110 protein-coding genes are annotated in these 113,552 nt (G+C 59.8%); 52 read left to right on the forward strand and 58 right to left on the reverse strand.

Going from position 1 to position 113,552, the window contains the following annotated elements:
- A partial coding sequence (locus BFL40_RS26210) for an autotransporter family protein (RefSeq protein WP_071486659.1) occupies positions 1-1,866 on the forward strand: 1,866 nt, incomplete at its 5' end.
- A gap of 160 nt (positions 1,867-2,026) precedes the next feature.
- On the opposite strand, the gene cysC is transcribed toward BFL40_RS26210, so the two are convergent.
- From cysC to BFL40_RS26230, 4 genes are all read right to left on the reverse strand, one after another.
- The gene (gene cysC / locus BFL40_RS26215; RefSeq protein WP_071486660.1) at positions 2,027-2,638 is read right to left on the reverse strand and encodes an adenylyl-sulfate kinase; all 612 of its coding nucleotides are present in this window, start codon (positions 2,636-2,638) and stop codon (positions 2,027-2,029) included.
- Positions 2,639-2,640: 2 nt separating this feature from the next.
- The gene (locus BFL40_RS26220; protein WP_071486661.1) at positions 2,641-3,480 is read right to left on the reverse strand and encodes an alpha/beta hydrolase family protein; all 840 of its coding nucleotides are present in this window, start codon (positions 3,478-3,480) and stop codon (positions 2,641-2,643) included.
- On the reverse strand, positions 3,477-5,555 hold the full coding sequence (locus tag BFL40_RS26225) for a tetratricopeptide repeat-containing sulfotransferase family protein (protein ID WP_071486662.1): 2,079 nt from the start codon (positions 5,553-5,555) through the stop codon (positions 3,477-3,479). Before BFL40_RS26225 ends, BFL40_RS26220 begins: the two co-directional genes overlap by 4 nt.
- A gap of 133 nt (positions 5,556-5,688) precedes the next feature.
- Positions 5,689-8,163 (reverse strand): autotransporter outer membrane beta-barrel domain-containing protein, encoded by a 2,475-nt coding sequence (locus tag BFL40_RS26230; RefSeq protein WP_083374577.1) that lies wholly within the window; start codon positions 8,161-8,163, stop codon positions 5,689-5,691.
- 244 nt (positions 8,164-8,407) lie between these two features.
- Here BFL40_RS26230 and BFL40_RS26235 point away from each other — a divergent pair, with 244 nt between their 5' ends.
- Positions 8,408-9,439, forward strand: coding sequence for an AraC family transcriptional regulator (locus tag BFL40_RS26235; RefSeq protein ID WP_071486663.1), 1,032 nt, complete (start codon positions 8,408-8,410; stop codon positions 9,437-9,439).
- On the opposite strand, the gene BFL40_RS26240 is transcribed toward BFL40_RS26235, so the two are convergent.
- Positions 9,399-10,748, reverse strand: a complete 1,350-nt coding sequence (locus BFL40_RS26240; protein WP_083374578.1) for an MFS transporter — start codon at positions 10,746-10,748, stop codon at positions 9,399-9,401. The two genes, BFL40_RS26235 and BFL40_RS26240, sit on opposite strands and share 41 nt — an antisense overlap.
- Before the next feature lie 58 nt (positions 10,749-10,806).
- Positions 10,807-11,526, reverse strand: coding sequence for a response regulator transcription factor (locus BFL40_RS26245; protein ID WP_071486664.1), 720 nt, complete (start codon positions 11,524-11,526; stop codon positions 10,807-10,809).
- Between the two features lie 859 nt (positions 11,527-12,385).
- On the opposite strand from BFL40_RS26245, the gene BFL40_RS26255 reads away from it, so the two are divergent.
- Positions 12,386-13,387 (forward strand): FecR family protein, encoded by a 1,002-nt coding sequence (locus BFL40_RS26255; protein WP_083374615.1) that lies wholly within the window; start codon positions 12,386-12,388, stop codon positions 13,385-13,387.
- A 3-nt stretch (positions 13,388-13,390) separates the two neighbouring features.
- A complete protein-coding gene (locus tag BFL40_RS26260) occupies positions 13,391-15,694 on the forward strand; it encodes a CHASE2 domain-containing protein (protein ID WP_071486667.1) in 2,304 nt (767 codons plus the stop codon).
- Positions 15,695-15,877: 183 nt separating this feature from the next.
- Here BFL40_RS26260 and BFL40_RS26265 read toward each other — a convergent pair whose 3' ends face one another.
- The 4 genes from BFL40_RS26265 to glyQ all read right to left on the reverse strand — a co-directional run bounded on the left by BFL40_RS26265 (position 15,878) and on the right by glyQ (position 20,274).
- Positions 15,878-16,648, reverse strand: coding sequence for a lysophospholipid acyltransferase family protein (locus tag BFL40_RS26265; RefSeq protein WP_071486668.1), 771 nt, complete (start codon positions 16,646-16,648; stop codon positions 15,878-15,880).
- Positions 16,649-16,730: 82 nt separating this feature from the next.
- Complete coding sequence (gene gmhB, locus BFL40_RS26270) at positions 16,731-17,270, reverse strand: D-glycero-beta-D-manno-heptose 1,7-bisphosphate 7-phosphatase (RefSeq protein ID WP_174555604.1); 540 nt, start codon at positions 17,268-17,270, stop codon at positions 16,731-16,733.
- A complete protein-coding gene (gene glyS, locus BFL40_RS26275) occupies positions 17,270-19,324 on the reverse strand; it encodes a glycine--tRNA ligase subunit beta (RefSeq protein ID WP_071486669.1) in 2,055 nt (684 codons plus the stop codon). Before glyS ends, gmhB begins: the two co-directional genes overlap by 1 nt.
- Complete coding sequence (gene glyQ, locus BFL40_RS26280) at positions 19,321-20,274, reverse strand: glycine--tRNA ligase subunit alpha (RefSeq protein ID WP_071486670.1); 954 nt, start codon at positions 20,272-20,274, stop codon at positions 19,321-19,323. The genes glyS and glyQ overlap by 4 nt, the downstream gene beginning before the upstream one ends.
- Before the next feature lie 81 nt (positions 20,275-20,355).
- On the opposite strand from glyQ, the gene BFL40_RS26285 reads away from it, so the two are divergent.
- Both BFL40_RS26285 and BFL40_RS26290 read left to right on the forward strand, forming a co-directional pair.
- Complete coding sequence (locus BFL40_RS26285) at positions 20,356-20,913, forward strand: DNA-3-methyladenine glycosylase I (RefSeq protein WP_071486671.1); 558 nt, start codon at positions 20,356-20,358, stop codon at positions 20,911-20,913.
- A 40-nt stretch (positions 20,914-20,953) separates the two neighbouring features.
- The gene (locus tag BFL40_RS26290) at positions 20,954-21,841 is read left to right on the forward strand and encodes a lysophospholipid acyltransferase (RefSeq protein WP_071486672.1); all 888 of its coding nucleotides are present in this window, start codon (positions 20,954-20,956) and stop codon (positions 21,839-21,841) included.
- A 126-nt stretch (positions 21,842-21,967) separates the two neighbouring features.
- Here the strand turns inward: BFL40_RS26290 and BFL40_RS26295 are convergent, their stop codons facing one another.
- The 5 genes from BFL40_RS26295 to def all read right to left on the reverse strand — a co-directional run bounded on the left by BFL40_RS26295 (position 21,968) and on the right by def (position 26,536).
- Complete coding sequence (locus BFL40_RS26295; protein ID WP_071486673.1) at positions 21,968-22,279, reverse strand: tetratricopeptide repeat protein; 312 nt, start codon at positions 22,277-22,279, stop codon at positions 21,968-21,970.
- Between the two features lie 18 nt (positions 22,280-22,297).
- Positions 22,298-23,671 (reverse strand): Trk system potassium transporter TrkA, encoded by a 1,374-nt coding sequence (trkA, locus tag BFL40_RS26300; RefSeq protein ID WP_071486674.1) that lies wholly within the window; start codon positions 23,669-23,671, stop codon positions 22,298-22,300.
- A 22-nt stretch (positions 23,672-23,693) separates the two neighbouring features.
- A complete protein-coding gene (gene rsmB / locus BFL40_RS26305; protein ID WP_071486675.1) occupies positions 23,694-25,004 on the reverse strand; it encodes a 16S rRNA (cytosine(967)-C(5))-methyltransferase RsmB in 1,311 nt (436 codons plus the stop codon).
- Positions 25,001-25,960 (reverse strand): methionyl-tRNA formyltransferase, encoded by a 960-nt coding sequence (gene fmt / locus BFL40_RS26310; RefSeq protein WP_071486676.1) that lies wholly within the window; start codon positions 25,958-25,960, stop codon positions 25,001-25,003. The genes rsmB and fmt overlap by 4 nt, the downstream gene beginning before the upstream one ends.
- A 69-nt stretch (positions 25,961-26,029) precedes the next feature.
- Positions 26,030-26,536: a peptide deformylase gene (def, locus tag BFL40_RS26315; protein ID WP_071486677.1), complete on the reverse strand. Its 507-nt coding sequence runs from the start codon at positions 26,534-26,536 to the stop codon at positions 26,030-26,032.
- A 135-nt stretch (positions 26,537-26,671) separates the two neighbouring features.
- Between def and BFL40_RS26320 the strand changes: the two genes are divergently transcribed.
- The 3 genes from BFL40_RS26320 (at position 26,672) to tsaC (ending at position 29,218) form a co-directional block, all read left to right on the forward strand.
- On the forward strand, positions 26,672-27,448 hold the full coding sequence (locus BFL40_RS26320; RefSeq protein WP_071486678.1) for a peptidoglycan-binding protein: 777 nt from the start codon (positions 26,672-26,674) through the stop codon (positions 27,446-27,448).
- A gap of 63 nt (positions 27,449-27,511) precedes the next feature.
- Positions 27,512-28,606: a DNA-processing protein DprA gene (dprA, locus tag BFL40_RS26325; protein ID WP_071486679.1), complete on the forward strand. Its 1,095-nt coding sequence runs from the start codon at positions 27,512-27,514 to the stop codon at positions 28,604-28,606.
- Positions 28,607-28,660: 54 nt separating this feature from the next.
- Positions 28,661-29,218: an L-threonylcarbamoyladenylate synthase type 1 TsaC gene (gene tsaC / locus BFL40_RS26330; RefSeq protein ID WP_071486680.1), complete on the forward strand. Its 558-nt coding sequence runs from the start codon at positions 28,661-28,663 to the stop codon at positions 29,216-29,218.
- Positions 29,219-29,285: 67 nt separating this feature from the next.
- Here the strand turns inward: tsaC and BFL40_RS26335 are convergent, their stop codons facing one another.
- Positions 29,286-30,263 (reverse strand): NADPH:quinone reductase, encoded by a 978-nt coding sequence (locus tag BFL40_RS26335; RefSeq protein WP_071486681.1) that lies wholly within the window; start codon positions 30,261-30,263, stop codon positions 29,286-29,288.
- A 159-nt stretch (positions 30,264-30,422) separates the two neighbouring features.
- Here BFL40_RS26335 and hemF point away from each other — a divergent pair, with 159 nt between their 5' ends.
- Entirely contained in the window at positions 30,423-31,355 is a 933-nt protein-coding gene (gene hemF, locus BFL40_RS26340; protein WP_071486682.1) for an oxygen-dependent coproporphyrinogen oxidase, read from the forward strand.
- Positions 31,355-32,179, forward strand: a complete 825-nt coding sequence (aroE, locus tag BFL40_RS26345; protein ID WP_071486683.1) for a shikimate dehydrogenase — start codon at positions 31,355-31,357, stop codon at positions 32,177-32,179. Before hemF ends, aroE begins: the two co-directional genes overlap by 1 nt.
- A gap of 63 nt (positions 32,180-32,242) precedes the next feature.
- On the opposite strand, the gene BFL40_RS26350 is transcribed toward aroE, so the two are convergent.
- The 3 genes from BFL40_RS26350 to betC form a co-directional block, all read right to left on the reverse strand.
- Positions 32,243-33,811 carry a SulP family inorganic anion transporter gene (locus tag BFL40_RS26350; protein WP_071486684.1) on the reverse strand — a complete coding sequence of 523 codons (1,569 nt, stop codon included), beginning with the start codon at positions 33,809-33,811 and terminating at the stop codon, positions 32,243-32,245.
- A gap of 72 nt (positions 33,812-33,883) precedes the next feature.
- Positions 33,884-34,813: a choline ABC transporter substrate-binding protein gene (gene choX / locus BFL40_RS26355; RefSeq protein ID WP_071486685.1), complete on the reverse strand. Its 930-nt coding sequence runs from the start codon at positions 34,811-34,813 to the stop codon at positions 33,884-33,886.
- Between the two features lie 15 nt (positions 34,814-34,828).
- Positions 34,829-36,343, reverse strand: a complete 1,515-nt coding sequence (betC, locus tag BFL40_RS26360) for a choline-sulfatase (RefSeq protein ID WP_071486686.1) — start codon at positions 36,341-36,343, stop codon at positions 34,829-34,831.
- Between the two features lie 103 nt (positions 36,344-36,446).
- On the opposite strand from betC, the gene BFL40_RS26365 reads away from it, so the two are divergent.
- The 6 genes from BFL40_RS26365 to BFL40_RS26390 all read left to right on the forward strand — a co-directional run bounded on the left by BFL40_RS26365 (position 36,447) and on the right by BFL40_RS26390 (position 42,112).
- Positions 36,447-37,397, forward strand: a complete 951-nt coding sequence (locus tag BFL40_RS26365; protein ID WP_071486687.1) for a choline sulfate utilization transcriptional regulator — start codon at positions 36,447-36,449, stop codon at positions 37,395-37,397.
- A 31-nt stretch (positions 37,398-37,428) separates the two neighbouring features.
- Positions 37,429-37,755, forward strand: coding sequence for a DOPA 4,5-dioxygenase family protein (locus tag BFL40_RS26370; RefSeq protein WP_071486688.1), 327 nt, complete (start codon positions 37,429-37,431; stop codon positions 37,753-37,755).
- 164 nt (positions 37,756-37,919) lie between these two features.
- The gene (locus BFL40_RS26375) at positions 37,920-38,885 is read left to right on the forward strand and encodes a 2-dehydro-3-deoxygalactonokinase (protein WP_071486689.1); all 966 of its coding nucleotides are present in this window, start codon (positions 37,920-37,922) and stop codon (positions 38,883-38,885) included.
- 1 nt (position 38,886) lies between these two features.
- Positions 38,887-39,507 (forward strand): 2-dehydro-3-deoxy-6-phosphogalactonate aldolase, encoded by a 621-nt coding sequence (locus BFL40_RS26380; RefSeq protein ID WP_071486690.1) that lies wholly within the window; start codon positions 38,887-38,889, stop codon positions 39,505-39,507.
- 47 nt (positions 39,508-39,554) lie between these two features.
- Positions 39,555-40,703 (forward strand): galactonate dehydratase, encoded by a 1,149-nt coding sequence (gene dgoD / locus BFL40_RS26385; RefSeq protein WP_071486691.1) that lies wholly within the window; start codon positions 39,555-39,557, stop codon positions 40,701-40,703.
- 104 nt (positions 40,704-40,807) lie between these two features.
- Positions 40,808-42,112: an MFS transporter gene (locus tag BFL40_RS26390; protein WP_071486692.1), complete on the forward strand. Its 1,305-nt coding sequence runs from the start codon at positions 40,808-40,810 to the stop codon at positions 42,110-42,112.
- Positions 42,113-42,142: 30 nt separating this feature from the next.
- Here BFL40_RS26390 and BFL40_RS26395 read toward each other — a convergent pair whose 3' ends face one another.
- The 3 genes from BFL40_RS26395 to trpB form a co-directional block, all read right to left on the reverse strand.
- Positions 42,143-42,586 carry an anti-virulence regulator CigR family protein gene (locus BFL40_RS26395; protein WP_071486693.1) on the reverse strand — a complete coding sequence of 148 codons (444 nt, stop codon included), beginning with the start codon at positions 42,584-42,586 and terminating at the stop codon, positions 42,143-42,145.
- 138 nt (positions 42,587-42,724) lie between these two features.
- A complete protein-coding gene (gene trpA / locus BFL40_RS26400; protein ID WP_071486694.1) occupies positions 42,725-43,534 on the reverse strand; it encodes a tryptophan synthase subunit alpha in 810 nt (269 codons plus the stop codon).
- Positions 43,534-44,760, reverse strand: a complete 1,227-nt coding sequence (trpB, locus tag BFL40_RS26405; protein ID WP_071486695.1) for a tryptophan synthase subunit beta — start codon at positions 44,758-44,760, stop codon at positions 43,534-43,536. The genes trpA and trpB overlap by 1 nt, the downstream gene beginning before the upstream one ends.
- A gap of 110 nt (positions 44,761-44,870) precedes the next feature.
- Between trpB and BFL40_RS26410 the strand changes: the two genes are divergently transcribed.
- Positions 44,871-45,767 (forward strand): LysR family transcriptional regulator, encoded by an 897-nt coding sequence (locus BFL40_RS26410; RefSeq protein WP_071486696.1) that lies wholly within the window; start codon positions 44,871-44,873, stop codon positions 45,765-45,767.
- Here BFL40_RS26410 and BFL40_RS26415 read toward each other — a convergent pair.
- A complete protein-coding gene (locus BFL40_RS26415) occupies positions 45,764-46,090 on the reverse strand; it encodes an ElaB/YgaM/YqjD family protein (protein WP_003170746.1) in 327 nt (108 codons plus the stop codon). The genes BFL40_RS26410 and BFL40_RS26415 overlap by 4 nt on opposite strands.
- A gap of 154 nt (positions 46,091-46,244) precedes the next feature.
- On the opposite strand from BFL40_RS26415, the gene BFL40_RS26420 reads away from it, so the two are divergent.
- Positions 46,245-46,460 carry a dodecin gene (locus BFL40_RS26420; RefSeq protein ID WP_005783406.1) on the forward strand — a complete coding sequence of 72 codons (216 nt, stop codon included), beginning with the start codon at positions 46,245-46,247 and terminating at the stop codon, positions 46,458-46,460.
- Between the two features lie 113 nt (positions 46,461-46,573).
- Complete coding sequence (locus tag BFL40_RS26425) at positions 46,574-46,801, forward strand: DUF1161 domain-containing protein (protein WP_071486697.1); 228 nt, start codon at positions 46,574-46,576, stop codon at positions 46,799-46,801.
- A 57-nt stretch (positions 46,802-46,858) separates the two neighbouring features.
- Here BFL40_RS26425 and BFL40_RS26430 read toward each other — a convergent pair whose 3' ends face one another.
- Complete coding sequence (locus BFL40_RS26430) at positions 46,859-47,860, reverse strand: LLM class flavin-dependent oxidoreductase (protein WP_071486698.1); 1,002 nt, start codon at positions 47,858-47,860, stop codon at positions 46,859-46,861.
- Between the two features lie 216 nt (positions 47,861-48,076).
- On the opposite strand from BFL40_RS26430, the gene BFL40_RS26435 reads away from it, so the two are divergent.
- Both BFL40_RS26435 and BFL40_RS26440 read left to right on the forward strand, forming a co-directional pair.
- On the forward strand, positions 48,077-48,508 hold the full coding sequence (locus BFL40_RS26435) for an OsmC family protein (protein WP_071486699.1): 432 nt from the start codon (positions 48,077-48,079) through the stop codon (positions 48,506-48,508).
- 158 nt (positions 48,509-48,666) lie between these two features.
- Entirely contained in the window at positions 48,667-48,906 is a 240-nt protein-coding gene (locus BFL40_RS26440; protein ID WP_071486700.1) for a DUF1161 domain-containing protein, read from the forward strand.
- On the opposite strand, the gene BFL40_RS26445 is transcribed toward BFL40_RS26440, so the two are convergent.
- Positions 48,907-49,329, reverse strand: coding sequence for a PA0061/PA0062 family lipoprotein (locus BFL40_RS26445; RefSeq protein WP_071486701.1), 423 nt, complete (start codon positions 49,327-49,329; stop codon positions 48,907-48,909).
- A 142-nt stretch (positions 49,330-49,471) separates the two neighbouring features.
- On the opposite strand from BFL40_RS26445, the gene BFL40_RS26450 reads away from it, so the two are divergent.
- The gene (locus BFL40_RS26450; protein WP_071486702.1) at positions 49,472-50,551 is read left to right on the forward strand and encodes an aminopeptidase; all 1,080 of its coding nucleotides are present in this window, start codon (positions 49,472-49,474) and stop codon (positions 50,549-50,551) included.
- A 49-nt stretch (positions 50,552-50,600) separates the two neighbouring features.
- Here the strand turns inward: BFL40_RS26450 and BFL40_RS26455 are convergent, their stop codons facing one another.
- A complete protein-coding gene (locus BFL40_RS26455) occupies positions 50,601-51,260 on the reverse strand; it encodes an HAD family hydrolase (protein WP_071486703.1) in 660 nt (219 codons plus the stop codon).
- Positions 51,257-51,799, reverse strand: coding sequence for a gamma carbonic anhydrase family protein (locus BFL40_RS26460; protein WP_071486704.1), 543 nt, complete (start codon positions 51,797-51,799; stop codon positions 51,257-51,259). The genes BFL40_RS26455 and BFL40_RS26460 overlap by 4 nt, the downstream gene beginning before the upstream one ends.
- Before the next feature lie 54 nt (positions 51,800-51,853).
- Here BFL40_RS26460 and prlC point away from each other — a divergent pair, with 54 nt between their 5' ends.
- Entirely contained in the window at positions 51,854-53,953 is a 2,100-nt protein-coding gene (gene prlC, locus BFL40_RS26465) for an oligopeptidase A (protein ID WP_174555578.1), read from the forward strand.
- Positions 53,950-54,222, forward strand: a complete 273-nt coding sequence (locus BFL40_RS26470) for a YheV family putative zinc ribbon protein (RefSeq protein ID WP_071486706.1) — start codon at positions 53,950-53,952, stop codon at positions 54,220-54,222. Before prlC ends, BFL40_RS26470 begins: the two co-directional genes overlap by 4 nt.
- A 58-nt stretch (positions 54,223-54,280) precedes the next feature.
- Here the strand turns inward: BFL40_RS26470 and BFL40_RS26475 are convergent, their stop codons facing one another.
- A complete protein-coding gene (locus tag BFL40_RS26475) occupies positions 54,281-54,937 on the reverse strand; it encodes a dual specificity protein phosphatase family protein (protein WP_071486707.1) in 657 nt (218 codons plus the stop codon).
- A 266-nt stretch (positions 54,938-55,203) separates the two neighbouring features.
- On the opposite strand from BFL40_RS26475, the gene BFL40_RS26480 reads away from it, so the two are divergent.
- The 6 genes from BFL40_RS26480 (at position 55,204) to BFL40_RS26505 (ending at position 62,782) form a co-directional block, all read left to right on the forward strand.
- The gene (locus BFL40_RS26480; RefSeq protein ID WP_071486708.1) at positions 55,204-55,956 is read left to right on the forward strand and encodes a gluconate 2-dehydrogenase subunit 3 family protein; all 753 of its coding nucleotides are present in this window, start codon (positions 55,204-55,206) and stop codon (positions 55,954-55,956) included.
- Between the two features lie 2 nt (positions 55,957-55,958).
- Entirely contained in the window at positions 55,959-57,743 is a 1,785-nt protein-coding gene (locus BFL40_RS26485; protein ID WP_071486709.1) for a GMC family oxidoreductase, read from the forward strand.
- A gap of 12 nt (positions 57,744-57,755) precedes the next feature.
- Positions 57,756-59,054: a cytochrome c gene (locus BFL40_RS26490; RefSeq protein ID WP_071486710.1), complete on the forward strand. Its 1,299-nt coding sequence runs from the start codon at positions 57,756-57,758 to the stop codon at positions 59,052-59,054.
- Between the two features lie 81 nt (positions 59,055-59,135).
- Entirely contained in the window at positions 59,136-60,194 is a 1,059-nt protein-coding gene (locus tag BFL40_RS26495; protein ID WP_071486711.1) for a PA0069 family radical SAM protein, read from the forward strand.
- A 229-nt stretch (positions 60,195-60,423) separates the two neighbouring features.
- The gene (locus tag BFL40_RS26500) at positions 60,424-61,155 is read left to right on the forward strand and encodes a carbonic anhydrase (RefSeq protein WP_071486712.1); all 732 of its coding nucleotides are present in this window, start codon (positions 60,424-60,426) and stop codon (positions 61,153-61,155) included.
- Positions 61,156-61,240: 85 nt separating this feature from the next.
- Positions 61,241-62,782 (forward strand): SulP family inorganic anion transporter, encoded by a 1,542-nt coding sequence (locus tag BFL40_RS26505; protein WP_071486713.1) that lies wholly within the window; start codon positions 61,241-61,243, stop codon positions 62,780-62,782.
- Between the two features lie 67 nt (positions 62,783-62,849).
- Here the strand turns inward: BFL40_RS26505 and BFL40_RS26510 are convergent, their stop codons facing one another.
- A complete protein-coding gene (locus BFL40_RS26510; protein WP_071486714.1) occupies positions 62,850-63,497 on the reverse strand; it encodes a hypothetical protein in 648 nt (215 codons plus the stop codon).
- 369 nt (positions 63,498-63,866) lie between these two features.
- Between BFL40_RS26510 and coxB the strand changes: the two genes are divergently transcribed.
- From coxB to BFL40_RS26530, 4 genes are read left to right on the forward strand one after another with little or no spacing between them, the layout of a single operon-like run.
- Positions 63,867-64,994 (forward strand): cytochrome c oxidase subunit II, encoded by a 1,128-nt coding sequence (coxB, locus tag BFL40_RS26515; RefSeq protein WP_071486715.1) that lies wholly within the window; start codon positions 63,867-63,869, stop codon positions 64,992-64,994.
- Positions 64,995-65,052: 58 nt separating this feature from the next.
- On the forward strand, positions 65,053-66,639 hold the full coding sequence (gene ctaD, locus BFL40_RS26520) for a cytochrome c oxidase subunit I (RefSeq protein WP_071486716.1): 1,587 nt from the start codon (positions 65,053-65,055) through the stop codon (positions 66,637-66,639).
- A gap of 21 nt (positions 66,640-66,660) precedes the next feature.
- Positions 66,661-67,212: a cytochrome c oxidase assembly protein gene (locus BFL40_RS26525; protein ID WP_071486717.1), complete on the forward strand. Its 552-nt coding sequence runs from the start codon at positions 66,661-66,663 to the stop codon at positions 67,210-67,212.
- A 35-nt stretch (positions 67,213-67,247) separates the two neighbouring features.
- Complete coding sequence (locus BFL40_RS26530) at positions 67,248-68,135, forward strand: cytochrome c oxidase subunit 3 (RefSeq protein ID WP_071486718.1); 888 nt, start codon at positions 67,248-67,250, stop codon at positions 68,133-68,135.
- 6 nt (positions 68,136-68,141) lie between these two features.
- On the opposite strand, the gene BFL40_RS26535 is transcribed toward BFL40_RS26530, so the two are convergent.
- The gene (locus BFL40_RS26535) at positions 68,142-68,345 is read right to left on the reverse strand and encodes a twin transmembrane helix small protein (RefSeq protein WP_071486719.1); all 204 of its coding nucleotides are present in this window, start codon (positions 68,343-68,345) and stop codon (positions 68,142-68,144) included.
- Between the two features lie 28 nt (positions 68,346-68,373).
- Between BFL40_RS26535 and BFL40_RS26540 the strand changes: the two genes are divergently transcribed.
- The 5 genes from BFL40_RS26540 to BFL40_RS26560 are packed head-to-tail and all read left to right on the forward strand — an operon-like array spanning position 68,374 to position 72,297.
- Positions 68,374-69,138 (forward strand): SURF1 family protein, encoded by a 765-nt coding sequence (locus BFL40_RS26540; RefSeq protein WP_071486720.1) that lies wholly within the window; start codon positions 68,374-68,376, stop codon positions 69,136-69,138.
- A complete protein-coding gene (locus BFL40_RS26545; protein ID WP_071486767.1) occupies positions 69,104-69,688 on the forward strand; it encodes a PA_0111/PP_0108 family redox-active disulfide protein in 585 nt (194 codons plus the stop codon). Before BFL40_RS26540 ends, BFL40_RS26545 begins: the two co-directional genes overlap by 35 nt.
- 10 nt (positions 69,689-69,698) lie before the next feature.
- A complete protein-coding gene (locus BFL40_RS26550) occupies positions 69,699-70,778 on the forward strand; it encodes a COX15/CtaA family protein (RefSeq protein WP_071486721.1) in 1,080 nt (359 codons plus the stop codon).
- Entirely contained in the window at positions 70,766-71,665 is a 900-nt protein-coding gene (gene cyoE / locus BFL40_RS26555; RefSeq protein ID WP_071486722.1) for a heme o synthase, read from the forward strand. The genes BFL40_RS26550 and cyoE overlap by 13 nt, the downstream gene beginning before the upstream one ends.
- Positions 71,662-72,297 carry an SCO family protein gene (locus BFL40_RS26560; protein WP_071486723.1) on the forward strand — a complete coding sequence of 212 codons (636 nt, stop codon included), beginning with the start codon at positions 71,662-71,664 and terminating at the stop codon, positions 72,295-72,297. The genes cyoE and BFL40_RS26560 overlap by 4 nt, the downstream gene beginning before the upstream one ends.
- Before the next feature lie 36 nt (positions 72,298-72,333).
- Here BFL40_RS26560 and BFL40_RS26565 read toward each other — a convergent pair whose 3' ends face one another.
- The 7 genes from BFL40_RS26565 to zur all read right to left on the reverse strand — a co-directional run bounded on the left by BFL40_RS26565 (position 72,334) and on the right by zur (position 77,850).
- Positions 72,334-73,104: a MetQ/NlpA family ABC transporter substrate-binding protein gene (locus BFL40_RS26565; protein WP_071486724.1), complete on the reverse strand. Its 771-nt coding sequence runs from the start codon at positions 73,102-73,104 to the stop codon at positions 72,334-72,336.
- 50 nt (positions 73,105-73,154) lie between these two features.
- Positions 73,155-73,829 carry a methionine ABC transporter permease gene (locus tag BFL40_RS26570; RefSeq protein WP_071486725.1) on the reverse strand — a complete coding sequence of 225 codons (675 nt, stop codon included), beginning with the start codon at positions 73,827-73,829 and terminating at the stop codon, positions 73,155-73,157.
- Complete coding sequence (locus tag BFL40_RS26575; protein WP_071486726.1) at positions 73,829-74,836, reverse strand: methionine ABC transporter ATP-binding protein; 1,008 nt, start codon at positions 74,834-74,836, stop codon at positions 73,829-73,831. Before BFL40_RS26575 ends, BFL40_RS26570 begins: the two co-directional genes overlap by 1 nt.
- Before the next feature lie 208 nt (positions 74,837-75,044).
- Positions 75,045-75,764 (reverse strand): PA5502 family lipoprotein, encoded by a 720-nt coding sequence (locus tag BFL40_RS26580; RefSeq protein ID WP_071486727.1) that lies wholly within the window; start codon positions 75,762-75,764, stop codon positions 75,045-75,047.
- A gap of 37 nt (positions 75,765-75,801) precedes the next feature.
- Positions 75,802-76,590, reverse strand: coding sequence for a zinc ABC transporter permease subunit ZnuB (znuB, locus tag BFL40_RS26585; protein WP_071486728.1), 789 nt, complete (start codon positions 76,588-76,590; stop codon positions 75,802-75,804).
- Positions 76,583-77,368 (reverse strand): zinc ABC transporter ATP-binding protein ZnuC, encoded by a 786-nt coding sequence (znuC, locus tag BFL40_RS26590; protein ID WP_071486729.1) that lies wholly within the window; start codon positions 77,366-77,368, stop codon positions 76,583-76,585. Before znuC ends, znuB begins: the two co-directional genes overlap by 8 nt.
- Positions 77,368-77,850, reverse strand: coding sequence for a zinc uptake transcriptional repressor Zur (gene zur, locus BFL40_RS26595; RefSeq protein ID WP_058413897.1), 483 nt, complete (start codon positions 77,848-77,850; stop codon positions 77,368-77,370). The genes znuC and zur overlap by 1 nt, the downstream gene beginning before the upstream one ends.
- A 58-nt stretch (positions 77,851-77,908) precedes the next feature.
- Here zur and BFL40_RS26600 point away from each other — a divergent pair, with 58 nt between their 5' ends.
- Positions 77,909-78,838 (forward strand): zinc ABC transporter substrate-binding protein, encoded by a 930-nt coding sequence (locus BFL40_RS26600; protein ID WP_071486730.1) that lies wholly within the window; start codon positions 77,909-77,911, stop codon positions 78,836-78,838.
- 68 nt (positions 78,839-78,906) lie between these two features.
- Here BFL40_RS26600 and BFL40_RS26605 read toward each other — a convergent pair whose 3' ends face one another.
- Both BFL40_RS26605 and BFL40_RS26610 read right to left on the reverse strand, forming a co-directional pair.
- A complete protein-coding gene (locus tag BFL40_RS26605; protein WP_071486731.1) occupies positions 78,907-79,860 on the reverse strand; it encodes a homoserine kinase in 954 nt (317 codons plus the stop codon).
- 56 nt (positions 79,861-79,916) lie between these two features.
- Entirely contained in the window at positions 79,917-80,207 is a 291-nt protein-coding gene (locus BFL40_RS26610) for a DUF2782 domain-containing protein (RefSeq protein WP_071486732.1), read from the reverse strand.
- A gap of 74 nt (positions 80,208-80,281) precedes the next feature.
- On the opposite strand from BFL40_RS26610, the gene polA reads away from it, so the two are divergent.
- The gene (gene polA / locus BFL40_RS26615; protein ID WP_071486733.1) at positions 80,282-83,077 is read left to right on the forward strand and encodes a DNA polymerase I; all 2,796 of its coding nucleotides are present in this window, start codon (positions 80,282-80,284) and stop codon (positions 83,075-83,077) included.
- Positions 83,078-83,346: 269 nt separating this feature from the next.
- On the opposite strand, the gene yihA is transcribed toward polA, so the two are convergent.
- Positions 83,347-83,988 (reverse strand): ribosome biogenesis GTP-binding protein YihA/YsxC, encoded by a 642-nt coding sequence (yihA, locus tag BFL40_RS26620; RefSeq protein ID WP_042943980.1) that lies wholly within the window; start codon positions 83,986-83,988, stop codon positions 83,347-83,349.
- Between the two features lie 192 nt (positions 83,989-84,180).
- Between yihA and BFL40_RS26625 the strand changes: the two genes are divergently transcribed.
- From BFL40_RS26625 to BFL40_RS26650, 6 genes are all read left to right on the forward strand, one after another.
- On the forward strand, positions 84,181-84,483 hold the full coding sequence (locus BFL40_RS26625; RefSeq protein ID WP_071486734.1) for a c-type cytochrome: 303 nt from the start codon (positions 84,181-84,183) through the stop codon (positions 84,481-84,483).
- A 34-nt stretch (positions 84,484-84,517) separates the two neighbouring features.
- Entirely contained in the window at positions 84,518-85,123 is a 606-nt protein-coding gene (locus BFL40_RS26630; protein ID WP_071486735.1) for a c-type cytochrome, read from the forward strand.
- Between the two features lie 168 nt (positions 85,124-85,291).
- Complete coding sequence (gene dsbA / locus BFL40_RS26635; RefSeq protein WP_071486736.1) at positions 85,292-85,927, forward strand: thiol:disulfide interchange protein DsbA; 636 nt, start codon at positions 85,292-85,294, stop codon at positions 85,925-85,927.
- Positions 85,928-85,937: 10 nt separating this feature from the next.
- Entirely contained in the window at positions 85,938-86,816 is an 879-nt protein-coding gene (locus BFL40_RS26640; RefSeq protein ID WP_071486737.1) for an endonuclease/exonuclease/phosphatase family protein, read from the forward strand.
- The gene (locus BFL40_RS26645; protein ID WP_071486738.1) at positions 86,813-88,861 is read left to right on the forward strand and encodes a GGDEF domain-containing protein; all 2,049 of its coding nucleotides are present in this window, start codon (positions 86,813-86,815) and stop codon (positions 88,859-88,861) included. Before BFL40_RS26640 ends, BFL40_RS26645 begins: the two co-directional genes overlap by 4 nt.
- Positions 88,862-88,960: 99 nt before the next feature.
- Positions 88,961-89,737, forward strand: coding sequence for an N-acetylmuramoyl-L-alanine amidase (locus BFL40_RS26650; RefSeq protein ID WP_071486739.1), 777 nt, complete (start codon positions 88,961-88,963; stop codon positions 89,735-89,737).
- A gap of 65 nt (positions 89,738-89,802) precedes the next feature.
- Here the strand turns inward: BFL40_RS26650 and BFL40_RS26655 are convergent, their stop codons facing one another.
- On the reverse strand, positions 89,803-91,590 hold the full coding sequence (locus tag BFL40_RS26655; RefSeq protein ID WP_071486740.1) for a KinB sensor domain-containing domain: 1,788 nt from the start codon (positions 91,588-91,590) through the stop codon (positions 89,803-89,805).
- A gap of 10 nt (positions 91,591-91,600) precedes the next feature.
- Positions 91,601-92,947 (reverse strand): sigma-54-dependent response regulator transcription factor AlgB, encoded by a 1,347-nt coding sequence (gene algB / locus BFL40_RS26660; RefSeq protein ID WP_071486741.1) that lies wholly within the window; start codon positions 92,945-92,947, stop codon positions 91,601-91,603.
- A 383-nt stretch (positions 92,948-93,330) separates the two neighbouring features.
- Here algB and BFL40_RS26665 point away from each other — a divergent pair, with 383 nt between their 5' ends.
- From BFL40_RS26665 to BFL40_RS26680, 4 genes are all read left to right on the forward strand, one after another.
- Positions 93,331-93,615, forward strand: coding sequence for a hypothetical protein (locus tag BFL40_RS26665; RefSeq protein ID WP_071486742.1), 285 nt, complete (start codon positions 93,331-93,333; stop codon positions 93,613-93,615).
- A gap of 78 nt (positions 93,616-93,693) precedes the next feature.
- On the forward strand, positions 93,694-93,858 hold the full coding sequence (locus tag BFL40_RS26670; protein ID WP_003170804.1) for a DUF1328 domain-containing protein: 165 nt from the start codon (positions 93,694-93,696) through the stop codon (positions 93,856-93,858).
- Positions 93,859-94,508: 650 nt separating this feature from the next.
- The gene (gene gltP, locus BFL40_RS26675; protein ID WP_071486743.1) at positions 94,509-95,840 is read left to right on the forward strand and encodes a glutamate/aspartate:proton symporter GltP; all 1,332 of its coding nucleotides are present in this window, start codon (positions 94,509-94,511) and stop codon (positions 95,838-95,840) included.
- A 95-nt stretch (positions 95,841-95,935) separates the two neighbouring features.
- A complete protein-coding gene (locus BFL40_RS26680; protein WP_071486744.1) occupies positions 95,936-97,165 on the forward strand; it encodes a nucleoside recognition domain-containing protein in 1,230 nt (409 codons plus the stop codon).
- 115 nt (positions 97,166-97,280) lie between these two features.
- On the opposite strand, the gene BFL40_RS26685 is transcribed toward BFL40_RS26680, so the two are convergent.
- The 16 genes from BFL40_RS26685 to scpC all read right to left on the reverse strand — a co-directional run bounded on the left by BFL40_RS26685 (position 97,281) and on the right by scpC (position 113,428).
- Positions 97,281-97,922 carry an ABC-type transport auxiliary lipoprotein family protein gene (locus BFL40_RS26685; protein ID WP_071486745.1) on the reverse strand — a complete coding sequence of 214 codons (642 nt, stop codon included), beginning with the start codon at positions 97,920-97,922 and terminating at the stop codon, positions 97,281-97,283.
- Positions 97,919-98,857, reverse strand: coding sequence for an MlaD family protein (locus tag BFL40_RS26690; protein ID WP_071486746.1), 939 nt, complete (start codon positions 98,855-98,857; stop codon positions 97,919-97,921). Before BFL40_RS26690 ends, BFL40_RS26685 begins: the two co-directional genes overlap by 4 nt.
- 1 nt (position 98,858) lies before the next feature.
- On the reverse strand, positions 98,859-99,662 hold the full coding sequence (locus BFL40_RS26695; RefSeq protein ID WP_071486747.1) for an ABC transporter ATP-binding protein: 804 nt from the start codon (positions 99,660-99,662) through the stop codon (positions 98,859-98,861).
- The gene (locus tag BFL40_RS26700) at positions 99,659-100,807 is read right to left on the reverse strand and encodes an ABC transporter permease (RefSeq protein ID WP_071486748.1); all 1,149 of its coding nucleotides are present in this window, start codon (positions 100,805-100,807) and stop codon (positions 99,659-99,661) included. The genes BFL40_RS26695 and BFL40_RS26700 overlap by 4 nt, the downstream gene beginning before the upstream one ends.
- A 54-nt stretch (positions 100,808-100,861) precedes the next feature.
- Positions 100,862-101,893, reverse strand: coding sequence for a DUF5924 family protein (locus BFL40_RS26705; RefSeq protein WP_071486749.1), 1,032 nt, complete (start codon positions 101,891-101,893; stop codon positions 100,862-100,864).
- Positions 101,894-101,963: 70 nt separating this feature from the next.
- Positions 101,964-103,346, reverse strand: coding sequence for a M16 family metallopeptidase (locus tag BFL40_RS26710; RefSeq protein WP_071486750.1), 1,383 nt, complete (start codon positions 103,344-103,346; stop codon positions 101,964-101,966).
- A 62-nt stretch (positions 103,347-103,408) separates the two neighbouring features.
- Entirely contained in the window at positions 103,409-105,067 is a 1,659-nt protein-coding gene (locus BFL40_RS26715; RefSeq protein ID WP_071486751.1) for a Na/Pi cotransporter family protein, read from the reverse strand.
- Positions 105,068-105,352: 285 nt separating this feature from the next.
- Complete coding sequence (locus BFL40_RS26720) at positions 105,353-106,120, reverse strand: TerC family protein (RefSeq protein ID WP_071486752.1); 768 nt, start codon at positions 106,118-106,120, stop codon at positions 105,353-105,355.
- Between the two features lie 65 nt (positions 106,121-106,185).
- Positions 106,186-107,493, reverse strand: coding sequence for a CitMHS family transporter (locus BFL40_RS26725; RefSeq protein WP_071486753.1), 1,308 nt, complete (start codon positions 107,491-107,493; stop codon positions 106,186-106,188).
- A gap of 257 nt (positions 107,494-107,750) precedes the next feature.
- The gene (locus tag BFL40_RS26730) at positions 107,751-109,712 is read right to left on the reverse strand and encodes a DUF7844 domain-containing protein (RefSeq protein ID WP_071486754.1); all 1,962 of its coding nucleotides are present in this window, start codon (positions 109,710-109,712) and stop codon (positions 107,751-107,753) included.
- On the reverse strand, positions 109,709-110,029 hold the full coding sequence (locus BFL40_RS26735; RefSeq protein WP_071486755.1) for a DUF2388 domain-containing protein: 321 nt from the start codon (positions 110,027-110,029) through the stop codon (positions 109,709-109,711). The genes BFL40_RS26730 and BFL40_RS26735 overlap by 4 nt, the downstream gene beginning before the upstream one ends.
- A 26-nt stretch (positions 110,030-110,055) precedes the next feature.
- Positions 110,056-110,364, reverse strand: coding sequence for a DUF2388 domain-containing protein (locus tag BFL40_RS26740; protein WP_071486756.1), 309 nt, complete (start codon positions 110,362-110,364; stop codon positions 110,056-110,058).
- Positions 110,365-110,470: 106 nt separating this feature from the next.
- The gene (locus tag BFL40_RS26745) at positions 110,471-110,791 is read right to left on the reverse strand and encodes a DUF2388 domain-containing protein (protein WP_071486757.1); all 321 of its coding nucleotides are present in this window, start codon (positions 110,789-110,791) and stop codon (positions 110,471-110,473) included.
- Positions 110,792-110,949: 158 nt separating this feature from the next.
- Positions 110,950-111,135, reverse strand: coding sequence for a DUF1127 domain-containing protein (locus BFL40_RS26750; RefSeq protein ID WP_071486758.1), 186 nt, complete (start codon positions 111,133-111,135; stop codon positions 110,950-110,952).
- Between the two features lie 264 nt (positions 111,136-111,399).
- A complete protein-coding gene (locus BFL40_RS26755) occupies positions 111,400-111,615 on the reverse strand; it encodes a DUF1127 domain-containing protein (RefSeq protein WP_003214752.1) in 216 nt (71 codons plus the stop codon).
- 319 nt (positions 111,616-111,934) lie between these two features.
- Positions 111,935-113,428 (reverse strand): succinyl-CoA:acetate CoA-transferase ScpC, encoded by a 1,494-nt coding sequence (scpC, locus tag BFL40_RS26760; protein WP_071486759.1) that lies wholly within the window; start codon positions 113,426-113,428, stop codon positions 111,935-111,937.
- Positions 113,429-113,552: the final 124 nt, after the last annotated feature.

The raw sequence follows: 113,552 nt of genomic DNA on the forward strand, positions 1-113,552 counted from the left end.
ACCGGCAGCATCGACTCGCTGACCAACAGCGGCACCATCACCGGCCAATATGCTGCGATTTACAACGATAAGTTAGGCACTCTGGGCCCCATCACCAACTCTGGAGTCATTGCCGGCGCCATCATGAATGAGGCTTCACAGGACCTGAACATCAACGGTGGGACGGGTTCAACCTTCGGGTTACTGACCGGTTTTGGCGGCGGCACCGACATCGGCGACGTTGGGCTGATTACCAACACCGCGTCCAACGTGATATTTGGCTCAGGGAACCAGCTGCTAAACGACAATATCAATGTCGGCAGCTTCAAGGTGTCCAACCAGGGGACGCTGCTGGTCAATAACTCGATCACGATCACCGGCAACTACGATCAAGCCGCCAATGCCAAGCTGTTGATCGGCGTCAGCGACAGTGCCGTAGCCGCTGGCACAGCAAGCGACAGCGGTTACGGCCGCCTGGTAGTAACAGGCGACGCGAACATTGCTTCAGGCTCCTCTGTCGGCCTGGTCAGCACCCATACGTATGGTTTCGCTCAAGGCCAGCGTTATTTAGTGGTTCAGGCGGGTGGTGCCGGTACCAACTACAACGCCGACACCCTGCACTACTCCGTAGCCGGGTATGACGTTTCAGGTACCAGTGTGGTTGACGGCGCTAACAAGAATCTGGTGTTGACTGTGGGTGCAGTGCAGTCGGTGACACCGCCTGTCACTCCTCCGACATCAAATGGGCCGATAAATCGGGCCAATACCGCCGATGGCACTGCGTCCCTGGCGGGTCTGTTCAACTATCAAGGCTTCAACGCCGACCTGATGAACGTATTCAACGCCGCAGCTGCCAACGGTTCCACGGCTGCGGGCAACAAAGCCGGCGCGCAACTGAGCCCGACCGCTAACCTGGCCGCCGCCACTCAGGGCTCGGTCGCTTCCACGGTTCAGGTCTTGAATGTCACTTCGGCGCACCTTGAAGGGTTGCGTGGTGGGTCGACCGGGGTTTCCACCGGTGAAGGACCTCCGACTTCCGGCCTATGGACTCAGGCCTTTGGCGGTACCGCGCACATGGATGAACGCGACGATATCGCCGGTTACAGTGCACGCTACAACGGCCTGTTACTCGGCGCTGACGGCATGCTCAACGACAACTGGCGTCTCGGCGGTCTGTTCAGCTACACCAAGACCACCCTCAACAACAATGGCAACAACGACGGTAGCTCGGCGGACGTCAAGTCCTATGGCCTGTTCGGTTACGCCAGCTACAACGCCAATCCGTGGTACCTCGACCTGTCTGTGGGCGCTGTGCAGCACCAGTACGACACCCAGCGTCAGGTCGATTTCACCGGCGTCAACGGCACCGCCAAAGGCAGCCACAATGGCATGCAATACACTGCTTCGGCGCAAGCCGGTTATCCGATTGACCTCGGCGCCTCAATGGCCAACGTCATCCTCACCCCGATTGCCGGCCTGAGCTACAGCACCCTGCGTCAGGACAGCTACACCGAGAAAGGTGGGGCGGGCACCGCGCTGCACGTCAACGCCGACAACCTCAACTCGTTGAAAAGCGATCTGGGAGCCAAGCTGGCGCGTGCGTTTGCGACTTCATACGGCAGCCTGACACCGTCGGCACAACTGACCTGGCGTCATGAGTACCGTGACTCGGCGCTGCAATCGGTGGCTAACTTCAGTGCCGATACCACCGGTGCCACCAGTTTCAGCAGTACCGGACCTAAAGCAGTTGAAGACACGGGTGTGCTCAGCGTTGGTTTGACCTTGGTCACCCACAACAACCTGACCGTGGCCGCGCACTACACTGGCGAAACCGGTGGCGGCTTTAACGCCAACACCGGCGACCTGCAAGTGCGCTGGGCGTTCTAACACGAGCCTGTCAGTGCCAATAACAGTGAACCTGCATCAGGTGTAGATTCTCAAATAGCTGAACCACGCGACACAAAAAAGCCAACGTCATAAGCGTTGGCTTTTTTGCATCTATACATTCAAAGGCTCGGGATAAATGTCCAAAAAATCCCAACGCACCCTAACCCTTTCCAGGCGACTTGCTTAGCGGGGTATTCCTCAGCACATAACTCAACAGGGTCTGCAGACTGTCTGCGACTGAGGTATTGCCTGTGTCGATGGTCAGTTCAGGAGACTCCGGCACTTCGTATGGTGCGCTGACACCGGTGAACTCAAGCAGCTCACCGGCGTGTGCTTTTTTGTATAACCCCTTGGGGTCACGGGCTTCGCAGGTCGCAAGATCCGCTGCGATATACACTTCGTGGAACATCGGTCCGATCGCATCACGTGCGCGCGCACGATCCTCGCGGTAGGGGGAAATGAACGCGGTGATGCAGATCAGACCGGCATCGGCAAACAAGGCTGCGGCCTCGCCGACGCGACGGATGTTCTCGGTCCGGTCTTTGGCACTGAAGCTGAGGTTCGCATTCAGGCCTCTGCGCACGTTGTCCCCGTCGAGTACGTAGCAGGAATATCCCAGCTTTGTCAGGGTGAGTTCCAACGCCATGGCCAAGGAGGACTTACCCGAAGCGGACAGTCCGGTCAGCCAAAATACGGCACCGCTGTGGCCATAATGTGCCTTGCGGTCCGACGCGCTCAATGAGTGGGGTACGGCAATCAAGTTGTTATTCATTTTCAGGGCGCCGTGGAGCATGGGAGAGGGGTTAGCAGTAATTGCGGCCAACGGCGAGCCCAGTCGCCTTCATGGCTCATGCCCGGCACGATTTGGCTATGCGCGCATGGGCTGGTGGTGGCGCTGACAAATCGTTGCGAAATCACTGACGGCACCACACGGTCATCGCCGCCACTGAAGTGAAGCTGAGGTATAGACGCGACCTGACGTGCAACATCGATAGCATTAAGCGACTCAGGCATCGCCGACACGTGATGCAGTCGATTGACTTCAACATGATCGAGGTTGCCGGCCACGGTGCGCAGCGAGGCGACATCGTGACGTCTGGCTGCAATCAATACCGCCAGAGCACCGCCACCCGAATAGCCGACCAGATGGATGCGTTGTCCCGGCACCTGACTCGCATAGTGTGTTACGGCCTGATCCATGGCTATGACGACGTCCTCTGCAAAACGCTTGCTGGTCCAGTAGGCTTTATCACAGCGAGGATTGAGCGTCAGCGGCGTGAATTGACAGGGGCGTGCCAGGTACACAACGTTGGCTGCCGGATCCGCCGCTGCCAACGCCAGGCCCTCGGCCTGATGTGGTGTTGGATTTTCGGACGGCGCAGTACGCGAGCGCCAGGCCATGCCGTCGCCCTCGATGTAGACGCTCAACGGCAGGTCTGGACGGGTTATCCGGTAAAAGCTGGTCAGCACAAAACTGTCGGTATCGACCCGGTCACGCTGCAAGTTACCGGTGTGCGCCAGGGTTTCGGCGTGCCGGTTTGGATCGGCACAGCCGGTGAGTATTCCCAGCAGCGCGCACAGACAGGTGAACAGCGCCCCGTTCAAGCCTTTCATGTATCAGCAAGTCCCAACGCCGCCAACAGTGGCTGGAGTTGTTCGGCATGCGCACGCCAGCGACCTTTCGACGTTTTATAGAGGGGTTTGCGCACCTGATTGACGCTGGCGGTGCGCACCACGCGTTGGGTCTTGTGAAAGTCCAGGCAGGCCTTGTCCCAAGGCAGGTCAATGAAGTCGATCAAGCGCTGTGCCTGCCCTTCAAGATCGTCCAGCACCGACTCGTAGTCCACTTCAATGAAGGATTCGGCGGGTAGCAACTGGCGCCAGTGGCTCATCAGGACTTCATAATCGCGATAGAACTGCCCCAATTCGGTCTGGTCGTAGGTGAACAGTTGCTCACCACCAAATTGCTTGCTGTAACAGGAGAGGCAGGTATCAACCGGATCGCGGCGGCAGTGAATGATGCGGGCACCGGGCAGGATCAGCGGAATCAGGCCGGCATAGATAAAATTGCTCGGCATCTTGTCGACCAGGCGATCCCGACCGTCGGCCAGTGGCTTGATTCGCTGAAGATAGTCATGACCGATTCTGGCCAGGTCCTGCGCTGAACAGTTGACCAGGTTTTGCGGGAATACCCCTTGGCTTTCCACCGCCAGGCGTAACGACGACAATTCGCCTGCGCCCTGCACCTGTGGATGAGAGGCCAGAATCTGCTCGACCAGAGTGGTGCCGGAGCGTGGCATGCCGACGATGAAGACCGGCAGCGACGATGGCGCACCCATTCCTTGGCGCGCGGATTGAAATTCGTCGGTGAACAACCCGGCGATGTTCTGCATCCATTGCTGTGCTGCGCGCGAGTCAAAGGTAAAGGTAGAACGCTTGAGCCGGTTGCCCTTATCCAGGTGATCGAAGGCACGCACGGAATCACCCGTGTCCAGATACGCCTTGCCCAAGGCAAAGTGGGTCGTCAGTTTGTCGGCCAGCAACAGACCTTCCGTACGCACCAACCCGGCCTCCATGGCTGCGATATCGGCATCGCCGGGTTTAAAGGTTTTGCTGTCCGAACGCCCCGTCAGCGCGCGGATCGACCCTGGGAACGCGGTCAACGCCTGTTCGAAGGCCGCGGAGGCCTCTTCCTTGCGGCCACTTTCCAGGAGCAGTACGGCTCGCGCGATCATCGCTTCTTCAGTCACCGAGCCAGGCAATGCTATTGCCTGATTGAAATGCTCCAGCGCTTCATCGTGCAGATCCACAGCCTGAAGCGCATTGCCCAGGGCGTTGTGGACACTGGCGTCATTGGGTGCCAATGCCAGCGCTTGCCTCGCGCATTGCAGGGCCTCGTCGAGGAGCCCGCCCTTTTTCAAGACCTGAGCTCGTGCCGTAAGTCCCCCGACATGCTGGGGGGCGAAGGTGTGCAGTGCATTCAGCCAACGCAATGCCTCGCCATGATTCAAGCGTTGCGTTTCGGCTTCGGCGATATTCAGGTACGCATCGACAAGCTGTGGGTTGAGTTCGATGGCTCGCCGCCCAGCATCCACCGCATCGTCGAAATTTCCTTGTGAACTCAGCAAAAAAGACAGGTTACTGTAGGCCTCGGCGTAATTCGGGTCGAGGCTCAGCGCCTGTTTGTAATGCCACTCGGCGCGGTCTTGTCGATCCAGGCGGCGGTAGGTATTGGCCAGATTGTTGTGTGCTTGTGCCGCGTCGGGGCGCAAGGTCACGACGCGCTCCAAACACTCGAGGCTGTCGTCCAGTTTGCCGCTTTCCTGCAGGATTATCCCCAGGTTGCTCCAGGCATCCACCAGTGCGGGGGCCAGCGCAACAGCCTGTCGAGCCGCCTGTTCGGCCTCGGCCAGCAGGCCTTGCTGGCGGCACATCTCGGCAAGGTTGCTGAAGTAGATCGCCGGTGCACTCAGCGATTGGCAAGCCTGGCGCAGATAGTTCACCGCCAACTCCAGCCGACCAAAGGCGTGGGCAATCAGCCCGAGTAAATGCAGGGCGTCGGCCTGTTGCGGCCATTGCGCCAGAATGCGCAGGCACAGTTGCTCGGCCTGTTGTGCCTGACCCGCGTTCCAATGCTGATGGGCCAGCGTCATGGCTTCGGCAAACGTCAGTTGTGGGGTGCCGTTCATGGGACGCCTTCAAATAGGGAGTAGAGACTACTGAGCAAAGGATTTTCGTCCACATCCGCTGCCGACCGATGGATAAACGCCCATTGTTCATCACTGAACAATGGGCGTTACCGCACGAGCGGAATGTAGCGGATCAGAAGTTCCAGCGCACCTGCACGTCACCGGTGTTGGCGGTGTAACCGTTCGCCGCTTCCAGGGTGTACTTCGCCCCCACGCTAAGGTTTTCGCTGCGCAGCAGGGTCACGCCCAACGCCAGCACGCCAGTGTCGGCAATCGCTTTCGCGCCCGGACTGGTGAAGCTGGTGGCGCCCGAGGTATCGGCGGCAAAGTTGGCGACCGATCGCAGGCCATTGTCGTGGTACTCATGACGCCAGGTCAGTTGCGCCGAAGGCACGACACTGCCGTAAGAGGTGGCGAAAGAGCGTTCCAGCTTGGCACCCAGATCGCTTTTGAGCGATTGGCTGCTGCTGGAGTTGATGTGCAGGGCCGCACCGTTGCCGCCGCTCTCGGTGTAGCTGTCCTGGCGCAAGGTGCTGTAGGTCAAGCCGGCAATCGGCGTGAGGATGGTGTGGGCCAACGTCGGGCCGAGGTCGATCGGGTAGCCGGCCACCGCGGAAGCGATGTACTGCATGCCGTCATGCTGACCTTTGGCCGAACCGTTAAAGCCGCTGAAGTTGATTTCACGCTGGGTGTCGTATTGATGCTGGACAGCCCCCAACGACAGGTCCAGGTACCACGGATTACCCTGGTAGCTGGCATAACCGAACAGGCCATAGGACTTAACATCGGCGGAACTGCCATCGTTGGCGCCGTCGTTGTTGACCGTGGTCTTGGTGTAACTGAACAGGCCGCCGGCGCGCCAGCTGTCGTTGAGCGCGGCATCGGCACCCAGCAGGAAGCCGCTGTATCGGGCGTGGTAACCGGCGATATCGTCGCGCTCACCCAGGCGCGAACTGCCGCCGAAGGCCTGGCCCCAAAGCCCGGTGTTACTGGCGCTTTCACCGGTGGCCACACCGCTGCCGGTGCTGTCGTTCTGTGCGGTGCGCAACCCATCGAGGTGTGCCGCGGCGACGTTGATAACTTGCACGGTGGAGGCGGTGGACGCTTGTGTGGCGGCACTGGCGTTCGCGGTCGGGCTCAACTGCGCCCCGGCGCGGTTACCGGCGGCCGGAGAATCGAGGGCGGCGGCGGCGTTGAACAGGTTCATCAGGCCGGCATTCAGACCGCCGTAATTGAACAGCCCGGCCAGCGGCGCGGTGCCATTGGCGGTGGTAGCTTGATTGATCGGTGCGGACCCTGCTCTCTCCGTCCCCAATGTCACCAGCAAATCGGCATTGGCTCCATCGATCACGCTAGTGCCCGCCGCGTTGTAACCGGCAACGCTGTAGTGAAGCGTGTCGGCGTTGTAGTTCGTACCGATGGCGTTGGCTTGAATCACGATGTAGCGCTGGCCCTGGGCAAAGCCATAGCTGCCAAGCTTCTGCAGACCGATCGTGGAGCCCGAAGCGATGTTCGCGCTACCGGACACTACCAGGCGGCCATAGCCTGCGTCGGTGTTGATATTACCGGTTGTCACGGCATTGTCGGCCACACCGAGGATCAGGCTGGCGTTGGCGCCCTGTTGGTAATTACCGGTGATGCCGATCGTATTGTTGATCTGCAGGGTGCCGGTCGCGTTATTGGTGACGGTGTGAGTGCCAACGTCGATGTTGTCATTGAGCAACTGGTTACCCGGCCCGAACACCACGTTCGAAAAACTATTGGTGATCAGACCGATGTTGTTGGCGCTCACGCCACCCGTGCCTGCGCCGGTCAGGATGCCGAACGCCGAGCCGGTGCCGCCATTGATTGTCAGGGCTTGCGAGGAATCATTCTGGATCGTGCCAGCGATGGTGCCGGAGTTGGTAACTGTACCCAGGGTCGCATCGAAATAGTTATGAATGGCAAATACATTACCCGTGATCAGGCCGCTGTTGCTCAGCGTTTCGATGCTGCCATTGTTGAAAATACCATCGGAGCCGCCAGAGATGTTGCCGCTGTTGCTCAGCGCCTTGATGTTGCCACCGTTGTAAATACCATTGAAGTCGCCAGAGATAGTGCCGCCAGTCTCATTGTTCAGCGAGGTGAGGGTAGCGGAGTTAGAAACGCCGTTATTGTCACTGGAGATAATGCCACTGTTGTTCAGTGTCCCGATGCTGCCGTAATTGTAAATGCCAGAGGAGTTACCACCGTGAATGGTTCCGCTGTTGCTCAACGTCCCTATGGTGCCGCCGTTGCCGATACCTGTGTTGCCGCCAGTGAGAGTACCGCCAGTCTCATTGTTCAGAGAAGTGATGGTACCCGTGCTGGTAATGGCAGCGGAGCCGCCAGAGATGGTGCCGCTGTTGCTCAGCGTCCCGATACTGGAGGAGTTGGCAATCCCGATAAGACCGCCACTGATGGTGGTCCCCACCGGGTTGTTCAGCGTGGGGATCGGGGCGCTGTTATCTAAACCAACATTAGGAAGGGTTGCACTGGCCTGACCTGCGGTCAGCGCCGAAGCAATGGCGATGGCCAGGACCGTCAATCGGCCAGGTGTTCGTGATGATTGATGTTTGAACGAGTGCATGTGCTGTATCCCCGGTTGTAATGAAAGGGGTCGTTGCGATTTTCGGGATCATCCATGCGCAACAGCACGTCCTCCTGAATCACGACCTGACTGGCAGCTTTTTGGTTTTTATCTTGTTTAATGGCATTTTGCCGGGTCTTAGGGAGAGCACTTGACCGTGCGTCTCAGTTTTTGAACTTTTTCTGAACCGGAGAGTCACTTTGCGCTAACGTGTGGCCACTGAGGTCCTGGCGGAAGCGATTGGATGGACAGCACCACGATCAAAAAGCCGTATGGCGATCCATGGCCTGCTCTCGAACTAAAGCACAATCACTTCAATGTCAGCGGTGAACCAGCCCATCAGCAGTTGTTGGCCTGGCGAGATCGCGTCGGTCATGTGATCGATGTACTGCCCTCATTGGCGCAAGTCGAATCGCCTTTCCATGGGGCCATCGATCGATACGATCTCGCCACTGGACGCTTCACCTTCTGCCTCAGCGATGCCCTGGTGCTCGATCGTTCAGTGGCACGTATTTCCACGGATACCCAGCGCGACTATGTTTTTCAGGTGTTCACGGCGGGCGGGATCGAGTCTGTTGGGAGGGCCGGTTTGTCACGCAGCAAAGGACATTCTGCGGCCAGTGTTTTCGCCACCGATCTGAATCAGCCGGTACGTATGCGCCGCAGTGCTTGCCAGGTACTGACATTGTTCGTACCCCGGTCAGTTGTGGACGCAGCCTTTCCCCATGCGGAAGCTCTCCACGGCAGAGTGTTTGAAAACACCTCTGCCCTGATGCAATTGTTCATCGAACATGTGCTGGCGTTTTCCAGGAACCTTCCTGGGCTGAGTGCACCCGAGGCGCACAGCCGCTTCGATGTGAGCGTGCAACTGCTACTCGCCGCCCTTGGCAAGCAGACCAAACTCAGCGGCAATGCGCGTGCGGCAGTGCGCGCAGCCATGTTCGACAAAGCTCGACGTTACGTTCACGCCAACCTCCATCACGCTTCACTGTCGCCTGAAAGCTTGTTGCAAGCATTGCAACTGCCCCGCCCTACGGTGTATCGCTTGTTCGAGCACGAGGGCGGGCTCGGTGCTTATATTCGCAATCGTCGACTGCGCGAGGCGGCCGACGAATTGGTCAAGTTCCCGAACCTGCCGGTGATGGATATTGCTTACGGCTTGGGTTTCAAAAGCCCTTCTGACTTTACCCGGGCCTTTCGCCGAACCTACGAAATAGCACCGCAAGATCTGCGGTTCATTGCCTTGCAGCGTTTGCGGAATAGCCCGCACGCTTGATTGAACGTAACCGTTCGAGGCTATCTGGAAACAGGATCAGTGCGAACAGGCTGATACACATGGCTGCCGACAGATACCACGCAGGCGCCATCGCATTGCCGGTCACGCCGATCATCCATGCCACGATAAAGGGGCAAAAGCCGCCAAAAATCGTCGTGCCCAGGCTGGAGATCACCGAAATAGAGGTCGCCCGATGATGGCGAGGAAAGGCTTCCAATATCATCACGATGGTTGCAGCGTTGCTACATAACAACAGCAACGAATACCCGCCGATGACAAGCAGTGAGAGCGGCTCGCCGATCCCACTCGTCAATAGAAGAAAAACCGGATAAACCAGTACGATGCTGCTGATCATCGTCAAATACTGGATTGGCTTGCGCAGGCGTAGCCTGTCAGTGACACGAGCCAGCAGTGGCACGCCGATGAAAATCAGGGTGCTCGAAAGGCAGGCTGATAGCAGGCTGACAGTCGCAGGCATATGCAATGTGCCGACCAGGTAGATGGGCATGTAATACACCAGGATATAGATGCCGGCCGAGGGGGTTGCCATCAACAGTATCCCGAGGCAGAGCTTGCGAGAGTGTTGGGCCAACACTGTCTTTATGGCAGGGCGCCGGGATTTTTTCATTGGCGCGTCAGGCATTTGCCGACGGATGTACCAGCCGACCGGCCCAATCAACATGCCCACTACAAACGGAATACGCCAACCCCACTCGAGCAGTGCCTCAGGGCTCAGCATCATTGTGGTACAGGTTCCGATCAGAGCCCCTGCCAGTGCGGCCGCCGCCTGGCTCGCCGAGCGCCAACTGACCCCATAGCAACGGTTTTTCCTGGTGGCCAGTTCCATCAGTACCACTGAAGAGACACCAATCTCGCCGCCCACTGCGAAACCCTGCATCAACCTCGCTACGACGATAAGCAGAGTGGCCGCTGGGCCTATGACGCTATAGGGCGGCGCAAATACCATCACCGCAGTGCCGAGCGTCATCAACGCAATAGACCACATCAGGCCTGCCTTGCGCCCTTTACGATCCGCCAGATTGCCAATGACCAAGGCGCCGATCGGGCGCATCGCGAACCCGGCGCCAAAGGTAAGCAATGACATCAACAGCGATCCAAGCGCGCTGTCGGAAGGAAAGAACATCCTGCCGATGGCCACTGCCGAAAAGCTGTAGATCGTGAAGTCATAAGTGGCCAAACCATTACCGAGAGCGGCCGCCAGGATCAGGCGCTTTTTTTTCGCCTGCGTACGCGCTGACAACTCGCGCAATGACTCTGGAGCCAGTGGAGTAGCGCTGGAATTATGCATTTACCCTGCTTATGAATAGATTTTTAGAAATGCTCCACGTGGAACATCAAAAAACGCGTCAGTTGTCAGTGCTCGTCACACTCTCCAACCGATACCCGTATCCATAGATCGTCAGCAACTGCCAACCCCTATCAGCGGTAAGCCCCAGCTTGTTACGTAGACGATAGATATGTGTATCCAGTGGGCGTGAGGACACCATTTCTTCATGGGTCCAGAATCGCTCGTAGAGGTACTCACGGGACAGCGGGCGCGCCAAGTTAGCAAACAGGCAGCGAGCCAAGCGGTACTCGCGCTCGGTCAGGCTGATGGGGGTGCCGGCCCGGGTGACGGTCAGCTCGGCGTCATCGAATGTCAGGTCATTAAATGTGAGCACTTCGCTGGCAGCAGACTTCTGCAAACCATGGCGTCGCAGGACAGCCGTCACTCGAGCCTTGAGCTCGTTGGGGCGAAAGGGTTTGCTGACGTAGTCATCCGCGCCGCTGTTTAGCGCCTGGACGATATCGCTCTCGGCATCCCGGCTGGTGAGCATGATGGCCGCAGGGGGGGCCGCCATGTGTTCACGGGTCCAGCGCAACAACGCCAGGCCGCTCAAGTCAGGCAATTGCCAATCCAGGATCAACAGATCGAATGTTTCACGACGCAGTTGGCGCAACAGGTCTTCACCGCTACTAAAGCAATGCAGCGTCCATGGCTGTTCCGAGGCGGTCGGGATTTGTCGCAGTGTCTGTTCCACCCGCCGTAACTCTGCAGGTTCGTCATCCAGTATTGCGACACGCATGGGTGGGTCCTTTCTTCTTGAAGAGTGCGGTAGTCGTGGCCTGTTTCGGGGGCTGTGCTGCGTAGATTCCAGCTGTTGAATCTGAACAATTGTTGCCGAATTCTCAAGCCCCTGGATCTCTAGGTACGCTGATATCAAATGGCCGTTAAGCCATAGGAAGTCACCCATACCCACGCTGGGAAGATACCGGCTCGAGACCGTCAGGAAAAGGATCAATGGCAATCAGGCTTTATGCTGCGTCGGGACGAGCGATCGTCATGGCGCAGGTCAATGTGTGGGGGCGGATGGTTTTGTTGGTGATTGCGGCGGGCCTGGGGACGGAAACGATCGGTGCCCCCAGCCCAGCAGTGGCGCCTACCCCGTTTGACGAGCGGCAGACATTAAGTGAGCCAGGCAATGGAATGGGTTTCGCAAGCTCACCCTTCCAGCAAGCCGGAGTAGCCCAGGAGAACCAACGCTGGGTCTTCTAGTCGTGTTGAATCTGAACAAATGTTGCAGATTCCCCTGATGCACCTTTGCTGTAGGTAAATTCTCTCTCGCTGAGTGACACGCAGATTGGAGCGCGGGACGCGCTCCGACACAGGATGTGTCAACCACAGTCCAAGGTTCGCCATGGACTGTTGTCGGAGGGATGAGAAGGACAGTTTTTCTTCGATGTATACCCCGAACCGGGACACTCGGTCGGGTTCGACACAGGGACGTGTCATCCTCTGCAATGGACTCCACGCCCCGAACATTACGGCTATCGAGTGCGATACATCATCGGGTATCGTAGGCGGCATTCAAGGTCTTCCTGCTGCAAGACGCTTCTGGAAGTGCTTTCTGATGACCCATTAGAACCAGAATCTTGATGAGCACCATGACCTTTTTTTCGTGCCGATACCGCCACCTCTTTTCCGCACTCTTGGGCTCAAGCCTGATCGTTACGCTGGGTGCAGTGAGTCTGCCCGCCGTTGCGCGCCCCGCTCCTCCCCGTGCTCCCTATATTGATGACAACCTGTTGTGTCGTGCGCAGCCGTTGCCGGCTGTCGTCCAGCATTTGACGGGCGAAGCCTGGAAGCTGGATGACAAAGGTGTGTCGACCGTCCTGACGGAAGGCATGGCTATTGATGAGCAGGAGAGTGTGAAAACCTCTCCTTCGGCATTTGTCAGTCTGCTGCTGGGGGATGGTTCGCGGATTGTGCTGCCTTCCAGTTCCCAGGTCCGACTGCACTTGGTGGAGGAACAGGCGATTCCTCAAGTCATTCTTGAGCAGGGCCAAGTTGAGGCTTATGTGATCAAGCGTGCCAGCGATTACGATCGTTTCCAGATCGTGACGCCGGTGGGCGTATTGGGTGTCCGCGGTACGCACTTCCGGGTTCGCAACGATGGCGAACGGTCGGTGGTCGAGGTGCTTAATGGGCAAGTGGCGGTCAATCGTGACGAGACGCCGCCCAGCACTAAGCCCGTTAAAAAGAAACCGGTGGTCGGCCCGGTGGCGGGCGAAGTGAAGGTCGGCGCTCGCCAAGGCTTGGTGGTCAAGAAGCAAGGGGAGCTCAAGCCGGTAGAACTGCTGGCCCCTCCTATTTTGGTGGGCCAGGATGGCCAGAAAGGTGACGCGCCGGTCTGGACCCTGTTCCTGCGACCACTGCCGGGCGCTCAACGTTATCGGGCACAGGTTGCTACCGATAAGGCGTTCATGGACATCAAGCAGGAAAACTTCTCCAGTAAGCCGCAAATGAGCTTCACTGGGCTCAAAGCGTCGTTCTACCATGTGCGCTTGTCTGCTTATGATGAACAGGGGCTGGAGGGCGCCACCGGGGTCTATGACATCTTCTATTACCCACCCGCGACGCGTGTGCAGCAGACCTCCGGCGGTTGATCGGTGAGGCTGTGGCGCAAGGCTGAAAAGCGCGAGCCGACCCAGGCCCAGCGGCTGTTCAACGGCCTGGTTCGTGAGTGGCTGTGGATCAGCCTCCTGTTGTTGCCCCTGACGGCATTCCTGTCTCTGAGCCCAGGTCTGGCCCTCAATAACCTGCTGTATGACAGCCTCCGCCGTTTGAGCCCCTTGCCGGTTGATCCGCGCATTCTGCTGGTGACCATTGATGACCGCAGCCTTAAACAGCTTGGCCAATGGCCGTGGTCGCGGAGCGTCCACGCCGACTTGATTGATCGCCTGAGTGCTGCCAAGCCAGCGGGTATTCTGTTTGATGTGATTTTCAGTGAACCGGCCCGTGAGCCCGCCAACGATCAGCGTCTGGCCGAAGCCATCTGCAACGCCGGCAATGTATTGCTGCCATTGATTCGCGAAGGAATGCCCCGCTACGGCCAGGCGGTGATGCAAATCCAACCCGTGCGGCCGCTGCGCGATTGTGCCCGGGGTGTTGGGCATATCAATGTCGAGGCCGACAGCGATGGCATCGTTCGCAGCCTCTATTTACGTGAAGGGCCACCCGGCCAGATGACGCCTCAGTTGGCGTGGCTGGCGTTCGAGTTGGCTGGACAGGCAGCCTCCATGCCGGGTTTGTCCGGGCCTGCGGAGCGTACCGATTGGCAACGGGAGAACGCCATTCGAATTCCCTTCATAGATGCCCGCGCCGGCTTTGCCAGCGTGCCTTATGTCAGCGTGTTGCGCGGAGAGGTTCCGTCCGAAATTCTGCGTGATCGCCTGATTTTGGTGGGGGCCACTGCGCCCGGCATGGGTGATCGCTATGTCACGCCGTTGTCAGCCAGCGTGGGCACCACCGCGGGTGTCGAGATCCAGGCCAACATCCTCAATGGCCTGCTGCAAGAGCGCAGTATTGTGGCGCTGCCCGGTTGGCTGGCAGCGTTGATGGCCACCGCGATGGTAGCTCTGCTGCTGGGTTTGCTGCTGTTCAGGCCGCGCTACGCACTGTGGTTGACCCTGGGCTGCATGAGCGCTGCCCTCCTCAGTTCCTGGGGCTTGTTGCGGCTGGGTGGCTGGTGGTCGCCAGCGGCGTGTCTGATTGGCTTGCTGCTGGCCTACCTGATCTGGAACTGGCGTCGCCTGAGCGTGATTTTGGCTTATTTCGGCTGGGAACTAGCCCGCTTGGACAACGAACCCAAGGTGCTGCCGGAACGGCGTCGTGCGCCCGCCAGCAAGGGCGATGTGTTGCAAGGGCGGATCTTTGCCCTGGAGCAGGCCGTCAGTCGTACCCGCGATACCCGGCGCTTCATGGCGGATGGCCTGGAGTGCTTGCCGGTGGCCACGTTGATCACCGACCCGGTGGGAAATATCCTGCTGGCCAACCGGATTGCCCGAGACGTGTTTGGCAATGAGTTGGTTGCCGAAAATCTGCTCGGACAATTGGCCGTATTGGGTTATCCACCGCTACAGGATGGCAGTCGTCCTTCGTTGTCGACATTGGAAATCGTCGAGTTTCGTGACACCCAGCAACGCAGCCTGCGCCTGGATCTGGCCCCTCTGCGGCCGGTAGATGGCGATGTGGCCTTGGGGTGGCTGCTGAGCATGACTGACTTGAGTATTGAGCGAGATGCCCAGCAGCAACGGGAAACCCTGTTGCGTTTTCTGTCCCACGACCTGCGCGCGCCTCATTCGGCGATCCTGGCGTTGCTGGATGTCCAGCGCCATGAGTCTTCAGGGGACACCCCGGTATTTACTCAGATTGAACTGCAGGTGCGACGCGCCTTGAACCTCACGGAGTCATTCGTTCAGTTGGCCAAGGCCGAGTCTGACGGCTACCAGTTTGAGCCCAGCCTGTTCGCCATGCTGGTGCTCGACGCATTTGACCAAGTGGCGCTGCTCTCCCAGCTCAAGGGTATCCACCTGGTTCATGACCTGGATGAGGCCGGCGAGGAGATGGTCTCGGCGGATCAATCGCTGCTGACGCGCGCTCTGTTCAACGTGCTGGAGAACGCGATCAAGTACAGCCCATCCGGAACCACGGTGACGTTGAGCTTGAGCAGTGCCGGCGAGTGGCTGGAATGTCGAATCAGTGACCAGGGCCCCGGCATTGCCCCCGAGGATTTGCCTGAATTGTTTGGCCAGTACCGGCGTTTTGCGTCAGCCCAAGGCAGCGAAGGACTGGGGCTGGGGCTGACGATGGTCAAGGCGGTAGTGGATCGCCATGGCGGACGTGTTGAGTGTGAGAGTGAGGTGGGGAAAGGCACCACATTCAGCCTGAAATTGCCGTTGTGGAAAGAGTGAGTTGGCACGCTTTTTACCTGTGCATAAAAAACCGGCTGCCAGAGCCGGTTTTTTTATGTGGAAAAAACTTATGCACCTTTTACGTTGTTTTATGAACTCGAGAAATATGTAATTAAATCATCAATTTATAAGATAAAAACGGCAGTTCGCCAACAAACCGTACACAGGTTATCCACAGAAAACTCAAATTGCCGCCGAGTCAATTTCTGTAGCCAACGGTGGCAGTGAACCCATGGCCCTTTGTTGTGCCTCATTCCACGCCGCAGCGCGGTCATTGAGTGCCGCAATGGCGCGTGGCCCTTCGCCCTCGGCGTACATCGGTTCGCCAATCACCACTGTGATCGTACCTTCACGTTTAGCCCAACCGGTCTTCGGCCAGAACTTGCCGGCGTTATGGGCGATCGGCAAAACCGGCAGGTTGGCGTTGACCGCCAATGCGGTGCCGCCGCGTGAGAATTTGCCCACGGTGCCGTAGGGGACTCGTGTGCCTTCCGGGAAGATCAGCACCCAAACGCCATCTTTGAGCAGCTCGTCGCCCTTCTTGGCCACATGCTTGAGCGCAGCCTTGGGGTTGTCACGGTCGATAGCGATCGGCCGCAACATTGCCATGGCCCAACCGAAAAACGGCACGTACAACAGCTCACGCTTGAGCACTTGGCTCAACGGCGAGAAGTACGCCGAGAGGAAGAATGTTTCCCAAGTGCTCTGGTGGTTCGACAGAATCACGCAGGGCTGGTCCGGGACGTTTTCAGCGCCCTTGATCTCGAAGCGAATGCCCAGGAACACCTTGGTCAGCCACAACGCACAGCGACACCAATAGACGTTGATAAAGCGATAGCGCGCCTTGAACGGCAGGAACGGCGCAATAAAAAAGCTCAGGGTGCACCAGAGAAACGAACTGGTGCCCAGCAGCAGGTAAAAGAAAAAGGTTCTGATGGCCTGCAAGATCGACATGGCGGCATTTACCGTTGCGGGACACGGCCCGCCTGCTAAAAGCGCACTCCCGAGCAATCCTTGTTCAGGAAGTCGAGGGCGGCTAGTTGTTAATAAGTTCTGCGGCAACCGCCGCCAGATCGTCAAAAATCAAAGTGCCTACCGGCAGGTTTTTCGCCTGGGTTTTTTCGCCTTTCCCGGTCTTTACCAAAACGGGTTGAGAGTCGACGGCTTTGGCCGCCTCCAGGTCACCGAGGCTGTCTCCGACGAACCATAGCCCAGCCAGTGGCACGTTGTAATGCGCTGCAATAGTTTTCAACATGCCAGGCTTGGGTTTGCGGCAATCGCAGCCCTCATCCGGCCCGTGAGGGCAGTACACCACCAGTCCCACCTCACCGCCCTGCTCCGCCACTAACATGCGCAAGCGCGCATGCATGGCGTCCAGGGTAGCGACGTCGTAATAACCGCGGGCGATGCCGGACTGGTTGGTAGCGATGGCCACCGTCCAGCCGGCTTTGCTCAACTGCGCGATGGCCTCGATTGAGCCGGGCAGTGGAACCCATTCCGCCACCGACTTGATGTAAGCGTCGGAGTCGTAATTGATTACTCCGTCCCGATCGAGAATCAGCAGTTTCAACATGATCAGCCCAGTACGGAAATGTCAGCGATGTTGATGAACAAACCACGCAGACGCGCCAGCATGGCGTAGCGGTTTTTCCGCACGCCAGCGTCTTCGGCATTGATCATTACTGCTTCGAAGAACGCATCCACCGGCTCACGCAGGCTGGCCAGACGCGCCAGCGCTTCTGCGTAATTGCGTTCGGCGATCAGCGGCTTCACCGCGTTTTCTGCCTTGGCGATGGCCGAGTTCAGCGAGAACTCCTTGGCATCGGCAAACAGGCCTGGGTCGACTTCGGCATTGCCGAGGTTGTCGGCCTTGCTCAGCAGGTTCGACACACGCTTGTTCACGGCGGCCAGGGCATCGGCTTCCGGCAGTTTGCGGAACGCTTGCACGGCTTGTACACGCTGGTCAAAGTCCAGCGCCGAACCCGGCTGCAGGGCACGTACCGACAGGTAGACGGAAACATCTACGCCTTCGTCTTCATAACGCGCACGCAGGCGGTCGAACACGAACTCCAGCACCTGCTCGGCCAGACCTGCTTGCTTGACCTTGCCACCAAACTGGCCGACAGCGAACACCACGGCCTGGGTCAGGTCGAGGTCGAGCTTCTTGTCGATCAGGATGCGCAGTACGCCCAAGGCCGCACGGCGCAGGGCATACGGGTCTTTGCTACCGGTTGGCAGCATGCCGATACCGAAGATACCGACCAGGGTGTCCAGCTTGTCAGCGATGGCCACGGCCGCACCGGTCAGGGTGCTTGGCAGCTCAGCGCCAGCACCGCGCGGCATGTACTGCTCGTTCAGCGCCAGGGCGACATCGTCCGGCTCGCCGTCGTTGAGGGCGTAGTAGTAACCGGCAACACCTTGCATCTCCGGGAACTCGCCAACCATCTCGGTGGCCAGGTCGCACTTGGACAGCAAACCTGCACGCGCGGCCCAGGCGGCATCACCGCCAATGCGTGGCGCAATGTAGGCGGCCAGTTTGGAAACCCGCACAGCCTTGTCGTAGACGCTGCCGAGTTTCTCCTGGAACACCACGTTTTGCAGGCGCAGGTTGAAGTCTTCGAGCTTCTGCTTCTTGTCTTGCTTGAAGAAGAACTCGGCGTCAGTCAGGCGCGGGCGAACGACTTTCTCGTTACCGGCGATGATCTGTTGCGGGTCCTTGCTCTCAATGTTGGCCACGGTGATAAAGCGCGGCAGCAATTTACCGTCCACATCCAGCAGGCAGAAATACTTCTGGTTGTCCTGCATGGTGGTGATCAGGGCTTCTTGCGGCACGTCGAGGAAACGCTCTTCGAACGAGCACACCAGCGGCACTGGCCATTCAACCAACGCGGTCACTTCGTCGAGCAGGCTCGGCGGCACGATAGCAGTGCCTTCCTGTTGGCGGGCCAGCTCTTCGGTACGCTTGCTGATCAGCTCGCGACGCTCATTGGTATCGGCCAACACGTAAGCGGCACGCAGGTCAGCGGCATAGTTGGCCGGTGAGGTAATGCGCACGCTTTGCGGGTGGTGGAAGCGGTGGCCACGGGAATCACGGCCAGCCTTCTGAGCGAGGATAGTGCAATCGATGACCTGGTCACCGAGCAGCATCACCAGCCACTGGGTTGGGCGTACGAACTCTTCTTTGCGAGCACCCCAGCGCATGCGCTTAGGGATTGGCAGGTCGTTCAGCGAGTCTTCAACGATGGTCGGCAGCAGGCTGGCGGTCGGCTTACCGGCGATGACCTGGCTGAAACGCAGCTTCGGGCCGCTCTGGTCGATCTCGCTCAGCTCAACGCCACACTTCTTGGCAAAACCAAGGGCAGCTTGGGTCGGGTTGCCTTCGGCGTCGAAAGCAGCCTGACGCGGTGGGCCGTCGAGGTTGATGCTGCGGTCCGGCTGCTGGGTTTCCAGCGCGGTCAGCAACACGGCCAGGCGACGGGGCGCGGCGTAGACCTTCTTCGCGGCGAACTTCAAACCGGCGCTTTGCAGGCCTTTCTCGATACCGGCCAGAAACGCGTCGGCCAGGGTGTTCAGTGCCTTGGGTGGCAGCTCTTCGGTGCCCAGTTCAACCAGGAAATCTTGAGCACTCATTGTGCAGCCTCCAGCTTAGCCAACACTTCATCACGCAGGTCCGGGTGTGCCATCGGGAAGCCCAGCTTGGCGCGAGCCAACAGGTAGGCTTGGGCGACGGAACGCGCCAGGGTGCGTACACGCAGGATGTATTGCTGACGCGCGGTCACCGAGATGGCACGGCGCGCATCCAGCAGGTTGAAGGTATGGGAGGCCTTCAACACCATTTCATAGCTTGGCAGCGGCAGCGGCTGGTCGAGTTCGATCAGGCGCTTGGCTTCGCTTTCATAGAAGTCGAACAGCTCGAACAGCTTCTCGACGTTGGCGTGTTCGAAGTTGTAAGTGGACTGCTCCACTTCGTTCTGGTGGAACACGTCGCCGTAGGTCACTTTGCCGAATGGGCCGTCTGCCCACACCAGGTCGTAGACCGAGTCCACGCCTTGCAGGTACATGGCCAGGCGCTCGAGACCGTAAGTGATTTCGCCGGTAACCGGGTAGCACTCGATGCCGCCCGCTTGCTGGAAGTAAGTGAATTGCGTCACTTCCATGCCATTGAGCCAGACTTCCCAGCCCAGGCCCCAGGCGCCCAGGGTCGGCGATTCCCAGTTGTCTTCGACGAAACGGATGTCGTGGACCAACGGGTCCAGGCCGACATGTTTCAGCGAGCCCAGGTACAGTTCCTGGAAGTTGTCCGGGTTCGGCTTCAATACCACCTGGAACTGGTAGTAGTGCTGCAGACGGTTCGGGTTTTCGCCGTAGCGGCCGTCAGTCGGGCGACGACTGGGCTGCACATAAGCGGCGTTCCAGGTTTCCGGGCCGATGGCCCGCAGGAATGTTGCGGTGTGGAAAGTGCCGGCGCCTACTTCCATATCGTAGGGCTGAAGTACCACACAACCTTGCTCGGCCCAGTATTGCTGGAGGGCGAGGATCAAGTCTTGGAAGGTACGCACGGCTGGCGTAGGCTGGCTCACGAAATTCACCTGTTACTTGGGCTGCGATTTAAAGAGCGGGAGTATACCCGATTCGGCCGCGCCACCATCCCCTGGAGCCTTATGCCACGCTGCTTTTGGTGTTCTGAAGATCCGCTGTACATGGCATATCACGATCAGGAGTGGGGAACGCCGCTGCGCGATGCGCAGGGCTTGTTCGAGTTGCTTTTGCTCGAAGGGTTCCAGGCGGGCCTGTCCTGGATCACCGTTTTACGCAAACGCGAGCATTATCGAAAGGTCTTGTTCGGTTTTGACGCGCAACGTTTGGCGCGGCTGACGGATGCTGAGATCGAAGCTCTGATGCTCGACCCCGGCATTGTGCGCAATCGCCTGAAGCTCAACGCCACCCGACGCAACGCCGCGGCCTGGCTGGCGCTGGAAGACCCGGTGGAGTTGCTTTGGTCGTTTGTCGGCGGCGTGCCCAAGGTCAATCACTTCAAGGATCGCAGCGAAGTCCCGGCGATTACCCCCGAGGCCGAAGCTATGAGCAAAGCCTTGAAAAAAGCCGGTTTCACCTTCGTTGGCCCGACCATTTGCTACGCATTTATGCAGGCCTCGGGCATGGTCATGGACCACACTCAGGACTGCGAGCGTTACGCGGACTTGGCCAACGCCGGTTAGAATGCCCGCTTTGCGCACCACACACGATCAGGAGTGACTTGTGGAAAAGTTTAAAGGCGCCTTGCTGGTAGGCGCTCTTCGGTTATTTGCCCTGCTGCCTTGGCGTGCCGTACAAGCCGTCGGCACGGCCATCGGTTGGATCATGTGGAAAACCCCCAACCGCTCCCGCGATACCGTGCGGATCAACCTGTCCAAATGCTTCCCCGACATGGACCCGATCGCACGTGAGCGCCTGGTAGGCCAGAGCCTGATGGACATCGGCAAGTCCCTGACTGAAAGCGCCTGCGCCTGGATCTGGCCGGCTCAACGCTCGATTGATTTGGTGCGTGAAGTCGAAGGCCTGGAAGTGCTGCACGAAGCCCTGGCCTCAGGCAAAGGCGTGGTTGGCATCACCAGCCACCTGGGCAACTGGGAAGTGTTGAACCACTTCTATTGCAGCCAGTGCAAACCGATCATTTTTTATCGACCGCCAAAGCTCAAGGCAGTGGACGAATTGCTGCGCAAGCAACGGGTGCAATTGGGTAACCGCGTGGCTGCATCCACCAAGGAAGGCATCCTCAGCGTGATCAAGGAAGTGCGCAAAGGTGGCCAGGTGGGCATCCCTGCTGACCCTGAGCCGGCGGAATCCGCGGGGATCTTTGTGCCGTTCTTCGCCACTCAGGCCCTGACCAGCAAGTTTGTGCCGAACATGTTGGCAGGCCACAAGGCGGTGGGCGTGTTCCTGCACGCGCTGCGGCTGCCGGATGGCTCGGGCTACAAAGTGATTTTGGAAGCCGCGCCGGAAGACATGTACAGCACCGACACCGCCACGTCCTGCGCGGCGATGAGCAAGGTGGTGGAGCGCTATGTCGGCGCCTATCCGAGCCAGTACATGTGGAGCATGAAGCGCTTCAAGAAACGCCCGCCGGGTGAGGCGCGGTGGTACTGATTCACCATTGATCGTTCCCACGCTCCGCGTGGGAATGCCTACTGTGACGCTCTGCGTCACGCTTTCAAGAGCAGACGCAGAGCGTCCAGGGCTGCATTTCCACGCGGAGCGTGGGAACGATCGTTGTCAGGGCTGGCGGTCGAGTTTCTTCAGGAATACCACCATCTCTTTTTCGGCCTGTTTATCGCCATGCGCCTGGGCCGCTTCAATGCCTTTCTCCCAGGCTTGACGCGCAGCAGCCGGATCACCCAGCCCCGCCTGCGCCTTCCCCAACAACTTCCACGCCGCCGAATACTTCGGATCGAACTCGACGCACTTGCGCAAATGCTCCGCCGCCTTGGCGTTGTCCTTCAAGTCCAGATACCCCTTGCCCAAGCCAAAGCGCAGCAGCGAGTTATCCACACCCTTGGCCAGCATTTTTTCCAGGGATTCGAGCATGTCGGTCACTCCGTTCGATCAGAAAAAGCTCAACCCCACGTGGAACAACTTCTCCACATCGCGGATATGTTTTTTATCCACAAGGAACAGGATCACATGGTCACCCGTGGCGATCATCGTGTCGTCGTGGGCGATGATCACCTCTTCATCACGGATGATCGCGCCGATGGTGGTGCCCGGCGGCAAGCCAATGTCGCGAATCGCTTTGCCGATCACCTTGCTCGACTTTGAATCGCCGTGGGCAATCGCTTCGATGGCCTCCGCCGCGCCCCGACGCAGGGAGTGCACGCTGACGATATCGCCACGGCGCACGTGCGCCAGCAAGGTGCCGATGGTCGCCAACTGCGGGCTGATGGCGATGTCGATATCGCCGCCCTGAATCAGGTCGACATAGGCCGGGTTGTTGATGATGGTCATCACCTTCTTGGCCCCCAGCCGTTTGGCCAGCAACGAAGACATGATGTTGGCCTCGTCGTCGTTGGTCAGGGCCAGGAACAGATCGGCGTCGGCGATGTTCTCTTCCATCAGCAGGTCACGGTCCGAGGCGCTGCCTTGGAGTACGACAGTGCTGTCGAGGGTGTCGGACAAATGCCGGCAGCGCGCCGGATTCATCTCGATGATCTTCACCTGGTAGCGGCTCTCGATGGCTTCGGCCAGGCGTTCGCCGATCTGCCCGCCACCGGCGATCACGATGCGTTTGTAGTTCTCATCAAGCCGGCGCATCTCGCTCATCACTGCGCGAATATTCGCTTTGGCGGCGATGAAAAACACTTCGTCATCGGCCTCGATCACCGTGTCACCCTGGGGCAGGATCGGCCGGTCGCGGCGGAAGATCGCGGCCACGCGGGTTTCCACATTGGGCATGTGTTCACGCAACTGGCGCAGTTGCTGGCCCACCAACGGCCCGCCGTAATAAGCCTTTACCGCCACCAGTTGCGCCTTGCCTTCGGCGAAGTCGATCACCTGCAAGGCGCCTGGAATTTCGATCAGGCGCTTGATGTAGTGGGTGACCACTTGTTCCGGGCTGATCAGCACGTCCACCGGAATTGCATCGTTGTCGAACAGGCCGGCGCGGGTCAGATAGGCCGCTTCACGCACGCGGGCGATCTTGGTCGGGGTGTGGAACAGGGTGTGGGCGACCTGGCAGGCGACCATGTTGGTCTCGTCGCTGTTGGTCACGGCCACCAGCATGTCGGCGTCATCGGCACCGGCCTGACGCAGTACCGTCGGGAATGATGCACGGCCTTGCACGGTGCGGATGTCCAAGCGGTCGCCAAGGTTGCGCAGGCGCTCGCTGTCGGTGTCGACCACCGTGATGTCGTTGGCTTCGCTGGCCAAATGTTCGGCCAGCGTGCCGCCGACCTGCCCTGCCCCAAGGATGATGATTTTCATCCGGTCACTCCCTTAAACCCGTTCAACCGCGCGCGGCGGCGATCTTGATCAGTTTGGCGTAGTAGAAGCCATCGTGGCCGCCTTCCTGTGCAAGCAATTGGCGGCCATGGGGCTGCTTGATGCCGGCCGTCGTGGCGAGGTCCAGCTCCCGCGCACCGCTGGTGCGGGCGAGGAAGGCTTCGATCACCTCAGTGTTTTCGGTGGGCAAGGTGGAGCAGGTGGCGTAAAGCAGGATGCCGCCGACTTCCAGGGTCGGCCACATCGCGTCGAGCAGTTCGCCTTGCAGCACGGCCAGGGCGGCAATGTCGTCGGGTTGACGGGTCAGCTTGATGTCCGGGTGGCGGCGGATCACGCCGGTGGCGGAACACGGTGCGTCCAGCAAGATGCGCTGGAAGGGTTTGCCATCCCACCAGGTGGCGGTGTCGCGGCCGTCGGCGGCGATCAAGTCGGCGCTCAGGCCCAGGCGCGCGAGGTTTTCCCGCACGCGCACCAGGCGCTTGGCTTCCAGGTCGACGGCTACGACGCCAGCCAGGTCTTTTTCGACCTCCAGAATATGGCAGGTCTTGCCGCCGGGCGCGCAGCAGGCGTCGAGCACGCGTTGGCCGGGAGCCAGGTCGAGCAAGTCGGCGGCCAGTTGCGCAGCTTCGTCCTGCACGCTGATCCAGCCTTCGGCAAAGCCCGGCAGGCTGCGCACGTCGGTGGCCGCTTCCAGCACGATGCCGTCGATGCTGTACACGCACGGCGTGGCGTTGATACCGGCGTCAGTCAGCAATTGCAGGTAGGCGTCACGGCTGTGATGGCGACGGTTGACCCGAAGGATCATCGGCGGGTGCGCATTGTTGGCTGCGCAAATCGCTTCCCATTGCTCAGGCCAGAAGGCTTTCAGGGAGTTTTGCAGCCAGCGCGGGTGAGCGGTACGCACCACCGGGTCGTGTTCCAACTCGGCCAGCAGCGCTTCGCTTTCACGCTGGGCGCGGCGCAGCACGGCGTTGAGCAGGGCCTTGGCCCAGGGCTTTTTCAGCTTGTCGGCACAACCGACGGTTTCGCCAATGGCGGCGTGGGCCGGTACACGGGTGTAGAGCAACTGATAGAGGCCGACCAGCAGCAGCGCTTCGACATCGGCATCCGCCGCCTTGAACGGCTTTTGCAACAGCTTGGCCGCCAGCGCCGACAAGCGCGGCTGCCAGCGGGCGGTGCCAAAAGCCAAGTCCTGGGTGAAGCCGCGGTCGCGGTCTTCGACTTTATCTAACTGCGTCGGCAGCGAACTGTTCAGCGAAGCCTTGCCGTTGAGTACGGCGGCGAGAGCCTTGGCGGCGGCCAGACGTGGGTTCATTGCGCGTCCACCGCTTGGCCAAGCACGATGCCCAAGGCAAATTTCTCACGGCGGCTGTTGAACAAATCGCTGAAATTAAGCGCTTTGCCGCCGGGCAATTGCAGACGGGTCAGACACAACGCTTGTTCACCACAGGCGACCAACAGGCCGTCTTTGCTGGCGCCGATGATTTCACCCGGGGCGCCTTTACCGTCGGCCAACGTGGCGGCCAACACCTTCAAGGCTTCGCCGTTGAGGGTGCTGTGGCAGATCGGCCACGGGTTGAACGCGCGCACCAGGCGCTCCAGCTCCACGGCCGGACGGCTCCAGTCGATACGTGCTTCGTCTTTGTTCAGCTTGTGGGCGTAGGTCGCGAGGCTGTCGTCCTGCACTTCGCCTTCCAGGGTGCCGGCGGCCAGACCGGCGATGGCCTGGATCACGGCGGGCGGGCCCAGCTCGGCGAGGCGATCGTGCAGGCTACCGCCGGTGTCGTCGGCGGTGATCGGGGTGGTGACTTTCAGCAGCATCGGGCCGGTATCCAGACCCGCCTCCATGCGCATCACGGTCACACCGCTTTCACTGTCGCCGGCTTCCACAGCGCGTTGGATTGGCGCCGCACCGCGCCAGCGTGGCAGCAACGAGGCGTGGCTGTTAATGCAACCCAGGCGCGGGATATCCAGCACCGCTTGCGGCAGGATCAAACCGTACGCGACGACCACCAGCAGGTCCGGCTTCAGCGCAGCCAGTTCGGCCTGGGCCTCGGCGTTGCGCAGGGTCGGCGGTTGCAGCACCGGGATGTTGTGCTCCAGCGCCAGTTGCTTGACCGGGCTCGGCATCAGTTTTTGCCCGCGACCGGCCGGGCGATCCGGCTGGGTGTACACCGCGACGATGTCATAAGGGCTGGCAAGCAGCGCCTTGAGGTGTTCGGCGGCGAATTCAGGGGTGCCGGCAAAAACAATGCGCAGTGGCTCGGTCATGGGAGTTCTCGGTTAAAAACAGTCACAAAAGAAAAAGGCTTGCCGCAGCAAGCCTTTGGAAGGAGGGCATCAAGCTTGCTGGCGATGCTTTTTTTCCAGCTTCTTCTTGATCCGGTCGCGTTTGAGCGTGGACAGGTAATCGACAAACAGCTTGCCGTTGAGGTGGTCGCATTCATGCTGGATGCACACCGCCAACAGGCCTTCGGCAATCAGCTCGAACGGCTTGCCGTCGCGGTCCAGGGCCTTGATCTTCACGCGCACCGGGCGCTCGACGTTCTCGTAGAACTCGGGCACCGAGAGGCAGCCTTCCTGGTACTCACCCATCTCTTCGGTCAGCGGTTCGAACTCAGGGTTGATGTAAACCCTCGGTTCGCTGCGATCTTCAGACAGGTCCATGACCACGACGCGCTGATGCACGTTGACCTGGGTGGCGGCGAGGCCAATGCCCGGGGCTTCATACATTGTTTCAAACATGTCATCGACCAACTGACGAACCTTGTCGTCCACTACGGCCACCGGTTTGGCGATCGTGCGCAGGCGCGAGTCGGGAAATTCGAGGATGTTCAAAATAGCCATAAGCGTAATTGCTGCACATGTGAGGTAGAGACAAATCGGCGTTGGGATGGACCCACACAGCCGGTGTGAAACGCTCAAAAGCCGCGAAGGCTCTGGCAGTTCACGCGAACGCACATAATAAAGGAGATTCACCCCATGAGGAAATCGCTACTCGTCTTGCTGCTGTGGGCCCCGTTCGCCATGGCCCTGCTTCCCCAGCCCGGACAGCGTCTGGATCAATCGATGCAACAGGCTATCCAGCACTTTTTACTGCATAACCGTATTCTCGATACGCCCCAGGATCTGGATAACGCGCCTTATATTGTTGCGGCCGGCGCCGGGCGGGTGCTGGGGGCCAATGGTGAGCGCGTGCACGCCAGGGGGGATCTGGACCCGGCCCAACCAAACTATGGGATCTTTCGCCGAGGCAAGGCCTACACCGACCCCGAGACTCAGGAGTTGCTGGGGGTGAATGCCGACGATATCGGCACCGCACGCTTTGTCATGGCCGGCGATCTCACCACCCTGGCGGTGCAACGGGTGACGCAGGAAGTTCGTCCAGGCGACCGCTTGCTGCGGGATCAGCCCCCCGTTGATCCGGCCAGCCTTGAGGTTCCGAAATCTGCGCCCTTCGTCGAAGGACAAATCATCGACATCCCCAAGGGCGTCACCCAGATTGGCGTACTGGACGCTGTGACCCTGAATAAAGGCCGTCGCGACGGCTTGGTCGAAGGCCAGCTGCTGAGCGTGATCAAGACCGGCGCCACTGTGCGAGACAGCCTCACCGGTGCCCCGACGAAACTTCCCGATGAGCGCGCCGGCACCCTGTTGGTGTTTCGCACCTATGAAAAGCTCAGCTATGGCCTGGTTCTCAGCGCCTCGCGGTCACTGGCGGTGATGGACCGTTTCGAGACTGCCCACCAAACGCAATAAATAGGTTGCTAAATAAGTTACCAACAGAGTTATCCACAGCTTGTTCCGATCAAGGATGATCAGATGTTTCAGATAAATAGCAGTGAAATTTCTCCGTCAGAACTGGAAGCTCGACTACGCTTGCACAGGCTGCCGGAAGTGGGTCCGAAGCGTTTTCGCTTATTGATAGAAGCATTTGGCTCTGCCTCGAAGGCTATCAGTGCCCCTGCCGGGGCCTGGCGCTCCCTCGGGTTGCCAGCCATCAGTGCCGATGCCCGGCGCAGTCATGAAGTCCGTGACGGGGCGAGTGCAGCATTGGCGTGGCTGGCCCTTCCAGCCCAGCATTTACTGATGTTTGACCAACCTGAGTACCCGGCACTGCTCGCTCAGATTGATGACGCGCCGCCGCTTTTATTCGTCGCTGGCGACCCGGAAATTCTGGAAAAACCGCAACTGGCCATGGTCGGCAGCCGCCGCGCTTCTCGTCCCGGCATGGACACTGCTGCGGCCTTTTCCCGTAGCTTGGCGAGCGCCGGTTTTGTCATCACCAGTGGCCTCGCTCTGGGCATCGACGGCGCGGCGCATCAGGCCGCCTTGGATGTCGGCGGCCAGACAATCGGCGTGCTCGGCACCGGACTCGAAAATTTTTATCCACAGCGGCACAGGCAGCTTGCGGCAGCGATGATCGCCCAGGGCAGCGCGGTGGTTTCCGAGTTCCCGCTGGATGCCGCCCCCCAGGCCAGCAACTTCCCTCGGCGCAATCGGATCATCAGTGGCTTGTCCCTGGGCGTCTTGGTGGTAGAAGCCAGCATGGCCAGCGGTTCGCTGATCACCGCGCGGCTGGCGGCCGAGCAAGGGCGTGAGGTGTATGCGATCCCGGGCTCGATTCACCATCCCGGCGCCAAGGGGTGTCACCAGTTGATTCGCGATGGTGCGGTGCTGGTGGAAACCATCGAGCACATTCTGGAAGGTTTGCGCGGCTGGCAGGCGTTATCGCGCCCAACGCCGATGCCGGTCACGCACCCATTGGTCGTGCTGCTGCATGCGGCACCCCACACCAGCGAGGCCTTGGCGGTTGCCAGTGGGTGGCCCTTGTCCCATGTACTGGCAACCCTTACGGAGCTGGAACTCGAAGGCCAGGTGATCTGCGAAAGCGGGCGCTGGCTTGCGCGCTGCTAGGTTTTGTAACGAAGATCGGTAAACTGCGCAGAGCTTTAGTCCGGAGAGTGAGCAATGGTCAACAGGTGGCGTGTGCTGGAAGCCGCACGAGAAATTCGCGCAGGCGCGGTGATTGCCTATCCGACCGAAGCGGTCTGGGGCCTGGGCTGCGACCCGTGGAACGAGGAGGCGGTGGACCGGCTGCTGGCGATCAAGAATCGCTCGGTGGATAAGGGCCTGATCCTGGTGGCGGACAATATTCGCCAGTTTGATTTTCTCTTTGAAGACTTCCCGGACTCCTGGGTTGAACGCATGGCCAGTACTTGGCCAGGCCCGAATACTTGGCTGGTGCCCCATCAGGACTTACTGCCCGAATGGGTGACCGGCGTGCACGACACGGTGGCACTGCGAGTCAGCGATCATCCGCTGGTGCGGGATTTGTGCTCGCTGGTGGGGCCGTTGATTTCCACGTCGGCGAACCCTCAGGGGCGCCCGGCTGCACGCACGCGGATTCGCGTGGAGCAGTATTTCCGCGGTCAGGTCGATTTGGTGTTGGGTGGGGCTCTGGGTGGGCGTAAGAACCCAAGCTTGATTCGTGATTTGGCGACGGGTGAGGTTGTGCGGCCCTCCTGAGACCGAGGCGTGGCCATCGCGGGCTTGCCCGCGATGAGGCCCTCAAAACCTCCAAATATCTATTGTGTTAAGGCAACAGAATGGTCGACCCGGTAGTCCGCCGTCCCGACAACTCCGTCTGCGCCTTCGCCGCATCCGCCAGCGAATACCGCTGGTTGATATCAATGCGCACCTTACCGCTCTTGATCATCGAGAACAGGTCATCCGCCATCACCTGCAAGGCTTTCGGGTTGTTGGCATAGGTCGCCAAGGTTGGCCGGGTCACGTACAGCGAGCCCTTGGCCGCCAGAATCCCCAGGTTCACCCCATCCACCGCGCCCGACGCGTTACCGAAACTCACCACCAATCCACGCGGCGCCACGCTGTCCAACGAAGTCAGCCAGGTGTCCTTGCCGACGCCGTCGTACACCACTGGGACCTTTTTGCCGTCGGTCAACTCCAGCACGCGCTGTGCGACGTTTTCTTTGCTGTAGTCGATGGTTTCCCAGGCGCCGAGGGATTTGGCCAGGGCGGCTTTTTCCGGCGAACTCACGGTACCGATCAGTTTCACGCCCAAGGCCTTGGCCCATTGGCAGGCCAGGGAGCCCACGCCGCCGGCAGCGGCGTGGAACAGGATGGTTTCGTCGCCCTTCAATTCATAGGTTTGGCGCAGCAGGTACTGCACGGTCAGGCCCTTGAGCATCGCACCGGCGGCTTGTTCGAAGCTGATGTCATCCGGCAGGTGCACCAGGTTGGCGGCGGGCAACACATGCAGTTCGCTGTAGGCACCCAGCGGGCCACTGCCGTAGGCCACACGGTCGCCAACCTTGAACTGGGTGACTTCGCTGCCCACCGCGTCGACCACGCCAGCGCCTTCCGCGCCCAGACCCGATGGTAGGGCTGGTGGTGCGTACAGGCCGCTGCGGAAATAGGTGTCGATGAAGTTAAGACCGATGGCCTCGTTACGTACCCGAACCTGTTGCGGGCCAGGTTCCGCTGGCGTGTAGTCCACATACTCAAGCACTTCGGGGCCACCATGGGCGCTGAACTGGATACGTTTTGCCATCTGCCTTCTCCTTGGGTCGATTTTGCGAAGGTCCCTATCGGACTCCTAAGCTTGATCTTCGTCAACTGCGGCGCACCTGAGTGCAGTGGTATCCTGTGCGCCCATTTGCCGCCGACGCCCAATGGCCTCGCGTAGCTTTGCCCGATTCAAGGTGATGCCATGACTACCCGCACCGAGGCTGTTAAAGCCTACCTGCTCGACCTGCAAGACCGCATTTGCAGCGCCCTGGAAACCTTCGAGACGGACACTCGCTTCATCGAAGACGCCTGGACCCGGCCTGCCGGCGGCGGCGGTCGCACCCGTGTGATCGAAAACGGTTCGGTGATCGAAAAAGGCGGCGTTAACTTTTCCCACGTATTTGGCAGCGGCCTCCCACCGTCCGCCAGTGCGCATCGCCCTGAGCTGGCCGGTCGCGGGTTTGAAGCCCTGGGCGTGTCGCTGGTGATCCACCCGCACAACCCGCATGTGCCGACTTCCCACGCCAACGTGCGCTTTTTCATCGCTGAAAAAGAAGGCGAAGAGCCGGTGTGGTGGTTCGGTGGCGGCTTCGACCTAACGCCCTACTATGGCAACGAAGAAGACTGCATCCACTGGCACCGCGTGGCCGAGCAGGCCTGCGCGCCATTTGGTCCGGATGTGTACTCGCGCTACAAGGCCTGGTGCGACACCTACTTCCACATCAAGCACCGTAACGAACCGCGCGGTATCGGCGGCCTGTTCTTCGATGACTTGAACGAGTGGGACTTCGACACCTGCTTCGCCTTCATCCGCGCCATCGGTGACGCGTATATCGACGCTTACCTGCCGATCGTGCAGCGCCGCAAAGCCACCGCCTATACCGAGCAGCAGCGCGAATTCCAGGAGTTTCGCCGGGGCCGCTATGTTGAATTCAACCTCGTCTATGACCGTGGCACCCTGTTCGGCCTGCAATCGGGCGGGCGTACCGAGTCGATCCTGATGTCGCTGCCGCCCCAAGTGCGCTGGAGCTACGACTGGAAAGCCGAGGCCGGCAGCGAAGAAGCGCGCCTCACCGACTACTTTCTGCAAGACCGCGACTGGCTCGGCGTGACTGCGCCCAAGGCGAGTGCCTGATGGATCGTTATGTCGTTTTCGGGAATCCCATTGGCCATAGCAAGTCGCCGCTGATCCATCGCCTGTTTGCCCAGCAGACCGGCGAGCAGCTGGACTACAGCACTTTGCTTGCGCCACTGGAGGATTTCACCGGCTGTGCCCGTGAGTTTTTTCTACAAGGCCGTGGCGCTAACGTCACCGTTCCGTTCAAGGAAGACGCTTACCGCTTGGCCAACACCCTCACCGAGCGTGCCCAACGCGCCGGGGCGGTGAACACGCTGAGCAAGTTGGCCGACGGTAGTTTGTTGGGTGATAACACCGACGGTGCCGGCCTGGTACGCGACCTGACGGTAAACGCTGGGTTGAGCCTGCAAGGTAAACGCATCCTGTTGCTGGGCGCCGGTGGCGCGGTGCGAGGAGCGCTGGAGCCGTTGCTGGCCGAGCAGCCTGCCTCGTTGATCATCGCCAACCGCACCGTGGAAAAGGCCGAGTTGCTGGCTGAGCTGTTCGATGATCTGGGTCCGGTATCTGCCAGTGGTTTCGACTGGCTGCGTGAGCCGGTGGACGTGATCATCAACGCCACGTCCGCCAGCCTGTCAGGCGATGTACCGCCGATTGCGGGAAGCCTCATCGAACCGGGCAAGACGTTTTGCTACGACATGATGTACGCCAAGGAACCCACCGCGTTCTGCCGCTGGGCTACTGAGCAAGGCGCAGCCGTTGCGATGGATGGCTTGGGCATGTTGGTGGAGCAGGCAGCGGAAGCGTTCTTCCTGTGGCGAGGGGTGCGCCCGGATTCGGCGCCGGTGCTGGCTGAGTTGCGCCGGCAACTGGCTGCCAAGTGATTTCAGCCTTGTGAAGATCCACTGTGGGAGCTGGCAAGCCAGCTCCCACAGTGTTGACCGCGTTCAGTCTTCGAAATGGAGGGGGCAGTTGTCGGCCCCTTCCAATTTCTTTAATTCCTCTACCACTTGCGGCCGCGCCCGGCGCAGCGTCAGGCTACGCCCCAACCCCCGCAACCTCCGCGCCTCCTGGTGCAGCATCTCCACCCCGGAATAGTCGATAAAGTTGATCTGCTGCGCCTCGATCACCACCCGTTCCCCTTGCAGGCTTTGCAGGCGTACTTGCAGGTAATGGCTGGCGCCGAAAAAGATCGAACCGCCCACCCGCAACACATCTTCGTCCCCGTCGCGCCATTGCTGAACTCGCGGCTGCGATGTGCGTTTCAGGTAGAAAAACAACGACGCCAGCACCCCGGCGTAAATCGCCGTTTGCAGCTCCAGCAGCAAGGTGGCGGCGCACGTCAGGCCCATCACCACAAACTCGGCGCGGCTCACGCGGAACAACGCGCGAATGCCCCGATGGTCCACCAGGCCCCAGCAAATCAGCAGGATGCTGGCGGCCATGCTGGGGATGGGTATATGCGCGATCAGCGCTGCGCCAAACAACGCGAACAGCGCCACCCACAGCGCGGAAAACACCCCCGCTAACGGCGAGCAGGCACCCGCCTCGTAACTCAGACCCGAGCGAGTAAACGAACCGGCCGACAAGTATCCGGAGAAAAATCCGCCCACGATATTGGATAAACCCTGCGCGCGAACTTCCTGGTTCGCATCAAGCAACTGTTGCGAGCGTGCCGACAGTGAGCGGGCAATCGACAGGCTCGTCACCAGCCCCAGCATACCCACCGCCACGGCACTGGGCAGCAGGCGCAGGAGCATGTCCAGGTCCATCGGCAATGGGCTGAACGGCGGCAGCTTGCCGACAAACGAGCTGACCAGCGCCACGTGCCCGAACATTGCCGGCCACAGCCAGGCCACCAGGCTGCCCAGCACCAGGGTGATCAACAATGACGGCCAACGGGGGGCCAGATATTTGAGCAGCACGCCTACCGTTAAGGTGCCCAATCCCAGGACGAGGGAGGCGTGGTCCCATTCCCCAGCGTGATCAATGAGCGCCATCAAACTGTTGATTGCCGTGGCCTGGCTTGGCAAGTCCAACCCCAACAGATTGGGCAACTGCCCCAGGGCAATCACCACGGCGGCACCCAAGGTGAAACCCAGCACCACCGAATGGGAGACGAAATTCACCAGCGCGCCGAAGCGCAGCATGCCCAGCAACCACTGGAATACACCGGCGAGGAATGTCAGCAGCAGGATTAGCGTGATGTAGTCCTGTGACCCCGGCACGGCCAGGGGGCTGACACTGGCGTAGAGCACGATGGAAATTGCCGCCGTCGGGCCGCAGATCAGGTGCCACGATGAACCCCAGAGGCAAGCGATCAGTACCGGGATGATGGCAGCGTACAAGCCGTATTCCGGTGGGAGACCGGCGATCAGCGCGTAGGCAATCGACTGCGGCAAGGCGAGCACGGCACCACTGAGGCCGACGATCGCGTCCCGGCCGACACTGGCACGGGTTTGGCGCGGGAGCCAGCTGAGGAACGGAAAGAGTGTGTGGCGGTTGGGCCGGGGCATCGCGAACTCGGGTTGTAAGGTTTGAGCCAGAGTATCAGTTGGTGATGCGTAGCAGCTGTCGAGTTCCAGGCTTTAGAGTTTGGCTTTCACCGCGGCCAACGCATCCTGGCCATCCACAGTCTTCACGCCCTCAAGCCACTTATCCAACACCGCCGGATTAGCCTTGATCCACGCCTTCGCCGCATCGGCATTGCTGAGCTTGTTGTTGGCCACTTCAGCCATGATGCTGTTCTCCATTGCCTGGGTAAAACTCAGGTTGGTCAGCAGCTTCCCGACATTCGGGCAGGCCTGTGCATAACCTTTGCGGGTCAAGGTGTACACGCTGCCTTTGTCCCCAAAGTATTTCTCGCCGCCCTTGAGGTAGTGCATTTTCAACTGCACGTTCATCGGGTGCGGCGTCCAGCCGAGGAAGGTGACGAAACGTTGTTTCTTCACCGCCCGCGAGACTTCGGCGAGCATCGCCTGTTCGCTGGACTCGATCAGCTTCCACTGACCGAGGTCGAAGTCGTTCTTCTTGATGATCTCTTGCAACGAGATATTCGCCGGCGCGCCGGAGCCGATGCCGTAGATCTTCTTGTCGAACTTGTCGGCAAACTTGTTCAGGTCGGAAAAATCATGTACCCCGGCCTCCCACACGTAGTCCGGCACGGCGAGGGTGAACTCGGTGCCATCCAGATTTTTCGCCAGTTGCACCACATCGCCATTGGCCACGAACTTGTCGTAGAAGCCTTGCTGCGCCGGCATCCAGTTACCCAGGAACACATCCACCTGGCCGTCCTTAAGCCCGCCAAACGTGATCGGCACCGCCAAGGTGTCGACCTTGGTCTTGTAGCCCATGCCGTTCAACAGAAAACCGGTGATGGCGTTGGTGGCAGCAATATCGCTCCAGCCCGGATCGGCCATTTTCACCGTGTCACAGCGGGTGTCCGCGTACACGTTGGCGCTGCTCAACGCCAGTATTCCCAATGCCCCTAAACTCAGCATCACCGTTAACTTTTGCATGGCCGTCCCTCTGTTTTATTGGTTTTGGCAGGGTTGTGGATAACGTGCCTTGCGCTCCAGGTCGTCGAGGTCGATATGGTTGCGCATGTATTGCTGACTGGCGTCCACCAGTGGCTGGTGATCCCAGCTCTTCAGCGTGCCCTGGGTCAGCGCCTGGCTGACCAGACGACGGCGGCGTTGGCTGGCGAGCACCTGTTGGTGGATCGCCGGGATGTCCCATTTGGCCCGCGCCTCGTTCAGGAAGGCTGCAAACAGCGCCCGATGCTGCGGCGACTGACTGAGTTCTTCCTGCTCCCGTGGGTCGTTGTGTACATCAAACAGCAGACAGGGGTCGTCTTCGCTGTAGATGAATTTGAAGGCGCCACGGCGAATCATCATCAGCGGGCTGATGGTGCCCTCGGCCATGTATTCGCCAAACACTTCGTCATGCCCGCCCTGCCCCTGCAAGTGCGGAACCAGTGAGCGGCCGTCCAACTGCAAACGCGTGTCCAGTTCGCCGCCGGCCAGTTCCACTAGCGTCGGCAACAGGTCAGCAGTCGAAACCGCCTGTGTCACGCGGCCAGCGGCAAATTGCCCTGGCGCACAGACCAGCAGCGGCACGCGGGCGGCCATTTCAAACCAATGCATTTTGTACCAGAGGCCACGTTCGCCGAGCATGTCGCCGTGGTCGCCGGAGAAGATGATGATCGTGTCGTCGGCCAGGCCAGTGTCTTCCAGGGTTTGCAGTAGCTTGCCGACATTGCTGTCGATGTAACTGCACGCGCCGAAGTAGGCACGGCGCGCATCGCGGATCTTGTTCAGCGGCAGCGGCTTGTCCCACAAGTCGTAGACCTTGAGCAGCCGTTGGGAATGTGGGTCGAGTTCGTCCTGAGCCAGCGGCGCAGGCAAAGGGATGTCGGCGTCGTCGTAGAGATCCCAGAACGGCTTGGGAATGGTGTACGGGTCGTGTGGATGGGTCATCGACACGGTGAGGCAGAACGGCTGGTCGCCGTCCTCGCGGATATGGTCGAACAGATATTGCTGCGCCTTGAACACCACCTCTTCGTCGAAATCCAGCTGGTTGGTACGCACACACGGCCCGGCTTGCAGCACCGAGGACATGTTGTGGTACCAGGTGGGTCGTACGTCCGGCTCATCCCAGTTCACCGCCCAGCCATAGTCGGCCGGGTAGATGTCGCTGGTCAGGCGCTCTTCGTAGCCGTGCAGTTGGTCCGGCCCGCAAAAGTGCATCTTGCCCGACAGCGCGGTGCGGTAGCCCAGGCGGCGCAGGTAGTGGGCATAGGTCGGTACATCGGCGGGGAAATCGGCCGCGTTGTCGTAGGCGCCGATCTTGCTCGGCAATTGGCCGCTGACCAGGGTGAAACGCGACGGCGCGCACAGTGGGCTGTTGCAGTAGGCGGCGTCGAACACCACGCCCTGTTCGGCGAGGCGGCTCAGATTCGGCAACTTGATGGGCGAAGAACCGTAGAACGGAAGTAACGGCGCGGCCATTTGATCGGCCATGATGAAAAGAATGTTCTTGCGCTTCATGGGTTCTCGGCATTCCATAGGCGGTGTTTATGCCAATGAGCATGCAGCCCATGGAAAATGGGGTAAAGCCCATGAAAAGCAATGTCTAGGATAAGCACAGCTTATGTATGAAGCCCTCGGTGATGTGTCCCTCGACCTGCTCCGCGCGTTTGAAGCGGCGGCGCGTCACCGCAGCTTTACCGCGGCTGCGATGGAGCTGGGCGCCACCCAGCCGGCCATCAGCCAGCAGATCAAACGCCTCGAAGAACAGCTTGGGTTGCGTTTGTTCGATCGCATCTACCGTGGCATCGAACTGACTGACGCGGGCGCTCTGCTGTTTGAGCACGTGCAAGGTGGCCTGCAGACCATCAACCAAGGCTTGAGCAGCATCACTCAGCAAGACCAGCATGAAGTGCTGCAAGTGGCCACCGACTTTGCCTTTGCCGCCTACTGGCTGATGCCACGCCTGCATCGTTTCCACCAGGCCAACCCCCAGGTCGATGTCAGCCTCGTCACCAGCGAACGCAACCACGCCACCTTGCGCAGCGATATCGACGTGGCGGTGTTGTTCGGCGATGGCCGTTTCAAGCAGGGCGATAGCCTGTGGTTGTTTAATGAGGAAGTGTTCCCGGTGTGCAGCCCGCAGTGGCTAAAGGAACAGGCCACGCCGTTGACCGTGCAGAATTTGCACGATTACCCGTTGTTGCACCTGCGCCAGGAAAACAACAGCCAGTGGTTCGACTGGAGCGGCGTATTTCGCGAACTGGGCATTACTGCTTCACCGACCCCCGGCCAACTGCGCTTCGACAATTACACCCTGCTAATCCAGGCGGCGATTGCCGGCCAGGGCGTGGCCATCGGCTGGCGTCACCTGGTGGATAACTTGCTGGAGCAGAACTGGCTGTGCCGGCCGATCGGCGACACGGTGATCTCGCGCTTTGGTTATTACGTGGTGCAGCCTCAGCGCAAACGCCGGGGGCAGTTGGTCGAGCGCTTTGTCGACTGGCTGGTGGCCGAGCAAGCCAGTAGCGCGCAGTCGCTGACCGGGCTGGCCCTGCCGTCCATTGCGGTCTAGGATTTGGCGCATATTGGATCTGGAATTCGCCATGCAACCTATCAAGGGCTATCACGCCCATATTTACTTCGACGCCAGCACGATCGACCAAGCGCGCAAGTTGTGTGAAGACGCTGCGCAACGCTTCCCCCTGCACATGGGCCGCGTGCATGAACGGCCGGTCGGCCCGCACCCGGATTGGAGCTGCCAGCTGGCGTTCGAGCCGCAATACCTCGGCGTGGTGCTGCCGTGGCTGGTGCTGCATCGCAACGGGTTGGTGGTATTCCTGCATCCGGATACCGGCGACGACCTGAAGGATCACACCGACTATGCGGTCTGGATGGGGGCGATGCGCGAGCTGGATCTGTCTACTTTTTAATCACTGTCTCAAACGCCAGCCCCGCCTCTTGTAAAAAAGGGCGGGGTTTTGTTTGTCTGTGTCTCAATATGTGGGACTGTTATTTATATATTGAGATATGGCTGCCCATAGGTTTATATTCGCCCATCTGCTTTTTTCAGCACCCACTCATTTCAGGTGAAGCGATGCAGGCGCAATTGATCGCGCTCGACTGGGGCACCAGCTCCCTTCGTGCTTATAAACTCGGCCCGGCGGGCGTGGTGCTCGAACAGCGCTCGTTGGCGTTCGGGATCATGCACCTGCCCAACGAACCCCGGGAGATTGCCGGCGTTCGTTGCAGCGATGGCTTCGAGTTGGCGTTCGATGCAGCCTGTGGCGATTGGCTTGATGCCCAGCCAAACCTCCCGGTGATCGCTTGCGGCATGGTTGGCAGCGCCCAGGGTTGGAGCGAAGCGGCCTACCGCAACACCCCCGTCGACGTGGCCGGCTTGGGCCAGGCGCTGCACCGCGTGCGCAGCCTGCGCGGTGTCGATGTGCATATCGTGCCGGGCGTGATCGAGCAGGTTGGTTTGCCCAATGTGATGCGCGGCGAAGAAACCCAAGTGCTCGGGGTGCTGCAAACCTTGGCGATGAACGGTGAACTGTTGATCGGTCTGCCCGGCAGCCATTCCAAATGGGTTGAAGTAGTCGAAGGCCGTATCACTCACTTCGACACCTTCATGACCGGTGAACTGTTCGCGGTGCTGAGCAAGCACAGCATCCTCGGTCGCACTCAACAAATATCCGAGCAATTCCAGGCTGAGGCGTTTGACCGGGGCGTCGCGGTGGCGTTGTCGACAGACGGCCGGCGCGGCGTGCTGTCGACGTTGTTCAGCGCCCGCACCCTCGGGCTGACCGCCGAGCTGACTCCCGACCAGCAGCCCGATTATTTGTCTGGCCTGCTCATTGGCCACGAACTCGCCGGCTTGCCGGGCGGCGCAAAACACCAGCCGATCATCCTGGTCGGCGCTGCACCGCTTTGCGCTCGCTACCAACGCGCCCTCGCCCTCTGCGGCTTTGCCCACGTCAGCCTGGCGCAAGAAGCCACCGAGCGCGGCCTGTGGCAACTGGCAGTGGCGGCTGGGCTTACTCAACCTGTATCGGAGGCCTGACATGCTCAAGCAAGCACTCTCACAAAACGGTTTGATCGCAATCCTGCGCGGCGTGCACCCGGACGAAGCTGAGGTGATTGGCCGGGTTCTCTATGAGGCCGGTTTCCGGGTGATCGAAGTACCGCTGAATTCGCCGGACCCTTACACCAGCATCCGCACCCTGCGCGACACGCTGCCCGCCGATTGCCTGATCGGTGCCGGCACGGTGCTGACGCCGGAGCAGGTCGAGCACGTCAAGGCCGCCGGTGGCCAAGTCATCGTGATGCCCCACAGCGATGCCAAGGTGTTGCGTGCAGCAAAGGCCGCAGGCCTGTATCTGTCACCGGGTGTGGCTACGCCTACCGAAGCCTTCGCTGCACTGGCCGAAGGCGCCGACGTGTTGAAGCTGTTCCCGGCCGAGCAAATGGGCCCGGCGGTGATCAAGGCGTGGCTTGCGGTGTTGCCAGCCGGCACATTGCTGCTGCCGGTGGGCGGTATTACCCCGGACAACATGCAGGTGTTTATCGACGCCGGCGCCAAAGGGTTCGGGCTGGGTTCCGGGTTGTTCAAACCGGGTATGACGGTGGATCAGGTAGCAGGCCGCGCCCAGGCGTATGTCGCCGCCTGGAAAGCCCTGAGCTGATTCAAGTTCCGCGCCCACAGGCGCTGCATCTATAAGAGAGATAACAGATGAAAATCACCAAACTGACGACCTTTATCGTCCCGCCGCGCTGGTGCTTCCTCAAAGTCGAAACCGATCAGGGCGTGACCGGCTGGGGTGAACCTGTGGTGGAGGGCCGTGCCCACACCGTCGCGGCTGCGGTCGAGGAACTGTCCGACTACCTGATCGGCAAAGACCCACGCAATATCGAAGACATCTGGACCGTGCTCTATCGCGGCGGTTTCTACCGTGGTGGCGCGGTGCACATGAGCGCCCTCGCCGGTATCGACCAGGCGCTGTGGGACATCAAGGGTAAGGCGCTCGGCGTGTCGGTGAGCGACCTGCTCGGTGGCCAAGTGCGCGATAAAATCCGCGTTTACTCGTGGATCGGCGGCGACCGCCCTGCCGACACCGCGCGCGCCGCCAAAGAGGCCGTGGCCCGTGGCTTTACTGCGGTGAAAATGAACGGTACCGAAGAATTGCAGTTCGTCGACAGCTTCGAAAAAGTCGACCTGGCCCTGGCCAACGTGGCTGCCGTGCGCGATGCCGTCGGCCCTAACGTCGGCATCGGCGTCGACTTCCATGGCCGCGTGCACAAGCCCATGGCCAAGGTGCTGATGAAAGAGTTGGACCCCTACAAACTGATGTTTATCGAAGAGCCGGTACTCAGCGAAAACTACGAAGCGTTGAAAGAACTGGCGCCGCTGACCAGCACCCCGATTGCCTTGGGCGAGCGCCTGTTCTCGCGCTGGGACTTCAAGCGCGTGCTCAGCGAAGGCTACGTCGACATCATCCAGCCGGACGCCTCACACGCCGGTGGCATCACCGAAACCCGCAAGATCGCCAACATGGCTGAAGCCTACGACGTGGCCCTGGCCCTGCACTGCCCGCTGGGCCCGATTGCCTTGGCTGCCTGCCTGCAATTGGACGCGGTTTGCTACAACGCGTTTATCCAGGAGCAAAGCCTGGGCATTCACTACAACGAGAGCAATGACTTGCTCGACTACGTGAAAGACCCAGGCGTGTTCGACTATGACAAAGGCTTTGTGAAGATCCCCAACGGGCCAGGACTGGGTATCGAGATCAACGAGGAATACGTGATTGAGCGTGCCGCGATTGGTCATCGCTGGCGCAACCCGATCTGGCGCCATGCCGACGGCAGCTTTGCCGAGTGGTGATGACTTCTCCACTGATCGTTCCCACGCGGAGCGTGGGAACGATCAGTGGAGCCGGTTTCTTCAGTAAGACCTGTCCTCAATAAACATAAGAAGAGGCAACCCCCATGCATCCTGAATCCTTCACCGGGCAGGCGTCTTTAGTTACGCCCAGCAGAAAGCGCTACTTCATCATGGTGCTGCTGTTTATCACCGTGGTGATCAACTACCTCGACCGCAGCAACCTGTCGATTGCCGCCCCGGCGCTGACCAGCGAACTGGGGATCGACCCGGTGCATGTCGGGCTGATCTTCTCTGCCTTCGGCTGGACCTACGCGGCCATGCAAATCCCCGGTGGCTGGCTGGTGGACCGGGTGCCGCCGCGCATTCTCTACAGCGTAGCGCTGCTGCTGTGGTCGATTGCCACCGTGATGCTCGGTTTTGCCGCCAGCTTTATCGCGCTGTTCGTTTTGCGCATGGCGGTGGGCGCTTTGGAAGCGCCGGCCTACCCGATCAACAGTCGCGTGGTCACCACCTGGTTTCCCGAGCGCGAGCGTGCCACGGCGATTGGTTTCTACACCTCGGGGCAGTTTGTCGGGCTGGCGTTTCTGACGCCGGTGTTGGCCTGGCTGCAGCACGAATTCGGCTGGCACATGGTGTTTGTCGCCACCGGTGGCGTGGGCATTTTGTGGGCCGCAATCTGGTACGCGGTGTACCGCGAGCCGAAGGACTTCAAAGGTGCCAACGCGGCGGAAATCGAGCTGATCCGTGAAGGCGGCGGCTTGGTGGATATCCAGGCGCAAACGGCCAAGGCCCCGTTCAGTTGGGTCGACCTGGGGATCGTGCTGAGCAAGCGCAAGCTCTGGGGTATTTACCTGGGGCAGTTCTGCCTCAACTCCACGCTGTGGTTTTTTCTGACGTGGTTTCCGACCTACCTGGTGAAATATCGCGGTATGGACTTCATCAAGTCCGGCCTGTTGGCGTCATTGCCTTTCCTGGCGGCGTTCGTCGGGGTGCTGTGTTCCGGGATTTTTTCTGACTGGCTGATTCGCCGGGGCACATCGGTGGGTTTTGCACGCAAGTTGCCGATCATTGGTGGACTGCTGATTTCCACGGCGATCATCGGCGCCAACTACGTGGATTCGACGGCATGGGTGATTGCGTTTCTGGCGGTAGCGTTCTTTGGGAATGGCTTGGCGTCGATCACCTGGTCGCTGGTGTCGACCTTGGCGCCTGCACGGTTGCTGGGGCTGACGGGGGGCGTGTTCAACTTCATCGGTAACTTGTCGGCGATCACCACGCCGATCGTGATTGGCTTTTTGGCCAGCGGTGATTCGTTTGCACCGGCGATTACCTATATCGCGGTGCTGGCGTTGCTAGGGGCTTTGTCCTATGTGCTGCTGGTGGGCAAGGTCGAGCGGATCGAGTTGTAGCGGGCGGCGCAAAGCCGCCCGCTATCAGGTTCAGTTCAGTACGCCGTCCAGGATTTCGTAGACGATGCCTGTACCCACGGCGATCAACACTACGTCAGGCCCGGAACGGCGCCATTCGTAACCCTGGTAAATCGGCAGGCGAGACAGGGCGCGGTTGTCGAGGCGTTCGCCGTAGTAGCCGCGTGGCAACGGCTGACCGCGTACCAGACGTACATTTGGCGGTGGCGGTGCGCCACGGGAGAATTGGCCATGGTTGTCATGGATGATCTGCCGTACCGGGCCGAAATCCTGGGGCGGGCCGCCACGGCGATTGTCCTGTGGGCCGCGATGGTCATCACCACGTTGTTCGTGCTGGCCTTGCGGGCCGCCACGATCAGGGCCGCCACCTTGGTCATAAGGAGCGGCTTGTACCAGGGCGCTGGCGCCAAGCACCAGCACGCCGAGGCCGGCAATTACGGATTTGGGCATTTTCATCGAGCATTCCTCAACTGCACAAACAGCAAAAAGGGATTTCGAACCGGGTTCGAAATCCCTTGGTCTTGTCAGTTTAGGTACTGAATCGACAGTTTGATTCCTCTGTATCAGGAACTTTACCTACCGCTTACGACCCGCTTACTTACGGGCGTTGCGCACACCTTCCGACAGCGCCGCGCAAAGGCTCAACACGCCATCAATCGCTTGCTGATCATTTTTGGCAGTGGCGATGTGATCGATCAGCGCCGAACCCACGACGACACCGTCAGCCAAGCGTGCAATGGCCGCCGCTTGTTCCGGCGTACGGATACCAAAACCGATGCTGATCGGCAGGTCGGTATGGCGACGCAGGCGGGTCACGGCTTCTTCAACGTGTTCCAGGGTGGCGGCACCGGCACCGGTCACGCCAGCCACCGATACGTAATACACAAATCCGGAGCTGCCGTTGAGTACGGTTGGCAGGCGCACGTCATCGGTAGTCGGCGTGGTCAGGCGGATAAAGTCGATGCCCGCCGCTTGAGCCGGGTCGCACAGCTCGCCGTTATGCTCGGGCGGCATGTCGACCACGATCAGGCCATCTACACCGGCCTCTTTGGCGTCGCTGATGAACTGCGGTACGCCGTATTTGTGGATCGGGTTGAAGTAGCCCATCAACACCAGCGGAGTGTCGCTGTTGTCCTTACGGAACTCGCGCACCATCTGCAGGGTTTTCGCCAGGTTCTGCTTGGCGGTCAACGCGCGGATGTTGGCCAGTTGGATGGCTGGGCCGTCGGCCATCGGGTCGGTGAAGGGCATGCCCAGCTCGATCACGTCGGCACCGGCGGCAGGCAAGCCTTTGAGGATCGCCAGCGAGGTGTCATAGCCAGGGTCACCGGCAGTGACAAAGGTCACCAGAGCGGCGCGGTTTTGTTCTTTAAGTTGCGCAAAGCGGGTTTGCAGGCGGCTCATTAGTGTTTCTCCTGCTGAGACTGTTCCATGTGGTGCATCACGGTTTGCATGTCTTTGTCGCCACGGCCAGACAGGTTGACCACCATCAGGTGATCCTTCGGCAGGGTCGGTGCGCGTTTGAACACTTCAGCCAGGGCGTGGGCGCTTTCCAGGGCGGGGATGATCCCTTCCAGGCGGCAGCATTTGTGGAAGGCGTCGAGGGCTTCGTTGTCGGTCACCGAGGTGTACTGGACGCGACCGATGTCATGCAACCAGGCGTGTTCAGGGCCGATGCCCGGGTAGTCGAGGCCAGCGGAGATCGAGTGGGCGTCGATGATCTGGCCGTCTTCGTCCTGCAACAGGAAGGTACGGTTGCCGTGCAGTACGCCGGGTACGCCGCCGTTGAGGCTGGCGGCGTGCTTGCCGGTTTCGATGCCGTGGCCGGCGGCTTCAACGCCGATGATCTCAACGCTGGTGTCATCCAGGAACGGGTGGAACAGGCCCATGGCGTTGGAGCCACCGCCGATGCACGCCACCAGGCTGTCCGGCAGGCGGCCTTCCTGGGCTTGCAACTGGTCGCGGGTCTCTTTGCCGATCACGGCCTGGAAGTCGCGCACCATCGCAGGATAAGGGTGTGGACCGGCCACGGTGCCGATCAGGTAGAAGGTGTCTTCAACGTTGGTCACCCAGTCACGCAGGGCTTCGTTCATCGCGTCTTTGAGGGTGCCGGTGCCGGCGACGACCGGGATGACTTCAGCGCCCAAAAGCTTCATGCGGAACACGTTGGCCTGTTGGCGCTCGATGTCGGTGGTGCCCATGTAGATCACGCATTGCAGGCCAAAGCGCGCGGCGACGGTGGCAGTGGCCACACCGTGCATGCCGGCGCCGGTCTCGGCGATGATGCGTTTTTTGCCCATGCGCCGCGCCAGCAGGATCTGGCCGATGCAGTTGTTGATCTTGTGCGCGCCAGTGTGGTTCAGCTCTTCGCGCTTGAGGTAGATCTTGGCGCCGCCGCAGAACTCAGTCAGGCGTTCGGCGAAGTACAGCGGGCTCGGGCGTCCGACGTAGTCGCGCTGGAAGTAGGCCAATTCCTTGTTGAACGCGGGATCGATCTTGGCCGCTTCGTATTCACGGGCCAGGTCGAGGATCAACGGCATCAAGGTTTCAGCGACGTAGCGGCCGCCGAACGCGCCGAAGAGGCCGTTGGCGTCTGGGCCGTTGCGTAGATCGGTCTGGGACTGAGTCATGGGACGCTCCAGGAAAGAATGTGTTTGAGAGGCAATGACGGCCACTCTACCCCTGACGCTTTACCCTGAAAACCGATAAGATCGCCGCAACCTGTCAGGAAAACTCACAGATGAGCCGAGACCTTCCACCCCTCAATGCCCTGCGCGCGTTTGAAGCCACTGCCCGGCTCAACAGCGTAAGCCAGGCTGCCGAGCAATTACACGTGACCCATGGCGCGGTCAGTCGCCAATTGAAGGTATTGGAAGAACACTTGGGGGTCAGCCTGTTCGTCAAGGACGGACGCGGCCTTAAACTCACAGATTCCGGCATCCGCCTGCGCGACGCGAGTAGCGACGCTTTCGAGCGATTAAGGGACGTGTGCGCCGAACTCACCCAAAGCAGCGCCGACGCGCCATTTGTTCTGGGCTGCTCGGGCAGCTTGTTGGCGCGCTGGTTGATCCCGCGCCTGGGCCGCTTGAACGCAGACTTGCCGGACCTGCGCCTGCATTTGTCGGCGGGCGACGGCGACCTCGACCCCCGGCGCCCCGGCCTCGACGCCCTGCTGGTATTCGCTGAGCCACCGTGGCCGGCGGATATGCAGGTGTACGAACTGGCCAGTGAGCGCATCGGCCCGGTGATGAGCCCGCGTTTCGCTGGTTACGAGCGCTTGCGCCAGGCCCCCGCCTCGGCCTTGTGTGGCGAGGCGCTGTTGCACACCACCTCACGCCCGCAAGCCTGGCCCAGTTGGGCGCAGCAACACAGCATTGAGCCCGGCGCGTTGAAGCACGGCCAGGGTTTTGAACATTTGTATTATTTGCTGGAAGCGGCAGTTGCGGGGTTGGGCGTGGCGATTGCGCCGCAACCGCTGGTGGCAGAGGACCTGCGAGCGGGTCGCCTGGTGGCGCCGTGGGGTTTCAGTGAAACCCCGGCGCACCTGGCGTTGTGGCTACCCAAGCGCGCCGCAGACGGGCGCGCGGGTCAGTTGGCGCAGTGGCTCAAGGCTGAGCTGGCGCGCCAACCGGTTTAATCACCGCGTTTGCACAGCAGGTAGGCTGCCAGCAGGCCCAGCGCGCCAACGGCGACGCCGGCGGTAGTCCATGGGTGCTCTTGTGCGTAGTCCCGGGTGGCAACACCGGTTTCGCGGATTTTGACTTTGCTTTCTTCGTAGGCGTCGCTGATCAGGTGACGGGAGTGCTTGAGAGCATTCTCGGCATTGCTTTTCAGGGCCTTCAGGGTTTTGCGCGACTCGTCGGACGCATCGTCCTTAAGGCTTTCAAGGGATTTGAGCAGGCTCGAAATCTCGGCTTCCATGCTTTCCAGCGACGCTTTGCGCAAAGAGGTGTTGGCCATGTGGGCTCTCCTGAAGTGATTGAGTGGCATGTGTAGATACCGACTCCAGCGTTTTCAGAAAGTGCAGTAAATCTGAACTTTGGAATAGGAATGGTCGCCAGAAGCAGTACGAACATTGACTGCTACGCTCAATACAGACCTCAGGAGAAACGCCATGTCTGATCATCACACTTACAAAAAAGTCGAACTGGTCGGTTCCTCGACCACAAGCATCGAAGACGCCATCAACAACGCGCTGGCCGAGGCCAACAAGAGCATCAAACACCTGGAGTGGTTTGAGGTGACCGAAACCCGTGGTCACATCAAGGACGGTAAAGCCGCGCATTTCCAGGTCACGCTCAAGGTGGGGTTCCGAATTGCCAGTAGTTGATGACGTCGGTTGAACTTGCTGACTGGCCGATTGCCATAACCTGCGCTACAACATCAGGGTGCCGATGCAATGCGTCGGCACGCTCTTTTCGATCAGCGCAAGGAATGTAACGGATGAAGAAGCTCCTGTTAGCGGTAGGTTTGTTGAGCATTGCGGGCACAGCCCTGGCGGCGGGCAAGCCTTGTGAAGAGCTGAAAAGCGAGATCGCAGCGAAAATCGACGCTAAAGGCGCCAAGCATTATTCGCTGGAAGTTGTGGATAAGGGCGCTGCAGCCGCAGGCTACACAGTAGTCGGTAGCTGCGCAGCCGGAACCAAGGAAATCGCCTACAAGCGCGGGTGATCCCGTGTTGCAGACGTGAAAACCGACGCGAGTGCGTCGGTTTTTTTCGCCTGAATTTTAGCCCTTCATCGCCTGCGCCAGCAGCTCGTAGGAATGAATCCGGTCTGCGTGCTCATACAGGTCGCTGGTAAAGATCAGTTCATCGGCGCCGGTTTGTTCGATCAACACTTCCAGTTTGGCGCGGATCTTCGCCGGGCTGCCGACCATGGCCAGGCCGAGGAAGCTGCCGACTGCCTCTTTTTCATGGGGCAGCCACAGGCCGTCCATGGTTTTCACGGGTGGGCGCTGCACCAGGCTTTGCCCGCGCATCAACGCCAGGATGCGTTGGTACACCGAGGTGGCCAGGTAGTCGGCCTGTTCATCAGTATCGGCAGCCACCAACGGAATGCCGAGCATTACGTAGGGCTTGTCCAGCACGGCTGAAGGCTTGAAGTGATTGCGGTACACGCGAATCGCTTCGTGCATCAAACGCGGTGCGAAATGTGAGGCGAAGGCGTAGGGCAAACCGCGCTCACCGGCCAATTGTGCGCTGAACAGGCTGGAGCCGAGCAACCAAACCGGGACATTGGTGCCGGTGCCGGGGACTGCGATGATCCGTTGGTCGGGCGTGCGCGGGCCGAGGTAAGTCATTAGCTCAGCCACGTCGTCCGGGAAGTCATCGGCGCTGCCGGAGCGTTCACGGCGCAGAGCGCGGGCGGTCATCTGGTCGGAACCGGGCGCGCGGCCCAAGCCCAGGTCGATACGGCCGGGGTACAAACTTTCCAGGGTGCCGAACTGCTCGGCGATCACCAAGGGCGCGTGGTTGGGCAGCATCACGCCGCCGGAGCCGACGCGGATGGTTGAGGTGCCACCAGCCAAGTAGCCCAGCAAGACCGAAGTGGCCGAGCTGGCGATGCCGTCCATATTGTGGTGTTCAGCTACCCAGAAACGGTTGTAGCCGAACTTTTCCACGTGCTGGGCCAGGTCCAGGGAGTTGCGTAGCGACTGCGCGATGCTCCCGTTGGCGCGCACGGGCACGAGGTCAAGGGTCGAAAACTTCACGTCGGACAGCGATTTCATAAGCCTGCTTCTCCAATGGGTGCGCAGGCTTATAGACGAACCAAAACCTGCCGCTTCATGTGCATGGTCTATGCAATGAGGGCATATACCCGAGATTCAATAGCGCTTGTGGAAATTTCCTACTGGATCGCTAGGTTTCTCCGACAAGATGAACTTTGTCATGGCGTCTATCCTCAGAATCCTGACTGACGCAAACCACCGTTCGAGGAGACTGCTATGAGTATCGTTAAAAAAGCATCCGCGCATTGGGAAGGTGATCTGAAGACTGGCCTGGGTTCCATCTCCACGGAAACCGGCGTGCTGCGCGAAGCGCCCTATGGTTTCAAGGCGCGTTTCGAAGGCGGCAAGGGCACCAACCCTGAAGAACTGATCGGTGCGGCCCACGCCGGCTGCTTCTCTATGGCGTTCTCGCTGATTCTCGGCGAGGCCGGTCTCAAGGCTGACAGCATCGACACCCAGGCTGAAGTGACCCTGGACCAGGTCGATGGCGGCTTTGCGATTACCGCCGTGCATTTGATTCTGAGGGCCAAGATCCCCGGCGCGAGTCAGGCGCAGTTCGATGAGTTGAGCAAGAAGGCTAAGGAAGGGTGCCCGGTGTCCAAGGTGCTGAATGCGAAAATCAGTCTGGATGCCACGCTCGTCAGCTGACGAGATCTGCGAAACGTTACAGATCCAATGTGGGAGCTGGTTTGCCAGCTCCCACATTTAGTTCTGCGTTAAATCAGAACTCGTGTTTCCAAAGTGTGGTCGAATACTCCGCAAACTAGGCGCACCCCCGTGCGCAGTGCATTCAGGGAGCTTCACACATGAAACGTTTTGCCTTGGCGATCATCTGCGGTGTATTGGCCACTTCGGCCGTGGCCGCGCCAAAAGATTGTGAAGAGCTCAGGAAAGAGATCGAAGTGAATATCCAGGCCAAGGCGATTCCGTCCTACACCCTGGAAATTATCACTGCTGAAGAAGCCAAAAATCATGACAGCGCCATGATTGTCGGCTCCTGCGAAAACGGCTCCAAGCGCATCCTTTATCAGAAAAACAACGACTGATCAGATGCAGTTCACGCTGCGCTCTTCCGCCAGCAACTGACGCGCTGAGTTATACAGCCGGATGTTGGGCGTGTAGGCCAGCGAGCGCCCTTCCAGTACATAATGTTGGCCTGCCTGGAATTGGTCGTATTGCAAGGTCATGAAACAGGTGCGGTCGGTTGTTTGCCCAAAACCGCCGAAGCTGCCGCCGGTGGGCACCTCAAAATCAAACCGCACCATCAGCTCATGGCTGCCCGGCGGCACTTGGAAGTAGCGCCCATCGTTGAGGTTCTTACCGTCCAGGCGCTGGGCCATCACCAGTTTGGCACCCGGTGTCGGGGTGGCGAAATCGACCCAGGCCTGATGCGGATCGACCGGTGGTATCGGCGTCGAAGCACAGGCGCTGAGAAATAGGGCAGTGATGGGAAGCAAGAGCTGGCGCATGGCGGGCACTCAACGATAGGAAAGAATTGAGCCTGTCGTCGATGGCAACAGGTTCCCTATCAGTATAAACACGCCGCAGCATGGAAAAATTCCGTGCAGGCAGGATAGTCTGGCGAGCAAATAACCCAGGAGTGGTTGGGGCATGGTCAGGCGTTTTCTTCCAGGGTTGATGGTTGTGCTGCTTAGCGGCTGCTCCAGCGTCAGTTATTACAGCCAGTTGGCCAGCGGCCAGTGGCAATTGCTTCGAGCCCGAGAGCCGGTTTCCGAGGTCATCGCCGACCCTTCCCGGCCCCAGCTGTTGCGAGACCATTTGGTGCAATCGCAAAAGGCACGCACCTTTGCCAGCGAGCACCTGCACCTGCCCGATAACCAGAGTTACCGGTTGTACGCGGACATTGGCCGGCCCTATGTGGTCTGGAATGTCTTCGCCACGACGGAATTTTCTCTATCGCCTGAAACCCATTGCTTCCCGATCGCCGGTTGTGTCGCCTATCGCGGCTATTACAACCAAGGGGCGGCGCGAGGCGAGGCGGCGCTGTTGCAGCAACAGGGCATGGATGTGTCGATTGGCGGCGTCGAGGCCTATTCCACCTTGGGTTGGTTCAACGACCCGATCATGAGCTCGATGATGAACTGGGGGGATGAGCGCCTGGCCACGCTGATTTTCCATGAGCTGGCGCACCAGCGTTTTTATGTGAAGGACGACACCGAGTTCAACGAGTCTTATGCCAATTTCGTCGAGCAGGAAGGCACTCGCCAGTGGCGCGCAGCCCGCGGCCTGGTGCCCCTCAGCAATGCGACGTTGCAGCAGCGTGACCAATTCATCCGGCTGATTCTCGATACCCGCAAACGTCTGGAAGCGTTGTACGTGCAACCGTTGGCGGCGGATGTGATGCGGCGGGCTAAAGCGGCGGAGTTCGAGCGGTTGCGCAGTGACTATCGGCAGTTGCGCGATAGCCAATGGGATGGGGACAAGCGTTATGACGTCTGGATCAATCAGCCGATGAACAATGCGCGGCTGTTGCCGTTCGGGCTGTATGACCAGTGGGTGCCGGCGTTTGCGGCATTGTTTCGGCAGGTCGATGGGGATTGGGTGAAGTTTTTTGCGGCGGTGGAGAAGGTGGGCGGGTTGCCCGTGGAGCAGCGTAAAGCGGCGTTGAGGCAGTTGGAAACTGGTGTCATTTCGGGCCCCATCGCAGGCAAGCCAGCTCCCACATTTTGATCTGTGTACGCCGATCCAGTGTGGGCGCTGGCTTGCCCGCGATGCGATCTTAAGGACGCTGTAAAAACGCCTGATGCATCTGCGCCAACGTCTCAAAATGCCAAGTCGGCGCCTCAGCATTCAGCTCTTCAAAACTGCCAAACCCATACCCTACCGCTGCTGAATCCAGCCCATTACTGCGTGCGCCAATCAGGTCATGCTTGCGATCACCGATCATCAAGGTGGTTGCCGGGTCCAGGCCCTCTTCGCTCATCAAATGGGCAATCAGCTCAACCTTGTTGGTGCGCGTGCCATCCAGCTCGCTGCCGTAGATAACCTTGAAGTGCTTGGCGAAATCGAAATGCCGGGCGATTTCACGGGCAAATTCCCACGGCTTGGAGGTAGCCACATACAGCTGGCGGCCCTGGCCATTCAGTTCTTCCAGCAGCGGCATCACGCCCTCGAACACGCGGTTTTCATACAGTCCGGTGACCTTGAAGCGTTCGCGATAGAAATTCACCGCCTCCCAGGCCTTGGCCTCATCGAAGTCGTAGAACTGCATGAAGGCTTGCAGCAACGGCGGGCCGATGAAGTGTTCCAGTTTGGTGAGGTCCGGCTCGTCAATGCCAAGTTTGCCAAGGGCGTACTGAATCGAACGGGTGATGCCTTCACGCGGGTCCGTCAGGGTGCCGTCCAGGTCGAACAGCACGGTTTGGTACTTCAAGGTCATTGATCGAATCCTTCAGCCAGGTGCAGGTCTTTGAGTTTCACGTAGTTCGCGGCGCTGTAGGTGAAAAAGGCGCGTTCCTTGTCAGTCAGTGCGCGGATTTGTTTAACCGGGCTGCCGACGTACAAAAACCCGCTTTCGAGTTTCTTGCCCGGTGGCACCAAGCTGCCGGCGCCGATGATCACGTCGTCTTCGACCACGGCGCCGTCCATCACGATACTGCCCATGCCGATCAGGATGCGGTTGCCCACCGTGCAGCCGTGCAGCATGACTTTGTGGGCGATGGTCACGTCATCGCCGATCAGCAGTGGGAAACCGTCCGGATTAAACGGCCCTGCGTGGGTGATGTGCAGCACGCAGCCATCCTGCACGCTGGTACGCGCCCCGATGCGGATACGGTGCATGTCGCCGCGAATCACGGTCAGCGGCCAAACCGAGCTGTCGGTGCCGATTTCGACATCGCCGATCACCACCGCCGAAATATCGACAAAAGCCCCGGCGCCCAGGGTTGGCGTGTGGTTTTGATAGGTGCGAAGGGTCACGATAGCCTCTCTCTCTTCTGCTGATAGCTGCGGTGGGTGTTGATTGTAATTAAGATGGCCCCATCTTTGTTCTTACATGTTTCTTCAGCCAAGGTGCCCACCGTGAGCGCGAACAACCCGCTTCTGCAGTCCTACGACCTGCCGCCGTTCTCGGCGATCCGTGCCGAGCACGTGCAACCGGCCATTGAACAGATTCTTGCCGACAACCGTGTCGCCATCGAAGGCATCCTGCAAAGCCAGGGTAAAAATCCTACTTGGGCAGGCTTGATCCTGGCCATGGATGAACTGAATGACCGCCTGGGCGCCGCCTGGAGCCCGGTCAGCCACCTCAACGCTGTGTGCAACAGTGCCGAACTGCGTGAAGCTTACGAAGGCTGTCTGCCTGCGTTGAGCGCCTACTCGACCGAGATGGGCCAGAACCGCGAACTGTTCCAAGCCTTCGAAGCCTTGGCGAACAGCCCCGAAGCCGCCGGTTTCGACGTGGCACAAAAAACTATCCTGGAACATTCGCTGCGCGACTTCCGTCTGTCGGGTATCGATTTGCCGCCTGAGCAGCAAAAACGCTACGCCGAAGTGCAGAGCAAGCTTTCGGAGTTGGGCAGCAAATTCTCCAACCAGTTGCTGGACGCCACCCAGGCCTGGACCAAACACGTCACCGAGGAAGCCACCCTCGCCGGCCTGACCGACTCGGCCAAGGCGCAAATGGCCGCAGCTGCCCAGGCCAAAGGCCTCGACGGCTGGTTGATTACCCTGGAGTTCCCTAGCTACTACGCGGTCATGACCTACGCTCACGACCGCGCCCTGCGTGAAGAGGTCTACGCCGCTTACTGCACCCGTGCGTCGGACCAAGGCCCGAATGCCGGTCAGAACGATAACGGCCCGGTGATGGAGCAGATCCTCGACCTGCGTCAGGAACTGGCCAAGCTATTGGGCTACGCCTCCTTTTCCGAGCTGAGCCTGGCCACCAAGATGGCCGAGTCCAGCGACCAGGTGCTGAGCTTCCTTCGCGACCTGGCCAAGCGCAGCAAGCCGTTTGCCGCCCAAGACTTGCAACAGCTCAAGGCTTACGCCGCCGAACAAGGCTGCGCCGACCTGCAAAGCTGGGACAGCGGTTTCTACGGCGAAAAACTCCGCGAACAGCGTTACAGCGTGTCCCAGGAAGCCCTGCGTGCTTACTTCCCGATCGATAAAGTGCTGGGCGGCTTGTTCGCCATCGTGCAGCGTCTGTATGGCATCGAAATCGCCGAGCAAAAAGGTTTCGACACCTGGCACCCGGATGTTCGCCTGTTTGAAATCAAGGAAAACGGCCAGCACGTCGGCCGCTTCTTCTTCGACCTGTACGCCCGCGCCAACAAGCGTGGCGGTGCCTGGATGGACGGCGCGCGCGACCGCCGTCGCACGATTGATGGCGTACTGCAAAGCCCGGTAGCCAACCTGGTGTGCAACTTCACCCCGGCCGACAGCGGCAAGCCTGCCCTGCTGACCCACGATGAAGTCACCACCCTGTTCCACGAATTCGGCCACGGCCTGCACCACTTGCTGACTCGCGTTGAACACGCCGGCGTGTCCGGCATCAACGGCGTGGCCTGGGATGCGGTGGAGTTGCCGAGCCAGTTCATGGAGAACTGGTGCTGGGAGCCGGAAGGCTTGGCGCTGATTTCCGGCCACTATGAAAGCGGCGAACCGCTGCCCCAGGACCTGTTGGAAAAAATGCTCGCGGCGAAAAACTTCCAGTCCGGCCTGATGATGGTCCGCCAATTGGAATTCTCGCTGTTCGACTTCGAGCTGCACGCCACCCATGGTGACGGCCGCAGCGTGGCGCAGGTGCTGGAAGGCGTGCGCGATGAGGTCTCGGTGATGCGTCCACCGGCCTATAACCGCTTCCCCAACAGTTTTGCGCACATCTTCGCCGGTGGTTACGCCGCGGGTTACTACAGCTATAAGTGGGCGGAAGTGCTGTCGGCAGATGCCTTCTCCAAGTTTGAAGAAGACGGCGTGCTGAATGCCGAGACCGGTCGTGCATTCCGCGAGGCAATCCTGGCCCGCGGTGGCTCCCAGGAGCCGATGGTGTTGTTCGTCGACTTCCGCGGACGTGCGCCGTCGATTGACGCACTCTTGCGCCACAGCGGCCTGAGTGAGGACGCGGCAGCATGAGTGAAGGGCCTGTGATTACCAAAAAGCAATTTATCGCCGGGGCGGTTTGCCCGGCGTGCAGCGAGCCGGACAAGTTGAAGATGTGGACCGAGGACAGCGTGCCGCACCGCGAATGCGTGGCGTGCGGTTATACCGACACGCTGAATGATCAAGGTTTGTCGGTGCCCAAGGAGTTGGGCACGCGGGTCAATACAGCAGCGTTGAAAGTGCCGGACCCGAAGGTGCAGTCGGTGCAGTTCTTTCCTAATCCGAAACTGAAAAAAGACTAAAAAAAACGCGGGGCACCTGGTGCCCCGCGTCGTTTTTCAGCTATTCGCGAGTCTACCGTTACAGTTTTTTCTCATCTTTCGCCGATGTGGTGATCCAGCTTTTCATCGAGCACAGGGCAAAGGCACTGGTGCTGCAATCGCCATTGGCCAAGGCTGTGCGCAACTTGTCGATATCGGCCTTCATCATGTAACGAACGCCGTCCTTGAAGCCATTGCTGCTGCCGAAGCCGCCCAGGGTCATCTCGTTCAGCGCATCTTCCTTGCTCCAGCCCTGAACCACTACTCGATACATCGCGGCCATCAGGCCGGTGCGATCGGAGCCGTGTTTACAGTGCATCAACACCGGGCCGTTGGCCTGGGCGTCCTGTATCGCCCGCAAGGCAGCCAGCACGTCGGAATCGTCGACATGGTTGGTGCGATAAGTCAGCTGCACCTGTTTGATATCGGACGATTTCAACCAGTTGGCATCCGACTCCGGCAGAAAGTTAATCACCGTACCGATCTTGAGTTGTTCCAATACCGGTACCGCATTGCTATCAGGCAGCGCGCTGCGATAAAGCGTAGGCGTCATTTGGTGCAGATTGAATTGGTTGCCCACAGGCTGGGCCCATTCCGGCGAGCGTAGGGATGCAGCGTCTTCGGCTTGGGCGTGAACGGTGGCGAACAGTGCCATGAGCGCCAGGCCGAGGGCAGGCAGCAATCGAATCTTGAACATGCGCTTTGTGACCGAATAGGGAAATGGCTGATGGGCCACAGATTCGCCTATAGGGGGTCAACAGCGTGTGAGGTGCTCGTCAAAGAATCGTGAATTGCACACGCTGATCCGGTGGTTTTTGCCGCTGAATCGATTCTTAGCCTGCTATCATTTGTAACTATTGTTTGCCAGTGTGTTCTATTTCCTTGGAACCCACTGCCTGGCAAACCTTCACGCTGCTCTCAGAAGCGGCTGATAAACCCGTGACCACATGATGAGGTGCACCCATGTCTGAGCAAGATCAAGACAACCCCCGGCGTGACTTTTTGCGCAAATCCTTGACCTTGATCCCGGTGGTCACGGTTGCCAGCACCGGCCTTGGCGGCTCGATATTGATGGCCACGCCGGAGCCGGCCCAGGCTGCCCAGGCTGAGTCGACCGTCAGCGACAAGGCCTATGAGCCGAGTTACTTCACCGCCGAAGAGTGGGCGTTTATCAACGCGGCCGTCGCACGCTTGATTCCTGCCGACACCCAAGGCCCTGGTGCCCTGGAAGCGGGTGCGCCGGAATACATCGACCGCCAGATGAACACGCCCTACGCCAGTGGTGCCCTGTGGTTCATGCAAGGCCCGTTCAACGCCGATGCCGCGCCGGAGATGGGCTGGCAGAGCAAACTGGTGCCCAAAGAGATCTATCGCCTGGGCATTGCCGCGACGGACGCATGGTCGAAGGCGTTCAATGGTAAGGCTTTTGCCGCGCAAGACAGCGCTACCCGAGATGACATGTTGCGCCGTTTGGAGGCGGGCGGCAGCGAAGTGGCCGCACATTTTACGGCGGTGCCACCGAAGATGTTCTTCAACCTGTTGCTGCAAAACACCAAGGAAGGCTTCTTCTGCGACCCGATCCATGGTGGCAACAAAGACATGGTCGGTTGGACCATGATCGGCTTCCCCGGCGCGCGCGCCGACTTCATGGATTGGGTGGAACGCAACGAGCAGTACCCCTTCCCGGCTGTATCCATCCGCGGCGAGAGGGCATAAACGTGGCGACCATCATGAAGAAAGTGGATGCGGTGATCGTAGGCTTCGGCTGGACCGGCGCGATCATGGCCAAGGAGCTGACGGAAGCGGGCCTCAACGTGGTAGCGCTGGAGCGCGGCCCGATGCAGGACACTTACCCGGACGGCAACTATCCCCAGGTCATCGACGAACTGACCTACAGCGTGCGTAAAAAACTCTTCCAGGACATCTCCAAGGAGACGGTGACGATTCGCCATAGCGTGAATGACGTCGCCTTGCCGAACCGACAGCTGGGTGCTTTCTTGCCAGGCAATGGCGTGGGCGGCGCCGGCCTGCACTGGTCGGGTGTGCATTTTCGTGTCGACCCGATCGAGTTGCGTATCCGTAGCCACTACGAAGAACGCTACGGCAAGCACTTCATTCCCAAGGACATGACCATCCAGGATTTCGGCGTCAGCTATGAAGAGCTGGAGCCGTTCTTCGACTATGCCGAAAAAGTCTTCGGCACCTCCGGCCAGGCCTGGACCGTTAAAGGCCAGTTGGTGGGCGAAGGCCGTGGCGGCAACCCGTATGCACCGGACCGCTCTAACCCGTTTCCGTTGGAATCGCAGAAAAATACCGTTTCTGCACAGCTGTTTCAGAAGGCGGCTGCTGAGGTGGGCTACAAACCCTACAACCTGCCCTCGGCCAATACCTCGGGGCCGTACACCAACCCTTACGGCGCGCAGATGGGACCGTGCAACTTCTGCGGCTTTTGCAGTGGCTATGTTTGCTACATGTATTCCAAGGCTTCACCGAACGTGAACATCCTGCCGGCGCTGCGCCAGGTGCCGAATTTTGAACTGCGGGCCAATTCCCACGTGCTCAAGGTCAACCTCGACAGCACCAAGAGTAAGGCCACCGGCGTGACGTACATCGACGGCCAGGGGCGCGAGTGCGAGCAGCCGGCAGACTTGGTGATCCTCGGTTCTTTCCAATTCAACAATGTGCGGCTGATGCTGTTGTCGGGCATCGGCAAGCCCTACGACCCGATCAGCGGAGAAGGCGTGGTGGGCAAGAACTTCGCCTACCAGAACATGGCCACCATCAAGGCGTTCTTCGACAAAGACACCCACACCAACAACTTCATCGGTGCGGGCGGCAATGGCGTGGCCATCGACGATTTCAACGCCGACAACTTCGACCACGGGCCGCATGGCTTTGTGGGCGGTTCGCCGATGTGGGTCAACCAGGCGGGCAGCCGGCCGATTGCCGGTACGTCCAACCCACCGGGCACCCCGGCCTGGGGCAGTGCCTGGAAACGCGCCACCGCCGATTACTACACTCACCAGGTGTCGATGGACTCCCACGGCGCCCATCAGTCCTACCGAGGCAACTACCTGGATCTGGACCCGGTGTACCGCGATGCCTACGGCCTGCCGCTGCTGCGGATGACGTTCGACTGGCAGGAAAACGACATCAAGATGAACCGCTTCATGGTCGAGAAAATGGGCAAGGTCGCCGAGGCGATGAACCCCAAGGCGATTGCCGTGCTCGGCAAACAGGTAGGCGAGCATTTCAACACCGCGTCCTATCAGACCACCCACCTTAACGGTGGCGCGATCATGGGCACCGACCCGAAAACCAGTGCGTTGAACCGTTACCTGCAATGCTGGGACGTACACAACGTGTTTGTCCCAGGAGCGTCCGCTTTCCCACAAGGTTTGGGTTACAACCCTACCGGCCTGGTGGCGGCGTTGACCTATTGGTCCGCTCGCGCGATCCGCGAGCAGTACCTGAAAAACCCCGGCCCACTGGTTCAGGCATAAGGAGCGATGACCATGAAAGCACTCGTTATCGCCTCCCTGGCGTTGCTCAGCAGCTGCTCGGTAAGCGCCGCCGAAACCGACCTGATCAAGCAGGGCGAATACCTGGCGCGCGCCGGTGACTGCGTGGCCTGTCACACCGCCAAGGGTGGCAAACCCTTTGCCGGTGGCCTGCCGATGGAAACCCCGATCGGTGTGATCTACTCCACCAACATCACCCCGGACAAGACCGGCCTGGGTGACTACAGCTTTGAAGACTTCGACAAGGCCGTGCGCCATGGCGTCGCCAAGAGTGGGAGTACGCTTTACCCGGCCATGCCCTACCCGTCTTACGCGCGTGTCAGCGACAGCGATATGCAGGCGCTGTATGCGTACTTCATGAAGGGTGTTGAGCCGGTTGCCCAGGAGAACAAGGACAGCGATATTCCTTGGCCCTTGAGCATGCGCTGGCCGTTGGCGGCATGGCGATGGATGTTTGCGCCGGCTGTCGAGGCTCATCAAGCACAAGCCAGCGCCGACCCGGTGATCAGCCGTGGCGCCTACTTGGTGGAAGGCCTTGGCCACTGCGGCGCGTGCCACACGCCACGGGCCCTGACCATGCAGGAAAAAGCCCTGAGCGCCGCTGATGGCAACGTTTTCCTGTCCGGCAGCGCGCCGCTGGAAGGCTGGATCGCGAAAAGCCTGCGCGGCGACCACAAGGACGGCCTCGGCAGCTGGAGCGAAGAGCAATTGGTGCAATTCCTCAAGACCGGGCGCAGTGATCGCAGCGCGGTGTTTGGCGGCATGAGCGACGTGATCGTTCACAGCATGCAGTACATGTCGCAGGATGACCTGACCGCCATCGCCCGTTACCTCAAGAGCCTGCCGGCGGTGGACCCCAAGGATCAACCGCATCAGTACGACAAGCAGGTGGCTGGCGCCCTTTGGAAAGGTGACGACAGCAAGCCGGGCGCGTCGGTGTACATCGACAATTGCGCGGCCTGCCATCGCACCGACGGCCATGGCTATACGCGGGTGTTCCCGGCACTGGCGGGTAACCCGGTGTTGCAGACGGCGGATGCCACGTCGTTGATCAACATTGTGTTGAACGGCGGTACCTTGCCGGCCACCCATACGGCGCCGTCGACCTTCACCATGCCGGCGTTCGCCTGGCGTCTGTCGGACCAGGAAGTGGCAGATGTGGTCAGCTTCGTCCGTGGCAGTTGGGGCAACAAAGGTGCGCCGGTTAAAGCCAGTGACGTGGCGGATCTGCGCAAGAGTGATCTGCGCACCACCTCGGGCGATGACCAGGGGCAAGTGACGCAAAAGTACTGATCCTTTCCTGGCCGCCAAACGGCACTGGTCAGAAGCTTCGCGCCTCGATACTGTATATAAAAACAGTATCGAGGCGTTTTCATGTCTACTCCGTTGCCGCCCCGTGGCCGGGGCACGGCCACCAACCTGCACAATCGTTTTGCGCCCACCGTCAGCGTGGCTGAGGACGACGGCTGGTTTCAGGAAGTGCCGCCGACCCAGGGCACTGAGGTGCGTATTGAAACGGCCAAGACCATCATCACCCGCAACAACTCGCCGGATTTGCCGTTCGATCGCTCGATCAACCCCTATCGCGGCTGCGAGCATGGCTGCATCTACTGCTATGCGCGGCCCAGCCATGCCTATTGGGATATGTCGCCGGGGCTGGATTTCGAAACCAAGCTGATCGCCAAGACCAATGCTGCCGACGTGCTGGAACAGCAGCTGTCGAAGCCGGGCTATGTGTGCGCGCCGATCAACTTGGGCTCCAACACCGACCCGTACCAGCCCATCGAGCGCGAGTACACAATCACCCGGCAAACCCTCGAGGTGCTGCTGCGCTACCGGCACCCGGTGACCATCATCACCAAGGGCTCGTTGATACTGCGCGATCTTGACCTGTTGACCGAGCTGGCCCGGCAACGCCTGGTGGCGGTGATGATCAGCCTCACCAGCCTGGACGATGAACTCAAGCGCATCCTGGAGCCGCGCACGGCGGCGCCCAAGGCCCGGTTGCGGGCGATACGGGTGATGCGCGAGGCGGGAATCCCGGTGGGCGTGCTGTGTTCGCCGATGATTCCGATGATCAACGACAGCGAGTTGGAAAGCCTGCTGACCGAGGCGCATGCCGCCGGTGCACAGAGTGCGGCCTACATGATGCTGCGCCTGCCGTTGGAAGTGGCGCCGTTGTTTGAGGAGTGGCTGGCAGCGCATTACCCGCAGCGTGCGGCCCATGTGATGAGCCTGGTGCGGCAGGTGCGTGGCGGTGAGGTGTATGACAGCCGGTTCGGTGTGCGCATGCGTGGTGAAGGGCCGTTTGCCGATTTATTGGCGCAGCGCTTCAGCAAAGCGATCAAGCGATTGGGGCTCAATCGTCGGGAAGGATTTAACCTGGATTGCACGGCGTTCTGCCCGCCGGGCAGACAGATGGCATTGTTGTAGACTGATGAGGACGAACGCGCTGCTCTTGTAGGAGTGGTCGCGTTTTGATATCACTGAAACCCGCGATCTAGAGCGGTTCATTCAGTTTGAGTTAAGTTTCGGCGGTTACCTTGTTCAGCGAGTGACTGATGAGTCGACGCGTCAGGCTTGTGGTGTTTTACAACTATTCCACAGGCCAGGCGTCGAACTGAACTGAACCACTCCCCTGCATTAATCAAGAGGATGAATCATGAGTGACAAGGATAAACAGCCGTTGGCTGCGTCGGCTTCAGCCCCTCAGGTGGCGGAATCCGCCGATGCAGCGCTAAAGCATATCGTTGACGGCTTTTTGCATTTCCATCACGACGTCTTCCCTCAGCAGGAAGAACTCTTCAAGAAACTCGCCACGGCCCAAAGCCCACGAGCGATGTTCATTACCTGCGCCGATTCGCGCATCGTGCCCGAGCTGATCACTCAAAGCTCACCTGGTGATTTGTTCGTGACTCGTAACGTGGGCAATGTGGTGCCGCCCTATGGCCAGATGAACGGTGGTGTTTCCACTGCCATCGAGTACGCAGTGCTCGCCTTGGGCGTGCAGCACATCATTGTTTGTGGGCACTCCGATTGCGGCGCCATGCGCGCGGTGCTCAACCCCGACAGCCTGGAAAAGATGCCGACGGTCAAAGCCTGGCTGCGTCACGCTGAGGTTGCCAAGTCCATGGTTGAGGACAATTGCGACTGCGCCAATGAAGGCGAGAGCATGAAGGTGCTGACCGAAGAAAACGTCATCGCCCAACTCCAACATTTGCGCACCCACCCTTCCGTGGCCTCGCGCATGGCCAATGGTCATCTGTTTATCCATGGCTGGATCTACAACATCGAGACCAGCGAAATTCGGGCCTACGATGCGGATCAGGCGGCGTTCCGACCGTTGAACGGCACCGAGCCGATTCCTTCCGCGACGCCTAAAGCGCGCTTCTAAAACACTTCCCTGCCGGGTAAAGCGGTGGCTGCCATGGATGCAGCCAGGCTTTGCCATGCCCGGCGAATGCCTCGGGAGAGTCATCATGCGTGCTGCTCAATTGAAAGCTGTACTGCCACGGGAGCTGCTTGCCTCCGTGGTTGTGTTTCTGGTCGCTTTGCCCTTGTGCATGGGCATCGCGATTGCTTCCGGTATGCCGCCGGCTAAAGGGCTGATCACTGGGATTATTGGAGGCCTGGTGGTGGGCTGGTTGGCGGGGTCGCCGCTGCAAGTCAGTGGCCCGGCGGCAGGTTTGGCGGTGTTGGTGTTTGAGCTGGTGCGCCAGCACGGCATGTTGATGCTGGGGCCGATCCTGTTGCTGGCGGGGTTTCTGCAACTGGTGGCCGGGCGCCTGCGACTGGGGTGCTGGTTCCGTGTCACGGCGCCCGCGGTGGTGTACGGCATGCTGGCGGGTATCGGCGTGCTGATTGTGCTGTCGCAGATCCACGTGATGCTCGACGGTGCACCCAAGCCTTCAGGGCTGGATAATCTGGCAGGCTTCCCGGCGGCGTTGGCTGAAGTGCTTCCGACCTTTGGCGGTGGGCTCGGTTGGCAGGCCGGCTTGCTTGGTTTGTCGACAATGCTGGTGATGTACCTGTGGGATAAATTCCGTCCGCAAACCCTGCGCTTTGTGCCGGGTGCCCTGCTGGGCGTGGGCCTGGCGACGGTGACCAGCCTGGTGCTCGCGTTGCAGGTCAAGCGTGTGGAGGTTCCGGAAAATCTCGCCGATGCCATCGACTGGTTACGCCCCAGTGACCTGCTGAACCTGGCTGACCCGCAACTGTTGATCGCTGCGTTCGCGGTGGCGTTTATTGCCAGTGCCGAGACCCTGCTTTCTGCTGCGGCGGTCGATCGTATGCACAACGGCCAGCGCTCGGATTTTGACAAGGAATTGTCCGCTCAAGGCGTGGGCAACATGCTCTGCGGTTTGGTCGGTGCCCTGCCGATGACCGGTGTGATCGTGCGCAGTTCGGCCAACGTCCAGGCCGGTGCCACTACCCGATTGTCGGCGATATTCCATGGCCTGTGGTTGTTGGCATTTGTGCTGTTGCTGTCGAGCGTGCTGCAGAGCATTCCGGTGGCGAGTTTGGCGGGTGTGCTGGTGTACACCGGGATCAAGCTGGTGGACATCAAAGCGTTCCGAGCGTTGGGGCGATACGGGCGGATGCCGATGTTCACTTATGCGACCACGGCGCTGGCAATCATCTTTACCGACTTGTTGACCGGCGTGCTGGTGGGCTTCGGGCTGACGTTGGTCAAGTTGGCGTTCAAGGCTTCACGGTTGAAAATCAGCCTGATCGACTTGCCCCAAGACGGCGAGATGGAGTTGCGATTGACCGGTGCGGCGACGTTTCTGAAAGTGCCGGCACTCACCCAGGTGTTGTCGACGGTGCCCGCGGGAACCACCGTGCATGTGCCGCTGAATAACCTGAGTTACATCGACCATTCCTGCCTGGAGTTGCTGGAGGAATGGGGGCGGGCCAATGCGGCGAAGGGCTCGAAACTGGTGATCGAGGCGCGGGGGTTGAAGCGTCGACTGGAAGGCCGGGTGCGGACGACGACGGGGGTAGGTTCAGCGGCTGCCTGAACATCACAAAACAATGTGGGAGCCGGGCTTGCCGGCTCCCACATTTGCTTTCTATCAGCCCAGAGATTTAAGCAGGCTGATCCAACGCCAACTCAACCCCCAACTGCCGCGACAAACACGGCCAGCGCTTCCACGCCGCTTCCGTGTCCGGGCTCTTGAGCGTCTCGCGGTACGCCTCGACCGACTCCAGCGCAAAGCTGTCTTCGTTGAGCATCTCATCCACCGCCAAATGCACGGCTTCATCCAGCTGATTGGCAAACTGCTCGCCGATCAGTTGATGAGCGATCAAATTGGCTACGGTGGTATCCGCCGGAATCAGCGGTTGGCCGAAGTGCTTGATATACAAATCATTGACCTCTTCCACTAACCGATGAGCCAGGTAGGCCTCGTCCAGCAGGCCGTTGAGCCCTTCATGGCCCGCCAGGATCGCTGGCGGTTGCAGGAAGAAATGCTCGGCGATCTTCAGTACCGGCTTGATCTGGCTTTCGATCCCGGCTTCGCGGGCAACGTCATTGGCAGCGTCCAGCAGGTCCGGCACTTGATCGATGTAGGCAGTGACAAAGCGGGTCATTACTTGGGTGCGATCACCGTCAGCCAGGGAGATGGCCGAATGCAGGTGCGGCAATTGGTTTTCCAGTTGCTGGGCAAGCTGGCCCGTAGTGGCTTCGTGTTGATGGGCACGGGAAATCTGCTCGCGCAATGCGGCGGTGTTCATGAAGGCTCCAGTGAAACAGGCGTAGGAAAAGGGAGAGGATAAGGTAGCTCGTTTATACGTGCGCCTAAGACGCATTTGTAATAATTATTTCATGGTTATGCGCCCGCGTTATATCGGATTGCCATCGTTCGTCGGAAAAACGTTTCCGCCCCCCGGTTTTATTGGCTCCGTCCGTCTGTTTTTGCTCATTTGTCCGCGCGCATTGCGGGGTTGCTGGTGCTGTCTATACTCGGGTTTGTACGCAATTAGCTGATGACGCCCAACTGCAGTAGCAGGCAAGGCTTGGCGGTTGTAAGCAGTATGGAAGCCGCTCCCTTCGCCGCAGGTGCAAACCGGCGGGATAACAAGAAACATAAAGGGGAACCCGCAATGACGCGACATCCACACGTTTGGATGGGCCTACTGTTGTGGTCAGTATTCGGCCAGGCGCAAGCCGCCTGGACAACGAATATGACGCCAGGGGCGACTGAAGTCAGTCACGCCGTGTTTGACCTGCACATGACCATTTTCTGGATTTGTGTGGTGATCGGCATTGTCGTGTTTGGCGCGATGTTCTGGTCGATGATTCTTCATCGCCGGTCCACGGGCCAGGTGGCGGCCAAATTCCACGAGAGCACGACCGTGGAAATTCTATGGACTGTCGTGCCCTTGCTGATTCTGGTGGCCATGGCCATTCCGGCGACGAAGACCCTGATCAACATTTACGACAGCAGTGAGTCGGATATCGATATCCAAATCACCGGCTATCAGTGGAAGTGGCACTACAAATACCTGGGCCAGGACGTGGAGTTCTTCAGCAACCTGGCCACGCCCGCCGAACAGATACATAACCAGGCCACCAAGGGCGAGCATTACCTGCTGGAGGTCGATCAGCCGCTGGTGCTGCCGGTGGGTGCCAAGGTGCGCTTTCTGGTGACCGCCGCCGACGTGATCCACTCCTGGTGGGTGCCTGCCTTTGCGGTCAAGCGCGATGCCATTCCCGGGTTCGTCAACGAGGCCTGGACCCGCGTCGAGAAGCCTGGCATCTACCGTGGTCAGTGCGCTGAACTGTGCGGCAAGGACCACGGCTTCATGCCGATCGTGGTTGAGGTCAAATCCAAGGCCGACTACGACACTTGGCTCGGCGAGCGTAAGGAAGAAGCGGCCAAGCTTAAGGAGCTGACCTCCAAAGACTGGACGCTGGATGAGCTGGTGGCCCGTGGCGACAAGGTCTACCACACCACGTGCGTGGCCTGTCACCAGGCCGAAGGCCAAGGCCTGCCACCGATGTTCCCGGCGCTCAAAGGCTCGCCGATCGCCACCGGCGCCAAGGAAGATCACCTGCATCGCGTTTACTTCGGCAAGCCCGGCACCGCCATGGCGGCGTTCGGCAAACAGCTCTCGGAAGTGGATATCGCCGCCGTAGTGACCTACGAGCGCAACGCCTGGGGCAACAACAAAGGCGACATGGTCACGCCCAAAGATGTGCTGGCTCTGAAACAGGCGCAAAGCAAATGACAGCCTTCATTGCGTATGCCCTGAACCGCCCCGCCCACTCGCATGCAGGAGAACGGCCATGAGCACTGTGATCGATGACCATGGTCACGCCGACCATGCCCACGGCCCCGCCAAAGGCCTGATGCGCTGGGTGCTGACCACCAACCACAAAGACATCGGCACCATGTACCTGTGGTTTGCCTTTGCCATGTTCCTGCTTGGCGGCTCGTTCGCTATGGTGATCCGCGCCGAGCTGTTCCAGCCGGGCATGCAGATCGTCCAGCCGGCGTTCTTCAACCAGATGACCACCATGCACGGCCTGATCATGGTCTTTGGCGCGGTGATGCCAGCGTTTGTCGGCTTGGCCAACTGGATGATCCCGCTGATGATCGGCGCGCCGGACATGGCCCTGCCACGCATGAACAACTTCAGTTTCTGGCTGTTGCCGGCTGCGTTCCTGCTGCTGGTGTCCACCCTGTTCACCCCCGGCGGCGGGCCGAATTTCGGCTGGACCTTCTACGCCCCGCTCTCTACCACCTATGCGCCGGAAAGCGTGACGTTCTTTATCTTCGCCATCCACCTGATGGGCATCAGTTCGATCATGGGCGCGATCAATGTGGTCGCCACCATCCTCAACCTGCGCGCGCCAGGCATGACCCTGATGAAAATGCCGCTGTTCGTCTGGACGTGGCTGATCACCGCGTTCCTGCTGATCGCGGTGATGCCGGTACTGGCCGGATGCGTGACCATGATGCTGATGGACATCCACTTCGGTACCAGCTTCTTCAGTGCGGCCGGCGGCGGTGATCCGGTGTTGTTCCAGCATGTGTTCTGGTTCTTTGGCCATCCCGAGGTGTACATCATGATCCTGCCGGCGTTTGGCGCCGTCAGCTCGATCATCCCGACCTTCTCGCGCAAGCCGCTGTTCGGCTACACCTCGATGGTCTACGCCACGGCGAGCATCGCGTTCCTCTCGTTCATCGTGTGGGCGCACCACATGTTCGTGGTCGGGATTCCGTTGGTCGGCGAGTTGTTCTTCATGTATGCCACGCTGCTGATCGCGGTGCCGACGGGCGTGAAGGTGTTCAACTGGGTCAGCACCATGTGGCAAGGCTCGCTGACCTTCGAGACGCCGATGTTGTTTGCCGTGGCCTTCGTGATTTTGTTCACCATCGGCGGCTTCTCCGGGCTGATGCTGGCGATTGCCCCGGCGGACTTCCAGTACCACGACACCTACTTCGTGGTGGCGCACTTCCATTACGTACTGGTACCTGGCGCGATCTTCGGGATCTTCGCCTCGGCCTACTACTGGCTGCCGAAATGGACCGGTCACATGTACGACGAAACCTTGGGCAAGCTGCACTTCTGGCTGTCCTTCGTGGGCATGAACATGGCGTTTTTCCCGATGCACTTTGTCGGCCTGGCCGGTATGCCGCGCCGGGTGCCGGACTACAACCTGCAGTTCGCCGACTTCAACATGGTCTCCTCCATCGGCGCGTTCCTGTTCGGTACTACGCAGCTCTTCTTCCTGTTTATCGTGATCAAGTGCATCCGTGGCGGCCCGCCGGCACCGGCCAAGCCGTGGGAGGGGGCAGAAGGCCTGGAATGGAGCATTCCCTCACCCGCGCCGTACCACACGTTCACCACGCCACCGGAGGTCAAGTGAGCCGGGTGATGGGAGGCTGCCATGCTTGAGTCCATACCGATCAAGCGTTTGGTTACCCGCCTGTTGATCCTGGTGGTGGCGATGTTTGCCTTTGGCTTTGCCTTGGTGCCGATCTACGACGTGATGTGCAAAGCCTTCGGCATCAATGGCAAGACCGCCGGGCAGTACGAGGGCGAGCAGGTGGTCGACCCCACGCGCCAGGTGCGCGTGCAGTTCCTCTCCACCAATGCCATCGACATGGTCTGGGAGTTTCATTCCAAGGCGGATGAGGTGGTGGTGCATCCTGGAGCTGTGACCGAGATGCTGTTTGTGGCCTACAACCCCACCGACAAAGTCATGACCGCCCAGGCCGTGCCGAGCATTGCCCCGGCCGAAGCGGCGATGTACTTCCACAAGACCGAGTGCTTTTGCTTTACCCAGCAGGTGCTGCAGCCAGGTCAGCGCATCGAGATGCCGGTGCGCTTTATTGTCGACCGCGCCATGCCCAAGGCTGTGAAGCATTTGACCTTGGCGTACACGCTGTTTGATATCACTGCGCGCCAACCGCCGGTGGCTGTCCATACCGGCGGCTAGCTACTGTTTGCAGGCCCAATCAGGAGGGCGAATACATGTCGTCTCATGATACGTACTACGTACCAGCGCAAAGCAAATGGCCAATAATTGCCACCTTGGGCATGCTGACCACCGTCTACGGATTGGGTGTGTGGTTCAACGATTTGAAGGCGGCGCGCCCGGAATCCCACGGGCCGTGGATCTTTTTCGTCGGCGGGCTGTTGCTGGCCTACATGCTGTTTGGCTGGTTTGGCGCAGTGATCAAGGAAAGCCGCGCCGGTTTGTACAGCCCGCAGATGGATCGCTCGTTTCGCTGGGGCATGACCTGGTTCATCTTTTCCGAAGTGATGTTCTTTATCGCGTTCTTCGGTGCGCTGTTTTATGTGCGGCACATGTCCGGTCCGTGGCTGGGCGGTGAAGGGCACAAGGGCATCGCGCACATGCTGTGGCCGAATTTCGAATTCACGTGGCCGTTGCTCAACAACCCGGACCCGAAACTCTATCCCCCGCCGGAAGGCACCATCAGCCCGTGGGGCTTGCCGCTGATCAACACGATCTTGCTGGTCAGCTCCAGCGTGACCATCACCATCGCCCACCATGCCTTGCGCAAGGGCCATCGCGGTGCGCTGAAAATCTGGCTGGCGCTGACGGTATTACTGGGCTGGGCATTCCTCGCCTTCCAGGCCGAAGAGTACATGCATGCCTATAAAGAACTGGGCCTGACCCTCGGCTCGGGCGTGTACGGCGCGACGTTCTTTATGCTCACCGGCTTCCACGGCGCTCACGTGACCATCGGCACCATCATTCTGTTTGTGATGCTGATGCGCATCTTGCGCGGGCATTTCAATGCCGAACACCAGTTCGGTTTCGAGGCGGCCAGTTGGTATTGGCACTTTGTGGATGTGGTGTGGATCGGGCTGTTTTTCTTCGTTTATGTGCTGTGAGGCGCCTTACCAGGGTGCATGAGAAGCCAGTTGGCCGCTGAAGAAGCCCCAGGCGATCAACGCCACGGTGATCACGGCCAGCACGACACGCACGGTCAAGGCAGTGACGAGGCGGTTGGAGTTGCCCTCGTCCTTGACCAGAAAGAACAAGCCACTGAACAGGCTTACGACAGTCGCGATCAGCATCAGGGCAATGGCTGCTTTGAGCATGGTCTGGTTCCATTGGGATGGGCGGGCAATGAAAACAAGTATAGCCAGCGCCATAAAACGCTTTCGCCCCGGGATTGCACCGACGCTGGTGGTGCTGGTGTTGCTGCCGTTGATGGTGGGCTTGGGGTTCTGGCAGTTGGCCCGTGGCCATGAAAAACAGCTGCTGGTGGACAGTTATGCCGAGCGGCGTGTGGCCGATCCGATAAGCAGCGTGCAGCTCAATGACATGGCGGATCCGGCCTTTCGCCGGGTGCATCTGCGCGGTCAGTTCGATGCCGAACACAGTGTGTTACTCGATAACCGCATGCGCGACGGCCGGGCGGGTGTCGAGTTGTTGCAACCCTTCCACGACCAGGCCAGCGGCCTGTGGCTGTTGCTCAATCGTGGCTGGCTACCGTGGCCGGACCGGCGCACGCCGCCGGTCTTCACCACCCCCGAACAACCATTGAATCTCGACGCCTGGGTGTATGTCGCCCCCGGCGAAACCTTCCAGTTGCACGCCGACCCGGCCACCACGCAATGGCCGCGCCTGCTCACCGCGCTGCATCCCGCAGCACTCTGGGCTGAATTGGGCCGCAGCGGCTTTGCCTACGAGTTGCGTGCCGAACCTGGCCCGGGTACGTACGACACCACTTGGGCTGTGGTCGCCATGGGCCCGGAAAAACACTTGGGGTACGCCGTGCAGTGGTTTGCCATGTCGCTGGCGTTGCTGGCGCTTTACCTCTACCTCGGATGGCACAACAAAAAGGAGAAGTCCCATGGGAGCGGCCATGAATCCACTCAACATGTCTGAGGTGCCGGATCGACGCAAAGGTCGCTGGCAACTGGTGTTGATCCTGATGATGGTGATCGGCCCGATGGTGCTGGCGACCTTCATGTACAAGCTGCAATTTTGGGTGCCGGACAGCCGCAGCTACCATGGCGAGATGATCGGCAACGGCCAGACCCGCGCCGACATCGGTGTGCAGGCGGATGAGGGTCGTTGGCAACTGCTGGTCACCGCTCCCGCCGCGTGCACTACCGATTGCCAGCAATTGGTGTACCTGGCGCGTCAGCTGCAAATCAGCCTTGGGCGCGATGCATCCCGTGCCAGCCATGCCTTGGCCAGCGCGCAACCGGTGAGCGCCGAATACGACGCCAAGCTCAAAGCCGAGTACCCGCAACTGCAACGCTACGCGCTGGACCTCTCGACCTTCACCAAAGACGCCGCTGCACCGGGTGATGCACAACTGTGGATCGTCGACCCCCACGGCAACCTGGTGTTGCGCTACGACACCAAGGTCAAGGGCAAGGACCTGCTCAACGACCTGCGCCTGCTACTGAAACTGTCGAACATCGGATAAGGGCATCGTCATGGCCAAACCTGGATTTCGCCTCGCGTTGTTTGCCACCTTGCTGGCGCTGATCGTCGTGCTGCTCGGTGCCTACACCCGCCTGACCCACGCCGGCCTCGGTTGCCCGGACTGGCCGGGTTGCTATGGCTTCATCAGCGTGCCGCAAAGCGAAGCCCAGTTGGCCCATGCCGAGCTGCATTTCCCGGACACCCCGGTGGAGGCCGACAAGGGGTGGGCCGAAATGACGCATCGCTACTTCGCCGGCACTTTGGGTTTGCTGATCGTGCTGTTGGCGGCGCGTTCGTGGAGCCATCGGCGTGATCCTGGCCAACCGGTGAAATTGCCAGTGTTTGTGTTGGCGGTGGTGTTTGCCCAGGCGGCGTTCGGCATGTGGACGGTGACATTGAAGCTGTGGCCGCAAGTGGTGACAGGGCATTTGCTGGGCGGCTTTGCGACCCTGAGCTTGTTGTTTCTGCTGACGTTGCGTTTGTCCGGCGTGCTGCCCGCGTTGATCGTGCCCAAGCGCCTGCAATATTGGGCGACGGCCGGGTTGGTGTTGGTGATTGGGCAAATCGCGCTGGGTGGTTGGGTCAGTTCCAACTATGCGGCGGTGGCCTGTATCGATCTGCCGACCTGCCATGGCCAATGGTGGCCGGCCGCGGATTTTGCCAACGGTTTTCACCTCACCCAACACATCGGCCCCAATTACCTGGGTGGGCAGCTCGATAGTGATGCGCGCACGGCGATCCACCTGACCCACCGTATTGGCGCGGTCATTGTCACCTTGGTTTTGCTGGGTTTGGCCTGGCAACTGCGCGCGGTGGGCATGACCCGACTGGCGGGCCTGCTGTTGATCGCCCTGGCGGCGCAAATCTGCCTGGGCTTGAGTAACGTGTATTTCCATCTGCCGCTGCCGGTGGCCGTGGCGCATAACGCGGGCGGCGCGGCGTTGTTGCTGACGCTGGTGTTGGTCAATTACCACGCGCGCACCAGCCTGGTTCGGGTGCGCAATCAGTCGCGGTTCGGCTGGCGCTTCATCCCACGCAAACACGTATCGGGGCTCATCACCCTTAAAGGAGAGATGCCATGGCGACCTTGATCGGCGCGGGTCACAGCCAGGCGATCTGGCGTGACTACCTGGAGCTGACCAAGCCGAAAGTGGTGGTGTTGATGCTTATCACCTCTCTGGTGGGCATGTTCCTCGCCACTCGCGCTGGAGTGCCGTGGGCGGTGCTGATTTTCGGCAACTTAGGGATAGCCCTGTGCGCCGGCGGCGCGGCGGCGGTCAATCATGTGGTGGATCGGCGGATCGATGCAGTGATGGCGCGCACGCATAAACGGCCAATGGCGCAAGGGCGCGTGTCGCCGGTGGCTGCCCTGGCCTTTGCTTTGTTTCTGGCTGTTGCAGGTCTGGCCCTGTTGCTGGCATTTACCAACCCGTTGGCCGCCTGGCTGACACTGGCTTCATTGCTCGGTTATGCGGTGATCTACACCGGCTTTCTCAAGCGCGCGACGCCGCAGAACATCGTCATCGGTGGCCTCGCCGGTGCCGCGCCACCGCTGCTGGGCTGGGTTGCCGTCACCGGCCATATCAGCGCCGAACCGCTGCTGCTGGTGCTGATCATCTTCGCCTGGACCCCGCCGCACTTCTGGGCGCTGGCCATTCACCGCAAGGAGGAATACGCCAAGGCCGATATCCCGATGCTTCCGGTCACCCATGGCGAGCATTACACCAAGGTGCATATCCTGCTCTATACCTTCGCCTTGCTGGCGGTGAGCCTGATGCCCTATGTCATCCACATGAGCGGCCTGTTGTACCTCGCGTGTGCACTGGTATTGGGCGGACGCTTTCTGCAATGGGCCTGGGTGCTGTACCGTGGCACCCAGCCGCACGCGGCGATCAACACCTTCAAGTACTCTATCTGGTACCTGTTTTTGCTGTTTATCGCCCTGCTCGTAGACCACTACTTACTGTTGAACCTATGACTCGAACTCAAAAAACCGTCTTTATCCTGGTGGCCATCGTCGCGTTGATCATGGGCCTGACCGTCAACAAAGTGCTCTCGGGCAAAGGCCAGGGCGACCCGACAGCGCTGATCGACGCCGGTATCATCCTGCTACCGCAAAGCCGCCAACTGCCGCCGGTGACCATGACCAACCAGGACGGCCAGCCGGTGGTGGTCAACGAGCTGAAAGGTAAGTGGAGCCTGCTGTTCTTCGGCTACACCTTCTGCCCGGACATTTGCCCGACCACCCTCGCCCAGTTGCGCCAGATCAAGAGCGAACTGCCCAAAGAGGTTGTGGATAAGTTGCAAGTGATCCTGGTCAGCGTCGATCCAAACCGCGACACGCCGACTCAGCTCAAGCAGTACCTGGGTTACTTCGACCCGCAGTTCGAAGGCCTGACCGGCGCGAATGTGGACGATGTGCAGAAGGTCTCGAATGCCGTGAGCATTCCGTTTATTCCGGCCGATACCAGTAAGCCCAATTACACTGTCGACCACAGTGGCAACCTGGCGCTGATCGGCCCGGATGGGACTCAGCGCGGGTTTATCCGCGCGCCGCTGAACAACCAGAAGTTGGTGGTGCAGTTGCCGGTTTTGTTGCAGCGCAAATGATCGTTCCCACGCTCTGCGTGGGAATGATCAGTGGGATCAGAACGCTGGCTTAATCGCGCCTTTGTACTTCTCTTCGATGAATTTCTTCACTTCAGGCGTGTGCAGGGCTGCAACCAGCTTCTTCACGGCGTCCGAGTCTTTGTTGTCTTCACGGGTTACCAGGATGTTCACGTAGGGCGAGTCGCTGCCTTCGATGACCAATGCGTCCTTGGATGGGTCCAGCTTGGCTTCCAGCGCGTAGTTGGTGTTGATCAGCGCCAGGTCAACCTGGGTCAGCACGCGCGGCAGCGTGGCGGCTTCCAGCTCACGGAACTTCAGGTTTTTCGGGTTGGCGGTGATGTCCTTGATGGTCGACAGGATGTCTGTCGGGTCCTTCAGGGTAATCAGGCCATTCTTGGCCAGCAGCAACAGCGCGCGGCCGCCGTTGGTGGCGTCGTTGGGGATCACCACGTTGGCGCCGCTTGGCAGGTCATCCAGCTTTTTGTATTTGCTGGAGTAGGCGCCCAGAGGCTCCAGGTGCACTGCGCCGACGCTCACCAAGTGAGTGCCTTTGGCCTTGTTGAACTCATTCAGGTACGGCTGGTGCTGGAAGAAGTTGGCATCCAGGCGCTTTTCAGCCACCTGTACGTTCGGCTGCACGTAGTCGGTGAAGACTTTTACCTGCAAATCCACGCCTTCTTTGGCGAGGGCAGGTTTCACGAATTCCAGGATTTCTGCGTGCGGTACAGGCGATGCAGCGACCGTGATGGTCTCGGCGTGCGCGGAAAACGCGGCAACGGCGGCGAAAGCAACCAGTAGTTTTTTCATCCAACAAGCTCCTTGTTCGGGCATGTACCGGCGGGGGCCGGTAATGGCCGTTATTTTCGAGAAAAGTGCACCACCAGCTTGTCGCCGACGGTTTGCAGAATTTGCACCAGGATCAACAGCATCACCACGGTGACCACCATTACATCGGTCTGGAAGCGCTGGTAACCGAAACGGATCGCCAGGTCACCGAGGCCGCCGGCACCGACGACACCGGCCATGGCCGTGTAGGAAACCAGCGTAATCGCCGTCACCGTAATCGCCGCGAAAATGCCGGGGCGTGCTTCGGGCAGCAAGGCGTTGGTGATGATCTGGCGTGTGCTGGCGCCCATCGATTGGGTGGCTTCGATGATGCCGCGGTCTACTTCACGCAAGGCGGTTTCCACCAGGCGCGCAAAGAACGGCGTTGCGCCCACCACCAGTGGCGGAATCGCGCCCGCCACGCCCAGCGAGGTGCCGGTGAGCAGTACGGTGAACGGGATCATCACGATCAACAGAATGATGAACGGCAGCGAGCGCAGGATGTTCACGATCAGTGACAGCAGCGCGTACAGGCCTTTTTGTTCGAACAGTTGGCGCGGGCTGGTCAGGAACAGCAGCACACCCAAGGGCAGGCCCAGTACGACGGTGAAGAACAGCGAACCGAACAGCATCGTCATGGTATCGCCGGTGGCGAGCCAGATTTCGGACCAGTCGATATTGGCGAAGAAACTCAACAAAACTTCCATTAGCGCAGAACCTCCATGTGGACGTCTGCCGCGGTAAAGCGGGCGAACGCCGCTTCCATGTCACCGCCGGTGATGGCCAGGGTCAGTTGCCCGTAGGGGCTATCTTTTATGTGGTCGATTCGGCCGGCAAGGATGCTGTAGTCCACCCCCGTTTCACGGGCGACGGTACCCAGCAACGGCGCGTAGGTCGCTTCGCCCTGGAACGTCAGGCGCACGATGCGACCTGGTACATGGGCGAAGACATCGCGCTGCTCGCCTTCATCGACCTGCTCGGCTTCTTGCACGAAGCGTTTGGTGGTCGGGTGCTTGGGGTGCAGGAACACGTCTGCCACCGAGCCTTGCTCGACGATTACGCCGGCGTCCATCACGGCCACCTGGTCGCACACACGGCGGATCACGTCCATTTCATGGGTGATCAGCACGATGGTCAGCTTCAACTCGCGGTTGATCTCGGCCAGCAATTTGAGCACCGAGGCGGTGGTTTGTGGGTCGAGGGCGCTGGTGGCTTCGTCGCACAGCAGGATCTTGGGCTTGGTCGCCAGGGCTCGGGCGATGCCGACGCGCTGCTTCTGGCCGCCGGACAACTGCGCCGGGTACTTCTTGGCGTGGTCCGACAGGCCTACACGGGCGAGCAACTCAGCCACGCGCAGGTCGATTTCTTTGCGCGACAAGTCGCCAGCCAGGGTTAGCGGCAGCGCTACGTTGTCGGCAACGGTCTTGGAGGCCAGCAAGTTGAAGTGCTGGAAAATCATCCCAACCTGCTGGCGGAAACGGCGCAGGCCATTGGCGTCCAGTGCGGTGACTTCTTCGCCGTCGACGTTGATCTGGCCGCCACTCGGTTCTTCGAGGCGGTTGATCAGGCGCAGCAGCGTGCTTTTACCCGCACCCGAGTGGCCGATGAGGCCAAACACCTGGCCGTTCTCGACGCGTAGGCTGGTGGGGTGCAGCGCGGGGATATCCTTACCGGCGACGCGGTAGGTTTTATGGACGTTATGAAACTCGATCACGTAGCGAACCTTGTGGGGCGCATGGAAAAGGGATCAGCGGTTAGCCGGGCGCGCATTTTAGCCTGTCCGTATAGTCTTTCTTAGCATTTCTTTCGCATTCAACCAGCGATTTGGCAATAACGCGATCAAAGGTCGTGGAAAGGGCGCGGTGTTGGATCAAGTCTTTGGTTGTTTTTAAATCGCTATCGGGAGCCAGCCCCCGATAGCTTTATTCCGCCTTGCGCGGAATCAACACAACCTGTGCCGGAATAGTCTTCAGGATCTGCCGGCGGATCTTCAGGTCATACCCCGAATCAATGCGTTTCACCCGCTTGGTCAGCAGCGTGGCCAGCCACGGGTAATCTTCTGTTCGCGGCGCCTGGATGCTCACGTCGCACTGGTAATTCACCACGTCGGTGGCGATTGCATCCAGCTGATGGCGCAGTTCTGCGATATCGGTGAGGTTCAGCGCCACGGTGGTGCTTTCAGCGGCCGGGTCGATGACCTTGGCAACAGGCTTGGATTCAGCGGCTTTCAAGGCTGCTTCGGCTTTATCCAACTCGGCTTTTCGGGCGTGGCTGATGGCGCTGTTAACGCCGCCAGTCAGCGCAGGCGCCTTGGGCATCAGCGCACGGGCGCGGCTCAGGGCGGTGGCGGCGGCATTGACGTCACCTTTTTGCAGCACAATCTGGCTGCGCTGCAGGTAGGCTTCGGCCAGTTGGCGCTGGTAAGGCTCCAGCGTCGGGTCGTTAGGCGACGCGGCTTGCAGCGCGGCCAACTCGTCTTCGGCGGTTGCAAGCTCACTACTGGCCAGGTTTTGTTCCAGCTGCGCGATGGCCGCAGCGCGAGCGTCCGGGGCCTCAGGGGCGGCGGGCGGTGTGCTTTGACAGGCGCCCAGCAGCAGGGAAAATGCGGCAAGGAGCAGATAACGGAAGGTGAACAGCTTCATTCCTGCGACTCTCTATTTGCGCAAAAAGCGAGCAAGTCTACACCCCTCGACGGGGCAGGACAAAACTCAGCAGAAACAGGGCGGCGGCCGTAACCACAATCGACGGCCCGGCCGGCGTGTCCTTGAACCAGGACAGCGCCAAGCCCCCGCACACTGCAAACATCCCCAGGAGGCTCGCGCCAATCGCCATCTGCTCCGGTGAGCGGGCGTGGCGCTGGGCGGCGGCGGCGGGAATGATCAACAGCGACGTGATCAACAATACGCCGACAATCTTCATCGCGACAGCAATCACCACGGCGATCAACAGCATCAGGGTCATGCGCAGGGCTGGCACTGGCAGGCCCTCCACTGTGGCCAGCTCTTCATGCACGGTGATTGCCAGTAGTGGGCGCCACAGGGTCACGAGCAATATCAGCACAGCAGCGCTGCCGCCGAGGATCCATGAGAGGTCGGTAGGGCTGATCGCCAGCAGGTCGCCGAACAGGTAAGCCATCAGGTCGATACGCACTTCATGCATAAAGCTCAGTACAACGAGGCCCAGGGACAGGGTGCTTGGCGCCAGGATCCCCAACAATGTGTCCGAGGCCAGCGGCTGGCGCTGTTGCAGGGTCACCAGCAGCACCGCCAGCAGTAAGCAGCCCACGGTTACGGCGATGGTCGGGCTCACATCCAGCAAGAAACCCAGGGCCACGCCCAGCAGCGCGGCATGCGACAACGTGTCGCCAAAATAAGCCATGCGTCGCCAGACTACGAACGAGCCCAAGGGGCCCGCCACTAGTGCCAAAGCCAAGCCTGCCAGCAGGGCGTAGAGCAGAAAATCAGCCATGCTTGCAGCTATCTCCATGAACGTGGGTATGAGGGGCGGCGGGGTCATCGACGACTGCGCCATGTAGGTCATGGGCGTGGTCGTGATGATGGTGGTAGATCGCCAGACTCTGGGCGTTCTTGCCGAACAGCTCGACGAACGCCGGGTCACCGCTGACTTGTTCCGGGTGGCCGGAGCAGCACACGTGGCGATTGAGGCACACCACTTGGTCGGTGGTGCTCATCACCAGGTGCAGGTCGTGGGAGACCATCAGCACGCCGCAGCCGTGGCGGTCGCGCAGTCGGGTGATCAGGCTATACAGCTCGGCCTGGCCGGCGACGTCGACACCCTGCACGGGCTCATCCAGCACCAGCAGTTCCGGCTCGCGCAACAGAGCACGGGCCAGCAATACGCGCTGCATTTCACCGCCGGATATGCTTTGCACCGGGCTGTCGATCACCTGTTCGGCACCGACTTCCTTGAGCGCAGCCTGCGCGCGGGTGCGGTCTACACCAGGCACCAGGCGCAGGAAGCGCAGCACTGACAAGGGCAGCGTTGGATCGACATGCAGCTTTTGCGGCATATAGCCGACGCGCAGCTTGGGCTTGCGCCACACACTGCCGGTGTCAGGCTTGAGCAAGCCGAGTACGGCGCGCACCAGGGTAGTTTTGCCCGCGCCATTCGGGCCGATCAGGGTGACGATCTGCCCAGGTTCAACGCTCAGTGCAATGTTATCCAGCACGTTTTGCCCGGCGAACGTGACCCCAACCTGCTCAAGGCGGATTAGCGCGTTGCTCATCAAGCCCCCTGGCAACCCGAGCAGAGCCCGACCACTTCGACCGTTTGCCCTTCGACCTTGAAGCCGACCTCGGCCGAGCTCTTGATGATGGCGTCGCTGATGCTTTTTTGTTCAAGCTCAATGGCGGCGTGGCACTCACGGCAGATCAGGAATTGGCCCTGGTGCGCATGTTCCGGGTGGTTGCAGCCGACAAAGGCGTTGAGCGAGGCGATGCGGTGGACCAGGCCGTTTTCCAGCAGGAAATCCAGCGCGCGGTACACCGTGGGCGGTGCAGCGCGGCGGCCGTCTTGCTCACTGAGCACGCCAAGAATGTCGTAGGCGCCCAGCGGCTTGTGGCTCTGCCACACCAGTTCCAGCACACGCCGACGCAAGGCGGTCAGGCGCAGGCCTTTCTGTGCGCACAGGGTGTCGGCCTCCGACAGCGCGGTGTGCACGCAGTGAGAGTGGTCATGGGGACGGCTGGCAAGCGGTGTTTTAGGCATGAGCGGCGACAGATATTTGATAGAGACGTTATTATGTTACCCGTTCCTACGCCATTGAGTGGTCATCGTGTCCCGACTTTTTCCCGTTTTTGTCGTATTTGTCACCAGTTTGTTCATCGCCGGGGCTGCTCAGGCTGAGGTCAAGGTGCTGACCAGCATCAAGCCGTTGCAACTGATCGCCGCCGCTGTGCAGGACGGCGTAGCCATTCCAGAGGTCTTGTTGCCGCCTGGTGCCTCGCCGCATAACTATGCCTTGCGCCCATCCGACGTACGGCGCGTGCAGTCGGTAGACCTGCTGTATTGGATCGGCCCGGACATGGAAAGCTTCCTGCCACGCGTGCTCAAGGGGCGTAGCTTGCCGACCGTGGCCGTGCAGGATCTTCCAGGGATGAAGCTGCGTCGTTTTGCCGAAGATAGCCACTCTCATGCTGATGATGCCGACGAACATGACCACGATCACCGTCCGGGCAGTCTGGATGCGCATTTGTGGTTGTCGACCGTCAACGCTCGCGTGATCGCTGCGCGCATGGCGTCTGACCTCAGCGCTGCTGACCCGACCAATGCCCCGCGCTATCAGAGCAACGTGAAGGCGTTCGATGAGCGCCTGGATGCGTTGGATGCGCGCTTGAAGGCCCGTCTGGCGAGTGTCGGCGACAAACCTTACTTTGTGTTCCACGAAGCCTTTGATTACTTCGAAGATGCTTACGGGCTCAAACACACCGGTGTGTTCAGTGTTGCGGCCGAAGTACAGCCAGGCGCCCAGCATGTGGCGGCGATGCGTACTCGACTGCAGGAAGTGGGCAAGACGTGTGTGTTCAGCGAGCCGCCGTTGCGCCCGCGTTTGGCTGAGACGCTGGTTGCCGGTTTGCCGGTGAAATTGGCGGAGTTGGATGCGTTGGGTGGTTACACTCCGGCCACGGCTCAAGGCTATGAGCAAGTGCTGGAGAAGTTGGGGAATGATTTGGCAGGTTGCCTGGAATCGCTCTAACAGACACCGCATAACCCATGTGGGAGCGAGCAAGCCCGCTCCCACATTTTTTTGATCGAGTAGACCTTTTAGAGGGCGAACGGCAGGTGCACGCTGACCTGCTGACGCTGCGCCAGCCGATGCTCGAACTCTGCCGGATCGTGGATCAACACATCCTGCCCGGCAAACGATTCGGCGGCGATCAGGCGTGACAGCCAGAAACGTACACACGCCACCCGTAACATAGTCGGCCACAGCTCGGCTTCCTTGGCGGTGAACGGTCGCAGGCCCGCGTAGGCACCCAGCAATGCGCGGGCGCGTTGCCCGTCAATCACGCCATCGGCGTCCGAACACCAGTCATTCAAGGCGATCGCCACGTCGTACAGCATTGGGCCCGAGCAGGCGTTGTAGAAATCGATCAAGCCGGTCAGGTGCGTGCCTTCGAACATCGCGTTGTCGCGGAACAGGTCAGCGTGAACGTTGGCGCGCGGCAGTGCGAGGATCTGGGCCTTGTGGGTTTCGATCTCGGTCAGTGCGTCTTGCAGCAGGCGCTGTTGCGCGTCGTTCAGGTGCGAAATCAGCTGTGCGCCTTCACTGAGCATCCAGTCCAACCCGCGATCAGTCTTGCGCTCCAGCACCTTCTCGCCTTGAGTCGCCAGGTGCAGGTGGCCGAGCAGGTCGCCGACCTGGGCACAATGCTGCGCGTTGGCGTCCTTGATGTGCTTGCCGGCCAGGCGCGGTTGTAGCAGCGCGGGTTTGCCGGCAAGTTCGCGCAGGGCCACGCCGTCGGTGGTGCGCAGGGCGTAAGGCACCGGCAAGTCGGCGTCATGGAGCACGTCGAGCAGCTCGATGAAGAACGGCATTTCCGCGACTGGGCCGCGCTCAACCAGGGTCAGGACGAATTCGCCCTGTTCCAGGCTGATAAAAAAATTAGTGTTTTCGCTACCGGCGGCAATTCCCTGGAAATCAAGCAGGCGGCCGAGCCCGTAAGGGGCGAGAAAGGTTTCCAGCTCGGGCCGAGCCAGGGGGGTAAACACAGACATGGTTAAAACTGCCAGTACGGGCGCCGCAGTGCGCAGCGCCAATTGAAGTTAAGAAATCATTTCCATTCGAAGATCTTCCATGACGGGATCAGCATATCCGGCTGGTCAGAACGGATGAAGTTCGCATCGGTTCCGTCCGCGCGCACCAGAAAGTACGGCGCAAAGCCTTTCTGAGTCACCTTGATCGCGTACAGGAAACCATTTTGGCGGTATTCCTGAATGGTTTTGTCGCCTTCCGTGCGAATGGTGACTTCCGGGTCGGCCGAAGGGGCAGTATCTGCCGCCATGGCCACCATCGGAGTGAGTGCAATCAAGCCGGTCAACAACAGGCGATTTACTGTGCGCATGATAACCTTGTCCCTTTGTCGTCATTGGTCCGGCTATTCTAGCGCCTGACCCGCCGAAAAGGTTGATCCTGCTCATGAGCCAAGCCCCCCTCGTCCTGGTGGACGGTTCTTCTTACCTGTACCGCGCCTTCCATGCACTGCCACCGCTGACCACCTCCAAAGGTCTGCCGACCGGTGCGGTCAAGGGCGTGTTGAACATGCTCAAAAGCCTGCGCAAGCAGTATCCGAACAGCCCGTTCGCGGTTGTGTTCGACGCCAAGGGTGGGACCTTTCGCGATGACATGTACGCCGAATACAAGGCCAACCGCCCCAGCATGCCGGATGACATGCGCGTGCAGATCGAGCCTTTACATCAGAGCGTGATCGCCTTGGGCTTTCCGTTACTGTGCGTCGAAGGCGTCGAGGCCGATGACGTGATCGGCACCCTGGCCCGCAGCAGCGCAGCCGCTAACCGCCCGGTGGTGATTTCTACCGGCGATAAGGACATGGCACAGCTGGTCGACGGGCACATTACCTTGGTCAACACCATGACCGGTAGCTCAATGGACATCGAGGGCGTAAAGGAGAAATTTGGCGTCGCTCCGGAGCAGATCATCGACTATCTGGCGTTGATGGGCGATTCGTCCGACAACATCCCGGGTGTTCCGGGCATTGGACCGAAGACTGCTTCCGGCTTGCTGGTGGGCGTGAATGGCGGTCTCAAAGAGCTTTATGAGCAGTTGGATATCGTACCGACCCTACCTATCCGGGGCGCCAAGACGTTGCCGGCCAAGCTGGAAGAACACAAGGAGATGGCGTTCCTTTCTTACCAGTTGGCGATGATCAAGGTTGATGTGCCGCTGGACGTGGGCCTGGATGATCTGCACCTGATTGAGCCGGATCGCGAAAAGCTCCTGGAGCTGTACACGCTGCTTGAGTTCAAGAGCTGGATTGATGAGATTCAGCGCGATGCCAAGCGTGTCGAACTCAAGGCGTCGACCGAGGCTGCTCCGGTTGCCGAAGAAATCGTTGAGACTGCTGCGCAGGCGCCTGTGGAAGCGGCATACACCACCATCCTCGACCAAGCGACCTTCGATGCCTGGCTGAAGAAGCTCAACGACGCGAAGTTGTTCGCGTTTGACACCGAAACCACCGGGATCGACGCCCAACAGGCGCAGTTGGTGGGGGTTTCCTTTGCCGTACAGCCCCATGAAGCGGCCTACATACCGCTGACCCACTCCTACATCGGTGCGCCGGAACAGTTGGACCGTGACACCGTGTTGCTGGCCTTGAAGCCTCTGTTGGAAGATCCGGCCAAGCTCAAGGTCGGCCAGCACGCCAAGTTCGACATGAATATCTTGGCCAACTGTGCCATCGGTGGCGATCCGGCAAAGGGCATCACCGTGCGCGGCATCGCTTTCGACACGATGCTTGAATCCTACGTGTTGAACTCCACCGCGACCCGGCACGACATGGACAGCCTGGCGAAGAAGTACCTGGACTACGACACCGTCAGCTTCCAGGACATCGCCGGCAAAGGCGCCAAGCAACTGACATTCGACCAGATCCCGCTTGAGCAGGCTGGTCCTTATGCGGCCGAAGATGCGGACGTGACGCTGCGCCTGCATCAGGAATTGCATGCACAGCTCGCGGCCATTCCAACGCTGGCTAGCGTGCTGACGGACATCGAAATTCCATTGGTGCCAGTGCTGGCACGTATCGAGCGTCAGGGCGCGCTGGTGGATTCGAAGTTGCTGGGTGTTCAGAGCATCGAGCTGGGCGACAAGATGGTTGAGCTGGAGCGCCAGGCGTTCGAGATCGCCGGTGAGGCGTTCAACCTGGGTTCGCCCAAGCAGCTCGGCGCGATTCTCTACGAAAAACTGGGCTTGCCGGTGCTGAAGAAGACCGGCAAGGGCCAGGCATCCACGGCAGAGGAAGTGTTGGCCAAGTTGGCCGAGGATGATTTCCTGCTGCCCAAGGTACTGATGCAGTACCGCAGCATGAGCAAGCTGAAAAGCACCTACACCGACCGCCTGCCGGAGCAGATCAACCCTCGTACCGGGCGCATTCACACGTCTTATCATCAGGCGGTGGCAGCGACCGGGCGTTTGTCTTCCAGCGATCCGAACTTGCAGAACATTCCGGTGCGCACCGCTGAAGGGCGTCGGATTCGTCAGGCATTTGTCGCGCCTAAAGGCTACAAGCTGCTGGCCGCGGACTATTCGCAGATTGAATTGCGGATCATGGCGCACTTGTCCAAGGACGAGGGGTTGATGAATGCCTTCCGCAACGACCTGGACGTGCACACGGCCACAGCGGCTGAAGTGTTCAAGGTTGAACTGGCTGAGGTCACATCCAATCAGCGTCGCAGCGCCAAGGCGATCAACTTTGGCCTGATCTACGGCATGGGCGCTCAGAAGCTCGGCAAGGACATTGGCGTCGATACCAAGACGGCCAAGGCTTATATCGATGTGTACTTCGCCCGCTATCCAGGGGTTCGTGAGTACATGGAACGTACCCGCGCCCAGGCTGCCGATCAGGGTTTTGTCGAAACCTTCTTCGGGCGTCGGCTGTATTTGCCGGATATCAATTCCAATAAGCCCCAGGAGCGCGCAGCCGCAGAACGCACGGCGATCAACGCGCCGATGCAGGGCACGGCGGCGGATATCATCAAGAAAGCCATGGTGCTGGTCGACAACTGGCTGGCCGAATCTGGCCTGGATGCCAAAGTTATCCTGCAAGTGCACGATGAATTGGTACTTGAGGTTCGTGAAGACCTGGTCGCAGAAGTCAGCGAGAAGATTCGCGAGCACATGAGTGCAGCAGCGCAATTGGACGTGCCATTGGTGGTGGACGTAGGCGTAGGCGATAACTGGGACGAGGCGCACTGACCATGCTGCTCTGCCACCACCGGGTGTGGTGGCAGAGTGCTTTAGTTCAGAAATCGCCGTCAGTTATTTCAAATAGTTTTTTGATCGTGCTGGAACTTAACGTGTGAGTTGCTACTCAGAGTTACTGAATGGGTGGTGAAGCCCTTCAATGCTCCTATGTTGTGTTAAGTGTTGGCAGATATCTGGACCCCGCCCTAGCGGTCCGGAACTTGAACCCCGAACTTCCCCTCCCCATACGAAGTCCGGGGTTTTTTTTGCCCGCAGAAAAGTTATTCGGCGATTTCCGCGCCCTTGTCCGCCAATTCCATCCAGCCGGCCAGCACGGTGTAAGCGTCTTCCAAGCCCATGCGCTTTGGCGCCGAGAACAGCTGGATGGTGATCGCGTCGCCCCAACCTTTACGGATTTCGGACTGCACTTTGAGCAGGGTGTTCTTGGCGGCGCCGTAGGTCAGCTTGTCGGCCTTGGTCAGCAGGATATGCATCGGCATGCCGCTGGCGACGGCCCAGTCGAGCATCAACAGGTCGAAGTCGGTCATTGGATGACGGATGTCCATCATCAAGATCAAACCCTTCAAACTCTCGCGTCCACCCAGGTAAGCCTCCAGGTGACGCTGCCAGTGCAGCTTCAACGGGATAGGGACTTTTGCGTATCCGTAGCCCGGCAGGTCGACCAGACGCCGATCATCGTCTAGCTTGAAGAAATTGAGGAGTTGCGTGCGGCCCGGGGTTTTCGAGGTGCGCGCGAGGCTGGCGTGGGTCAGGGTGTTCAGTGCGCTGGATTTACCGGCGTTGGAGCGACCGGCGAAGGCGACTTCAAAGCCTTCGTCATCGGGGCATTGGTCAACTTTGGCGGCGCTGAGCATGAACGTGGACTGTTGGCACAGACCGAGGATGGGATTCTTGAGTTGCATGAGATTTCCGATGTGGGCGGTGCCGAAAAAGGGTGCGGCAAGCGGTGTCGTTTCCGTTTCAGTAGCGCCAGTATATAATGCCGCAGATTTTGTGTGTGCTTTGTCCCAGCGAAGGATGAAGTTCACGGGAGCGAAAGACCTTCATTGCGCATTAGAACGCAAAACGCTCTCAAACCCTGAAAAGGTCGATGTATGACCCGATGGTTGCTCGCTTTGGGTGTCCTGATTCCGCTTTACGGCGCTCAGGCTACACAGGATCCGGAAGCGGTGTACAACCGAGTTTGCGTGGCTTGCCATGCCGGCCAACTGCCCAACGCCCCCAAACGGGGTGATCAGGCAGCGTGGGCGCCCAGACTGGCGCAGGGCATGGACACGCTGGTGCAACACGTGACCCAGGGTTTCAAGGCAATGCCGCCGCGTGGTTTGTGCATGGACTGCAGTACTGAGGATTACCAGGCCATCATTGAGATGATGGTGAGTAAACCCGGTAGATAACTCTTAAACCCCTTAGCCGTAGTTGGATTAGCTGATGAACAAACTGATCGTGAGTCTGCTGTTGACCTTGGGCATCACCGGTGTTGCCCATGCTGCAGGCGACGCTACAGCGGGCCAGGCGAAAGCCGCCGTATGTGGTGCTTGCCATGGACCGGATGGCAACAGCCCGGCGCCGAACTTCCCCAAATTGGCCGGCCAGGGTGAACGCTACCTGACCAAGCAGATGCACGACATCAAGGACGGCAAGCGCACGGTGCTGGAAATGACCGGCTTGCTGACCAACCTCAGCGATCAGGACCTGGCGGACATCGCGGCGTATTTTGCCAGCCAGCACGGCAGTGTGGGAGCTGCCGATCCGAAAGTCGTGGCCCACGGTGAAGAGCTGTTCCGTGGTGGCAACTTGGAAAAAGGCATGCCTTCGTGCATCGGTTGCCACTCGCCTAACGGTGCCGGTCTGGCCGCTGCAGGCTTTCCGCACTTGAGCGGCCAGCATGCGCAGTATGTTGCCAAGCAGTTGACGGACTTCCGTGAAGGCAATCGCACCAACGACGGCGATGCCAAAATCATGCAAACCATCACCAATAAAATGAGCAACAAGGACATTGAGGCGGTTTCCCAGTACATCCAGGGCCTGCACTGATCGTAACAGTACGTTAACGCTCGATTAATCCATCGATGCAAGCATAAAAAGGGTGGCTTAGGCCGCCCTTTTTTGTGGCCGGTGCCGTTACACTAACGAACTCATGTCCGCGTAGACCTGTCACAACAAAGGTCACGTGAGGCGACTTTATTTGTCCAGGAGTAAAGCATGCGTAATCTGATCCTCAGCGCCGCTCTCGTCACTGCCAGCCTCTTCGGCATGACCGCACAAGCTGCCGACGTGCCGCTTGAAGCCGGTAAAACCTACGTTGAGTTGGCCAACCCGGTACCCGTTTCGGTGCCAGGCAAGATCGAAGTGGTGGAGCTGTTCTGGTATGGCTGCCCGCATTGTTACGCCTTTGAGCCGACCATCAATCCATGGGTCGAAAAACTCCCGTCCGACGTGAACTTCAAACGCATCCCGGCCATGTTCGGCGGCCCATGGGATGCCCACGGCCAACTGTTCCTGACCCTGGAAGCCATGGGTGTGGAGCACAAGGTCCACAACGCTGTATTCGAAGCCATCCAGAAACAAGGCAAGCGCCTGACCAAGCCGGACGAAATGGCTGACTTCGTCGCCACCCAAGGTGTCGACAAGGACAAGTTCCTGGCCACCTTCAACTCCTTCGCAATCCAGGGCCAGATCAAACAGGCCAAGGAACTCGCGCAGAAGTACGGTGTGCAAGGCGTACCGACCCTGATCGTCAACGGCAAATACCGTTTTGACCTGGGTACTGCGGGCGGTCCGGAAGCGGTCTTGAATGTGGCCGACCAGTTGATCGCCAAAGAGCGCGCAGCCAAGTAAGGGGTCCACCATGCGCCGCTGGGGTACCGAACGCGTCGTTGGCCTGCATGACCCGCAGGTCAACGAACACCACCTGGAATCGACAGGCCTGCCGGCAGACAGCCGCCTGCGCCTGCTCAGCTTCAATATCCAGGTGGGCATCAGTACCGAGAAATACCGGCACTACCTCACCCGTGGCTGGCAGCATTTGCTGCCTCACAACGGGCGAGCCGGGAACCTGCAAAAGATCGGCAACCTGCTGAGCGACTTCGACCTCGTTGCACTGCAGGAAGCTGACGGCGGCAGCATGCGCTCCGGCTACATCAACCAAGTGGAGCACCTGGCTCAGCTCGGTGCATTTCCCTACTGGTATCAACAACTCAACCGAAACCTCGGGCGCCTGGCGCAGCACAGTAATGGTGTGCTCAGCCGCTTGAAGCCGTGGGCTATCGAAGATCATCCGTTGCCAGGCCCCAAGGGGCGGGGGGCGATCCTCGTGCGCTTTGGCGAAGGTCCGGAAGCCTTGGTGGTGGTCATGATGCACCTGTCGCTCGGGTCACGTACCCGGATGATGCAACTGGCCTACATCCGAGAGCTGATCGGCAATTACAAACATCAGGTGCTGATGGGTGATATGAATACCCATGCCAGCGACCTGCTGCAAAATTCCCCGCTGCGGGACCTCGGGTTACTGGCGCCGCAAGTCGAAGCCACGTTTCCCAGTTGGCGCCCGCAGCGCTGTCTTGACCATATCCTGCTCAGCCCGACCCTCACGCTCGAAAGTGTGCAGGTTCTGGCGCAGCCCATCTCCGATCACCTGCCGGTCGCGGTAGAGATTCGTCTGCCGGGTTCGCTCACGGCTGATGCATTGCCCGCGTTGAGCCCAGGCCCTCGCGGACCCCTTGCATGAGCGACGACGCCCAGCGCTGGAAAGAGAAGTACCTGAAAAGCATCGAGCAACAAGACAAGCTCGAACGCCGTTGGGCTGCCCGCCTAGACCTGCTGCGCCGGGGGCTGGTACGCAGCACGCTGGCCGCTGAAGGGACCGACCGCGCCGTTGATCAATGCATGAAGGAGATGCGCGAAGTCGTACGTACGGATGATATGGACGCTGCCCTCGCCGCCTTGCTGCCGCGCCTGGAAAAAGCCGTACTGGACTCGGAACAGCGGCGTGAAACCCGGGTCGACCAGATCAGCACGGCCCTCACCGCTCTGGTCTCGCAACTGCAAAAGTTGCCGCTGCCACGTGAGGTGGCCCGCCCGCTGAAAACCTTTGCCAAACAGCTGGATGGCCGAGTCGGACAGGCGCGGGAGATACCGCTGCTGCTTAGCGAGTTGAGTAACCTGCAAGGGCAGGTATTGAATAACCTGGAGCCGGAGGGTGAAACCGCGCGCTCTGGGCCTGGTTTACTGCAACGCCTGTTTGGCGCAAAGGATGTCTCGAATGAGGCGCAGGTGGTTGAAGCCGCGCCACTGTCTACACCGAAGCCCGCTGCGCCAAAACCCGTTCCTGTGCCAGAGCCTCAAGAGCCTGCGCAATCCGAAGAGTTGGCACAAGCCCTGCGAGCCTTCGCGCCGTTGCCGCAAACACCTGTCGTCTCGCAGCCTGAACCTGTAGCGCCTGCCAAGGTGGTAGAGGTTGCCAGCGAAACGTTTGTATTCGAGGCCACGGCCCCGGCGGCCCCTACGGCTGTCGAAGCACCTGAGCCCGGAGAGCATGAGACACAGGTGGACGAAGCTGCACCCGAAAGCGCACTTGCCGCTTTTATCGAAGCGCCGCAGGTTCAGGTTGATACGCTGGACGAAACGGCTATTGGCAGCTTGTCACTCCCGCCCGTGCTGGAAAGCGCCGATCCCGATGCGCTGCAATCGGACGGCATCTACGCGCTGCCCGACTCTCCAGAGCCGTCCTACAGCTCAGTCGCCAAGCATATCGAAGACACCTTGCTCGGCCTGTTGGAAGATCTATCCCTGCCGGAGCGCCATCGCCCCCAGGCAGAAACCATGCGCGCGCGCTTGGCTCATGGCCTGAACTGGTACGAACTGCTGCCGATCCTCGATGATCTTGCGGTGCTGATGTTGGCGATCACCGACAGCGGTCAGCATGAATTCGAGGCCTACCTCAAACAGCTCAACGAGCGCCTCGAGGCGTTCCAGGGTCATCTGCAGGTCGCTAGCGATGGTCACGCCGACAGTCGCTCGGCCGCACGGGAGTTGGACACGCAGATTCGCGAACAGGTCGATGGCCTGCAAAGCAGCGTGCAGGAGGCGGCCGACCTGGACAGCCTCAAGTATGTGCTTGAAAGCCACCTTGAAGGCCTGCTCGGCACGATGGACGAACACCAGCAGCAGCGTGACCAACGCGAGCAGGAAGTGGCGACGCGTTTGAAAGGCTTGGCAGAGCGGGTTGCGAGCATGGAGCAGGAAGCTCAGGGCTATCGCGAGCATTTGGAGGTGCAACGCCAGAAGGCCTTGATCGATCCGCTCACGGGCTTGCCTAACCGCGCGGCCTGGAGCGAGCGCCTGGATCATGAAGTCAACACTTGGCACCAGCGCGGTAACAGCCTGTCGCTGGCAATGCTGGATCTGGACCACTTCAAGCGTATCAACGACGGTTACGGTCACCTGGCCGGCGACAAGGTTCTTAAGATCATCGCCAATGTGTTGCGTAAACGCCTGCGCCTCACCGACTTTATTGCGCGTTTCGGCGGTGAGGAGTTTGTGTTGCTGATGCCCGACTCATCCTTGGCAGATGCTTTGGCCGTGGGTGAAGTGCTGCGTGCGGCGATCGAAGCGTGCCCGTTCCACTTCAAGGGCGAGCCGGTGACGATCACGGTGTCCATGGGCGTGGCGCAGTTTCAACCGGGCGAGCGCAGTGAGCTGGCACTTAAACGCGCTGATGAGGCTTTGTATCGGGCCAAGGCAGCCGGGCGTAACCGGGTGCAGGCGGCGTGAAAGATGTTCCATTTTGTTTAAAAGCCCGGATTTGACCGCCGGGCCACAAACGGTACGTTACACTGTTGCATTATCGTCTTCAGTGTAATGTCTTCCGCCATGAAATCTTTGTACATCGCCTTCATGTTTCTCCTGCTCGCCGGCTGCGCCAGCGGCCCGCGCCTGAACACCAGCCATCCTTCGATGAACCACGACAACCGCGTGCAGTTTGTCATCGTCCACTACACCTCAGCCAGCCTGGAGCGCTCCCTGGCGCTGTTGACCCACGGCCAGGTCAGCAGCCATTACCTGATTGGTGACGACGCCTCAGGGACCATCTACAAGCTGGTGGATGAGAGCCAGCGCGCCTGGCATGCGGGCGAAAGCGAGTGGATGGGCCGTACCTGGCTCAACTCCAGTTCGATTGGCATCGAGATCGTTAACCCAGGGTATCGCGACACGCCGACGGGCCGCGTGTGGTACCCGTATTCCGAAGCGCAAGTGCAGTCGTTGGTGGTGTTGCTCAAGGACATCAGCAAGCGTAATGGCATCGACCCCAAGAACATCATCGGTCATAGCGACATCGCGCCGCTGCGCAAGCTCGACCCAGGCCCGTTGTTCCCTTGGAAGCGTTTGGCTGCTGAAGGCTTGGGGATCTGGCCGGATGCGCAGGCAGTCGCTCGATTCCAAATGCAGTACGCCGCTGGTCTGCCGAGTATCGCGTGGTTCCAGGAAGAGTTGGCGCGCTTGGGCTATCCGACACCCCAGACCGGTGAGCTGGATGTCGCGACGCGCCATGTGATCGCGGCGTTCCAGATGCACTTCCGACCATCGCTGTTTGATGGCACACCGGATGCCGAAAGTGCAGCGATCCTGCGCGCGTTGAATCACCGCTAACTGCAGGCGCCCGGCTTGTCGGTGATGGCGCCCCTCAATATCGCCATTGCCGGCAAGCCGGGTTCCTACAAGGGAAGTGCCATGTAAAACTGCGTACCTAGCCCCGGCCGCGAATACACGCCCATGCGGCCGCCGTGCAATTGCACGATCTCTTTGCACAGCGCCAACCCCAGGCCGGCGCCGCCTTTCTTGCGGCCCACCTGGACGAAGGGTTCAAAGATTCGCCCTTGTTGGCCATACGCAATACCCTCACCGTTATCCTCGACGCTGACAATCACCCGCTCGCCATGGCGGCGCGCTTGCAGGCGAATCTGCCCGCCTTCGGCAGTGTGTCGCAGGGCATTGGCCAACAGGTTGTCGAGCACGCGCTCGAGCTGTGCCTGATCGGCATACAGCCGGGGCAAATCGGATTGTGCTTCTACCAGCAACTCGATGTTTTGCGCATTCGCCTGCTCTGTGAACCGGGCCTTAGCGTGCTCCAGCAGGTCAGTGACGTCACACGGCCCCAGCGTGAGCTTTTGCAGGCCGTTTTGGTAGCGTGAGAAGTTGAGCAGGTCGTTGATCAGTTGCATCAGGCGCTGCATTTCTTCATTGACCGTATCCAGCAGGTCCGCTTCACGGGATTCTGCGGGAAACTTTGTCCGCTCGCGGAACAGCCCAAAGGCCATGTGCATACCGGTCACCGGTGTACGCAGTTCGTGGGAGGCTCGCAGCACGAATTCGCTGCGCACCCTTTCGAAGGCACGCTGCTCGGTGACGTCATGCAGCACCATCACGGCGCCGAGGATATGCCCTTGGGTATGACTGACGGGCGTGAGGCTGTAGGTCAACAGGCGCAACTCGCCTTCGACTTCCACTTCCAGGTCCTCCGGCGCCCGCTCCAGGCTGCCACCGCGCAGTACCAGTTGCAGTTGTTCATTCAGTTCCGGGCGGCCCAATGCCTCACCCAAGCCCTGGCCCAAACGTGCCTCGTCCCAGCCCAGCTGGCGCTGCGCTACCGGGTTGAGGTGCTCCAGGTGGCCCTGGCGATCAATCATCAGCAGGCCATCGTCGATGCTGTCGAGCACGGCTTGCAAGCGTTGTTGGCCGGCGAGCAATTCATCGACATTGGTTGCCTGATGTTGGCGCAATGCTTCGGCCATGATCCCGAAACGGCGGGTCAACTGGTTCATTTCCGCTGCCGAGGAGATGGGCAGCGTCACTTCAAAATCGCCCTGCCCGATTTTGTCCGCCGCTTTGGCCAAGGCTTCGATTGGTCCGCCGAAGCGCCGTGCAATACCGTGTGCTGTCACGAAACCGATGATCAATACCGCGAGGCCAACCAAACCCAGCAGGCCGGCGATCAGGAGGGCGCTCTCACGAGATTCATGCTCGCTGGAGCTGATATTTTCCAAGGCCTGTTTGTGCTCGGTAATCAGCCCATTACGCAGCACATTGAAGGTTTCGGTGAGTTTTTCTTTGCTGCCCGGCAGGGGGGGCACCTGCTGGGATTCGTCGAACGCTTCCAGTAAATTCTGGTAGTCGATACGGGCCTGGCTGAAGCCATGGCGGCTGCCATCACGCTGTTCATGGGTAATGCCCTGGTCCAGCAGATCAATATATTGCTGCTTCGAGGCTTGCAGCGCCTCGGGGTCGGGGCGTTGTTCCAGCATCATGATCAACTGGTCGCCCAGGCTCTGGCGCAGCTTGAGCCCCAGGTCCAGGGTGACGAAGTTGCTGCGTATCAGCGACTCCTGGGTCTTGGCCATTTGCATGACGCTGACCAGGCCCAGGATCAACCCCAGCAGGGCGACGGTGATCAGCGCTGAGATACTCAGGAACAACCGAGTGCGCAATTTCATCGCAAGCTTCATAGGGTGCAGCTCACAGGTTGTACTGTTTGCGTTTGCGGTACAGGGTTGACGCGTCGATGCCCAGGGTTCGGGCCGCCTGGTCCAGGGTGTCGCTGGTGGCGAGCACGGCACCGATATGCGCTTTCTCCAGCTCGTCCAGGCTCAGCGCCGCACCGATTCGCGGTGCGTTGTTGGTCGGTTGCTCGGCCATTCCGAGGTGGCTGATTTCGACCTTCTCCTGAGGGCAGATGATGCTGGCGCGCTCCACCACGTTGCGTAGCTCCCGGATATTGCCCGGCCAGCGGTAGTTGAGCAGTGCTTCACGCGCCTCATCGCTGAAACCGCGAGCGGGTCGGGCGTACTCTTTGACGAAACGCGCCAGGAAGCGATCGGCCAGGGTCAGGATGTCTTCACTGCGTTCGCGCAGTGGCGGCAGGTGCAGGGTGATGACGTTGAGGCGGTAGAGCAGGTCTTCACGGAAGCGGCCGTCGCGCACCATGTCTTCCAGGTTCAGGTTGGTCGCCGCGAGGATGCGTACATCAGCACGCCGGGTGACCGGGTCGCCTACGCGCTCGTATTCCTTGTCCTGGATGAAGCGCAGTAACTTGGGCTGCAACGTGAGTGGAAAATCGCCGATTTCGTCGAGAAACAAGGTGCCGCCGTCTGCCTGATTGACTCGGCCCAATGTGCTCTCACTGGCACCGGTAAACGCGCCGCGGCTATGGCCGAACAGCTCGCTTTCCATCAATTCAGCCGTCAGCGACGGGCAGTTGATCGTGACGCAAGATTTCTTCGAGCGTTTGCTCCAGCCGTGAATGGCCCGGGCCAACTCACCTTTACCCGTACCGGACTCGCCCAGGATCAGGATGTTGGCGTCAGTGCCCGCAACTTGGCGCGCGGTTTCCAACACCACCATCATCGCAGGGCTGTGGGAGTCGAGGCCGTCCTTGGATTGGCGCACTTCGCCTTCCAGTGCTTCGAGGCGTGCCGAGAGTTGACGTACTTCCAATTGTTTGGCGGTGGCCAGGCGCAGTTGGTCAGGGCTGCAGGGTTTGACCAGATAGTCGGCGGCACCTGCCTGGATCGCGTCGACGGCGGTATCCACGGCGGAATGCGCAGTGACAATGACTACGCGCATCCAGGGCGCCTGGACACGCATCTGGGCCAACACATCCAGGCCATTGTCCTCGCCCAGGCGCAGGTCCAGAAAGCACAGGTCGAACACCTGGCGTTGCATGAGGGCATCAGCTTGGGCGGCGCTGTTGGCGGTGGCTACGGTGTAGCCTTCATCTTCCAGGCAGTAACGGAAGGTGCGAAGGATCGCGGATTCGTCATCCACTAAAAGAATGCGGCCTTGAAGTTCCTTGGCTGATTCCATCTGTCCCGCGCTCCTTAATGATGATTGATGGTTATTAGTCCCGGAATAATCGGGCAAGTTGCATGGTTGATTCTGATTGATAAAGGCCATCTTCGCGTGGCTATCTGCACGCCCTCCTACAAACACGCCGGATGATGGCGCTTTCATGCCTTCTAGTAACTTCGGCAACTCGATTACCGCTTTCGATCCCTTGGTCCGACCGTTGGCTATCGTGCATTTCGCACGGTCTGGATCGGGCTATCGTGCAGGATGCTAGGCTAAACACTTGTGATTAGCTCTTAACTAATTGATTTTATTCATTTTTATTTTTTATAAAAGCTGGCATGCGCTCTGCAATACCTCTCCCAGAACAACGAATAATCAGTATGCGGGAGAAATGCACTATGACTCGCCAACGCCTCAGTCAAATACGTGTATCGCCACTGCGCTTGCAGCAAGGGCTTTTCGCCAGTCTGGCCTTGATGATCACGTTGATTGCCGGCCAGCAGGCGCAACATTGGCAACAGGGTCAGCAACAAACCCTGCAATTTGAACGTCCGGTAATGATCCAGACCCACTTCCGTTCCGTTGGCAGCGCTACTGCCGATGTAACTGCCCCGCAATTGAGATTGGCAGATCAGGAGTCCACGCAAGGTGAACTGCCAACTCAAGAGCGTTGGGTGTTCTAGGCAACAAAAGGTCGCTGGTGTTGAGCGGCTGCACGGCACTACCGCTGTTACCTTTATAGACGCGTAAGGAGAATCACCATGTTGAGTTGGGCAATCACATTTCTAATCATCGCCATTGTGGCTGCAGTCCTGGGCTTCGGTGGTATCGCGGGCACCGCCACGGGTATCGCCAAGATCCTGTTTGTCGTCTTCCTGGTGATGTTCATCGCTTCGTTCTTCTTTGGTCGTCGCGGCCGAGGCTGAACATGACCACTCTGCCCCTCAAAGCCATCGCTGCCCCCTGCTCCAGGGTGGCAGCGGCCTGGTGATGGCCGCTAGCGACGGCTAGAACCAGGCCAACGAATGGCTGACTTCGCACGCAAGCTCACAAGTTCTCAAGCTTGCTGAACTTGCGACGGGTTTATGACTCTCATCCCCAGCTTCTCATGCCGCTCATAGCCGCAAACTTCCCTTCTGCTCTTTTCTAACCATTACTTAGTGTGTCTGAGTGACCATCTATCGAGAAAGTTTTGTCCTTGCTATAGGACATTTCTGACTTCAGGCATCGGATTTCTCAGGCATTTCTGCCAATGACTCCAGGTCGTCCAGCATCTCTGTGCGAGCCTGATTTGGCAGGTTAACGGCATATTCACCCGCCTAAATGGCGCATTCGAACTGACCGTTCAGACAGTTATTTTCAAAAAAAGCCATGCCGATTCGGCATAGGGTAGGCGTTTACGGCATTAGACGTCGCCCCCTTGCATCGGAATAGTTGCGCCTTTTTTCGCCTGCCAGTAAGCCATTTCGGCCACGCTGCGGTGACCTTCTACGGAGGCAAATGCACACACTTTTTCGCTTTCGAGCGTTCCAGCTGGCGCATTTGCCTTAAGTCCACTTGAAGTAAGGGTAATGACATGAAGAAGGCAAAGCTAAGCCTCGCCTGGCAGATCCTCATCGGTTTGGTGCTGGGGATCGCAATCGGTGCAGTGCTCAACCATTTCAGTGCTGAAAAGGCCTGGTGGATCAGCAATGTGTTGCAGCCGGCGGGCGATATCTTTATCCGCCTGATCAAGATGATCGTGATCCCGATTGTGATTTCCTCGCTGATCGTCGGCATTGCCGGTGTCGGTGATGCTAAAAAGCTCGGTCGCATCGGCGTCAAAACCATCGTTTACTTCGAAGTGGTCACCACCATCGCCATCGTGGTCGGTCTGCTGTTGGCCAACCTGTTCCACCCGGGTGCAGGCATCGACATGAGTACCCTGGGTACCGTCGATATCTCCAAGTACCAGGCGACCGCTGCCGAAGTACAGCATGAGCATGCGTTCATTGAGACCATCCTCAACCTGATTCCGTCGAACATCTTCGCAGCTGTCGCCCGTGGCGAAATGCTACCGATCATCTTCTTCTCGGTGCTGTTCGGCCTGGGCTTGTCGAGCCTCAAGCCTGAGCTGCGCGAGCCGCTGGTGACCATGTTCCAGGGCGTGTCCGAGAGCATGTTCAAAGTCACCCACATGATCATGAAGTACGCCCCGATCGGCGTATTTGCCCTGATCGCGGTGACTGTCGCCAACTTCGGTTTCGCCTCGCTGCTACCGTTGGCCAAGCTGGTGATCCTGGTTTACGTCGCCATCCTGTTCTTCGCTTTTGTGGTACTGGGCCTGATCGCTCGCCTGTTCGGCTTCTCGGTGATCAAGCTGATGCGCATCTTCAAAGATGAGCTGGTACTGGCCTACTCCACCGCCAGTTCCGAAACCGTGCTGCCGCGGGTAATCGAGAAGATGGAAGCTTACGGCGCGCCGAAAGCCATCTGCAGCTTCGTGGTACCGACTGGTTACTCGTTCAACCTCGACGGTTCGACCCTGTACCAGAGCATTGCGGCGATCTTTATCGCCCAGCTCTACGGCATCGACCTGTCGATCGGCCAGCAACTGATGCTGGTACTGACCCTGATGGTTACCTCTAAAGGCATCGCCGGTGTACCGGGTGTGTCCTTCGTAGTGCTGCTGGCCACCCTGGGCAGCGTGGGTATCCCGCTGGAAGGTCTGGCGTTCATCGCCGGTGTCGACCGTGTGATGGACATGGCACGTACCGCACTGAATGTGATCGGCAACGCCTTGGCCGTACTGGTTATCGCGCGTTGGGAAGGCATGTACGACGACGCCAAGGGCGAGCGCTACTGGAACTCCCTGCCGCACTGGCGCACCAAGCAAGCGCTGCCGGTCGGCGAAGCCAGCCGCGGCTGATGCCAGCGTAAATTGAACAAACCCCGGGAAATCCGGGGTTTGTCGTTTCTGCCAGCCCCGCTATCATTCGCCCCATCTTTCGGGGGATTTAACTGATGCTCAATGGCCTGTGGCTTGGCTTCTTTGTCGTGGCAATGGTGTCAGCACTGGCGCAATGGCTGGTCGGCGGTAATGCCGGGATTTTCGCGGCGATGGTGGAAAGCATTTTCGCCATGGCCAAATTGTCGGTTGAGGTGATGGTGCTGCTGTTCGGCACTCTGACGCTATGGCTGGGCTTTTTGCGCATCGCCGAAAAAGCCGGGATCGTCGACTGGCTGGCCAAGGCTCTCGGTCCGCTGTTTCGCCGCCTGATGCCGGAAGTGCCCGCGGGCCACCCCGCCATTGGCTTGATCACCCTCAACTTCGCCGCCAACGGCTTGGGCTTGGACAACGCTGCGACGCCCATCGGCCTGAAAGCCATGAAGGCGTTGCAAGAGCTTAACCCGATCCCCAACACCGCCAGCAACGCGCAGATTTTGTTTCTGGTGCTCAACGCGTCGTCGCTGACACTGTTGCCGGTGACCATCTTCATGTACCGAGCCCAGCAAGGCGCCGCCGACCCGACGCTGGTGTTCCTGCCGATCCTGCTGGCCACCAGCGCCTCGACCCTAGTTGGCCTGCTGTCGGTGGCGATCATGCAGCGTTTGCGCCTGTGGGACCCGGTGGTGCTGGCGTACCTGATTCCCGGTGCGCTGATACTCGGTGGCTTCATGGCGTTTCTGGCGACGTTGTCCGCCACGGCGCTGGCGGGCTTGTCTTCGATCCTTGGCAACCTGACGTTGTTTGGGCTGATCATGCTGTTTTTGGTGATCGGTGCGCTGCGTAAGGTCAAGGTCTACGAGGCGTTTGTCGAAGGCGCCAAAGAGGGCTTTGATGTTGCCAAGAACCTGCTGCCGTATCTGGTGGCGATGCTGTGTGCCGTTGGCGTATTGCGTGCGTCCGGCGCGCTGGATTTCGGCCTGGAAGGGATTCGCCATGTGGTGGCCTGGACGGGTATGGATACGCGTTTTGTCGATGCGCTGCCTACCGCAATGGTCAAGCCGTTCTCCGGCAGTGCGGCGCGGGCGCTGTTGATTGAGACCATGCAAACTCAGGGCGTGGACAGCTTCCCAGCACTGGTGGCGGCGACGATTCAAGGCAGTACGGAGACCACCTTCTATGTGTTGGCGGTGTACTTTGGTTCGGTGGGGATTCAACGGGCCAGGCATGCGGTGGGCTGTGCGTTGCTGGCGGAATTGGCCGGTGTGGTGGCGGCGATTGCGGTGTGCTACTGGTTCTTCGGCTAAGGCAAAGACTCCTGTGGCGAGGGGGCTTGTCCCCCGTTGGGCCGCGAAGCGGCCCCAGATAAGGTTTCCTCGTTAACTGAAGGAATGCGGTGTTTGATTGAGGCTGCTGCGCAGCCTAACGGGGGGCAAGCCCCCTCGCCACAAATGCTGTACTGCCCTGCTGCACCACCCAATCCACCACCTGTTTATTCAACTGATCCCCCGCTAACCCAAACCCTGCCACCACTGCGGGCACCTTGGTATCACTCACCGGCTGGTGCACTTCAAACCGTCGGCTGGCAATAATTCGCTGATCACTTCCACGCACCAACCGCGCGTCGAGGCGAATCACCACGTCCACCGCGTTGCCTCGGTACTCACTTTGAAACGCCTGCAACTGCCCGCCCAGCTCATAGTCAGCTTGCAGGTTGGTCTCGTCGGTGCTCAGCAGCGTCACGCGGCCATCGCGCTGGAAGCCGTCCATAAACCGATTGCGCAGCAGCACCGGCGACGGATCGCTCCAGCGTGAGTTTGCATAGCTGCTGATCAGGTTGCCATTGGGCACTACGGCAATGCGCGGGCTGTCGAGAAACTCGCTGGTTTGAGGCTTGGCCACGCGCAGCGACCAAGTCACCGGTGTGCCTTGGGTCGTCGTCTGCGCCGAAACCAGGCGGTACACGTCGGACGGGTCTGCCTTGGGCAGGATCGAGCACGCGCTGAGCAGCGTCAGGTTCAGGGCCAGCGCCACAGGGGCGATCATTTGGTAAACACGCTTCATGGCGTGAACTCCTTGTTCTTGTCGCTGCCCAGCAAGTAACCGCTGGGGTTGGCTTCCAGGCGGCGGGAGATGGCGCGCAGCGAACCGAGGGTCTCGCGCAGTTCGCGCACGGCCGGCGCCAGTTCGTTGAGGCCTTGCATGCCGCTGTTCACTGAGTCCTTGTTATTGGTCAGCAAGGTGTTGATGGTCGCGGTGCTTTGCTCGAGGGATTTCATGGCCTGCTCGGCGCTGCCGAAGGCCTGCTTGCCTTGATCGTTGAGCAAACCGTTGGCGTTGCGCATCAGCGTGGTGGTCTGCTCCAGGGCGGCGCTGGCCTGTTTGCTCACCTGCATCAATTGCTGCATCACCACCTTGATATCGCCGCGTTGGTCGGCGATGGCGCCGGTGGTTTGCTGCAGGTTGTCCAGGGTGTTGCTCAAGCGCTCGACATTCTCTCGGGAGAACATGTGGTTGGCGTTGTGCAGCAGCAGGTTGATGCTGCTCATCAGGTCGTTGCTGTTATTGAGCAGGCGCGCGATAGGCGATGGCGAGGCGATGATCTCCGGCAGGTTGCCGTCCTTGCCCCTGAGTTCCGGGCTTTGCGGTGTACCGCCGCTGAGTTGGATGATCGAGGTGCCGGTGATGCCGGTCAGGGCCAGCTTGGCTTGGGTGTCTTCTTTGATCGGCGTCTGTCCGGCCAGGCGGATGCGTGCGAGTACGCGGCGTGGGTCTTTCGGGTCCAGGCGCAGGCTGGTGACGTCGCCCACTTTGATCCCGCTGTACTGCACCGAGCTGCCCTGTGACAGGCCGCTGACCGCTTCGTTGAACACTACTTCGTAATCCTGGAAGGCGCTGTCGACGCTGGATTTGGCCAGCCACAGGCCAAACAGCATCGCGCCGACTACCACGATCACGCTGAACAGACCGATCATCACATGATGGGCTCGGGTTTCCATGTCATACCTCGTTGAGCGATTGAGCGGCATCCAATGCCGCGCGGCCCCGGGGGCCGTGGAAATATTCGTGAATCCAGGCGTCGTTCGTCTCCGAGACGACATCGATGGCATCGGCCACCAGCACTTTCTTCTGCGCCAGCACCGCCACGCGGTCGGTGATGGTGTACAGCGTGTCGAGGTCGTGGGTGACCAGGAACACGCTCAAGCCCAGCGCATCGCGCAGGGTCAGGATCAGTTGGTCAAATTGTGCTGCGCCAATCGGATCAAGACCTGCGGTGGGTTCGTCGAGAAACAGGATGTCCGGGTCCAACGCCAGTGCTCGGGCCAGGGCCGCGCGCTTGATCATGCCGCCGGACAGCGATGCCGGGTACTTGTCGGCCGCCGACAGCGGCAGCCCAGCCAACGCCAGTTTGACCGCAGCCAGGTGCTCGGCGTCGCGGCGGCTGAGGCCCGCGTGTTCGATCAACGGCAACGCGACGTTTTCGGTGACGGTCAGCGAGGAAAACAGCGCACCCTTCTGGAACAGCACACCAAAGCGCCGTTCCACCAGCGAGCGTTCATGTTCCGAAAGATTTGGCAGGTTCTTACCGAACACCCGCACTTCGCCTTCGCTGGGCCGGCGCAGGCCAACGATGCTGCGCAACAGCACCGACTTACCGCTGCCGGAGCCGCCGACCACCGCCAGGATCTCGCCCTTGTACAAATCCAGGTCGAGGTTCTCATGCACACTCTGACTACCAAAGCGGTTGCACAGACCCCGAACTTCGATCACCGCCTCAGTGGGCGCACGGTGTAAACGACTCACCAGCCCATCTCCATAAAGAACATCGCGGCGACCGCATCCAGCACGATCACCACAAAGATCGATTGCACCACGCTGGAGGTGGTGTGGGCGCCGACCGACTCGGCACTGCCGCTGACCTTGAAGCCTTCAAGACAGCCGATTGCGGCAATCAGGAAGGCAAAGATCGGCGCTTTCACCATGCCCACCAGGAAATGTTGCACGCCAATGTCCGATTGCAGCAGCGAGAGAAACATCGCCGGCGAAATATCCAGCGCCACGGCGCACACCACACCGCCGCCGACGATCCCCGAGAGCATCGCCAGGAAGGTCAACATCGGCAGCGCTACCAGCAACGCCATCACGCGGGGCAATACCAGCAGTTCCATCGGGTCCAGGCCCAGGGTGCGGATGGCGTCGATTTCTTCGTTGGCCTTCATCGAGCCGATTTGTGCGGTAAAGGCACTCGCGGTGCGCCCGGCGATGAGGATCGCGGTAAGCAATACGCCGAATTCGCGTAGGAAAGAGAACGCAACCAGGTCCACGGTGAAAATTGTCGCGCCAAAGCTCTTGAGTACCGTGGCCCCGAGGAACGCCACCACGGCGCCGACCAGAAAGGTCAGCAGCGCCACGATGGGCGCGGCGTCGAGGCCGGTTTGTTCGAGATGGGCGACCATCGGCGTGATACGCCAGCGCTTGGGACGGAAGATGCCACGGGCAAAGGTTTCGAGGATCAGGCCGATAAAGCCCAGCAGCTTCTTACTGTCCTGCCAGACGGTATCCACCGCTCGGCCGATGCGCGCCAGCACTTGGATGCCGGCGGTTTCTTCCGGCGCTTTGACCGGTACACAGAAATCATTAAGGGAGCGGTAGACGGTCTTGAGCAACGCACGGTCAGCGGCGGACAGGCTGCAATCGGTCTGTTCGGCGGAGTGCTCAATACGGTCCGGGCCCAGTAACTCCACCAGCAGCGACGCGCCGGCAGTATCCAGGGCGCCGAGACCATTAAGGTCGATGCGGGCGCCGGCGTCGTATTGGCCGTCGAGCTTGTCCGACAGCTTTTTCAGGTTTGCGTAGTGGGCAAGCGTCCAGTCCCCCGTAATCCTGAGTAACGGGGGAGCGGTAGATGTATCGAGGTGGGCGGCACCGGCCGTCGTACGAGTGGTCATAAGCTCCGAGCTTGTTTGGCTATCCACAATCCCTACGTAATAGCACGATACAGCCTATTTTGGGTTGTCCGTTTGTGCTGTGTCAGTAACTTTGAACCGCAGCACACCAATGACCTGCCCGTCTTCTGTCAGCACCTGCACCTGCCAGCGCCCCACCGCGTCGGCTGGGAAGTTCTGTTTGTGGGTCCAGGCGCGGTAGCCCTCCTTGCGCCCGCCATGGATATCCAAGGCAATGCGGTCGACCTCTTGGCCGTTGAACTTCCACACATGGTAGATCCGCTCATCCAGCCCGCGCGGAGCGTTGATCGCGGTGTAGGCGTACAGCCCGTCGCTGCGCAGCTGGGTTGCCGTGACTTCCTTGAGGTCATCGCCCGGTGTGCGGTCTTGCAACTGGGTGCTGATGGCGACTTCAGTCATCCACAAAGTGGCGGGCGGCACCCAACTGCGCAAGAACCAACCGGCGCAGCCAATGGTGGCCGTGACCCCCAACAACATCGCCCAACCTTTGATGCTGCGCAGCGGCAGGCTCACCGCCAGGCTCGGGATCGAGAGCGCCATGGCCACGCCCAGCGCCAACTTGTAACTCTCTGCGGTGGTCAGGTGCAGGATGATCGGCAATGCGGTGAGCAGTGCGGCGAACAGCGTCAGGGTGTGCAGTGCCAGGAATAGAGCGCGCTTGGGCGCCAGCCACTTGTAGTACAGCGGGTCGGTGATTGACACCAACGCCGCCGCGCCGAGCAGGCCGGTGAAAACCGATTGGCCACTGTTCCAGGTGGTGGTGACAAAAAAGAACGGCAATACAAAAAACAGACTTTCCTGGTGGATCATCTGGGTGGCGTAGCGCAGCAGCGGTTCGGGGATTTCCCGCTTGAAGACTTTGGTGAACAGTTGGGTAAAGCTGTTTTCCAGCATCAGCCACAGCCAGCTCACCAGCATGATCACGGCGATCCAGCTGGCCATGCCCTGCTGGCGATCCACCAGAATGAAGCTGCACACACCCGAGATAAAGCCGCCGAGTGCGATCACCCCTGGGTAGCGCTTGATCAGTTCGAGAATGCGCTGGATAAGGGGCGGCAGGCTTGGCATTGGCGTTTCACAGTTCGTGTAGGAAAAAACCCAGACAGAATAACGTCTTAGCCCTGTGTTCGGTGCCTCATTACGCGATCCGTTTGCGATAAAGCCGAATAGCGCCCACCCCGATAGCGATCAGCCCGAGCACGCCGGCGCCGATCCAGGTCAGGGTGTCATAGCTCAGCAGCGGCTTTTCGATGCGCCAGTAACCCGGCTGGTCGAACACCTGGCGCATGGCCTGGTTGGTCTGGTCCAGACTCACGGCTTTGATGCGTTTAACCGGGTCGCTGAAGTGGCCGTCGGCGTAGTCGCCGGACGCGCTCCAGTAATAGTCGGCCAGTGCGCTATTACCTTGAACGGCCCAGGCCTGACGCGCGATGGCGGCTTGTTGCAGGCGGGCGAAGGCTGCGGGGTCTAGACCGTCCTTGAGCAGTTGCGCCTTAAGCGCCTGCAGCACGTGTTCTGCTTCGGGCAATCTGTCCCGCTCAAGGTCGGCATTCAGGCTGAGGAAGCCGACGCCACCGAGTACTTCGCGCTCGCTCCAAGGGCCGTAGGACAAGCCGTGCTTGAGGCGCAGTTGACGATACAGCGCCCAATCGAGGTAGTCCTTGAGCAGGTTATAGGTTTCATCATGCTGGTCGTCCAACACTGGTTCGGGGAACAGCCAGTGCAGTTTGGCGCCATCTCCGACCCAGCCGTGAATCAGGTCGCGGTGGCTGGCGGCGGCGTGCTGGATTTCCGGTAGCGGCAGATGTTCGCTCGGCTCCACTGGGACCAACTGGCCATAGGTGCGCTCCAGATAGGCGGGCAGCAGCTTGTCGAGGTCGCCGACGATGATCAGCGTCATGTTGTTGGGCGCGTACCAGTTTTTGCGCAGCGTCTCCAACTGATCGCGGGTCAGGTGGCTGACCTCTGCGCGCTCGGCACATTTGAGCCCCAGTTCCACGGCCAATTGGTTGCTGGCGGTGTGGCCCAGGTCCTGACGGTCGAGCAGGCGTTGCAGGTGCGAGTAATGACCGCCGTCTTCACGTTCGACCACTTGCTTGGCTGCATTGATGTTGGCGTCGGTCAGTTGGGTGCGGGTGAGGATCGCCAGCAGCAGGTCCAGCACTTTGCGCTGGTTTTGCGCGGGGGCCTCGATCACAAAGGTGGTGTCGGCGTTACTGGTGTAGGCGTTCCATTCACCGCCCAGCGCTTGCATACGGTCTTCGAGATTGCCTTCGCCACCGCCGTCAATGCCGCTGAACAGCAAGTGCTCGAGCAGGTGTGGCAGTTCCTTTTCCTCACAGGTGAAGTCATCCAGGCCTACGCCCACCACCAGACGGATGGCGACATGCCCACGCTCGGTGCCCGGTTTGAGCAGCAACTGCAGGCCGTTGGGCAAGGTGTAGCCTTCGACTTGCAGGCGGTCAAAGGCAAAGACGTGTGCAGCGCCCATTAACAGGCAGGCGAATAACAGGCGACGCATAAATAACAAGCTTCCTGGCGGGTGAAGTCCATTGTTAACTGACTTCACTCGCCGTCGTACGTTCAGGGCGAATGGGTAATGTCGGCAATATCTTCGGGGGAGAGTGCGCCGGTGTCGGAAGTTTCCAATACCACGTAGGCGCTGCTGCAGAACAGCGAGTTGAGGCGTTTCATGTCGGCAATCAGCTCAAGGTGCAGGGAGCTGGTCTCCAGGCTCTGTACGATTTTGCGCTGCAGGCGGCTGACGTGAGCATGGGCCAGGCGGCGCTCCTGGGCGCGGAAGCGGCGCTTCTCGCGCAGTAATTGGCGGGCGCTTTCGGGGTCGGCACTGAGGAATACCGACAGGCCCAGGCGCAGGTTGGCGATCAACTGGCTGTGCAGGCCGGTGAGTTCTTCCAGGCCCACCTCAGAGAACTGGCGACGTTGTGAGGTTTTCTGCTGCTGGACTTTGCGCAGCATACGTTCGATCAGGTCACCCGCCAGTTTCAGGTTGATCGACAACTCAATGATTTCGGCCCAGCGGCGGCTGTCCTGTTCGCTGAGGTCTTCGCGGGGCATTTGCGCGAGATAGAGTTTGATCGCGCTGTAGAGCGCCTCGACATCGTCGCTGAGGCTGCGCATTTCCTGGGTGATGGCGGTTTGTTTGCCGCGCAGCACTTCCAGCATCGCGGTGAGCATGTTGTCGATCAGGTCACCCAGGCGCAGGGTTTCCCGGGCGGCGTTGGCCAGGGCAAGGCTTGGGGTGGCGAGCGAGGCCAAGTCCAGGTGTCGTGGCTTGGCTTTACCGTTGGCCTCTGCCTGTTCCGGCAGCAACCAGGCGCACAGGCGAGACATCGGGCCAATGGTCGGCAACAGAATCAGGCAGCGGCTGACGTTGTAGAGCAGGTGGAAGGTGATGACCATGCCTTGGGCGCTGTAGTCCAAACCGTCCATCCAGCGTACGAGGGGGTTGAGTACGGGAATGATCAGCAACAGGCCGATCAGTTTGTACAACAGGCTGCCCAGCGCCACTTGCCGGCCTGCGGAGTTCTGCATGCTGGTACTGAGAAAAGCCAGTACGCCGCTGCCGATGTTGGCGCCGATCACCAGGCCGATGGCCACATGCAGGCCGATCACACCGGCACCGGCCAAGGTGGCCGTCAGCAACACGGCGGCCAGGCTGGAGTAGGAAATCATCGCGAACAAGGCGCCGACCAAGGCATCCAGCAAAATGTCGCCGGTCAGCGAGGCGAAGATGACTTTGACGCCTTGCGCGTGGGTGATCGGCCCGGCGGCTTCGACGATCAATTGCAGCGCCAGAATGATCAGGCCCAGGCCGATCCCGACCCGGCCCATCTGCCCTGCCCGCGTTTGTTTGCGCGACAGGAAGAAAATCACCCCGAGAAAGATCAGCAGTGGTGACAGCCAGGACAAGTCAAAGGTCAGCACCCGTGCCATCAACGCGGTACCGACGTCAGCGCCGAGCATGGTCGCCAGCGCGGGCGTGAGGCTCATCAGTCCTTGGCCGACAAAGGACGTCACCAGCATCGCTGTGGCGTTACTGCTCTGCACCATGGCCGTCACCAGGATACCGGCGACAAACGCCAGCCAGCGCTTGGACATGTTCTGCCCGATGACTTGGCGCAAGTTGGAGCCGTAGACCCGCAAGATGCCGGTACGGACGATGTGCGTGCCCCAGATAAGCAGGGTCACGGCGGAAAGCAGATTGAGCAAGGTCAGCATGCTCGGCCCCCCGTGTGGGTTAGCTCCAAGAAGAGCAAATAAGAATTGCCGCGTGCCGGTCTACGTTTTGTACTTAAGCTGTAGTTGGCGAATGGGCTGCGCGCCAGCATCGCATAGCTAAAGTGGGGATTGAAACAAAACTGTCATGAAATCAGCAAGATCGTTCCCACGCTCTGCGTGGGAATGCCGCACTGGACGCTCTGCGTCTGCTTTTGAGGTCGTGACGCGGAGCGTCACAGGAGGCATTCCCGCGCGGAGCGCGGGAACGATCATACGCGCTCGGGCTTATTGACCCGGAATGTCCTTGCGCAGTTTCACAGGATCCTGCTGTTTCCTCTTTTTCGCGATGGCGGTGCGCATCTTGATGTTGATCGCCTCCACGGCCAGGGAGAACGCCATGGCGAAGTAGACGTAGCCTTTTGGTACGTGCACGTCGAAAGACTCGGCGATCAATACGGTACCCACCACCAGCAGGAACGACAGCGCGAGCATTTTCAGCGATGGGTGTTTGTCGATGAATTCGCTGATGGTGCCGGCCGCCAGCATCATCACCAGCACCGCTACGACAATCGCCGCGACCATGACCGGTACATGGGAAACCATGCCGACGGCGGTGATGACCGAGTCCAGGGAGAACACGATGTCGATAATGGCGATCTGCACGATGGTGTAGATGAACTTGCCACCGGCGCCCTTCGGCTCGTCGTGGGTTTCGTCCTCACCTTCCAGCGCGTGGTACATCTCCTGGGAGCTTTTCCACAGCAGGAACAAGCCGCCGAAGAACAGGATCAGGTCGCGACCGGAAATGCCTTGGCCGAACACCACGAACAAATCGGCAGTCAGTTGCATGACCCAGGTGATCGACAGCAGCAACAGGATTCGCGTGATCATGGCCAGGGCCAAGCCGAAGATCCGGGTACGCGCCTGCATATGCTTGGGCATGCGGCTGACCAGGATCGAAATCATGATGATGTTATCGATGCCCAGGACGATCTCGAGGGCCGTCAGGGTGAAGAAGGCAATCCAGATTTCCGGATTGGTCAGCCATTCCATGTGTATTCCTTTGAGCAAATGTTAAACCGCGCAAGCTGCAGCGCCGCGCGGTTAGGTCGGTACGATTATAGAGTGCTGAACAGCGGGAAAATCCCCATCAGCAATGCGGCGAACATTATGCACAGGCACACCAGTACTGCCCACTTGAGGGTGAAACGCTGGTGATCGCCAAACTCGATCCCGGCCAGGGCCACCAACAGGTAGGTCGACGGTACCAGTGGGCTGAGCAAGTGCACGGGTTGGCCAACGATGGACGCACGAGCCATTTCTACGGCGGTGATGCCGTAATGGCTGGCGGCTTCGGCGAGTACTGGCAGAACGCCGTAGTAGAACGCATCGTTGGACATGAAGAAGGTAAACGGCATGCTCACCAGCGCGGTGATCACAGCCAGGTATGGGCCCAGTGCGTCAGGGATGACTGCCAGCAGGCTCTTGGACATGGCATCGACCATGCCGGTGCCCGACAGAATGCCAGTGAAGATACCGGCCGCGAAGATCAGGCCGGTGACCGCCAGTACACTGCCGGAGTGGGCGGCGATGCGGTCCTTCTGCATTTGCAGGCACGGGTAGTTGACGATCATCGCGATACTGAATGCCACCATGAACAGCACCGGTAGCGGCAGCAGGCCGGCGATCAACGTGCACATCAGGGCGAAGGTCAGCGCGCCGTTGAACCAGATCAGCTTCGGACGGCGGGCATCGGGGTATTGCGACACGCTGATTTCGCTGTGGTCGATCTCATCGCCTTGCAGGTGCAGTTCACCCAGGCGTGCACGTTCGCGCAGGCCGTACATGTAGGCGATCACCAGAATCGCGACGACGCCGACGGCCATGGCCGGGATCATCGGCACGAAGATGTCCGAGGGGTCCACATGCAGCGCACTGGCGGCGCGGGCGGTCGGACCACCCCAGGGGGTCATGTTCATCACGCCACCGGCGAGGATGATCAGGCCGGCCATGATCCGTGGGCTCATGCCGATGCGTTGATACAGCGGCAGCATGGCCGCCACGCAGATCATGTAGGTGGTGGCGCCGTCACCGTCGAGGGAGACGACCAAGGCCAGCACGGCGGTGCCGACCGAGACTTTCAGCGGGTCGCCCTTGACCATCTTGAGGATCTTGCGCACGGCCGGGTCGAACAGGCCGGAGTCGATCATCAGGGCAAAGTAGAGGATGGCGAACATCAGCATCACGCCGGTCGGCGCAAGCTTAGTGATGCCCGCAAGCATCATCGGGCCGATCTCTGGTGCAAAGCCACCAAACAGGGCGAACAGGATCGGCACGATGATCAGGGCGATCAGCGCAGACAGGCGCTTGGTCATGATCAGGAACATGAACGTGATGACCATGGCAAAGCCAAGGAAAGTCAGCATAGGAATACTCCAGGCATAGCGCGGCTAGGGAATGGCGAACCGAATGAGGGTCAGCGCAGAACGAAAAGCACGAGGCGTACGGGTGGAGTTGGGGCAAACAGGCGGGTACGAGCGGACATCAGGAATCACCATTGTTGTTGTTAACAGCCGGTCTGTTGCCGGTAGTGGGGGGCGATCCTAGACGGGGAAGCTTTCAGCCAGCTTTCGCTGAGCAATCAGATGATGGGAGGTTTGTAGGCTTTTTCTGTAAGGCGTATTTAGGGTAGCTCCAAGCCACCCGCCGCTTTGTGCAAGGCCCGTAGATGCTCACCCATCTGCTTGAGGTTGGTTTCACAGGCGGCGATCTCGTCGGCGCGGGAAGGGTCCAGCAGCGCCCTCACCTCTTTATCCAGGTCGCCAGTCAACGATTGCAGCTGTTTCTGGCGCTGGGCGCTTTCCGATTCCAGGCGTTTGGATTCCGAGGGTTGCGGCAGGCCATAGCCGCCGCTGCCCAGCAATTCCGCGGGGCGGCTGAGAAAGCCGCTGTTGGCGAGGATTTGTTGCAGCGTGTTGTTGGCCTTTTCCATGCCGCCGTTTTTCAGCTCGCGGGCACTGAGGTAGCGTTGTTTGACTTCGTCCTGGGCCAGCATCAGTTGCTTGCGATAGCTGGCCTGCTCGAGCAGCAACAGCGCGGCGCTGGTACGCAGGTCGGCCTGGCTGAACCATTGGCGACGCTCTTGGGCGCTGAGGGACAACCAATCTTCGACCTGGGCCTGCTTGATCGGCAGGTGTTTGCGCAGCACGTCGAACATCGCCTGGTAGCGTTCGCGGAATGAGTCGAAGTGATAACCCAGGCGTAGTGCCTCGCGTTTGTCGTTGAGTACGCTGGTGTCGGCCAGGCCGCGGGCGGCGAGAACCTCCAGCAAGCCGTTAGGCGTGATGTTGTCCAGGCCGGTCAGCTGCGGGTTGGCGCTGCCACTGCGCAACAGTTTCAGGCTCTCCACCGCACAGTTATTGGAAATGAAGAAGTAGTTGCCGTCGTAGCTCCAGTGCATTTCGGCGGCATGCTCGACAGTGTTGTTGATTTCCTGGCGTGAAAGCTTCAGCGGTACAGACGCCAGGCCACGCAGCTCGGTCTTGGTGTATTCGTCGATCACTTGGGACAGCGGCAGTACGAATAGCCGCGACGGGTACTTGCCTATCAGGCCATCCCAGCTCGACAACTGCACGTCACCGACAAAGGCGCGATAGGACAGCACCAGATGTTGATCCAGGTCCAACCGACAGTCCGGGCCACGTGGGCGACCGGGTGCGCAGATCACCAGGCGTAGCATGCTGTGGCCCCATCGGCTCACCAGGTTCTGGTTGGCTTCGGCCAGCAGGTAGTCGATTTCATACACCCGCTCCGGATCGATCTGGCCCAGCGGTGTCTTGGCGAAGTCGTTGCCTGCGTTCAGGAAGGCGTAGGTTTTGGCGCAGGTGTCCTGCTCAGGCGGCGCCCAGCCGAAGTGTTCCTTGTAATAGCGGAACAGCGCGGGGCGGCGGCAGGCGTAGCTGGGGTCAAGGAGAAAGTACTCCATGTTGACCGCCACGAACTCCAGCGGGCTGGTGGTTTCGTAGATATCCGGGCTGCGGGCGACTTGGTGATTGTGCTGTTCACGCTCGCCGCGACGGCCGACATATTGCGGCCAGCCGGCAAGGTCCAGCAGGCGCGGGTCATCACTGAGGGTAAAACGGCGGTCATTCTGGCCACGGCATTGATCGGGCAGGCCGATCAGGCCGGTGATGTTGTTCTGGCGACTGCAACGCTGGATCAGCGTGCGGTCGTCTTTGGACCACAGGCGCGCACGGTCATAGATGTGGGTCAGCTCATGCAGCACGGTGGCGAGCATTTCGCGGCGCACGGTACCGTGGGGGCGATTGGTTTTCTGGGTGGCGGCGCTGCCGTCGGTCAGGCTGGCGAGCAGGTTGCTGTTGAGGTCCAGTTCGGACACCAGAGAGGCCTGGCCATAAGCGTTTTCAGGCATCTTGTCGGTCCAGCCGACATCGATACGCCGATCCAGCTGCTCGATAAAGCGCGGCGGCAACGAGCGCATCGCTTCATCAAGCAATGCCTGGCTGGCCTGCTGTTCGGCCGGGCTCAAACCGTCGGTCTTGAGCCGCAGTTGCAGGCTGGCCTGGGCTGCGCCTGCACAGAGCAGCACAGTCCCGGCCAGTAGCCAGGTGGCGATGCGCCTCACAGGGCGAGGATAGCTTCGGCGAGGGTCTGGTCACTGGCGTCGCGGGCTTCTGGTACGCGGGTTCGCAGGGTGTCGAAGGCGGCTTCCAGTTGCGCACCACGGATTTCGCCATTGGTGGCGACGAAACTGGCTGCGTCATCATGGGCTTCGCGAACGACTTTGGAGTCGCGGATGGAGGTGGTGGTATCCGAGGTGAAATCAATCGTGCGGGCCGAGGCGCGGACGATGATGTTACTGGTGGCCTTCAAGGTTTGCGCGTGGGCAACATCGGCCAACAACAGCAGGCCGAGAGCGGCGGCGATCAGCGGGCTACGCATGAAATAACTCCGAAATACAAAGATGATTATTGGACGAGAATTGCTTGCGCCAGTTCAAGGTCGCTGGCGTTAAGTTTTGGTTGGGTGCGGCGCAGGTAATCCAGCGCGGATTCCAGTCGCGCTCCCCGCCATTGGCCGTCAGTGGCAATAAACGCGGCAGCGTCATCCTGGGCGGCCAGTACCAATTTCTTGTCAAAGGGCGCGGAAGTCACCTTGCTGGTGGCGTACACACTTATGACGGTGCTCTGGGTGGTCGCGTCAAAGGCCGAAGCCAATGGTGACCAGCAGGCGGAAAACAGCACAGGAACGATCAACAGGCGGTATGAAAAAGCCATGGGACTCGACAACTGAAAGCGAGCGCCAAGGCTAGCGTAATGCCTGGGCGAGAGCCAGCGTTGACACATTTGGAAGCGGCTGGCGCTTCCAAATGTCGACCTGCCGTCAGATGGCCAGAATGGCCTGGGCCAGCTGTGCGTCAGTCGCGGTGTTCAGTTGCGGGGCTTGCTGGCGGATCTGGGCCAGGGCGCTTTCTAACTTCACGCCACGGATGGCGCCTTCACTGGCGACAAAGCTGGCGGCGTCGTCACGGGCGGCCTGCACGACCTTGTTGTCACGCAGGGAAGAAGTGGCATCGGAGCTGGCATCGGAGGTGGCTTTCAGCGCGCCGACGATCGAGTCGGTGGTCACGATGAGGCTGCTCGCGTGGGCGTTAGCAGCCAAGGCCAACAGGGCCGCAGCACTCAATAGGCGAAGACGGGACATGGAATGACTCCTCTAGATGAACAAATAAAGCGGCGCACAGCGGCCACTGTGAAACGGACATTGTTGCTATTGAGCATCAGACGCCCGTTCTACAAGGTTCGCCACGTGGTGACGGGATCTTAAGCTGCCGTTTATCCGTTCGGGAAGCGTCTTGACTGTCAGTCACGCCAGAACGGTTTGGACAGCTCGGCCATTCGGTCTCCCGAGGTGATGCCGGCATCGGACAGTTCTCGCGGATCCAGTTGGGCCAGTTGGCGACGTTCGTGAGCGCGCTGCATCCACCGGAGCAGTGCGTAGGCGGCACGGCTCAACAACGGCTTATAGGAAGAGAGACGGGTGTTCATGGTTGGAGCCTTTCGTGAGGTCCTGGAACACCATGTTGAGCGGCTTACCTTTACCGATACAGATACACTGAAGTTAAATTGTACTGCTTAACTGTTGTGTTTTTTTAACTGTACCTATCCTTGTACGAATGTTCTGTTCGGTACCTGAAAAGTCCAAATCCTAGAAACAACAAAGCCCGCCTCCGGTTTCCCGGGGCGGGCTTTGTTTTGACAAATCAGGGTGCTGGCGGTGGACCCGGTAGGTCAGGGCCAGCGAGCGCTAAATTAGCGCCAGAACGGCTTGCTCAGCTCTTCGTAGCGTTGAGCTTCGCTGATACCGGCGTCAGCCAGCAGACGCGAATCCAGACGAGCCAGTTGGTGGCGGCTGGAGATGCGGCGCTGCCACAACATCAGGTTGGCGAGAACGCGCAAAGGCAGGGAGGCCTGGGTGTTTACAGCTTTTTCTTCGAAGAACAGATCGGAACTGAGTGTACGTTCCATGGTGACATCCTTCCGCTTGTGGCGGGATTAGGTAGTGGTTTAACTGATGCCAATGATCCTCTTCCAGCGCAAGACTCTCCAGATACAGTTCACCTGTATTGTGAGAGCCCAGTTAACTGTTTATAGCGGCTGTACTGTACAGAATTGGGGCAACTGTACCTGTCGGCACTGAAATAGTGCGAAATAGGTATTTTAGACTCGGATCGTAGGATATTTCGGTAGGAAATGACCGGTACAGCAGTACAGTTTTTTTCAGAAGTGGCAGAGATACAGTCGAGCTGATGAAACTGTGTTTGCATCAGCTCGTATCCTGTATCCATCAAGCCTTGAGCATATGCCCGGTTTCTTCCAGGTTAATGTGCCAACTCAGTGCTTCGCGCAGGATGTGCGGGGTGTGCCCGCCGATTGCACAGGCGGCGTTGAAGTAACTGTTCAGCGCATCGCGGTAGGCCGGGTGCACACAGTTGTCGATGATCACTCGCGCCCTCTCCCGAGGTGCCAGGCCGCGCAAGTCGGCAAGGCCCACTTCGGTTACCAGGATGTCGACGTCATGCTCGGTGTGGTCCACATGGCTGACCATTGGCACGACACTGGAAATCGCGCCGCCCTTGGCAATCGACTTGGTCACGAAGATCGCCAAGTGCGCGTTGCGCGCGAAGTCCCCGGAGCCGCCAATGCCGTTCATCATCCGCGTGCCGCAGACATGGGTGGAGTTGACGTTGCCGTAGATGTCGAACTCCAGCGCGGTGTTGATCCCGATAATGCCCAGGCGACGCACCACTTCAGGGTGGTTGGAGATTTCCTGCGGGCGCAGTACCAGCTTGTCCTTATAGTGTTCCAGGTTGCCGAACACGTCGGCATTACGACGCTCCGACAAGGTGATCGAGCTGCCCGAGGCAAAACTCAGCTTGCCGGCGTCGATCAGGTCGAACGTCGAGTCCTGCAGCACCTCCGAGTACATGGTCAGGTCTTCGAATGGCGAATCGATCAGGCCGCACATCACCGCGTTGGCGATGTTGCCGATCCCGGCCTGCAGCGGACCTAGCTTGTTGGTCATGCGCCCGGCGTCGACTTCCTGCTTGAGGAAGGTGATCAGATGATTGGCGATGCCCTGCGTATCAGCGTCCGGCGGTGTCACGGTGGAGGCCGAGTCGGCCTGGTTGGTGATGACGATGGCAACGATCTTTTCCGGCGGGATCGGAATCGCGGTGCTGCCGATACGGTCGTCGACTTTCACCAATGGGATTGGTGTGCGGGTCGGCCGGTAGGTCGGGATATAGATGTCGTGCAGCCCTTCCAGGTTCGGGTTATGCGCGAGGTTGATTTCGACAATCACCTGCTTGGCGAAAATCGCGAAACTGGCCGAGTTTCCCACGGAGGTGGTCGGCACGATATGCCCTTGTTCGGTAATCGCGACCGCTTCGATGACCGCGATGTCCGGCAGCTTGAGCTGGTTGTTGCGTAGTTGCTCAACGGTTTCCGACAAGTGCTGGTCGATGAACATCACTTGGCCGGCGTTAATTGCTTTGCGCAAGGTGCTGTCGACCTGGAACGGCATGCGTCGGGACAAAACACCGGCTTCGGTCAGTTGCTTGTCCAAGTCATTGCCCAGGCTGGCGCCCGTCATCAAGGTGATTTTCAGCGGGGAGGTCTTGGCGCGTTCGGCCAGGGCGTGGGGGACGGCCTTGGCTTCACCGGCACGGGTGAAGCCGCTCATGCCGACGGTCATGCCGTCCTCGATCAGTGCGGCGGCGTCTGCCGCGCTCATGACCTTGTTCAACAACGAAGGCAAGCGGATACGATCACGGTACATGGATTGTTATCTCGGGCTACGGAAGCAAGGTGCGCAGTTTAGTGATTTCAAAAAAATTCGGCCCGCTACCATGGTCGAATGCCGGGCACCGATTTAGAGCCTTTGGTCGGGTTTCATGTATGTG

Origin of the sequence: Pseudomonas costantinii (assembly GCF_001870435.1) — a bacterium.
Lineage (GTDB): Bacteria > Pseudomonadota > Gammaproteobacteria > Pseudomonadales > Pseudomonadaceae > Aquipseudomonas > Aquipseudomonas costantinii.

Coding starts and splice junctions, on each gene's coding strand:
- cysC (WP_071486660.1), bottom strand. CDS start 2,638: ATGAATAACAACTTGATTGCCGTACCCCACTCATTGAGCGCGTCGGAC.
- BFL40_RS26220 (WP_071486661.1), bottom strand. CDS start 3,480: ATGAAAGGCTTGAACGGGGCGCTGTTCACCTGTCTGTGCGCGCTGCTG.
- BFL40_RS26225 (WP_071486662.1), bottom strand. CDS start 5,555: ATGAACGGCACCCCACAACTGACGTTTGCCGAAGCCATGACGCTGGCC.
- BFL40_RS26230 (WP_083374577.1), bottom strand. CDS start 8,163: ATGCACTCGTTCAAACATCAATCATCACGAACACCTGGCCGATTGACG.
- BFL40_RS26235 (WP_071486663.1), top strand. CDS start 8,408: ATGGACAGCACCACGATCAAAAAGCCGTATGGCGATCCATGGCCTGCT.
- BFL40_RS26240 (WP_083374578.1), bottom strand. CDS start 10,748: ATGCATAATTCCAGCGCTACTCCACTGGCTCCAGAGTCATTGCGCGAG.
- BFL40_RS26245 (WP_071486664.1), bottom strand. CDS start 11,526: ATGCGTGTCGCAATACTGGATGACGAACCTGCAGAGTTACGGCGGGTG.
- BFL40_RS26255 (WP_083374615.1), top strand. CDS start 12,386: ATGACCTTTTTTTCGTGCCGATACCGCCACCTCTTTTCCGCACTCTTG.
- BFL40_RS26265 (WP_071486668.1), bottom strand. CDS start 16,648: ATGTCGATCTTGCAGGCCATCAGAACCTTTTTCTTTTACCTGCTGCTG.
- glyS (WP_071486669.1), bottom strand. CDS start 19,324: ATGAGTGCTCAAGATTTCCTGGTTGAACTGGGCACCGAAGAGCTGCCA.
- BFL40_RS26285 (WP_071486671.1), top strand. CDS start 20,356: ATGCCACGCTGCTTTTGGTGTTCTGAAGATCCGCTGTACATGGCATAT.
- BFL40_RS26295 (WP_071486673.1), bottom strand. CDS start 22,279: ATGCTCGAATCCCTGGAAAAAATGCTGGCCAAGGGTGTGGATAACTCG.
- trkA (WP_071486674.1), bottom strand. CDS start 23,671: ATGAAAATCATCATCCTTGGGGCAGGGCAGGTCGGCGGCACGCTGGCC.
- rsmB (WP_071486675.1), bottom strand. CDS start 25,004: ATGAACCCACGTCTGGCCGCCGCCAAGGCTCTCGCCGCCGTACTCAAC.
- fmt (WP_071486676.1), bottom strand. CDS start 25,960: ATGACCGAGCCACTGCGCATTGTTTTTGCCGGCACCCCTGAATTCGCC.
- def (WP_071486677.1), bottom strand. CDS start 26,536: ATGGCTATTTTGAACATCCTCGAATTTCCCGACTCGCGCCTGCGCACG.
- BFL40_RS26320 (WP_071486678.1), top strand. CDS start 26,672: ATGAGGAAATCGCTACTCGTCTTGCTGCTGTGGGCCCCGTTCGCCATG.
- dprA (WP_071486679.1), top strand. CDS start 27,512: ATGTTTCAGATAAATAGCAGTGAAATTTCTCCGTCAGAACTGGAAGCT.
- tsaC (WP_071486680.1), top strand. CDS start 28,661: ATGGTCAACAGGTGGCGTGTGCTGGAAGCCGCACGAGAAATTCGCGCA.
- BFL40_RS26335 (WP_071486681.1), bottom strand. CDS start 30,263: ATGGCAAAACGTATCCAGTTCAGCGCCCATGGTGGCCCCGAAGTGCTT.
- hemF (WP_071486682.1), top strand. CDS start 30,423: ATGACTACCCGCACCGAGGCTGTTAAAGCCTACCTGCTCGACCTGCAA.
- aroE (WP_071486683.1), top strand. CDS start 31,355: ATGGATCGTTATGTCGTTTTCGGGAATCCCATTGGCCATAGCAAGTCG.
- BFL40_RS26350 (WP_071486684.1), bottom strand. CDS start 33,811: ATGCCCCGGCCCAACCGCCACACACTCTTTCCGTTCCTCAGCTGGCTC.
- choX (WP_071486685.1), bottom strand. CDS start 34,813: ATGCAAAAGTTAACGGTGATGCTGAGTTTAGGGGCATTGGGAATACTG.
- betC (WP_071486686.1), bottom strand. CDS start 36,343: ATGAAGCGCAAGAACATTCTTTTCATCATGGCCGATCAAATGGCCGCG.
- BFL40_RS26365 (WP_071486687.1), top strand. CDS start 36,447: ATGTATGAAGCCCTCGGTGATGTGTCCCTCGACCTGCTCCGCGCGTTT.
- BFL40_RS26370 (WP_071486688.1), top strand. CDS start 37,429: ATGCAACCTATCAAGGGCTATCACGCCCATATTTACTTCGACGCCAGC.
- BFL40_RS26375 (WP_071486689.1), top strand. CDS start 37,920: ATGCAGGCGCAATTGATCGCGCTCGACTGGGGCACCAGCTCCCTTCGT.
- BFL40_RS26380 (WP_071486690.1), top strand. CDS start 38,887: ATGCTCAAGCAAGCACTCTCACAAAACGGTTTGATCGCAATCCTGCGC.
- dgoD (WP_071486691.1), top strand. CDS start 39,555: ATGAAAATCACCAAACTGACGACCTTTATCGTCCCGCCGCGCTGGTGC.
- BFL40_RS26390 (WP_071486692.1), top strand. CDS start 40,808: ATGCATCCTGAATCCTTCACCGGGCAGGCGTCTTTAGTTACGCCCAGC.
- BFL40_RS26395 (WP_071486693.1), bottom strand. CDS start 42,586: ATGAAAATGCCCAAATCCGTAATTGCCGGCCTCGGCGTGCTGGTGCTT.
- trpA (WP_071486694.1), bottom strand. CDS start 43,534: ATGAGCCGCCTGCAAACCCGCTTTGCGCAACTTAAAGAACAAAACCGC.
- trpB (WP_071486695.1), bottom strand. CDS start 44,760: ATGACTCAGTCCCAGACCGATCTACGCAACGGCCCAGACGCCAACGGC.
- BFL40_RS26410 (WP_071486696.1), top strand. CDS start 44,871: ATGAGCCGAGACCTTCCACCCCTCAATGCCCTGCGCGCGTTTGAAGCC.
- BFL40_RS26415 (WP_003170746.1), bottom strand. CDS start 46,090: ATGGCCAACACCTCTTTGCGCAAAGCGTCGCTGGAAAGCATGGAAGCC.
- BFL40_RS26420 (WP_005783406.1), top strand. CDS start 46,245: ATGTCTGATCATCACACTTACAAAAAAGTCGAACTGGTCGGTTCCTCG.
- BFL40_RS26425 (WP_071486697.1), top strand. CDS start 46,574: ATGAAGAAGCTCCTGTTAGCGGTAGGTTTGTTGAGCATTGCGGGCACA.
- BFL40_RS26430 (WP_071486698.1), bottom strand. CDS start 47,860: ATGAAATCGCTGTCCGACGTGAAGTTTTCGACCCTTGACCTCGTGCCC.
- BFL40_RS26435 (WP_071486699.1), top strand. CDS start 48,077: ATGAGTATCGTTAAAAAAGCATCCGCGCATTGGGAAGGTGATCTGAAG.
- BFL40_RS26440 (WP_071486700.1), top strand. CDS start 48,667: ATGAAACGTTTTGCCTTGGCGATCATCTGCGGTGTATTGGCCACTTCG.
- BFL40_RS26445 (WP_071486701.1), bottom strand. CDS start 49,329: ATGCGCCAGCTCTTGCTTCCCATCACTGCCCTATTTCTCAGCGCCTGT.
- BFL40_RS26450 (WP_071486702.1), top strand. CDS start 49,472: ATGGTCAGGCGTTTTCTTCCAGGGTTGATGGTTGTGCTGCTTAGCGGC.
- BFL40_RS26455 (WP_071486703.1), bottom strand. CDS start 51,260: ATGACCTTGAAGTACCAAACCGTGCTGTTCGACCTGGACGGCACCCTG.
- prlC (WP_174555578.1), top strand. CDS start 51,854: ATGGCCCCATCTTTGTTCTTACATGTTTCTTCAGCCAAGGTGCCCACC.
- BFL40_RS26470 (WP_071486706.1), top strand. CDS start 53,950: ATGAGTGAAGGGCCTGTGATTACCAAAAAGCAATTTATCGCCGGGGCG.
- BFL40_RS26475 (WP_071486707.1), bottom strand. CDS start 54,937: ATGTTCAAGATTCGATTGCTGCCTGCCCTCGGCCTGGCGCTCATGGCA.
- BFL40_RS26480 (WP_071486708.1), top strand. CDS start 55,204: ATGTCTGAGCAAGATCAAGACAACCCCCGGCGTGACTTTTTGCGCAAA.
- BFL40_RS26490 (WP_071486710.1), top strand. CDS start 57,756: ATGAAAGCACTCGTTATCGCCTCCCTGGCGTTGCTCAGCAGCTGCTCG.
- BFL40_RS26495 (WP_071486711.1), top strand. CDS start 59,136: ATGTCTACTCCGTTGCCGCCCCGTGGCCGGGGCACGGCCACCAACCTG.
- BFL40_RS26500 (WP_071486712.1), top strand. CDS start 60,424: ATGAGTGACAAGGATAAACAGCCGTTGGCTGCGTCGGCTTCAGCCCCT.
- BFL40_RS26505 (WP_071486713.1), top strand. CDS start 61,241: ATGCGTGCTGCTCAATTGAAAGCTGTACTGCCACGGGAGCTGCTTGCC.
- BFL40_RS26510 (WP_071486714.1), bottom strand. CDS start 63,497: ATGAACACCGCCGCATTGCGCGAGCAGATTTCCCGTGCCCATCAACAC.
- coxB (WP_071486715.1), top strand. CDS start 63,867: ATGACGCGACATCCACACGTTTGGATGGGCCTACTGTTGTGGTCAGTA.
- ctaD (WP_071486716.1), top strand. CDS start 65,053: ATGAGCACTGTGATCGATGACCATGGTCACGCCGACCATGCCCACGGC.
- BFL40_RS26525 (WP_071486717.1), top strand. CDS start 66,661: ATGCTTGAGTCCATACCGATCAAGCGTTTGGTTACCCGCCTGTTGATC.
- BFL40_RS26530 (WP_071486718.1), top strand. CDS start 67,248: ATGTCGTCTCATGATACGTACTACGTACCAGCGCAAAGCAAATGGCCA.
- BFL40_RS26535 (WP_071486719.1), bottom strand. CDS start 68,345: ATGCTCAAAGCAGCCATTGCCCTGATGCTGATCGCGACTGTCGTAAGC.
- BFL40_RS26540 (WP_071486720.1), top strand. CDS start 68,374: ATGAAAACAAGTATAGCCAGCGCCATAAAACGCTTTCGCCCCGGGATT.
- BFL40_RS26545 (WP_071486767.1), top strand. CDS start 69,104: ATGGGAGCGGCCATGAATCCACTCAACATGTCTGAGGTGCCGGATCGA.
- BFL40_RS26550 (WP_071486721.1), top strand. CDS start 69,699: ATGGCCAAACCTGGATTTCGCCTCGCGTTGTTTGCCACCTTGCTGGCG.
- cyoE (WP_071486722.1), top strand. CDS start 70,766: ATGGCGACCTTGATCGGCGCGGGTCACAGCCAGGCGATCTGGCGTGAC.
- BFL40_RS26560 (WP_071486723.1), top strand. CDS start 71,662: ATGACTCGAACTCAAAAAACCGTCTTTATCCTGGTGGCCATCGTCGCG.
- BFL40_RS26565 (WP_071486724.1), bottom strand. CDS start 73,104: ATGAAAAAACTACTGGTTGCTTTCGCCGCCGTTGCCGCGTTTTCCGCG.
- BFL40_RS26570 (WP_071486725.1), bottom strand. CDS start 73,829: ATGGAAGTTTTGTTGAGTTTCTTCGCCAATATCGACTGGTCCGAAATC.
- BFL40_RS26580 (WP_071486727.1), bottom strand. CDS start 75,764: ATGAAGCTGTTCACCTTCCGTTATCTGCTCCTTGCCGCATTTTCCCTG.
- znuB (WP_071486728.1), bottom strand. CDS start 76,590: ATGGCTGATTTTCTGCTCTACGCCCTGCTGGCAGGCTTGGCTTTGGCA.
- znuC (WP_071486729.1), bottom strand. CDS start 77,368: ATGAGCAACGCGCTAATCCGCCTTGAGCAGGTTGGGGTCACGTTCGCC.
- zur (WP_058413897.1), bottom strand. CDS start 77,850: ATGCCTAAAACACCGCTTGCCAGCCGTCCCCATGACCACTCTCACTGC.
- BFL40_RS26605 (WP_071486731.1), bottom strand. CDS start 79,860: ATGTCTGTGTTTACCCCCCTGGCTCGGCCCGAGCTGGAAACCTTTCTC.
- BFL40_RS26610 (WP_071486732.1), bottom strand. CDS start 80,207: ATGCGCACAGTAAATCGCCTGTTGTTGACCGGCTTGATTGCACTCACT.
- polA (WP_071486733.1), top strand. CDS start 80,282: ATGAGCCAAGCCCCCCTCGTCCTGGTGGACGGTTCTTCTTACCTGTAC.
- yihA (WP_042943980.1), bottom strand. CDS start 83,988: ATGCAACTCAAGAATCCCATCCTCGGTCTGTGCCAACAGTCCACGTTC.
- BFL40_RS26625 (WP_071486734.1), top strand. CDS start 84,181: ATGACCCGATGGTTGCTCGCTTTGGGTGTCCTGATTCCGCTTTACGGC.
- BFL40_RS26630 (WP_071486735.1), top strand. CDS start 84,518: ATGAACAAACTGATCGTGAGTCTGCTGTTGACCTTGGGCATCACCGGT.
- dsbA (WP_071486736.1), top strand. CDS start 85,292: ATGCGTAATCTGATCCTCAGCGCCGCTCTCGTCACTGCCAGCCTCTTC.
- BFL40_RS26640 (WP_071486737.1), top strand. CDS start 85,938: ATGCGCCGCTGGGGTACCGAACGCGTCGTTGGCCTGCATGACCCGCAG.
- BFL40_RS26645 (WP_071486738.1), top strand. CDS start 86,813: ATGAGCGACGACGCCCAGCGCTGGAAAGAGAAGTACCTGAAAAGCATC.
- BFL40_RS26650 (WP_071486739.1), top strand. CDS start 88,961: ATGAAATCTTTGTACATCGCCTTCATGTTTCTCCTGCTCGCCGGCTGC.
- BFL40_RS26655 (WP_071486740.1), bottom strand. CDS start 91,590: ATGAAGCTTGCGATGAAATTGCGCACTCGGTTGTTCCTGAGTATCTCA.
- algB (WP_071486741.1), bottom strand. CDS start 92,947: ATGGAATCAGCCAAGGAACTTCAAGGCCGCATTCTTTTAGTGGATGAC.
- BFL40_RS26665 (WP_071486742.1), top strand. CDS start 93,331: ATGACTCGCCAACGCCTCAGTCAAATACGTGTATCGCCACTGCGCTTG.
- BFL40_RS26670 (WP_003170804.1), top strand. CDS start 93,694: ATGTTGAGTTGGGCAATCACATTTCTAATCATCGCCATTGTGGCTGCA.
- gltP (WP_071486743.1), top strand. CDS start 94,509: ATGAAGAAGGCAAAGCTAAGCCTCGCCTGGCAGATCCTCATCGGTTTG.
- BFL40_RS26680 (WP_071486744.1), top strand. CDS start 95,936: ATGCTCAATGGCCTGTGGCTTGGCTTCTTTGTCGTGGCAATGGTGTCA.
- BFL40_RS26685 (WP_071486745.1), bottom strand. CDS start 97,922: ATGAAGCGTGTTTACCAAATGATCGCCCCTGTGGCGCTGGCCCTGAAC.
- BFL40_RS26690 (WP_071486746.1), bottom strand. CDS start 98,857: ATGGAAACCCGAGCCCATCATGTGATGATCGGTCTGTTCAGCGTGATC.
- BFL40_RS26700 (WP_071486748.1), bottom strand. CDS start 100,807: ATGACCACTCGTACGACGGCCGGTGCCGCCCACCTCGATACATCTACC.
- BFL40_RS26705 (WP_071486749.1), bottom strand. CDS start 101,893: ATGCCAAGCCTGCCGCCCCTTATCCAGCGCATTCTCGAACTGATCAAG.
- BFL40_RS26710 (WP_071486750.1), bottom strand. CDS start 103,346: ATGCGTCGCCTGTTATTCGCCTGCCTGTTAATGGGCGCTGCACACGTC.
- BFL40_RS26715 (WP_071486751.1), bottom strand. CDS start 105,067: ATGCTGACCTTGCTCAATCTGCTTTCCGCCGTGACCCTGCTTATCTGG.
- BFL40_RS26720 (WP_071486752.1), bottom strand. CDS start 106,120: ATGGAATGGCTGACCAATCCGGAAATCTGGATTGCCTTCTTCACCCTG.
- BFL40_RS26725 (WP_071486753.1), bottom strand. CDS start 107,493: ATGCTGACTTTCCTTGGCTTTGCCATGGTCATCACGTTCATGTTCCTG.
- BFL40_RS26735 (WP_071486755.1), bottom strand. CDS start 110,029: ATGCGTAGCCCGCTGATCGCCGCCGCTCTCGGCCTGCTGTTGTTGGCC.
- BFL40_RS26740 (WP_071486756.1), bottom strand. CDS start 110,364: ATGGCTTTTTCATACCGCCTGTTGATCGTTCCTGTGCTGTTTTCCGCC.
- BFL40_RS26745 (WP_071486757.1), bottom strand. CDS start 110,791: ATGTCCCGTCTTCGCCTATTGAGTGCTGCGGCCCTGTTGGCCTTGGCT.
- BFL40_RS26750 (WP_071486758.1), bottom strand. CDS start 111,135: ATGAACACCCGTCTCTCTTCCTATAAGCCGTTGTTGAGCCGTGCCGCC.
- BFL40_RS26755 (WP_003214752.1), bottom strand. CDS start 111,615: ATGGAACGTACACTCAGTTCCGATCTGTTCTTCGAAGAAAAAGCTGTA.
- scpC (WP_071486759.1), bottom strand. CDS start 113,428: ATGTACCGTGATCGTATCCGCTTGCCTTCGTTGTTGAACAAGGTCATG.